The organism is Candidatus Mycobacterium wuenschmannii, from assembly GCF_030252325.1.
GTDB lineage: Bacteria > Actinomycetota > Actinomycetes > Mycobacteriales > Mycobacteriaceae > Mycobacterium > Mycobacterium wuenschmannii.
The window spans coordinates 3,818,281-3,931,424 of the sequence record NZ_CP126981.1 but is presented as its reverse complement, the minus strand read 5'-3'; the positions used below and the strand labels follow the sequence as shown (position 1 = coordinate 3,931,424).

Genomic DNA, 113,144 nt, shown 5'->3' with positions numbered 1-113,144 from the left:
AGAATGCGCTTACGCGTCTCGGCCGCCTTTGCTGCTGGGGGGCGACCCGGCCCCCGGCTCGCGGGCTGCACCACTCTTCGATTGTGCCATAGCTCACACCTGCGGCTGCCACATAATTGACAGCCTTGTTAGCCACGGTGCGGCATCAGGCCGTTGATCGGGACGCTGCCGAACTTGCCGGCCTGGAAATCCTCGAGCGCTTGGACCACCTCGGCCTTGGTGTTCATCACGAACGGGCCGTAGTGAAAAACCGGCTCGCGGATCGGTTGCCCGCCCAGGATCAACACCTCTAGCGCGGGCACCCGCGACTCCTGCGACGGCGCGGCGTCGACGGTGATGCGGTCGCCGGGACCCAGCACGGCCAGTTGACCTTGCTCGATCGGATGCGCGATCGGTCCCACCGATCCGCGCCCGGCCAGCACGTAGACCAGCGCGTTGTAGTCCCGGTTCCACGGGATGTTGAGTCGCGCGCCAGGTTGAATCGTCGCGTGCGCCATGGTGATTGGCGTGTGCGTGACTCCCGGCCCGTGGTGGCCGTCGACCTCGCCTGCGATCACCCGGATCAGCGCGCCGCCGTCGTCGGAGGACAGCAGCGCGACGTCGTTGCCTTCGATGGCCTGGTAACGCGGCGTCGCGAACTTATCCTTCTTCGGCAGATTGACCCAGAGCTGGATGCCGTGAAACGTTCCGCCGCTTTCGACCAGTTCGGCCGGCGGCGTCTCGATGTGCAGGATGCCCGCGCCCGCGGTCATCCATTGGGTCGCGCCGTCGGCGATCAGCCCGCCGCCACCGTGCGAGTCCTGGTGCGCGAACCGGCCGTCGATCATGTACGTGACGGTCTCGAAACCGCGGTGCGGGTGCCAGTCGGTGCCGCGGGGCTCGCCCGGCTGGTACTCGATTTCGCCCATTTGATCCATGTGGACGAACGGGTCCAGCGCGGCGCGGCTGACGCCGTGAAACGCCCGGACCACGGGAAATCCTTCGCCCTCGTGGCCGCGCGGGCCGGTGGTCACGGAGCGCACCGGGCGCTCGGTGTCGACAGGGCCCGCCGCGGTCACGCGGGGCAGGGTCAAGGTGTCTGCGGTGATGGCGGGCATATCGGGCCTCCTCGAACTTTGGATACCCGCTATAACCGGACCGCGGTCCGATTATTCCGCTACCACCTTCGGCGCCTCATCGCGCGGCTTTGGCTGCCCCGGCTTCGGTGGACTTGCCCCCGTGGGTCAACCCGCCACCGGCGTTCTCCAGATGCGCCCGGACGAACCACTGGAATTTCTCCAACTCGGCGGCGTGGTCGATCAGGATGTCCTGGGTGACGGGGTCGAGAGTCTCGGTCTCCTTGATGCCCTTGCGGGTGTCCTCGATGACGCCGTTGTAGACCAAGTCCAGAGCGGCAAGGTGAGCCTGCACGGTGTCGCGGCTCACCGAGTAGTCGTCCCAGGTGCGGTCCTTGAGGATGGCACCCGGCGTGCCCTGCGGCGATCCGCCGAGTGTGGCGATTCGCTCGGCCACCTCGTCGGCGTATCCGCGGACCAGGTCCACCTGTGGGTCGATCATCTCGTGCACACCAATGAAGTTGGGCCCCACCACATTCCAGTGCACATGCTTGAGCGTCAGATGCAGGTCGTTGTAGGTGCTCAGCTGCTTCTGCAGTAAGTCGGTGATCTTGGCCCCCTGCTGTTCGGTCAGGCCGGGAACGGTGAATTGAGTCATGGCCGGCGAGTACCCGAAGACCGCGACGAGTAACCCCGTACCTATAGCGCGCGGATGTCCTGCAACGGCAATCGCGCCCCGCGCCGCGGCTCGTAGGCCAGCCCGCTGGCGTACAGCAGACACACCACGCGGTGCCGGTGCGGCCGCATCGGTTCGAGAAGTTCGACCATCTCGTCGTCGGTGCCCGCACGGCCGAGAAATGTCCAGCCGATCATCTTCGGCACGTGGTAGTCGCCCACCGACAGCGCGTCGGCGTCGCCGAACGCCCGCTGTGCCGTCTCGGCAGCCGTCCAGATTCCGACCCCGGGCAGCGACATCATCGCCTCGCGGGCCTTGTCTGCCGGCCAGGAGGCGAGCCGCTCCAATGATTGGGCGCGCTGTGCGCATCCGACGACGGTACGGGCCCGGCCCGGATCGACGTTGGCTCGGTGGAACTCCCACGACGGGATGCGCCGCCACACCTCGGCCGCGGGCGGCACCCGCATGCGCGCCGGCGCGGGTCCGGGCGCGGGCGTCCCGAATTTCGTCACCAGCACCCGCCAGGCACGGAACGCGTCTTTGCCCTGTACGCGCTGCTCGAGCACGGCCGGAATCAACGCTTCCAGCACCCGGCCGGTGCGGCCCAACCGCAGGTGCGGCGCCCGCCGCTGGGCTTCGACGACGATTGGGTCGACCGGCACGAAGGCGGACGGGTCATCGTCGGCGCCGAGCAGGGCCGGGAGCGCGTCGAGAAACTCGTCGGCGCCGCTCCCCCATGCCGTGCAGTCGACCGCGTTGGGCGCTGCTCGGGTGATCCGGGCGGTCACAGATCCGCTGTCCAACAAGCTGGTTCGCCATATCGCGCCATCGGCGCCGATCTGAAAGCAGGGGTCGCCGGGCCCCCAGCGCAGCGGGAAAAGAGTGTTCCTGGGGGTCACCGCACTGGGAAAAGTCACCGTGCGAGCGCTACTGGTCATCTGCTCCCGCCGCTGCTCGATCCCATCGATCATAAGTCCGGCCGACGACATTGACCGGCCACCGGCTTTCGCGTCAGGATGACGAAGTGACCACGCCCTTCGACGATCCGTCCGCGGAGTTGGCGTGGATGTTTCTGCAGTGCCTGTCGGAAGGCAGTGATGTCGACGAGTGCTTCGAGCTGCTCAGCGACGACTTCAGCTACTGGAACATCGCGACCCGCAACTCGGTCGACAAGGCCGCCTGGCGCGACGAGGTCGAGCGGCGCAAGAGCCGCGTCGAGGTCGAGCTGGATTTCATCCAGTGCTTCAACGACGGTGAGAGCGTGGTGATCGAGGCGGAAGCCGAGGGCGAAACCGTCGACGGCTTGCACTACAGCAGCCCAGCAGTGTTCATCTTTCACACCCGGGACGGGCTCATCTCATCGCTGCGCGAATACAGCGACACCCAGTTGACCGCCCACGTCTTCGGAACGGCCAACGCCTAGCCGACGGTGATGTCCGCCTTGTCGGGGTAGAACGCGACGTGGTCGACGATCTCAGCCACCGCGGGGTAGGGGTGTTCGTAGAACCAGACCGCGTCGTCGACCGTGCCGCCATCGGTGGTCACGCTGTAGTAAGCGGCGTCACCCTTGAACGGGCAGTAGGTTTCGGTGTTGGTGCGGGTGAGCACATCGTGAACGACATCCGCGAACGGAATGTACTGCACCGCAGGATAAGTCGATTCCTGAAGCTGCAACGCTTCGTGGGTGTCGGCGACGACGACGCCGTTCACACGTACTACGACGCGCTTCCCGGTCGGGGTGATCGTGATCGGGTGCTCGGCGGTGGGTTCCAGAACGGGTCGGCTGGTCATGACGCTGTCTCCTCACAGGCGAATAGCTGATTCAACACTGCCAGGCGCACAAGATTCCCGCCGCGGGTCAGCCGGCCGGAGCGAGCATGTCCTTCCAGCCGTTGTCGCCGGTGTGGCGCGAATCTTCCAGCGAGTAGGTCGTGCCGTCGGGGCCGACGACCTGTCCGCTCTGCGGCACGTAGATCGCGCTGGGGCTGGCCGGCGTATAGACGCAGGGGTTGGGTTGCTGCCCGTTGCATTGCACCGAACCCGAGCCGGGTCGCTGGAGTGGATCGCTGACCATCGGCGGGGACGCCGGCAGGCGATCCGCGGGCAGCGGGTTCATCCCGTTGTTGACCGACGGCGCGGGTATCACCTTGCCGGGGTCGACGGGCTGATCGCAGCGCGCGCCCGGCGCCGGGCAGTTGCGGATCTGGTTCGGGTCGCCGTACCAGGGGTTCGTGCCCAGCGGCACGTACGGTTTGTTGTCGCGGCATTCCTTCGGCGTCGCCCGGCGCTTGCCGGGGACGTCGGCGCAGGGATAGTTGCGGGCGCCGCGCACGTCATTGGCCTGGGTGTCCTGTGGGATCTTGCAATACGTTCCGGCCGGTAGCGGCGCGGTGCTGGTGTCAGCAGGCGAGCGCCATTCCGAGGCCGGCAGGAAGCCGGTGAGGCAGGGCGGCGGATTGTTCAGCGACAGGTCGAGATTCATCAGCACCGCGCCGGGCGCCGATGCGATCAGCGTCTGCGCCACGGATCCGACCTCCGGCAGGAACACCAGCAACTGCTCGGTGCCCGCGTTGTAGCGCTTGAGCATGTCGGCGACGACTTCGAGGTTGGCGATCGTCTGCGGCAACGACTCTCGGACATCGCTGAAGACGCTGTTGACCTGATCGGCGGTCGGAGCGCCCTTGGCCAACAGGCTCTGCAGGTGTGGATCGCTGTCGGCGATCTGCGCGGTGAGGACCTTCAGGTTGCGCGACCACTGCGCAATCGAGTCACCCGACTCGACCTGACTGTCGATGATCGGCGCGGAGTTCTGGATGATGTCGTCGACGTCGGACAGGTTGGCCTCGAAGTCGCCGACGATCGACTGCGTCGAATCGACGAGTCGTTGCAGCGCGGGGCCCAATCCGCCTACGGCCAGGGATGTTTCGTCGAGCAGCGAGGCGATCTTGTGCTTGGGTAGCACCGACAGGCTACGGTTGGCGGCGTCGAGGGCAGGCCCGATCTCGCTGGGCACCGTGCCCTTGGTGATGGTCTGGCCCGGCGAGAAGTACTTCCCCGGGTCCCCGGTGGACACCAGGTCGACGTACTGCTCGCCTATCGCAGACACCGAGTGCACGTTGGCGGATGCGTCGGTCGGGATCTTGTAGCGGTCGTCGATACTCAGCGTCGCCCGCACCCCGCGCGCCGTCGGCTCGACCTTGGTGACCTTGCCGATCTGGATGCCCCGATAGGTCACGTTGGCGGTCCGGTAGAGGCCACCCGAGGCCGGCAGCTCCGCGATCAGCCGGTACTGGCCGACGCCGAGCTGGCTCGGGATGCGCAGATAGAACCAGCCCAGCGCGATCAGTGCCGCTAATGTCAAGGCGCCGAACACAATCAGCTGTGCGCGAATGAAACGAGTCAGCATTATTCGCCTCGCTCCACCGGTGCATCAGCCGGGTTCGGCGTGAAGCGGATATCGGGAACCATCGTGTTGAGATCACGGCCCCAGGACTGCTCGAGCGCACGCAGCGCCCCGGAGAACCCGGTTCCGGTGAATATCGCGTTATCCACCGTGCTCAACGTCAGGTCGAGTGCGCCGGAGACGTTGATGTAGTCGCCACGAACGATTTTCGGCACGCTGTCGACGCTGAACGGTGGTTAGAGCAGCAGCGTGAGCGCGTCGACCAGATACGGCGCGGCGCGGCCCAATTGCTTGAGTGGCCGCTGCAGATCCTGCAGATCCTGATGCAGGTCGGCGCGCGACGCCTTGAAGGTCTGATCTGTGACGTAGCTGACCCGGCCGACCGCCTCCACGGTGTCGGCGAACAAGTCGCGTTGCTTGTTGAAATGTTCGACCAGAGGCGGAAATTCGGTGAGAGCACGGTCCAGCGTGGCGGTTCGGTCGACCACCCGCGTCAGCAGTCGGTCGGTGGAGGTTATTGCCTGGCGGATGTCATCGCGCTGGTGGTTCAGTTCGGTCGCGAAAGTGTCCAGTTTGCCGAGGAAGTCGCGGATCTGCTGGGCGCGTCCGGCCAGGATCTTGTAGACCTCGTCCTGGATCACCTCGAGATTGGGGATGCCGCCGCCCCGCAGCACCATGGCCAAGCTGGCCAGGGTCTGCTCCGTGGAGGGATACGTCGACGAGTTGCTCAACGCAATGGTGTCGCCGCTCTTGAGCATCTGCGGCGACGGGTCCGACGGTGCTGCCAGTTCGACGTGCTGCGAGCCCAGCAGGCTCGTCTGGCCGATCTTGGCCGTGGCGTTCCGCGGCAGCCGGACACTCTTGTCCAGGTCGACGGTCAGCGTGGCGACCCAGTTCTTCAGATCGATCGAGCGCACCGTGCCAACGAACACGTCGGCGACCAGGACACGGCTGTTTCCGTTCAGCGCCATCGTGTTTGGCATCTGAACATAGATCTTGTAGGAGCCCGGCCCGCTGCCCGGGCCGCCCGGCAGCGGCACGTTGGCAATGCCGCGCCAGTTCCCGCACGATGTCAGCAACACCGCGGCGGTGAGCACAGCAAGCGCACGTTGCGCCATGCGCCTCATCTGCCGACTGTTCGGCTTGCTCCTCGCGCCTACGGCGCTCGTCGAGCGCCACATCTGCCGACTGTTCGGCTTACTCCTCGCGCCTACGGCGCTCGTCGTGCGCCTCACGGGTGCGCCTCCGCTGCGCCGAGCGGCAGACCGGCCGGTGGCGGCGGCCCCGGGGAGGGCAACGGCTGCGGATACCACGGCGGCGGCAGCGGGTTGTTCTCGTCGTAGGCGTTCGGCGGTCCGGTCATGGTGTGCCCGGCCGGCGGCGGAACGATGTCCGGACCGCCCATCAGCTCCCCTAGCGACTCGGCCGTCAGCAGATTCCTGGTGGCGGGCTGAACCTGCACACCCTGCATCCCGGGTGCGACGATCCACCCCGGCTCCGAATTGCGGTGCGACCATTGGGTATCCGGCGAGAAGATACCGGGGACCGTGGTGTCCTTGAAGCCCGGTGGCGGTTGCAGGCGCGGCTCGGAGCATGCGACGTTCTTGGGCAGCGTGTCCGCCGCGCTGAACAAGTTGATGCCGTACGGAAAGTAGTTGAACTTGATCGCATCGAGGATCGGTGCGAGGTACTGCGCACAGAGCTCCGCGGAGTCCTGATAGCCGAGCCGGCTGCCGGCCTGGATCACGCTGCAGATGAACTCCATCGGGTTGGCGAAGTTGGTGAATGCGGCCACGCCACTGAGGCTTCCGTGCGCCGGCTCATAGATCGCGAGGACGTTGGCCGCCATGTTCGGCAGGATGTGCAGGGCGGTCTCCAGACCGTCGCGCGGCTCGGGTTGCATGATCGCGGTAGTCAGGTCGCCCAGGTTGTTGACGTCGTGAGTCAGCGATTCACGGTTCTCGTTCAGGAAATTCTGCGCGGTGGTCAGCAGGCTGTCGGTATCGCGAATCGCGTTGGCGGCGGACTGATCTGAGCTCACGAGATTGTCCGACAGTTGCTCAAGGTCTTTGTTCAGCGCGACGAACTGCTGGTCGTCCTGATGGAGCGCATTGACGAACGTCGCCAGGCTCTTCAGCACGGAGAAGAAGTCGCCACGCCCCTCGTCGAGGGTGCTCAACGCGTTCGACAAGCTGTTGAGCGTGGTGTTGATCTGCTGGCCCTTGCCATCCAAGCCGTCGGCGAATGCCTCGATGACGTCTCCGAACGGCCCCTTCGGCTGCTCCTTGCTGGGTCCGAACTTGTCGATGATGTGGGTGACGCTGTTGCGCAACTCATCCCACTCCACCGGCACCTGGGTCCGCTCGATGGGGATCACCGCATTGTTGGCCAGTGCCGGACCGCCCTTGTACGCCGGCTCGAGCTGGATGCTGCGGGAGGCCACCAGTGTCGGGTTGAGCACCACCGCCGAGGCGTTGGCCGGCACCTTGTACTTGTTCCGGTAGTGGAACGTCACCTTCATCCGGTCGCCGGTCGGTTCGATCTTGTCGATCGCACCGACCCGGATGCCCATGATCTGGACCTTGTCCCCGGTGTAGAGGGCGTTCACGGCCGGGAAGTAGGCGACCACGGTGTTGTTGGTCAGTTTGTCGTAGAGCCGCCAACCAAGCAGGCCGGCAACAAGTCCCACGATCGCGACGATCGAGCTGACCACCAACGCTGTGCGCGACACGTGCGGCAGCTGGAGCTTGCGGATGTCGAAGATTGTGCTCATCGTCCGTTATCCCCCGTTCCCGCCGGGCGTGAGGAATGGAGCCGGTAGTTGCGGGCCGGGGCCCGGTGGCGGCGACGGCGCGGGTGCGACGGCGGGCGGCAGCGGAGCGGTGGGGACGAAGCCGTCCCGTCGCGCCCCCGGCGGCGCTTTCGGCGGCAGCGGCACCGGTATGCCCGGCGCGTTCGGCACCGGGGCGCCAGGCAACCCGGCGTCCGGCACGCCCGGGGACGGCTGCGGGCCCTGCGGGTTGGGTGGTAACGAAAGTACCTCCGGCAGAATCGGGTATGGCCCGTTGGGACCGAATGGGCCCTGGTTCTGGTCGACGCCCGCACACGGCAGCGGATTGCCCGGTCGCGGCGACATCTCCGCCGGCGGCGCGTACGAGCACGGTGAACCGGGCGCCACGGCGGGTCCCGGGTGATCCGGGGTGCCCTCGAGCACCCGCGGCGCCGGCGGCGGCGCGCCGTTGGGGAACCGCTTTCCATTCGGGTCCGGGTATCGGAATGCGGGCAATCCCGCACTACGCCAGAAGTTTTCGGGATCGATACCGCGCTTTTTGAATGCCGCGTCGACCCACGGCTGCAGGATCTGGTACGGCAGCAGGTTGCCGATCATCACCTTGAAATACGGTCCCGACCCGACGGCCTCGCTGAGTGCCGCGGTGTAGTTGCGCAGTGTGTTCAACACGGATACCAGGTCGTTCTTGTGTTGTGCCAGAACGTCGGTGACACCGCGTAACTGCTCGAGCAGGTGGTGCAGGTTCGGGTTGTCGTTGATCAACCCCTGCACTTGGGTCGAGAATGCCGACACGTTGGCCAGCAGCGCCGCGATCGCCTTGCCACGCTCGTTGAACGCGGCGAGCAAGGTCTGCGTGTTGCGCAGCAGGGAGTTGATCTGCTTGCTGCGATCGCCGAGGACACCCGCAACCTTGCGGGCCTCGGCCAGCAGGTGTTTGAGCTCGTCGTCACGTTTGCCGATGATGTCGGAGAACTTGGACACCCCGTCGAGCGCGGCACTCAGGTGCGGATAAGTCTGATTGATGGTGCGCGACAGCACATTCAGCGACTCTTTGACGGTGTCGATATTCCAACCGGAGGCGGCGTTGGTGACGTCGAAGAACGCGTCGTACACCTGATAGGGCGTGGTGCTCTGGCCCAGCGGCAGCACGTCGTTCGGTTGCAGTACCTTGGCACCCCGGGGCTCGATCTCGAGAACCTTCTTGCCCAGCAGGGTGTCGGTACGAATCGACACCCGGCTCTCGGTGCCGATCGTGTGCGTGCCGGTGGTGAACCTCATCAGGATGTGGTCGCCGTCGATCGACATGTCCTGGACGGTGCCGACGTCTTTGCCGACGATGCGCACCTTGTCACCCTTGCTGACGCCGGCCGAGTCACTGAATTGGGCGTAGTAGCTCGCGGTCGCGAACAGCACGGGCAGGCTGCCGAAGCTTTGCCCCACACCGACAACGAGGACCACGATGGCGATGGCCAGCGTTCCGACCCGGACCCGGTTGGCGGGCTGCAGTGTTCTCATTGCAGCGTGCACCTGCCCGACGGCTGAGTGAGCAGCTTGACCGAGCGAACCGGCCCGCCCGGCTGCAACCCGTTGACCTTGAGTGAGAGGTCGCAGAGGTAGAAGTTGAAGAAGTCGCCGTAGATGCCGGCGGCGCGGCCGATGGTGTTGAACGCCGCGGGGACCTTGCCCACCAGATCCCCGACCCGCTCGCGTTCGTCATACAGCGGCCCGGCAAGGGTTTCCAGATGGGTGACCGCGTTACGTACGAGAGCCCGGTTGTCGGCGAGCAGGTCGGCCACCGTGCCCGCTGCGTTACTGATGTGCGCGGCGCCGTCGGCAAGCGGGGAGGCTCGATCCTTCAGGCCGGTGATAAGACCCTCGAATTTGTCGATGGTGGAGTCGAGTTGGTCTTGGTGGCGTTCCGTGGTGTCCAGCACGGTGTTCAGGTTGTGGATCACGTCGCCGATGGTCTGGTCGCTCTCGGCCAAAGTCTCGGTCAATTGCGCTGTCTGGTCGAGAATGTCGTTGATGGTGCCGCCCTCACCCTGGAAGACGGTGATGATCGACGACGCGATCGAGTTGACCTTCTGCGGATTCAGAGATCGGAATAGCGGCTTGAAGCCGCCGATCAGGGCATCGAGGTCGAGCGCCGGCTGGGTGCGCGACAGCGGGATGAATCCGCCTGGCGGCAGCGTCTTTTCGGCATTGTCACCGGTGCCGCGGCTGATTTCGAGGTAGCGGTTGCCGATCAGGTCCTGGTAGCGAATCTGCGCGGTGGTCGACTGATAGAGCTGCACCGAGCGATCGACCGCGAACTCGACTCGAATTCGCTTGTCCCCCTCGACGAGGTCCACCTTCTTGACTTTGCCGACCTCCACGCCGGAGGCTCGGACGAACTGGCCCGCCCGCAGCCCGCTGGCGTTACTGAATTCCGCGGCATAGGTATTGGTGCGGTCGAAGCGAATCTGCCCGAACACCACGACAATGATTGCGGTGAAGAACAATTGGACAGCCACGACCGCAGCGAGCCGGGCGACGGTTCCGCGCATTTTCATGGGTTGATCGTGTACTCCCCGTACTGGCGGCCCCACACGTACTCGTTGGCCAGCGGCTGGCCGAGTTCGAAGTGGTTGTACGGCGCGATGCTGTTGCCGGAATCCATCACCAGGTAAGGCGCCGGCCACAGGTCGCGGGTGATCGGCTGCCAACATCCCGGCTTGCCGAATGGTCCGCCTCGGCCGTTCACTCTGGGCAGGTTGTCGGGGTACACATACGGATTCTCCGAGCCGGTGATCGATACACCGAGTTGAGCCGCGTAGTGGTTACCGCTTTCGAGCTGTGCGACCTTGGGGGCGACGTCGGCGAAGTTGCGGATGGTGCAGAACGCCTGCGGACTGTAGGTGTCGAGCAGTTTGGCGGTCGGCTTCAGGTCAGCCGCAAGGCGTTCCAGGTAGGGCTGGCTGCGCGTGAACACGTCATTCGCGTTGTTGGCGAAGCCAACCGCCGCCAGGAGTGCCGCGTCGAGTTCGGCCTGGTGATGGTTCAGCGTGCGGGCGGTGGTCACGGCGTTGTCGATGGCGTCGAAGAGGTCGGGCGCCGCCTTGGCGTAGGTGTCGGCGAGCGCGGCGAGTTGGCGAATGTCGTGGTGGATCAACGGCATCCGCGGGTTGACGTGGTCGAGAATCTTGTTGCCGTTGACGATCGACTGGCCGAACTTGTCGCCCAGGCCGCTCAGCGCTTGCGCCGCGGCGCTGAGCGTCATGTTCACCTTGACCGGGTCGACGTTGTCCACCAGCCCGACGATCGTCTCGAAGACCGTGTTGAACTCCGTCGTGACCGACGTCGCATCGATCACCGTGGATGACGTAATCGGTTGCGGTGATGGATCTTTCGGCGAAGTGAATGACACGTACTTGTTGCCGAAGACCGTGGTGGCCTGGATCTTCGCGACGACGTTGCTCGGAATGAGGTCGACGAACTCGGGGTCCACGTCGAGGGTGAAGCGCGCAGCCGGCTTCCCGCGGTGCTCCACCTCGGAGATGCCGGCCACCCGGCCGATGCTCACTCCGTTGTAGGTGACCTTCGAACCCTGGTCCATCACCAAGCCGGCGCGCGCAGCGAGCATCGTGAGCGTGGTCTTGGGCGTGAAGTCGCCGCGAAACTGCCCGTATATCAAGGCAAGTAGCACCGCACATGCCACGAAGAGCCCGATACCAGCGGCAGTGTCCGGCCAGGTCTGGACCTTACGCTCTTTCGTCGCCACCGCTCACACCGTCAGATTGAAGTTCGGGTCGACGCCGTACAGCGCCAGCGACGTCAGCAGGACGACGATCACGGTGGACACCAACGAGAAACGCATCGACCGGCCGACCGCCTCACCGACGCCCACCGGCCCGCCACTGGCGGTGTAGCCGTAGTAGCAATGCGTGATCATCACGATCACCGCCATCACGATGACCTCGCCACCGGACCAGAACACGTCCTCGGTGCGCAGGAATGTGCGGAAGTAATGCTCGTAGGTGCCGGCCGACTGACCGTAAAACAGTGTCGTGACAACCTGTCCGGACAGAAACGACATCACCAGTGCCATCGCGTAAAGCGGTACGACCACTACCAGTCCGGCCATCAGTCGGGTCGAGACCAGGAATGCCACCGACTTAATGCCCATGACTTCGAGCGCATCGATCTCTTCGCTGATCCGCATCGCGCCCAGTTCCGCGGTGGCGCCGGCACCCACGGTCGCGGCCAGCGCAACGCCGGTCACCACCGCGGTGACGTCCCGCACGTTGGCCAGGGCGGCGAAGAACCCGGTGAACGCCTCGACGCCGATGTTGCCCAGCGATGCGAACCCCTGGATGGCGATCAGCGAACCACCGGACAGCGTCACAAATCCCACGATCGCGGCGGTTCCGCCGACGACGGCCATCGCTCCGGTGCCCATGCCGATCTGTGCGATCAGGCGCAGCGTCTCGCGACGGTAGCGGCGCAGCGCCCACCCCGTCGACCACGCACTGTTGACCGAGAACCGGGTGAGCTGCCCGGCTCTGTTGATGCCCCGGATCGCACCGCCGCCATAGTGATTGACCCGGGCTACCGTGCGCGGGTAGCGCGCGCGAACGACGGCAGCGGTCGACATCTCAGCGACCCGTTCCGAACCGGACGCCGATGGTGGTCAGCACGACGTTGACCGCGAACAGCGCGAGCACGCAGAGCACCAGGGTTTCGTTGACGGCGACACCGACACCCTTAGGTCCGCCTTTGGTCGTCAGTCCCCGATAGCAGCCGACCAAGCCCGCGATCGCGCCGAAGATCGCGGCCTTGATGGTCGCGATGAGCACCTCGGGCAGACCGGTGACCAGGGTCAGGGTCGCGAGATAGGCCCCGCCCGAGACGTTTTGGAGCTTCACGCCGAACAGGAATCCACCCACCAGGCCGATGGTGATCACGGTCCCGTTGAGCAGCGTCGCAACGACGGTTGCGGCGGCCACCCGCGGTACCACCAGCCGGTGAATCGGATCGATGCCGAGCACCTCGAGCGCGTCGATCTCCTCACGGATGGTGCGCGCGCCCAGATCCGCGCAGATTGCCGTCGACCCGGCGCCGGCCACCACGAGCACGGTGGTCAGCGGGCCGAGCTGGGTCACGGCGCCGAGCGCAGCACCCGCACCCGAAATATCCGCTGCGCCAAAGGCTGCCAGCAACGTGTTGAGGGTGAAGACGATCAGGACGGTCAGCGGAATCGAGACCGCAATGGTGGGTAGCAAAGCGACTCGGGTGATGAACCAGGTCTGGACGATGAACTCGTTCCAGTGAAAAGGCGGCCGGAACAACGCTTTTCCGGCGAGCGTACACATCCGGGCGAACCCGCCGACGGTGGTCAGCGGCGGGATGAGCTGGTCGCGCACGTACCCAACGAGACCGACGGGCGCCGTTGCCGTCACCCTCGCATCACGTGTCCGGTGTGCGAGCCCGTCCGCGGCCTCGGCGCCATCCGCGGGACGCTACCATACCTTTTGGTATGGTAGCCAGAGTTCAACCTGGCGGCATGCATCAGCGCACTGGCCACTGCTTCACCATGCGTCACACTATGTAACAAGAATCACTGCGGTTACATCAGACACGCGGAGTTTGCTGTCGCCAAAACAGTCAGCGCGTGATGGTGGCCGCTCGCCGGTTCGTCGCCCAGGCCTGCTCGAAGACCGCGATCGGGACGACCTCGTTGCGGCCGGTAGCGATGGCGCTGTCGTTGAGATGGACCATCCCGGTCCAGGTGTCGATACCCGTCACGACGACGAAGTGGTCGGCGATCTCGCGATGCGCAGGCCGGTTCCAGAGAGTTTCGGCATTGACGTGCGCGATGATCCGACGGCCGGTCCCTAGCATTCGCTTCAACCCGTCGATGTCGGTACGCATATTCTCCGCGGTAATTCCGTAGTGCCCGAGCAGTATTGGCACATCCTGAATGTCGGTGAAGCCCCACGGCTGCCAGATCGAGCCGGTGCCGGAGACGCTCGGCGTTGTCTCGGCCATCGTCGTGACGTCCTGTTCGGACGGCTCGCGACCGGTGATTTCACCGACCACGTCCGCCACCGCCAGCTCCGCGCAGTCGGAGGTGTGTTGTTCGCGCCAAAACCGGGCCGCGACGGCCGGTTCGCCGAACACCCCCGGCACGTGCCCGACGTCGACCGCGGCCGGTGAGGTCGCCGGCAAGCCTGCCGCGATCGCGTATAGCGCCGCGACCAGACCGCACGCCCGCGCGAAAGCGCCACCGCGCGCGTGAATGTCGACCCGACGTGCCATCGTTCTTCCCTCACCAGGAGCCGGCCATACGCCGGGTTCGATCGCACATTCTCAGTCGCCGGAGGGCCGCGGCGATACAGGGATTTCCCTTGCAATTCCCGGAAGATGTGGCGTCGGGACAGCCGGCCGCCGTCAGTCTGCGGGCGCGGCCCTACTACTGCGCTTGGCATTCTTGATGCCGGCCCAGAATCGCGCCGCCTCGCGGATCGACTCCTCGACCGGCCTTGGTTCCCAACCCAGTTCACGGGTGGCCTTGCCGTGATCGACTGGCGCCTCGGCCCGCATCATCCGCACGGACTGCATGCTGAGTTCCGCGTCCTTGCCCGTCAACCGGGCGCGCAGGCTGCCCAGCAGGCCCATCGCATACAGCACGGGTACCGAAATGGACCGCCGCGGCGCGGGCACCCCGGCCTCGTCGGCCGCGATCGCGACCACATCCTTGAGCGCGATCATCCGCTCGGAGATGATGTATCGCTCGCCGTTGCGGCCCCGTTCCGCGGCCATCAACATGGCCTTCGCCGCGTCGTCGACACCGACGACCTCGAGCTGGATGCCGTTCATCGTGAAGGGCAGTTTGCCGAAGACCGCACCCGCGATGAAGGCGCCGTGCGGGGTGCGGCCCCAGTCGCCGTCGCCGTAGGTGGTCGACACGCACATGGCAACGGCGGGCAGACCCTTCTCGGCGGCGTACTGCAGCACCAGGTCCTCTGCCTGAACCCGGGATTCGACGTACGGCGTGAGATTGCGGCGGTCGATCCGCTCGTCCTCGGTCGCGACGTGGCCGTGCCGCCGGGCCATCGTCGCATAGGTGCTGGTGAACACGAATCGGATCAGCGTTTCTGAAATCTGTTGCTCGACAGCGACATTCAGGACGTTACGCAAGCCCTCGACGTTGGTGTGAAACAGCGGGGCCGGGTCCTGCAGCCAGGCCCGGGTGTCGACGACGCAGTAGTACACCTGGTCACAGCCCCGCATGGCCTCACGCACGGTGGCGGCATCGAAGACGTCGCCGTGGAACCGGGTGACATCGAGATCGTCGATGTTGCGGGTGTTCGCATTCGGGCGGACCATGACGCGAACTTCGGCGCCGGTCGCCACGAGTTGGCGCGTGACGTGCGAGCCCAGGAACCCGTTGGCGCCGATGACCAACTTGGGCTTACTACTGGCGCCGCTCACTGCATGCCGCCGTAGGTCTGCATCCAGCGGGCCGCGTCATCGTCCAGCGTTCCGAGCTTCTCCGCTTTCTTGCACCATTTGACGCCGGCCTGCAGGAAGCGCAGCGGGTTGTAAATGTCTTCTTGCTGCGACCACTTCCCGTCGCCCGCGTAGGTGACGATCGAGATGTTGGTGGCGCTGATGATCGTGCCGTCCCCGGGATCGCGCATCGGGTTGTCCAACTCGCAGATGATCCGGCCGGTCGATTCGTCGATTACCGACCACAGCGACGGGAACTCGGTCATGTGACTGCCCGGGAAGGTCGACATCGTCGCGCGGATCCACGTTCGAACCTCGTCGCGGCCCTTCATGGTGCCGGCGGCGTGCTCGATGTAGTCGACGTCCGGGGTGTAGTGCTGCACCCACTCGTCCCAGTTCTGGGTTGCGGCGGCGTGGGCGACGGTCTGCTCGAATGTGGCGAACGCGGCGGCGAGTTCGTCACGGCTGAAAACAGGCTTCACCCGAGAAACTAGAACACGTTCTACCGCGGTTTGTCGAGCATCTGGATAATCGGAGAGATGACGGACTACAGCAAGGCAATCCTGGCCGGCGGCTGCTTCTGGGGCATGCAGGACCTGATCCGTAAGCAGGTCGGCGTGGTGTCCACCCGGGTCGGCTACACCGGCGACCCGAGCGTCCCGAACGCGACCTACCGCAACCACGGCACGCACGCCGAGGCGATCGAGATCGTCTACGACCCGGCCGCGACCAATTTCCGCAACATCCTGGAGTTCTTCTTCCAGATTCACGACCCCACCACGAAGAACCGGCAGGGCAACGACGTCGGCCCCAGCTACCGTTCGGCGATCTTCTACGTCGACGAGGACCAGCACCGCGTCGCGCTGGACACCATCGCCGACGTCGAGGCGTCCGGCTTGTGGCCGGGGAAGGTCGTGACCGAAGTCAGCCCCGCCGGTGACTTCTGGCAGGCCGAACCCGAGCACCAGGACTATCTGGAGCACTACCCGAGCGGGTACACCTGCCACTACATCCGGCCGGACTGGAAGCTGCCGCGGCGCGCGAGCGTCGACAGCTAGCTCCGCGAAACAGAACCCAGGGCTGCGATTGCCGCCAAGCCGCGACCCTCACTTCTGGTTTACGGCGGGCAACGGCGGCTAACGCCCGATCGCGCGAAGCTGATACAGCCCCTTGGTGGTGGCGACGGTCTTGCCGTCGGCGTCGGTCACCGTCGCCTCGAGCGTGAAATCGGACTTGCCGCGCTCAGCCGCCTCGGCCTCGATCCGCGCGATCGTCTCGTCGTCCAGGCTGGCCTCGGCCCGTAACTCCGACTTGGCCATCCCGACGAACGAGATGTCGAGGTTCTTGACCAACGGAAAATACTTCGAACTGTCGAAGGTGCTGAGACTGATAATGCCGCCGAGTATTTCGGCCACGGTGAACTGCACGCCGGCATAGATCACGCCGAAGTGGTTGCCGTTGCCCTCGACCGGGACGGTGGCGGCGGCGAAGCCGCGGCGGGCCTCCACGACGTGCACACCCATGTTCTTCGCGGTCGGGATCGTCGATCCCAGAGCGGCGTTCATCGTTTCGACAAGCTGATCGGTCACGATCGAAGATCTTAGCGCCGACGAACGGTGATCTTTCCGCCGTCCTTTGGCGTATAGGCGACGCCGCGCGCGTGGATCCGCTCGTCCGGCGCGGTGGTTGCCTCGATCGTGAAGTGGCGCAACACCGTTCGCAGCACCACGTCCATCTCCACGTTGGCGAACACGGCTCCGACACAGCGCCGGGTACCGCCGCCGTAGGGTATCCACGAAAAGCTGGGCGGCTTGGTCCCGACGAATCGTTGCGGGTCGAATCGTTCGGGGTCGGGGAACAACTCGGGGTCGCCGTGCAGCCGCGCAATGCTGACGATGAGGGTGTGGTGGCGGGGGACCGACCAGTCGCCGAGTTCGTAGGTCGGCGCGTAGACGTGCCGGCCGACAGCGTCGATAACCGTTCGGCTGCGCTGCGTTTCGAGGATCGTCGCCTGGCGTAGCTCGTTGTCGTCGGTGACCGCCTCGGCCGCGAGGGCGCTGAGCACCCCTGGATGGCGACTCACCCGCTCGAAGGTCCACGCGAGCGCGGAGGCGGTGGTTTCGTGTCCGGCCGCGAGCAGGGTCAGCAGCTCGTCGCCGATGTCTTCGCGGCTCATCGCCGTGCCGTCCTCGTAGGTGCTGCGCAGCATCATCGCCAGCACATCGTTGCGGTCGTCGAAGTACGGGTCGCCGCGTTCGTCGTCGATCAGCTTGTCGATGACGGCGTCGTAGCGGGCCCGCCACTCCTTGAGCCGACCCCACGGCGTGTAACGGCCGTACGTACGAGGGGGTTTGGGCAGCGTCGCCAGCCGCGAGCCCAGCGTCACCCACGGCGGGATGATCCGGCGCAGCTCGTCGAGTTCGGCACCCTCGGCGCCGAAGACCGCCCGCAGAATGGCGTTGAGGGTGATCCGCATCGTGGACGGCAACGTCGCGAACGGCGTGCGCTCCGGCCAGTCGGCGATCTCGCGCAGCGTCTCCTCTTCGATGATCGTCTCGTAGTTCGTGATGCTCCTGCCGTGGAACGGCGGCGCCAGCAACCGGCGGCGTTGCCGGTGGTCGTCGCGGTCCAGCGCGAACACCGATCCCGAGCCGAGTAGCCGGCTCAGGTTGGGCTGGATGTTGCCGAGGACATCGGGGCTGGTGGTAAAGATCTGCTTGGCCAGCTGCGGATTGGCGACCACCACCATCGGCCCGTAGATCGGCACGTGGCACGAGAAGACATCTCCGTAGCGTTCCGACGCGAGCTGCACAAACTGGCGCCGGAACAGCGCGAACGTCAAGCCTTGCAGTGGCTTTGGCAGCCGCGGCCCGGGTGGCAAGTTGATGGCAGACGTGGACGGCGCCACGTGTGTCTCGACGGTGCTCATGGCGGTGAACTCCCAACGTCGCCGCGTGGTACTGCGCCGTACCACGTTTCTGTCAGGTACGGTACCGTCTGGTACCAAGCGCTGGCAAGGGTTGACGTCCAAAGGGGGCGACGTGGAGGCAACCGTCGCGCACGACGCCACTTCCGCGTCGGCGGACATCGACCCGTTCCGGCAACGGTTACTCGACGGCCTGGCCGCCGCGATCGACGAGCGCGGCTACCGCGCCAGCACGGTGGCCGACATCGTCCGGCACGCCCGCACCTCCAAGCGCACGTTCTACGACCAGTTCGCCGGCAAAGAGGAGTGCTTCCACGAACTGCTGCACGCCAGCGTCGAAATGCTCGGCGAGCGCATCAGCGCCGCGGTCGATCCGAAGGCCAACTGGCAGAACCAGATTCGGCAGGCCGTCGAGGCCTACGTCGAGCACATCGAGTCGACGCCCGGGCTCACCCTGGCCTGGATTCGCGAACTGCCGTCGCTGGATGCCGCCGCGCGACCGTCGCAGCGGCGCAATACCCAACTGCTGACCAGCCTGCTGGTCAGCCTCAGCGACACCCCGTCGATGCGCAGCGCCGACCTTCCACCGCTGACCGAGGCGAAGGCGGTGATCCTGGTCGGCGGGCTGCGCGAGCTGACGGCGCAGGTGGTCGAGGACGGACACAGTCCGCGCGACATCGTCGAGCCCGGCGTGCAGGCCGCGATCGCGCTGCTCGGCTACCGCTACTGAGCTACGCCGCCAAGAACTTTCGCAGCCGGTCCAGCACCAGGTCCGGTCGCTGCTCGACGATCCAGTGACCGACCCCGTCGACCAACTCGACCTCGAAGTCGTCGATGTGCTCGCCGTAGCCGTCGATCAGGTCAGGCGTGAGCACCGGGTCGGCCGTGCCGCTCAGCCAGCGGACCGGGACCTGGACCCGGGCGTTGTTGAATTCGCCTCGTAGCCAACGCAACATCTCGGTGCTCTGGAAAGTCCGGTACCACCGCGAGCCGGCGACCCCGTGCCCCGGTTGACGCATGCACTCGACGTACAGCGCGACGTTCTCGTCGGGCACCCGGAATCCGCCGCCCACCCAGGACGCCAGCATGTTGAAGTAGCGAGCCTTGCGATCGGCGATCAGCCGCGGCCCGATGACCGGCAGCAGCATCGGGATCTGGTACCAGAATCGCCAGATGTTGCGAATCGACGACAGGTCGCGCTTCACGAACGGCGCGGCGGTATTGAGGCCGAAGAAGCCGGATACCTTCGCCGGGTGGCGCAGCATCATGATGAACGCCACCGGCCCGCCCCAGTCGTGGGCCACCAGCTTCACCGGCCCGACGCCCAACCGGTCCAGTACGGCCGCCAGGTCGTCGGCCATGTCGTTCTTCAGATAGCGCGAGCGCGGCGCGGAACTCCAACCGGCGCCGCGTAAGTCGGGGCACAGCACGCGGTATCCGTCGGCGACCAGCGGACCGATCAACTCGTGCCACTCCCACCAGTTCTCCGGGAAGCCGTGCACCAGCATCACCGGCGGGCCCTCGGCCGGACCCGCGTCGGCGATGTGGATCGTCACCCCGTCGCCCAGGTCGATGTACTTGTGATCGACACCGTCGAGCTCGGGCATCTGCACCATGACTGGCAACGTAGCCGATCAGGCTGCGACGCGTTCCCGTTCCTTCGGCGCGACATGACCGTCGCGGTCCTTGGGCGGCAGGGCCAGCTTGAGGATCTTGCGCACGACGGTGCCGAATTGCTTGGGCAACGAGCCCGAGTTGTACGGAATGCCGTAGCGCTTGCAGATCTCCTGCACTTCGCCGGCGATCTCGGAGTAGCGGTGCGCCGGCATGTCCGGGAACAGGTGGTGCTCGATCTGGTGTGACAGGTGACCGGACAGAATGTGGAAGAGCTTGCCCCCGGTCAGGTTCGCCGAACCGAGAACCTGACGGAAGTACCACATCCCGCGGGACTCGCCCTGGGTCTCCTCGATGGTGAATTCCTGTGTGCCATCCGGGAAGTGGCCGCAGAAGATGATCATGTAAGACCACACGTTGCGCATCAGGTTGGCGGTCAAGTTGCCCGTGAACACGAACGGGGCGAACGGTCCGGCCAGCAGCGGGAAGGCCACATAGTCCTTGAGCACCTGCTTGCGGGTCTTGCGCCAGATCTCTTGCAGGATCTCGCGTTTGTCCGCCAGCCGAATCTCGCCGGAGGTGATGCGCTCGCTTTCCATCTCATGCAGCGCCACCCCGTACTGGAACAGCACCATCAACAGGAAGGCGTACACCGGGTTGCCCAGGTAGTAGGGCCGCCACGGCTGGTCCTCGCTCATCCGCAGGATGCCGTAGCCGATGTCGCGGTCCATACCGACGATGTTGGTGTGGGTGTGGTGCATGTAGTTGTGCGAGTGCCGCCACTGGTCGGCCGGGCACGCGGTGTCCCACTCGAACTCCTGGCCGCGGATCGACGGATCACGCATCCAGTCGTACTGGCCGTGCATGATGTTGTGGCCGATCTCCATGTTGTCGAGGATCTTTGAGATCCCCAGCATGGCGGTGCCGGCCAGCCAGGCGGGCGGGAAAATGCCGGCCATCAGCAACGCGCGGCCACCGACCTCGAGGCCGCGCTGCGCCTTGATGACCTTGCGGATGTAGTCGGCGTCGCGCTGGCCGAGGTCGGCCATCACGCGATCTTTGATGGCGTCGAGCTCGGCGCCGAACGCGTCGGCCTGCTCGGGGGTCAGGGTGATTTTGGGCTGTGTCATGTCGAAGCCTCCTTTAGAGTGCGATGTCGACGTCGCCGACCGGGACGGACACACAGATCTGCACGTCCTCGTCGGGGGTGGTCGACACCGCGCCGCTGGTCAGGTTGCGCACCACGCCGCTGGTCTTGCGACGGGTGCAGGTGTGGCAGATGCCCATCCGGCATCCACTGGCAGGGTTCAGGCCGGCCGACTCCGCCTGCTCGAGCAGCGAGCGGCCGTCGTCGGTGACCTCAATAGCGCTGTCCGCGAACATGACTCGTCCGCCGGACGGCTCGACCGGAATGTCGAACGCCGGCGGAACAAAGCTCTCCGATCGCGCGTTCGGGCAGTGCTCGCGGACCGCATCGACCAAAGGCGCTGGGCCGCAGACAAACACGGCGTCGGGCTCAGGCATGGCGGCCGCCAGGTGGTCTGCGCCGAAGTGGCCCTGCAGGTCGCCGTCGTCCGAACGGCTGTAGCCGTGCAGCACCCGAACACCGGGCATCGCGGCGAGCTCGTCGTGATAGTTCGCGGCGGCGCGGTTGCGCGCGTAATGCACGAACGCGATCTCGCCGGCGTGGCCCTCGTCAATCAACGTGCGCAGCATCGCGATGACGGGGGTGATCCCGCTGCCGCCGGAGACGAACAGGATGCGGCGGGGACGCTGGGCCGGGAGGACGAAGTCGCCACCGACTGCAGTCAGTCCGACGACCATGCCGGGGCGTGCGTGCTCGTACAGGTAGGTCGAAACCAGGCCACCGTGATGCTTGCCGACGGTCAGTTCGATGTGTGCGGCGCCCTCGGCGTTGGCCGGCGAGTAACACCGGGTGTGGCGGCGGCCGTCGATCTCGACCGCGACATTGACGTACTGCCCTGCGGACACCGTGTCGGTGAACGCTTGATTCGGGACCAGCACCAGGGTGACGCTGCGCGGGGTGTCGCGGCGCACCTCGACGACCTTGCCGCGGCCCTCGGCGCGCGTCCATGCGGCGTCTACGACCTCGGTGTACCGGTCAACGCCATGCGGACCGGTGAGCAGGTTGACCAGATCGGAACCCAGTACTCGCTGCTTCAAAGTTTGAGTGAACATGTGTATACGGTGCGTGCAGATAGTGCACTTCGTCAAGGGTTTTCCCAGGTCTGTGTTACGGTTCACACGGTGAACAGTCGTGCGCCTAGCTCACGGCCGCACCGGTCGAGCCGGTCGCGGAGCCGTGAAGGACCGTCCCGCGAGGAGCGCAAAGAAGCGACTCGCCGGGCGATCGTGGCCGCCGCACTCAAGCTTCTCGACGAACGCAGCTTCAGCGGCCTGAGCCTGCGCGAGGTGACCCGCGAGGCGGGCATCGTTCCGGGTGCGTTCTACCGCCACTTCGAATCGATGGAGGCGCTCGGGCTGGTCCTGATCGACGAATCGTTCCGGACCTTGCGCGACATGCTGCGCGGTGCCCGCGCCGGCAAGCTCGACCCCAGCCGGGTCATCGAATCGTCCGTCGAGATCGTGGTCGCCAGCGTCACCGAACGCCGCGAGCACTGGACGTTCATCGGTCGCGAACGCTCGAGCGGCGTGACCGTGCTGCGCTACGCCATTCGCACCGAGTTCCGGCTCGTCACCTCCGAACTCGCCACCGACCTTGCGCGCTTCCCGGGGCTCAACACCTGGAGTACCGACGACCTCAACGTGCTCGCGCAGTTGTTCGTGAACTCGATGATCGTGATCGCCGAGGCGCTCGAGGACGCACAGACCCCCGAGGCCATCGACGAGATTCGTCAGACGGCGGTCAAGCAGCTACGGATGATCGTCATCGGCATTACCGGCTGGCGCAGCAACCCCTGATCGCCCGCTAGCCCTCCAGGTTCTGGGCGCAACGTAACAGCAAGTCTGCGACCGCTCGACGGTCTCGTACCGAAACACCCTGCAGCATAATGTCTTCCACGCTGAACACCGCATCGTGTGCGGCGCTGAGCCGCCGCGATCCCTGCCTCGTCAGCGCCAACGACTGAGCCCGCCCGCGCGTTTCCGCCGCGGCGTTCTCGATCAGACCCGCAGAGCGCAGTCCCGTCAGCACGTCCTGCAGTGACTGACGGGTGACAAAGCACAGCCGTGCCAGCTCGGCCGCCGACGCCTCGGGATGTTCCTTCAACGCCCGCAGCGTCGTGTATTGCGCCATCGACAACCCCGTGGGTTTCAGCGCGGCATCGCATTCGCGCCGCAGCCCTTGTTGAACCCGCTTCACCAGATAGCCGATCGAGCGTTCGGCGTCGGACGGTTGCATGACAGGAACCTTACACTTATAGTTTCGTCAGGAACCTGACATACAAGGAGGCATCATGACCGTCATCACCCCTCACGCCGACCACGCGACGCTGATCAACGTGTTCACCGTCGAACCCGAGAACGCCGAACAACTCGCCGCACTGCTGACCGAAGCCACCGAGGACGTGATGCAGTACGTCGACGAATTCGTCTCGGCGAACATCCACGTCAGCACTGACGGCACCCGGGTAGTCAATTACGCGCAGTGGCGGGACGCCGCTGCGATGCAGGCGATGCAGCAGAACCCGACTGCCCGCGAGCACATGGGCAAGTGCGCTGAGCTGGCAATCGGCTTCGAGCCGCACCTGTACACCGTCGAATCGGTGCATCCCGCGCCATAGTGGAGTGATGGGGACCAGGATGAGAGACCTGCTCGACGACGCGTTGAAATCGCTACGGTACGAACCGACCGAGAAGCGCCTGCGGATCTACCTGAACGACGCGCTGGTGGCCGACACCGTGAACGGGTTGCTGGTGTGGGAGCCACGTCGGCTGGTCCCGACGTATGCGCTGCCGCAGACCGACTTCGCAGCGAGGCTGGAATCGGCGGGCCGGGTCGACGACGTATCCGGGCTGCCGGTCCTGGTTCCGACCAATCCCTTTGCGACACATAGCTGTACCGGCGAGGTGTTCGACGTGGTTGTCGAAGGCCGACGCTGCCCCTCGGCGGCTTTCCAGCCGGACGACCCCGACCTGGCCGGCTACCTCACCATTGACTTCAGCGCCTTCGACTGGCGCGAGGAAGACGAACCGGTCGTCTCGCATCCACACGACCCGTTCAAGCGCATCGATATCCTCGCTAGCACCCGTCACGTTCGGATCGAGTCGGACGGGCGGGTGCTGGCCGAGTCGTCGCGGCCGCTGCTGCTGTTCGAGACCGGCCTGCCGACCCGGTTCTACCTGCCGCCCGCCGACCTCATCGCCGATCTCCAATCGTCCGACACCGTCAGCGATTGCGCCTACAAGGGCCGCGCGTCGTATTTCTCGGCGCCGGGCGGACCGGCTGATATCGCGTGGACCTACCGCGATCCACTGCGCGAAGCCGAGCCCGTACGCGACCACGTCGCGTTCTTCAACGAGCGGCTCGACATCACCGTCGACGGGCAGCGACGCGAACGGCCCGTCACCCCGTTCTCGGACTGACCTTCGTGCGTCGCGAAGGCAAGCTTGCCGACATCACCGGCCCCGGGCTCACCGACCGGTGGGGCGTCAACTGCACCGACCTCGGCGCATCGGTGACGGCCCCCGACGGGTCACTGGTCTCGGTCTTCGGCGATACCTTCTCGGGTGACGCAGTCGGACAAGGACATTGGCGCTCACCGGTGATCCTGATCGGGACCGGCGACGCCCACCATCCGATCAGCTACCGGCGGGCCGGCGGCCCCGACCGCGAGTTCGCGCATCAGCTGTGGCGCTACGAGCACCGAACCGGCCCGAACGGCCGTCCGCGCCGCGGCATCAGCACCGTGATCCCGTCCGATCTGCTCCGGGTGGGCGATTCGCTGTATCTACACGCGATCGTCAACCGCGGCTTCGGCAACGTGGTGTGGACCGAGATCTGGCGGTCCGACGACAGCGCCGTGTCCTGGCGGCGCTTGGGCGCCACCTTTCCGGCCGGCCTGCACGACGGCCACGCGCAATGCTGGAGCTGGGACCACGATCCCGTCGACGGCTGGATCTACGTGGCCTCCACCGGTTTTCAGCGCGACAAGGGAATCATCCTGCAACGGGTACGCCCCGAGCACATCGCCGATCGACGAAAGTACGTCAGCTGGGGCCGCGCAAAGGGCTTGTGGTCGTGGGGTGCTCGTCCGACACCGGTCACACCCGCCGGCGAGGCTTGGGGCGAGCTGTCGCTGCGCCGACTCGACAGCGGCAGATGGGTTCTGGGCGGATTTCTGGCATCGCAGTACGCGCTGGGATACCGCGTGATGAGTTCGCCCACGGCGGTGCGCAACGCGACCCTGCAGATCCCGGTCGTCGGATCGAGTTGGGACGACGAAGACCACGCCGGCGGACGAGTCGCACAACTCTATGGCGGCTACGTCCTGCCGGGGTCGAAGCTGGACGCGGTCGGCGGCGTCGGTCTGGTGGTGTCGCAATGGCACACGGCCGACGGATGGCCCTACCGCGCGATGCAATTCCGCGTGACCGTGCACGACACCACACGCACTCACCGTCCGAAAAGGGACTCGCCGTCCTCGGGGGTTCCACTGATCTGACCGTGATGCTGGTGCGCCGGACGCTCGTCGGGGCCGGCGTCCTCCAGCACGTCGGGTTCCTCTTCGGCGAGCCGCTGGTCGAGGGACTCGCCTTCGCGTTCTTCGCGGGCGGTCACCCCGAACTTGTTCGCCTCGCTCCAGTCGTCGGGCGGGGTGACGACGGTGTCGCCGTCGTCATTGCGGACCTCGTCGGCGTCGGTCGCTTCGCTTGGCCTCAGGGTGTCGTCGTCAGGCATGGGCAGTCGATTGCCCTCGGGCCCCGACAGCTAAACACCTACCGCGGCGGGCGCCACATCGGCCACAGCGTCGGACCGCCCCGGGGGATGACGATCTCGCTCACCACCTGGAAGCCGAACCGCTCGTAGTAGGGAATGTTGTCTTCCTTGCTCGATTCCAGGTAGCAGGGCGCGTGCTCGGCGTCGACACGGTCGAGACGCGACTGCATCAACGCCTGCCCGTAGCCCTTGCCGCGCACCGCGGGATCGCTGCCGATCACCGCGAGATACCAGTGCGGCTCCTCGGGGTGTTGCGCCTTCATCGTCGCGAACAACTCGCCGAGCCGACGGCCCATCGACAGTCGCGGCCCGAACCCGAGGGCGAACGACGGCAGCATCCTGAGCTGCTCCCCCGTCGACTGCTGCCAGCGGCCCGGCGGATCCCAGAGCGCCGCCGCACCAATCGTCGACCCGTCGGTGGCCACCTCCACACCCCCGCCGGCCAGATGATGGTGCCGGGTGACGGTGCCGAAGAACTTGCGCAGGCTCTTCACTCGCGCCTTCTCTTCCGGCATCATCCAGACCGTCACCGGGTCGTCGAAGAACGCGTGGGCAAGCGCCTGCGCCAACTCGGGAACGTCGGCTTTGCGCCCGGGGCGCGTGTGGATTGTCATCGCGAGCCAGAGTAGTAGCGTCCCAGACGTGTGGGACTTCGAAACCGACCCTGAATACCAGATGAAACTGGACTGGGTCGAAGAATTCATGGTCAACGAACTCGAGCCGCTCGACCTGGTATCGCTCGACCCGTACGACAAGAAGGACCCCGAGACCATGGCGGTCCTACGACCGCTGCAGCAGCAGGTCCGCGAGCACGGGTTGTGGGCCGCGCATCTCAAACCCGAACTCGGCGGACAGGGCTATGGCCAGGTGAAGCTGGCGCTGCTCAACGAGATCCTGGGCCGTTCGCGGTGGGCGCCGTCGGTGTTCGGCTCCCAGGCACCCGACTCCGGCAACGCCGAGATCCTTGCTCTATTCGGCACGCCTGAGCAGAAGACCCGCTACCTGGAGCCTCTGCTGGCGGGCGACATCACCTCCTGCTACTCGATGACCGAGCCGCAGGGCGGTTCCGATCCCGGCCTGTTCGAGACGCGCGCCGAACGCGACGGGGACGACTGGGTGATCAACGGCGAGAAGTGGTTCTCCACCAACGCGCGGCACGCGACTTTCTTCATCGTCATGGCCGTCACGAATCCCGACGCGCGCACCCGCGACAAGATGTCGTTGTTCATCGTCCCGGCCGGCACCCCCGGCGTAGAGATCATCCGCAACGTCGGGGTCGGGACCGACTCGCACGCCACCCACGGCTACGTCCGCTACGCCGACGTCCGAGTGCCTGCCGATCACATCCTCGGCGGCGAGGGCGACGCATTCGCCATCGCGCAGACCCGGTTGGGCGGCGGACGCATCCACCACGCTATGCGCACGATTGCGTTGGCCCGCAAGGCATTCGACATGATGTGTGAGCGAGCGGTATCGCGGCAAACCCGGATGGGGCCACTGTCTAACTTTCAGATGACACAGGAGAAGATCGCCGACAGCTGGATCCAGATCGAGCAGTTTCGGCTGCTGGTGCTGCGCACCGCGTGGTTGATCGACAAGCATCACGACTACCAGAAGGTGCGCCGCGACATCGCCGCCGTCAAGGTCGCGATGCCCACGGTGTTGCACGACGTGGTTCAGCGCGCGCTGCACCTGCACGGCGCGCTCGGAGTGTCCAACGAGATGCCGTTCGTCAAGATGATGATCGCTGCGGAGTCGCTGGGCATCGCCGACGGCGCGACCGAACTGCACAAGATGACCGTGGCCCGGCGCACGTTGCGCGAATACGAGCCCGTAACAACGCCTTTCCCGTCGCAGCATCTGCCGACGAGGCGCGAGCAGGCGCAAGCGCGCCTGGCCGAACGCCTCGAGCACGCCGTCGCCGAGTTCTAGGCCGTCACCCGGTCGATGTGCGCGAGGAAGTGCTCCAGTACCGCCTCCGGCGCCTCGAGTTGTGGCCAGTGCCCGATGTCTTCGGCGAGCATCACCACGTCGGCGCCGGGGATCACCTCGGCGTAGCGGCGGGCCATGTGCGCCCCGGAGTTCGGGTCGATCGGTCCGTCGATCAATCGCATTGACACGTCGGTCTCGCGCATCGCCCGTACCCACCGATTCCGGTGGGTGTGACGGTCTTTGATGAAGCGCCCCACTTTGTGCAGCACCCGCCGACCGTCGTTGTAACCGAGGATTTGATGGAAGACCTCCATCATGTGCGGGGTTGGTTTGGTGTTGGGGCCGAACATCTCCCGCAGTGTCGGCTCCAGCACGCGTCGCGATACCGGACTGTTCTGCAGCGGACTCAGGATGTCGCCCAACGGAGTTCCCGACAGCAGCTTCTGCGCCGCCCGCGGCGTATAGGTCTCGACGAACATGCCGCCGTTGAGCCAGGTGATCGAGTCGATAGTCAGCGATCCGTATGCGGGCTGGCCAAACTCGTGACGCGCCAACAGTTCCTGGCCCACCGAGTCACCGAGATCGTGCGCCAAAATGTGAGCGGAACGGATACCCAGGTGTTCCAATAAGGCCTCGTGCATATCGGCGTGGTCGTGCACCGAGTACTCGTAGTGAACCGGCTTCGCCGAGAAGCCCATGCCCATCATGTCCGGTGCAATGACGGTGAACCGCTGCGTCAACGTTGGCCAGATGGGTTGCCAGTCAAACGAGTTGAACGGGTAGCCGTGAATCAATAGCAGCGGCGGGCCGCTGCCCTCGACCCGGTAGAAGACGTCGAAGCCGAGATAGTCGAAGTAGAGTCCATCGTCCAGCCAGGAGGCCAGCGCAGCATCCATGATCACTCAGGAGATGTAGCGGACGACGCTCTCGGCGACGCACGCCGGCTTGTCGCTGCCCTCGACCTCGACGGTGGTCGACACCGTCGCCTGAGTCGCGCCGTCGCCGAGATCCTGGACGTCGACGAGCGAGCTCTTGGCGCGCACCCGCGAGCCGACCGGGACCGGCGAAGGGAAACGAACCTTGTTGAGGCCGTAGTTGATTGCGAGTTTGATGCCGTTGACCGTGTACATCTGGTGTTGCAGTCGCGGCAGCAGCGCCAGCGTCATGAATCCGTGCGCGATGGTCTTGCCGAACGGTCCCTTCGCCGCCCGCTCCGGGTCGACGTGGATCCACTGGTGATCACCGGTCGCGTCGGCGAACAGGTTGACGTCTTCCTGGCTGATGGTCACCCAGTCGCTCTCGCCGATGCTTTCGCCCTTGATCGAGGCAAGGTCGGCGACGGAATCGAAGGTGCGCATGGCGTTTCTCTCCTTTGAGTGGGCCCACGGACAACGCGGGCGGCGCTGGTAAGCATCGTGCCACCTGGCGGCATCGGCCCCAGCACCGGGATGTTTCGCCTGGAATGCCGTCCGGGTAACCACCACCATGCGATTTTGGCGCCGTAAAGGCCATAAGGCCGAAGACGATGTCGAGCGGGAGACGCACGAGGCCCGCTCGCGCAAAGGCGTCCACGGTGACGGCCACTACGTCGGCCGGACCATCGGTCACGACGACGCCCTCGACGTCGGCGAAACCGGCGCGGAAGCCCGCGGTCAGGACCAGTCATCACCGCCCGCATGATGGCCAGGTGAAGTTGCTGCTACTCGCCGACACCCACGTCCCACGACGGGCCCGTGAGTTGCCGGCGCGGGTGTGGGACGAAGTTGCTCGAGCCGATGTCGTCATCCATGCCGGCGACTGGGTGGTGCCGGAACTCCTCGACGAATTGGCCGCCCGGTCGGCCCGACTGATCGCCTGCTGGGGCAACAACGACGGGCCCGAGCTGCGGGCGCGGCTGCCCGAACGCGCCGACACGGTGCTCGACGGGCTGCGCTTGACCGTCACCCACGAGACCGGCGGTAGCGCCGGTCGCGACGCCCGGATGTCGCGGCACTACCCCGACACCGACGTGCTGGTGTTCGGCCACAGCCACATCCCCTGGGACACCACCACCAGCACCGGTCTGCGACTGCTGAACCCCGGTTCGCCGACGGATCGACGCAGGCAGCCGTTCTGCACCTACATGACGACGAGCATCAATGACGGGGTTCTCGCTGACGTGGTACTGCATCGTCTGCAGAAGTAGCTCGCTGCTAGCTCGGACATAGCCTCTACACATACTTAGCTCGTAAACAGATACAAGTGAACACTCTCATCGACCCGGTCACCGAGGTATCACGCGTCGTCGGCAGGTTTCGCCGGCAACTCCGCCGCTCGTCCGGACAGGGCTTCGACTCGGCCCGCGTGACCGAGTCGCAATCAGAGTTGCTGTGGCTGGTCGCCCGGCAGCCCGGCATCTCGGTCAGCGCCGCCGCAGCGGAGTTGGGGCTCGTCGCCAACACCGCCTCGACGCTGGTGTCCAAGCTGGTCAACAAGGGCTACCTGGTCCGCACCGCGGATGAGACCGACCGCCGGGTCGGTCAGTTGCGTCTGGCCGGCGCGGCCCAGCAGATCGTCGACACCTCCCGCGCGGCGCGGCGCGCCATGCTGGCCGACGTGATCGAGGGACTCGGTGACGACCAAATCGAAGACCTGACAAAAGGTTTGGCAGTGCTCGACACCCTGACCCGACGACTACAGGAGCGCTGACCATGAGCAGAGCACTACCGATGGCGGTCGACGCCCGCAACCTCACCTACCGCTACGGGCAGTTCACCGCCGTCGACGACGTCACGTTGCAGGTCCGTCCCGGCGAGACGATGGGCCTGCTCGGGCCCAACGGTGCCGGCAAGACCACCGTGGTCCGAATGCTGACCACGCTGACACCGGTGCAGCACGGCGAACTGCGCGTCTTCGGTCTCGACGCGCGCCACCAGACAACCGACATCCGCAGCAATATCGGCTATGTGCCGCAACAGCTTTCGATTGAGCCCGCGCTGACGGGCCGACAGAACGTCGCCTGGTTCGCGCGGCTGTACGGGGTGCCGCGCGCGCAGCGCTCGCACCGCGTGGACGAGGCGCTGGACGCGATGGAATTACTCGACGTCGCTGGTCGGCCGGCGGGTACCTACTCCGGCGGCATGGTGCGCCGACTGGAAGTGGCGCAGGCCTTGGTCAACCGTCCCTCGCTGCTGGTGCTCGACGAACCGACGGTGGGACTGGACCCGATAGCTCGCGACCGGGTCTGGAGCCATGTGCTGAACATGCAGAACCAGTACGGCATGACCGTGCTACTGACCACGCACTACATGGAGGAAGCCGACGCGTTGTGCGATCGGGTGGCGCTGATGCACCACGGCACGCTGCGCGCCGTCGGAACCCCGGCGAAGCTGAAGTCGACGGTGTCGGCGTGCGCGACTTTAGAGGACGTGTTCCGGCACTACACCGCTTCGGGCCTGTCCGAGCAAGGTGAAGCCGCGGGCTCGTTCCGCGAAATCCGTTCCAGCAGAAAGGTTGCCAGCCGTGCCGGTTGATACCGCCGTCCAGCCCGCTCCCCGCGCGCTGGTGCGGGCGCCACACGGGTGGCAGCGCGTGCCCGCGACATTCGGTCGCGTCGGCGCCTTCGCGGTCGTGGAGATGCAGAAGTTGCGCCACGACCGCACCGAACTTGTCACGCGGATGGTGCAACCGGCGTTGTGGCTGTTGATCTTCGGCACCACGTTCTCGAAGCTGCACGTGATCGACACCGGTTCGGTGTCGTACCTGGCATTCCTCGCACCGGGCATCATCGCCCAGTCGGCGCTGTTCATCTCGATTTTCTATGGCATCCAGATCATCTGGGACCGCGACGCGGGGATTCTGGCCAAGTTGACGGTCACGCCGGCGCCGGCATCGGCCTTGATCTCCGGCAAGGCGTTTGCGGCGGGCGTGCGGTCGGTGGCCCAGGTGGTCGGCGTGCTGGCGCTCGCCTACCTGATGGGTATCGGGGTGACGGTCAACCCGTTGCGCATCCTGGCGGCGATGGCGGTGGTGATGCTGGGGTCGGCGTTCTTCGCCTGCCTGTCGATGACGCTGGCCGGACTGGTGCGCAGCCGCGACCGGCTGATGGGTATCGGCCAGGCCATCACGATGCCGCTGTTCTTCGCGTCCAACGCGCTGTACCCGGTCGACGTGATGCCCGGATGGCTGCACGCGCTCAGCACGGTGAACCCGCTGAGCTACGAGGTCCACGCGTTGCGGGCACTGCTGATCGGCACCGCGTTCAACCCGTTGGACGTGGTGGTCCTGGTGGTGGCGGCGGTCCTCGGAATCGCCACGGCATCAACGCTTTTGCGTCGCCTCCTCACCTAGGTCACGACAGCGTAACGCCCCCTGCTCAAATGCTTTGAGCAGGGGGCGTTTTCGTTTCGTTATCCACGGGAGACACTCGCGACCCAATCGTTAGCGAACCGCGATCCCCCATCCCGCCGCGAGTGACACGCTTGTAGTTACTGGCGTGTTTGACTGCCACAGACAGCTATTCGACCGCCTTATGCGGCAGATGAAAGTTGGGATAGGAGCTATGAAGTTCGCAGAGAAGTTCCGGAGCGCGGTGGGTACGGTCCCGCGCCGACTGGCAATCGCGACCATCGGGGCAGCACTGCTGGCCGGCCTGGTCGGTGCTATCGGAGGCTCGGCGACCGTGGGGGCGTTCTCCAAGCAGGGTCTGCCGGTCGAGTATTTGAATGTGCCCTCCGCGGCGATGGGCCGCAACATCAAGGTGCAGTTCCAGGGCGGCGGGCCGCACGCGGTCTATCTGCTCGACGGGCTGCGCGCCCAGGAAGACTTCAACGGCTGGGACATCAACACTCCCGCCTTCGAGGAGTACTACCAGTCCGGCCTGTCGGTGATCATGCCGGTCGGCGGGCAGTCCAGTTTCTACAGCGACTGGTATCAGCCGGCGTGCGGTAAGTCGGGTTGCCAGACCTACAAGTGGGAGACGTTCGTCACCCGCGAACTGCCCACCTACCTGCAGGCCAACCGAGGCATCTCGCCGAACGGCAATGCGGCCGTGGGGCTTTCGATGTCGGGTGGCTCGGCGCTGATCCTGGCCGCGTACTACCCGCAGCAGTTCTCCTACGCGGCGTCGCTGTCCGGCTTCCTGAACCCCTCCGAGGGATGGTGGCCGACGCTGATCGGCCTAGCCATGGGCGATGCGGGCGGCTACAACGCGACCAACATGTGGGGTCCGACCAGCGACCCGGCTTGGAAGCGCAACGACGCGATGGTTCAGATCCCCCGCCTGGTGCAGAACAACACCCGGCTCTGGATCTACTGCGGCAACGGCACCCCGAACGACCTGGGCGGCAACAGCATGCCGGCCAAGTTCCTCGAGCAGTTCACGCTGCGCACCAACGAGCAGTGGCGCGACAACTACGCCGCCGCGGGTGGTCGCAACGGCACGTTCAACTTCCCGCCCAACGGCACGCATGACTGGGGTTACTGGAACCAGCAACTGGTCGCCATGAAGCCCGACATTCAGCGGACCCTGAGCGGTGGCCCGAACGCCACCTGATAGACCCCTTCACACACATCGGCCGCAGCGCTTCCCCCAGGCGCTGCGGCCGATGTTCTTTGTGCTTAGCGAGATTCCAAATCCGGGCGGTCCGCTAGTTGTTCAGCAGGGCGCGGCGGTCCTGATGGAAGTAGGTGTAACCGGTCGCCAGCGTGCAGACCCCGGACGCGAAGACCAGCATTCCGGTGCCGTTGACGAACAGGCTCATCACGCCACCGATGGTTGCGCCGGCGATGAAGCTGCCCCACAGCAGGAAATAGCCGAACCAGTCGGCCAGACTTCCGCCGGCGAGGTGGCGCTCGATGCCCTGGCCCATCTTGACCAGCGTGCCGGTCACGTAGCTCAGTGGCACCGACACCTCGCCGTCTTTGACGAATGACGTGTTCAGAGCGCCAATTCCGAAGGTCAGCAGCATGATCGGCGGAAAGTCGAGCTGACTCTCCGACCAGCCCTCGTCGAACACGTCGACGACCGTGGCCGCCAACAGGCTGAAGGTGGCCAGCATCGCCGGGCCGTGCGGGTGCGCCACCCAAAAATGCCGTCGGCACACCGACGCGACCACCACCCCGGCGACGAAACTCAGCAGCAGCAGCCCGGCCGTCACCGACAGAACCACGTCGTCCCGGAAGTAACCGAGGACGGCGCGCTGGGCGTTGCCGGTCATGAACGTCACAAAGTATCCGGCGGAGTGAGTGAAGGCGGTCGCTCCCAGCACACCGGCCAGTACGGCCAGCAGATATGCGAGGCGGGCCTCACTGTCGAACGTCTCACGAAGGTCGAGCGTCGCGCGGGGCATGAAACTATGGTTCCATCGGAACCGCACGATGTGCAGATCAGGCGCCATGTTTCAGGCGAGACTCAGATCAGTCTGCTACAAAACGGCCGATCGACCGGAGTGGGATGGGTAACCAACCGGGCCGGTGCCGAGACTCGTAGCCGGCTTCATAGACCGCTTTGTCGAGTTCGTAGGCCCCCAGAATCAGAGCGGAATCGCGCGGATCCACCCCGGATGCCGCCGCGTAGCCGTCGCAGAACGCGGTTCGGTTGCGCTGCACCCATTCTCGGGCGCGCGCGGCCAACTGCTTGTCAGCGGACTGGTCGACAAGCGGACCGTAGGCGGCGTACTCGAACGACCGCAGCACACCGGCCACATCCCGTAGCGGGGAGTCCGGCGCACGGCGCTCGGCCAAGGGCTGGCCCGGCTCACCTTCGAAGTCGATCAGCAGCCAGGACTCCGGCGTGCGTAGCACCTGCCCAAGGTGCAGGTCACCGTGCACCCGCTGCACGGTGAGGGTCTGCCCTGCCAGCTTCTGAAAGCGCTGTTCGATCGCGGCAACGTACTGCCCGAGATCGGGCACTGCCGCGGCCGCCGACGACAGCCGGGCCAGCACGGTGTCGACCGGGAACGGCGCCTGAGACGTGCCGAGCGCTTCGGCCAGACCGGCGTGCACCGATGCGACGGCCTCGCCCAGCCGATACGACTCGCCCGCGAAGTCGCCGCCGACCTCGTAGGCGTACAGGTCGCCCTCGGCGAACAGGTCGCGAACGCTGGCGGTCGCCATCGCCCAGCCCTCGGCGGCGTTGCCCTCGTACTCGGTCGCCATGCCCAGCGGGGTGTCCTCGTCGGCCTGCTCATAGCTGCCCAAAAGCCTTGCCACATGTGGGTTTCCGGCCCTGCCGAGCACTCGGTTGAGCTCGATGTCGGGGTTGATGCCCGGGCTCACGCGACGGAACACCTTCACGATGGCGTCACGGTCGAAGATCACGCTGGTGTTGCTCTGCTCGGCGTCCGACACCCGCGGATAGGCGTTCAGCGGCAGGCTCACGCCCGGTTCCTTGCCGAACGACACGTTCCCGCGGGTGGCCGACAAGTCGAGCAGCGACAGCAGGAACGCCGCCGAATCCGGGTCGTACAGTGCGTCGAAACCGACCCGATCGCCGTCGGCGCCGATCGTGGCGACGGTGCTGAACTCCGAGGGCGGCTCGGAATCCCACCCGACGATCACCTGGTACCGCTCGGACGAGCCGTCCTTATAGCTGACGTCGACGAGGGTGAGGTCCAGACTTTCGCGCAGCTCCACCACCAAACTTGGCTCGGCGGTGTCCAATTCGCGACCGCGGCCCGCGTACCAGCGCTGCTGTGGAAGCCATTCCGCCCACGGCAGATTCATCGCGACTCCTCGGACCCGCACAACTGGAACCAGTAGAACCCGTGCCCCGGCAGCGTCAGCAGGTACGGCAGGTGGCCGATTCGCGGAAACTCAACGTGCCCGGTGAGTTCGATTGGTGTGTGCCCGCTCCAATGTTGCAGGTTGAGCTCCAGAGGCTGGGGAAAACGCGACAAGTTGTTGACGCAGAGCACGGTGTCGCCGTCGTCGGGCGCCTGTCGCAGGAAGGCCAGCACCGATGGGTTGGAGCCGCCGAGCTCCTCGAAGCTGCCGATCGCGAAGGCGTCGTGGCGGCGGCGCACAGCGAGCATCATCCGGGTGAAGTTGAGCAGCGACGTCGAGGTGTCGCGCTGCGCCTCGACGTTGACGGCCTGGTAGCCGTAGACCGAGTCCTGGCTGGCCGGCAGGTACAGCCTGCCGGGGTTGGCCTTGGAGAAGCCCGCGTTGCGGTCGGGGGTCCACTGCATCGGCGTGCGTACGCCGTCGCGGTCACCGAGCCAGATCACGTCGCCCATCCCGATCTCGTCGCCGTAGTAGAGCACCGGCGAACCGGGCAGCGACAGCAACAGCCCGGTGAACAGTTCGATCTGGTTGCGGTCGTTCTCCAGCAGCGGCGCCAGGCGGCGACGGATCCCGACGTTCGCCTTCATCCGTGGATCCTTGGCGTACTCGGAGTACATGTAGTCCCGGTCTTCGTCGGAGACCATCTCCAGCGTCAACTCGTCGTGGTTGCGCAGGAAGATTCCCCATTGCGCCATATCTGGTATCTCCGGCGTCTGCCCCAGGATCTCCGAGATCGGGAACCGCGACTCGCGCCGCACCGCCATGAAAATCCTTGGCATCAACGGGAAGTGGAACGCCATGTGGCATTCGTCGCCGCCCGTGCTGGGGTCACCGAAATATTCGACGACGTCGGCCGGCCACTGGTTGGCCTCGGCCAGCAGCACCCGGCCCGGGAATTCGTCGTCGACCACCTTGCGGCAGCGCTTGAGGAACGCGTGCGTCTCGGGCAGGTTCTCGCAGTTGGTGCCCTCGCGCTCGAACAGGTACGGCACGGCGTCCAGACGGAAGCCGTCGATCCCGAGGTCGAGCCAGAAGCGCAGCACGTCGATCATCGCTTCCTGCACGGCCGGGTTGTCGTAGTTCAAGTCGGGCTGATGGGAGAAGAAGCGGTGCCAGTAGAACTGCTTACGCACCGGATCGAAGGTCCAGTTCGACTCTTCGGTGTCGATGAAGATGATGCGCGCGTCAGTGTATTTCTCACTGGTGTCGCTCCACACGTAGAAGTCGCCGTAGGGGCCGTCCGGGTCGTTGCGGGATTCCTGGAACCACGGGTGCGAGTCCGAGGTGTGGTTCATCACCAGGTCGGTGATGACGCGGATGCCGCGCTCGTGGGCCGCGTCGAGCAGCGCGACGAAGTCCTCGACGGTGCCGAACTCGGGCAGCACCTTGTAGAAGTCGCGGATGTCGTAGCCGCCGTCGCGCAGCGGCGAGTCGTAGAACGGCGGCAGCCAGATGCAGTCGATGCCGAGCCACTGCAAATAGTCCAGCCGCTGCAGCAGCCCACGCAGGTCGCCGGAGCCGTCCGCGTCGGCGTCCAGGAACGCGCGAACCAGGACCTCGTAGAAGACCGCGTGCTTGAACCAGGTTGGGTCGGCGGGCAGCGACTTGGCCTCGGTGAACTCGTCGGCGCTGGGATGTTCGACCACGCCGCCTTCGACGTGGCTACCTTCCGCGGGGTCGTGCTCGGACGTGTGTTCTGTGTCCCTGGTCAAGTCCACGACCTTACACGTACCCGGGGTGCGGCATCGAAAACCTTATGCGCCAAACGAATTGAGCGCTGCTGGCCGAGCCGCGGCGTTAGGGCATCAGCCCGGCGGGCCGTCGCCCAGCGTCACGTCGATCGCGCGGCCCTGCAGTCCCACGCTGACGTGATCGCCCGGGTGGTGCTGGTCGAGAATGTTCGTCAGCGCGGTGGCCGAGTTGACCGGCTGTCCGTTGATTGCGTTGATCACGTCGCCGGGGTTGAGACCGGCGCCCGCGGCAGGGCCGGACGGAATCACCTGACGGACGATCGCGCCGCCGCCGCCCGGGGCGTCGTTGACACCGACGCCGAGGAACGCGGTCGGCCCGATGTGCACAGTCGGCGACGAGGCGCCGGACCGGATCTGCCCGGCGATGGCCATCGCTTGGTTGATCGGGATCGCGAAGCCCTGGCCGCGGCCGAGGTGGAAGTTCTGCGACGCGGCGGTGTTCATGCCGATCACCTGGTTGGCGGAGTTGACCGTCGGGCCGCCCGAGTCGCCGGGGCGGATGTTCGCGTCGATCTGGATCAGCCCGACCAGGGTTTCGGTGCTGCCGGTCAGGGCGTCATTGGCCGACACCGTCTGATTCAGCGCGGCGACCCGCCCCTCCTCCACACTCGGCGCCCCGCCGACACCACCGGCGTTACCCAGCGAGACGACCGGTTCGCCGACGCTGACCGAGTCCGAGTTGCCGATGTTGGCCACCGGCAGACCGCCGCCCGCCAGCTGCAGGACCGCGATGTCGTGTTGGCGGTCGAACCCGATCACGGTGGCGGGGAAAACCTGGCCGTTGGCGATCGAGCGCGCTGTCAGGTCGGTCGCGCCGGCGACGACGTGGTTGTTGGTCAGGATGACGCTCGGGTCGATGACGATGCCGGTGCCGGCGCCGATCGCGCTTTGGAAGCCCAGCTTGGCGTCGATATCGACGATCTGGGGTCCGACCACCGAGGTCGCCGATGCGGCGTCGCGCGGAAGGGGCGGCATGACGGGGGCCGCGTTCGCGGGCACCGTGGCGAATGCCAGTCCCGTCGCTGCCAACAGACTGAGCACGCTCAACGACCTCCGCGGTGTGCGGCGGTGCGATCCGCTCATCCCGTTACCTCCTGCATGAGTTCCAGCCCGATTGACCAGCGATGCCGTTCATCTAACCGTAGCCTGCCCCGGCTGATCGGGCATATCGACGTGTTGCGGTATCAAGCCTCGGGCGCGATCAGGCCCAAAAGTTGCTAGACGGTAGCTTCTTGCGCATGAGCGTTCTGGACTCTTTCCGACTCGACGACAAAGTGGTGGTCGTGACCGGCGCCTCGTCCGGGTTGGGCGTTGCGTTCGCGCAGGCGTTCGCCGAGGCCGGCGCCAACGTCGTACTGGGGGCCCGCCGGGTCGAGCGACTGGCCGACACCGCGGCCCTGGTCGAGGCCGCCGGCCGCAAGGCCCTGACGGTCGGCACCGACGTGAGCGTGCCGGAGCAGGGTCAGGCGCTGGTCGACTCCGCGATGGAGGCTTTCGGGCGGGTCGACGTGTTGATCAACAACGCCGGGGTCGGCACCGCCGTGCCCGCGACCCGCGAGACACCCGAACAGTTTCGCTCGGTGATCGATGTCAATCTCAACGGGTCCTACTGGTTGGCGCAGGCCTGCGGCCGCGTCATGAAGCCGGGCAGTTCGATCATCAACATCGCCAGCATTCTCGGCATCACCACCGCGGGACTGCCGCAGGCCGCCTACAGCGCGAGCAAGGCGGCGGTCATCGGACTCACCCGCGACTTGGCCCAGCAATGGGGCTCCCGCAAGGGAATTCGGGTCAACGCGCTCGCTCCGGGCTTCTTCAAGACCGAGATGACTGACGAGTACCCGCCCGAATACCTGGACAGCCAGGCACATCGACTGGTGCTCGGCCGACTCGGCGACGACCGCGAACTCGCCGCCACCGGCGTCTGGTTGGCGTCGCCGGCCGGCGGCTACGTCACCGGGCAGACGATCGTCGTCGACGGCGGGCTCAGCATCAACTAGGCATGGCCGAGCCACGCCGAGATCGAGATCGACCTTTCGCAGCAGAAGTACGAGTGCAGGCCTGCAGAACGTCGTTCTCGCGCTGATCAGGCCCGGCTAGTCTCGGCCTCATGGCCGACTTCGACGCCGAGGCTCGATTCGCCCGATCACCGGTGTCCCGGCTGGCCACGGCCGGACCGGACGGTCGCCCGCACCTGGTGCCGGTGGTCTTCGCCGTGCACGAACAGGTGGTGTACACCGCGATCGACGCCAAACCCAAGAGCACGCAACGGCTTCGACGGCTGTCCAATATCGAGCACAATCCACAGGTGAGTCTGCTCGTCGATCACTACGACGAGGATTGGGCCCAGCTGTGGTGGGTGCGGGCCGACGGTGTCGCCGCGATCCATTACGACGGCGACCCGGCGCGAAAGGGGCGCGACCTCCTACGGGCGAAATATGCCCAGTATCAATCGGTTTCGCTCGACGGGCCGGTGATCGCCGTCGCCGTGCAGCGCTGGAGCAGCTGGCACGGCTGAGAGCCGTCTCGACGCTTGCCAACGCACGCGCAGCGGCCGCGGCCACATCACCGTCGATGCCCGCAAATACCCGGCCTAACAGGGCATATCGCCTGTAACATGGACAGCAATTTGCGACGTTCGCAACTTATGTTCCCTTTGCTGAAAGGAACATAGGGCATATTAGAGAGACGGAATGCGAGCGGGGCTCGCATCGTCTCGGAGGGTGGGCACCGTGCGTAGATCGATTCGTATGGGCTGGCTCGCGGCCGCAACCGCCGCGCTGACCATGGTGGCGTCAGCCGCACCGGGTGTGGCGGCGATAGCGCCACCCGGCCCGGCCCCCGCCGTCGCCTCGATCCAACCGGCCGGTGGCGCCGTGGTCGGCGTGGCCCACCCGGTGATCATCACCTTCAACGGCCCGGTCGCCGATCGCGCGGCAGTCGAACGGTCGATCACGGTCACCGCGCCCAACCACATGGCGGGGCAACTCGATTGGCCGGAACCGAATGTCGTCGAATGGAAGCCGAACGGTTACTGGCCCGCGCACAGCCACATCGGCGTCTCGGTGCACGCGCTGTCGACGGGATTCGAGACCGGCGACGAAGTGGTTGGCACCGCAAGCATTTCCGCGCACACCTTCACGGTCACCCAGAACGGCGAGGTGCTGCGCACGATGCCAGCGTCGATGGGCAAGCCCAGCCGCCCGACACCGATCGGAAATTTCTCTGCGCTGTCGAAAGAGCGCACGGTCGTGATGGATTCGCGCACCATCGGCATCCCACTCGAGTCGTCCGACGGGTACAAGATCACCGCGCAATACGGAGTCCGGGTCACCTGGGGTGGGGTCTACGTGCACTCGGCGCCGTGGTCGGTGGACTCGCAGGGCTACGCGAACGTCAGCCACGGCTGCATCAACCTCAGCCCGGACAATGCCGCGTGGTATTTCGACACGGTGCACATCGGCGACCCGATCAACGTGGTCGCCTGATGCCGGAATAGTTCCGCGCAGGGCCTCGTTGGCGCAGGAATGCCAACGACACAAACCCGCGCAGTCCGATTCGACAACTACGGCGGTCCTGACGTCCTCTATGTCGCGGACGTCGACAGGCCGACACCCGGTGCGGGAGAGGTGCTCGTAGAGGTGCGCGCCGCCGGTATCAACCCCGGTGAGGCGGGTATCCGTAGCGGGGCCCTACACGAGCAGTTCCCCGCCACCTTCCCATCTGGCGAGGGCAGCGACCTCGCCGGCATCGTTATCGAGATCGGCAAAGGTGTAAGCGATTTCGCGGTCGGCGACAAGGTACTCGGATTCAGCCACCGGCGATCGAGCCACGCCACCCACGCAACCGTCTCCGCCGATCAGCTGATCCGCAAACCGGACGAATTGAGTTGGGAGACAGCAGGTTCCCTGTACGTCGTGGGTGCCACGGCCTACGCCGCGGTTCGGGCCGTGCAGCCCAAGCGCGGAGACACGGTGGCGGTGTCCGCCGCGGCCGGCGGGGTCGGAAGCATCGTCGTGCAGCTGCTGACCCAACTCGGTGTACGGGTGTTGGGCATCGCGTCGTCGAGCAACGCGGAATGGTTGCGTTCGCACGGTGTCGAGCCGATCGAATACGGCGACGGCTTGGCCGACCGCATACGGCAGGCGGCGCCCGATGGCCTGGACGCCTTCATCGACCTGTTCGGCCCCGACTATGTCCAACTGGCTGTCGACCTCGGCGTGCCGGTCGAGCGAATCAACACGATCATCTCGTTCGCGAAGGCCGCCGAAGTGGGGGCAAAGACCGAAGGCAGCGCCGAGGCGTCGACCGCGGCCGTCCTACAGGAAGTCGCCGACCTGATCGTCTCGGGAGCGGTGGAGTTCGACGTGGCGAGGACGTACCCGTTGGACCGGGTCGTCGACGCGTTCACCGAACTCGAGCGGCGCCACACCCACGGCAAGATCGTCCTGCTCCCGCAGGCGCTGTAGGCAGAAAAGTGGCTAGCTGAGTTGGGCCGGCATGGTGTCCCACCCGCGCACGGTGGAGGTGCGTGAGCGGCGGGCGTTGTCGAGGTCGATGTGCCATTCGGGGAAGCGTTTGAGGACTTCTTCGAGGGCGACGCGGCCTTCGAGTCGGGCCAGTGGTGCGCCGACGCAGAAGTGGGCGCCGCGACCGAAGGTCAGGTGCCCGCCAGGTTTGCGTCGGATGTCGAAGCAGTCGGGGTCAGTGAAGTGGCGTTCGTCGCGGTTGGCTGACGCCAGCATCATCAACAGCGCGCTGCCCGCGGGAATGACCTGATCGTGGAAAGTGACGTCGTCGGTGGCGACGTAGCGGGCCACGTGCGGCCCGGGAGGTTCGTAGCGCAGCAGTTCTTCGATAGCGCCGGGAATGAGCGTGGGGTCGGCGGCGAGTTCTTTGCGCTGATCTGGGTGTTCGGCCAGAACCTTGCCCATCCAGCCGAACAAACGCCCCGTTGTTTCCACGCCGGCACCGGCGACCACGGCGAGAAAGACGATGAGTTCTTGTTTGGTCAGCTTGCGGTGGGTGCCCGTTTCGTCGTCGAATTCGACGTTGAGCAGCTCGGTGATGAGGTCATCGGAGGGGTTTTTCTCCCGCCATTCGACGTACTCGCCGAACATCTCGCCGGTGAAGTAGTGATCTTTTTTGATCGCCATCGGTTTACCGGGCTCGTTGCGCAGCACCTGGTTGGCGTGCGCGCGCACGGCGGGTTGTTCGGCGTCGGGGATGCCGGCGAGCATTCCGATGGTGCGCATGGGAAGTTCGGCGCCGAGGTCGACGACGAAGTCGAAGTGCTCGCCGCCGACCAGCGGGTCAAGGCAGGCGACGCAGAATGCGCGGATCTTGTCTTCGATGGCCCGCATCTTCTTCGGGGTGAAGGCCCGCGACACGATCGCGCGGTGGATGGTGTGCAGCGGCGGGTCCTCGTTGATGAAGATCCCTGGTGGCATCACGGGGTCAGTCATCACGACTTCGAGGATGTCGCCTTTGGCGGAGCTGAGCCTGGCGGTGTCTTTGAGGGCGGCATCGACATCGACATAGCGGCTGACGCCCCAAAAGTCGTGCCGCTCGTTGTAATACACCGGGGCCTCGTCGCGAAGCCGACGATAGGTCGGGTAGGGGTCACGATCGATGTCGATATCCCACGGGTCGTAGTACACGTCGTCGCTCAAGACACCCTCCTCATCGCTGGCTGTACGACCATATAGCATCTGCTGTACGATCGCACAGTCGCTGTCGACGGAAGGCTGGTTGGGTGAACGATCGCTTCTCTTTGGACGGACGCGTTGCCGTAATAACCGTCGGTGGCACCGGGATTGGCCGGGGATCGGCTCTGGTACTCGCCGAGCACGGTGCTGATGTCGTGCTCGCCGGGCGACGCCCAGATCCCCTGGAATCCACGGCCAAGGAAGCTCAGGCGCTGGGGCGGCGGGCGTTGGCGGTGTCGACTGATGTCACGACGGCAGATGCCTGCCAAAGCCTGGTGGAGGCGGCGCTGCGGGAATTCGGCCGGCTCGACATTCTGGTGAACTGCGCCGGCGGGGCCGAGACGAAGTCGATTCTGAAGTGGCCCGATGACGACTTCGAGAAGACGCTGGCGCTCAATTTCGGTGCGGTGTGGCATCTCTCGCGTGCCGCGGCGGAGCCGATGCTCGCCCAGGGTAAGGGCGCCATCGTCAACATTTCCTCGGGCGCGAGTCTGTTGGCGATGCCGCAAGCCGCGCCCTATGGTGCGGCGAAAGCGGCGGTGAACAACCTGACGGGTTCGATGGCCGCGGCGTGGAGCCGCAAAGGAGTCCGGGTCAACGCGATCGCGGTCGGGGCAGTTCGGGCGGCTACCCTGACCGACGACGCGGCCCGCTACGGCCTAGATCCTGAGGCGATCGCGATGACCAACGGCATCGGTCGTCTCGGCGAGCCTGACGAGATCGGCTACGGCGTGCTGTTTTTCGCCTCCGACGCATCCAGTTTCTGCTCCGGGCAGACGCTGTACATGCACGGCGCCCCCGGCCCGGCCGGCGTCTGACGCGCTCAATCGGTCACAGATTCAGTCCTTCGATGAATGCAGGAGATGCGGCGTGAGCGGTGCACGGCACAACCGGTTGATCGTGACGTTGTTGGTGATGAGCGCGATCGGCCACAACTTTCACGGAATCTGGCGCCACCCCCGTTCCCGCAACCGGGAGTACGCCTCGTTGGACCTGTGGGTCGAGCTGGCCAAGAAGGCCGAAGCCGCCAAGATCGACGCCTTCTTCTTCACCGACCTGCTCGGGATTCAAGGCGAATTCAACGGCTCCCGCGACGTCATCTTCGAACAGGCCATGAACGTTCCCATCGCCGATTGCAGCATGCTGTTACCGGCGCTGGCACACCAAACCAGCGACATCGGCTTGATGTACACCAGCTCGGTAATCCAGCATCACCCATTTGTGTTCGCGCGCATGGCATCCACGCTGGATCAGCTCAGCGGCGGGCGGGTCGGATGGAACATCGTCACCTCCGCCAACGAACGCGCGTTCCGCAATCTCGGCCTACCCGGCAATCTGTCCCACGAACAGCGCTACGCCTGGGCCGAGGAATACGTCGACGTGATGTACAAGCTGTGGGAGGGATCCTGGGACGTCGACGCCATCACCGAGGACCCCGACCGAGGTCGTTACGCCAATCCCACCAAAGTGCACGACATCAACCACGTCGGTGAGCGCTACCAGGTAGAGGGCTTCAACCTGATGGCCCCCTCACCGCAGCGGGTTCCCATCCTGGCCCAGGCGGGCGGGTCGGCGGCCGGTCTGGAGTTCGCCAGCCGCCACGCCGAGCTGATGTTCCTGTCGGCGGCGACCCCAGAGGCGATCGCCGCTCAGGTCGGCACAGTGCGCGGCATCGTCCGCCAGCACGGTCGCCGTGACGACGACATCAAGTTTCTGCTCGGCATGATGGTGATCGTCGGCTCCACCGACGAAGAGGCCCAACGCAAATGGCGCGACCTCGAAGAGTTCCGCAGCCCTGAAGCCCAGACCGCCTACTTCTCCAGCCTCAGCGGCCTGGACCTCGGCCTCTACGACCCGGCGACACCCTGGAAGACCTGGTCGACCACATCCCCGGCATCCGCGGCGCGTTCAACGCCCTCATTAACGCCTGGGCGGCCGGGGCCAAACCGACCGTGCACGACTTCTTAACGTCGTTGCCGCGCATGCAAACCCTGGCCGGCACCCCGGAACGCATCGCCGATCGCCTGCTGGAGTTGCAGGCCGCCGGCGTGGACGGGGTACAGATCATGAACGCCCTCATGCCCGAGACCTACGACGAATTCTTCGACCACGTGGTGCCCGTGCTGCAGGACAAGGGCATCATGCAACGCGAGTACCGGCCAGGAACGTTGCGCCAGAAGCTCTTCGACACCGACGAGGCCCACATCAGCCCGCGCCACCCGGCGTTCGCCTACCGCGGCATGTACACCCAGTAAGCCGCCGCCCGACCGGGGGTAGGGCTACCAGCGGGCCGGGTCGGGTGCCTGCATCGTCAGCGGCCGCGCATAAGACAGATCTGCGCGATCCCGGGTGCCCACCAAGTAACCCTGGGCTTTGAAGAACTTCGACTGCAACACACGGGCATCAGCGACGAACATGCCCTCGACCGTGGAGCGGCGCAACGCGATCCGCCACTGCCCGCCACGGCGCTCCAACCGATCCAGATACCGCCCGGTGATGAACTGCGCGCTCGCCCCGTCAGACCCGACAAGCACCACCAGCACGTAGCTTTCGGCGTGCGCGGTATCGCCGTCGATCTCACACGAATGGGTGGTGATGTTGTGGGTGTGCACGAGCGATGTTTCGGCATGAGTCTTGTTGGCCCACAAACCGTAATCCGGTCCGGAGTTGACGACAGCACCGTGCTCGTCGACCCCGTCATCGTGGTAGGCCGCGCCGATCAGGTCGACATCGTGGCGGTCACAGCCCCGGGCGTGGCGCGCGACGCAGTCCAAGATCGCGGTGCGGTCCAGTAGATACTGCACATCGCGACGCAACGCATCCAGATCGGGGTCGGCCGACATAAGGTCTCCTGGGGATCACGGCGCCGCGCGTACACCACCGCGGCGCGCCACTCCCATGCGACACTATACGAATGTACAGCAGTTGGCGAGTGCGAAAATGGGCGTAACTCGAACCAGTGAGGTGGCCGTGGCTGCAACACCCCGTCGCGTCGGCGCGGAGACATCCAAGACCCGCGACGCGCTGCTGGACTGCGTCGAAACGATGATGCTCGACGAGGGCTACGCCAGCGTGACCTATCGGGCTCTGGCGACCAAGGCCGATGTCACCCCCAGCCTGGTGCAGTACTACTTCCCGACACTCGATGACATCTTCCTGGCCGCGATCCAGCGTTACGCCGAGCGCAACTCCGCGGTGTTGAGCTCAGCGCTCGAGGCGCGCAGCGAGGATCCGTTGCATGCGTTGTGGGACTTCAGCTGGGATGAGGCCACCGGCGCACTGATGACCGAATTCATGGCGCTGGGCAATCACCGCAAATCCATCCAGTCCGCGATCGCGGAGGTCACCAACCAGGTCCGCGCCGTCGAGATCGCCGCCCTGGCACGCAAATTCGGTAAGGGTGCACAGCTGCCCGGGGAATTGTCGCTGGGGGCGGTCGCCCTGCTGGTCACCGGTATCCCGAAGTTTCTGAACCTCGAAGGCGGGATCGGGGTCGATGGATCGCACCGCGAGGTGATCAAAGCCATCGAGAACTACCTCGACTCCATCGAAACCCGGTCGGTACGCCGCAAGCGCGCCCCGGCACGGTCACGCCGCCGGGCCTGATGGCGCCCACCGGCCGCGCCGGCGCGCGCCGCACCCAGAAGCGCGACGCGATCCTGGCAGCCGCCGAACAACTCCTGCTCGAGCAGGGCCACGCGGCCATGACATTTCGCAGCATCGCCGCCGCCGCCGACGTGGCTCCGGGCCTGGTGCAGTACTACTTCCCGTCGGTCGAGGACCTGCTCGCCACGGTCCTGCGGCGCTCCACCGACCGCATCGTCGCCGACCTCGGCGACGCCACCCGCTCACCACACCCCCTGCGCGCCGTCTGGGCCTATGCCAACGATCAACGCGGCTCGGCCCTGTTGCTGGAATTCCTCGCCTTGGCCAACCACCGCCCGCAGCTACGCGCGGTCCTCGGCGAAGGAGGCGAACGGGTCCGCCAGGCCCTGCTGGCCTCGGTGACCGCGCACTGGGAACCCCACAACCGTGACCGCTCCGGGGTCCCGGCGGCCGCGGCGCTGTTCTTGCTGGTGTGGATCCCGCGGATGATCATGCTCGAAGAATCACTGGGCACCCAGACCGGCCACGCCGAAACCCTGACGCTCGTGCAGCGTTTCCTCGACAACGTCGAACCCCTCGACAACCCCTGACCCCGACCAACCCCATCACCGGCCCGCTGGGCTGTACGCACGTATAGTATTGTTTGTACAAATCACCAAACGCACGGTTGGAGTCCGCCATGATCGGCACCGCGCGCGCACTCACCGACTCGGTCGGTATCGAGATCACCGGATGTCACCCCGGGCAACTGCTCACCCGCGGCGCGGCCGAGGACACCCATGCCGCCCTGGAGCGCTACGGCGTAGTGATCTACCGGGAGCTGCACATCGACGACGACGACCTGTTGGCCTTCAGCCGCCTGCTGGGCACGGTGGTCACCCAGCCGACCGGCGAGCACCGACATCCCGAAATCCAAACCATCACCATGGATCCCAGCAAAACCAATGCCCTGCTCGCGTCGTATCGACAGGGCAACTTTCACTGGCACATCGACGGCGCGACCCAATCGATACCGCAGAAGGCGACACTGCTCTCTGCGCGCGAAGTCGACCCCGCCGGTGGTGACACCGAATTCGCCAGCACCTACGCCGCTTACGACGCGCTCAGCTCCGCCGAACGCGACGAACTCGACGGTCTGCGGGTCTTGCACAGCTTCGCCGCAGCCCAGGCGCTGGCCAACCCGGACGCCACCGCAGACGAGCGCGCCACCTGGGACCGCGTCCCTACCCAAATCCACCCCCTGATCTGGACACGGCGCAACGGCCGCAAATCCATGCTGCTCGGGGCCACGGCGCAGGAGATCATCGACTGGCCCACATCGCGAGGGCGCGCCCTGCTCGACAAGCTCGTCGAGTTCTCGACCCAGCCGCAGTTCACCTTGCGCCAGCACTGGCACAAAGGCGACCTCGTCATCTGGGACAACACCGCAATGCTGCACCGCGCCTTACCTTTTGAACCCACCTCGGTCCGACTCCTGCACCGCACCACGCTCGCCGGCGAAGAGGCCGTCGCCTGAGGGGAGCCCGCACCACGGCCCATCGGCCACGGGTATATCACCGTGGCCGTGACCTCCGCCACCAAGTGTGCTATACAGACGTACAGACAATGTTGTACGAGTGTATGAGGAGCCTCAGGTGGCAGCGGTGGATCGGGTCGCGGTAGTCACCGGCGGGGGATCGGGAATCGGACTGGCCATTGCCACCCAACTGGCCCACGCCGGGCGCAGTGTCGCCATCATCGACATCGACGGTGAAGCCGCCGAGAAAGCCGCCGCCCAGCTGCAGGCAGACGGCGCCTTCGGCGTCGCGGTGCAAGCCGATGTCTCCGACCCCGTCTCGGTGGTACGCGGATTCCGCGCGGTGCGCGAGGCGTTAGGGCCGGTGGAAATCCTGGTGACCAGCGCCGCGATCGCCGGGTTCACCGCATTCCGCAAGATCACCTTCGAGGAGTGGAACCGCTACCTCGCGATCAACCTCACCGGCACCTTCCTGTGTCTGCAGGAAGCGTTGGCGGACATGGCGGCCGCGAAATGGGGCCGCATCGTCACGATCTCCTCGGCGGCCGGGCAGAAAGGTGCTGTCGGACAAGGTCATTATGCGGCCACCAAAGGCGGTGTCATCGCATTGACCAAAACAGTGGCCCAGGAATACGCGCCGCTGGGCATCGCGATCAACACCGTGCCGCCGTTCGTCATCGACTCCCCGATGTTGCGCGCCCAGCAAGAGGCCAAGAAACTTCCGCCTGCCGAGGTGTTGACCCGGGCCATTCCCGCGGGGCGACTCGGCACCGGTGAAGACGTCGCCGCTCTGGTGACCTTCCTGTGCTCGGACGAGTCGAGTTACGTCACCGGCCAGGTCATCGGTGTCAACGGCGGCGCAGTCCTCTAGTTACACCAGTCCGTCACCGACCCGGGGATGCGTCGCGTTCCCTGTCAGCCTGATCTCATGAAGGGAACCGTGCTGTGACGCATCGAACACTCAGCGCCCACACCCGGACGCGGGTTACCCGCACCGACCACCGCAGCCGCCGATGAGTACCCCTCCTTCGCAAGCGAATTCGCGTCCGAGCTACCACTTCGATCGGCACACGCCGCAGTACCGCGACCAATTCCTCGACATCACCCGCGAGTTGCAGCAGCGGTGCCCGATCGCATGGAGCGACACTTACGGCGGGCACTGGGTCGCCGCCGGCAGCCAGGAAGTCTTCGAACTGGCGCGCTGCCCGCACGTCTCCAACGATCACGACGTGCGCGGCGAACGGCGCGGCTACAAAGGCATCTCGATCCCCACCATGATCGAGGCCGAAAATTTTCGCGGCGGCATGCTGGAGATGGACGACCCCGAGCACCGCCAGTACCGCTCCGCGCTCAACCCCTACCTGTCCCCGGCGGCGGTCAAACGCTGGGAACCCTTCGTCGACGAGATCGTACGGGCATGCCTGGATGATTACATCGAGGGCGGTCACATCGATTTCGTCGACGACCTGGCCAACATCGTCCCCGCCGTACTCACCCTGGCCATGCTCGGAGTTCCGCTGTCACAGTGGCAGATGTACAACGAGCCCGCCCACGCCTCGGTCTACACCCCGCCCGACTCACCCGACGCCGCCCGAGTGCGCGAGCTCTACATGGCCATGGGCATCGACCTGTGGACCAACCTCACCGAAATCCGTGCCCATCCGCGCCCCGGCATCATCGACGCGCTCGCCACACTGCGCATCGACGGCCAACCCGCACCCGACATCGAACTGATCGGCATGCTCAACCTGCTGATCGGCGGCGGATTCGACACCACCACCGCCTTGACCGCGCACGCCCTGGAATGGCTCGCCGACCACCCCCACGAACGCGACCGGCTCAGCCGCGACCGCGACACCCTGCTCAATCCAGCCACCGAAGAATTCCTGCGCTACTTCACCCCCGCACCCGGAGACGCACGCACCATCTCCGAAGACATGCACCTCGGCGACACCCCGCTCAAAGAAGGCGAACGGCTCTGGCTGTCCTGGGCCATGGCCAACCGCGACCCCGCCACCTTCGACGACCCCGACACCATGATCCTGGACCGAAAAGCCAACCGCCACTTCAGCTTCGGACTCGGTATTCACCGCTGCATCGGCTCCAACGTCGCCCGCACCGTGTTCAAATCCATGCTCACCGCCGTCCTGGACCGCCTACCCGACTACCGATGCGACCCCGCCGGCACCGTGCACTACGACACCATCGGCGTCATCCAAGGCATGCGTCACCTACCGGCCGACTTCACACCCGGACCACGGCTCGGACCAGGTGTTGACGAAACCGTGGACAAACTGCAACAGATCTGCGACACCCAGGGACTCGCCCGCCCCATCACCGAATTCAAAGACACCGCCGTCATCCACCCCTGACCCCGCCCGCCCCCACACACAGGAGAGGCACCCATGCCCGATCACGACCGCATCGCCGTCGTCACCGGCGCCAGCCGAGGCGCCGGAGCAGGAATCGCCCGCGCCCTGGGCAGCCACGGCTACACCGTCTACGTCACCGGCCGCACCCAAACAGCAGCGGCACAGCAGCTTCGGGAACCATCGACGACACCGCCGCACAAGTCACCGCCCTCGGCGGAGTGGGCATCCCCGTCCGCGTCGACCACGCCGACGACGACCAAGTCAACGACCTGTTCGACCGCATCGCCCGCGACCACGGCAAACTCGACATCCTGGTCAATAACGCCGCCACCGTCCGCGACCAGATGATGAGCCGCACCCGATTCTGGGAAGAACCACTCACGGTGATCGACACCCTCGTCGTCGGTGTACGCAGCAGTTACGTCGCCACCGTCTACGCCGCACCCCTGATGCTGCCCCAGAACAAAGGCCTCGTCGTCTTTACCTCATCACCTGGAGCGATGCACTACATCTTCGGACCCGCCTACGGAGTCCCTAAGGCAGCCGTCGACAAGATGGCCGCCGACATGGCCGTCGACTTCCGAGACACCGGCATCGCCACAGCCTCGATCTGGATGGGGTCGCTACTCACGCAGCGGGTCCGCGACATCATCGCCGCCAACCCCGCCAAACTCGGCCACATCCTCGACGAAGCCGAAACCCCCGAATTCACCGGCCACATCATCGACCGCCTCTACCAAGACCCCGACCTAGCCGACCTCAGCGGCCAAACCCTCATCGGCGCCGAACTCGCTCGTAAGTACGGCATTAAGGACCACGAGCAGCGCCAACCGCCGTCCTGCCGAGAACTTCACGGCCTGCACCCCCACTCGCAATTCCCGTACATCATGAGATAGGGAAGTGCCCGCAAGCGTTCATTAACGCCTAGGCTGGTCGACATGGCTACTACATTGCAACAACCCGCAGTCGCCGACACCCTGCACCGGATGTACGCCGAGGCGCAGGAGCAGATGTCCACGCTGCGCGAGCGGCGTCCGAACATGTCCGCGGACGCGACCGTCAAGGAACGCGCCGACGCGATGAGCGAGTTCTACATTCCTGTCACGCCGGAGTCCGGCCGACTGCTGTACTCGCTGGTGCGGGCGACCAAACCCGCCACCATCGTCGAATTCGGTATGTCTTTTGGCATTTCGGCGCTACACCTCGCTTCGGCGGTGCGCGACAATGGTTCCGGTCGGGTGGTGACGACCGAGATCAACGAGCCCAAGATCGCTGCCGCCAAGCAGACCTTCACCGACACCGGTCTCGACGACCTGATCACCGTGCTCGAGGGCGACGCCCTGTCGACGCTCGCCGACCTGGACGGGCCGATCGAGTTCGTCCTGCTCGACGGCTGGAAAGAGCTGTACCTGCCGGTGATCAAGCTGCTGGAGCCGAAACTGTCGCCCGGTGCGCTGGTGATCGCGGACAACACCGAGAGCCCGGACACCCGGTCGTACCTGGACTACGTGCACAGCAGCGAAACCCCCTACGTGAGTTTCAATTTCGCTGTCCGGGACAGCGACAGCATGGAGCTCAGCTGCTACGCGACCTAGCGATCGCCGCTAGCGTGACGGCGGCGGCTTGAGCGACTGCTCGAGCCAGGGCGTCAACCACTGCACGCCCGCCTCGGTGAGGTGCACGCCGTCGCTGCGGACGTGGATGCCTTCGACGTCGGCGGTGTAGGTGCCCTCTGGGCAGAGCTTCTTCTTGAGGTCGAGCACGCGTACGTCCGGGCGGTCGCCAATCGTCTTGCCCAGCATGGTGTTCCACTCGTCCACCCGCTGCGGCTGGTCCTCGGGATAGAGGCTGCCGTCCGGCCGCTCCCCCCGCCTGCTGTACGGCAGGTTGGCGACGGTCAGCGGCGCCCCGCTGAAGCTGAGGATGTTGATCGCGCGGGACAGCTCGGCGCTGATGTAGGAGTCGAAGGCCGGGTCGCCGATGTGGGTCCAGCGTCCCTCGTTGACCCGATCCACGGTCTCCCAGCGGCCGATCACCAGCAGCACGGCGTCGGGTTGATCGACGGCGATCTGCGATGTCCAACGGCCGGGCCAGTTCTCGCATTCACTCTTCTGGTCCAGCGTCTGGCCGAGGTAGCTGTACGGGCCGCCGCGGACCAGGCTGCATCCGATCACGGTGTGGTCGACGAACTGGAATCCCGGCGTCGGCGGCAGGAAATGCATCATCGTCCAGCCGATGGAGTCGCCGAAGACCGACACGGTGAACGGCCGCCGCGGGTCACGCTTGGTGATCGCCCGCGCGGGCCGCACACCGTCCGGCGTCGAGGGTGACACCACCGCCACCGGCGACACCCCGGGCGGCAGGCTGGAGTCGAGCGCGCTGACGCCGGCCTTGGGCACGACCGGCACCACCAGCAGCGTCACGGCCGCGGCCGTCGCGGCGGTGGCCCCGGCCAGCGGCAGCAACGGCACTCGCGATGGACGCCACTTGCGGACGGGCTGCTCGATCACCCACCACGACACCACCGACACCGCCAGCGTCGCGGCACAGCGGACCGCGAACAGCGACAGGCCATGCCATCCGGTCCGCTGTCCGTTGAGCACCAGGAAGATCGGCCAGTGCCATAGGTAGATGCCATAGGAAATGCCGCCGAGCCAGGCCAGCGGACCCCAGGCCAACACGGTGGCGACCGGTCCGCGCTGATCCAGGGCGACCGGCGCGATCACCAGCGCGGCGGCCACCGCGACGGCGAGTAGCAACCCGTAGTGGAATTCACGGGCGCTACCGGTGGCGTAATGCACCGCCGCCCCGATTAGCGCCAGGCCGATCACCGGCAGCGTCCGCGCGATCCACTTGCCGGTCCGGGAGCGAATCAGCGGCCAGCCACGGTTCAGCGCGGGCCAGTCGCCGACCAGCAGTGCCGACGCCGCCGCGCCGACCAGCAGCGCCTGGGCGCGGGTGTCGGTGCCGAAGTAGACCCGGTCGCGGGTGGAGTCGGACGCGAGCAGGATCGCGGTCGCCGCGGACCCGAGCGCCCCGAGCGTGGCGAGCAGGAAGATCGTCAACCGGACGGCGCCCACCGACGCCTTCGTGTCGCGGCGCCGCGCGCGGGCAGCGAGTGCCACGGCGACCGCGACCAGGATCAACGGCCACACGATGTAGTACTGCTCCTCGACGCCGAGGGACCAGGCGTGCTGCAGCGGCGACGGCGGCGAGCCCTGCGCGAAGTAGCCGGTCTTGTCCGCGACGAACATCCAGTTGGCGACCCAGAAGAAGGCGGCGACGGCGTCGTTGCGCAGGCTGGCGACCGCCTCTGGCGAGAAGAGTTGCCGGCCGACAGCGACCGTCAGGACCATCAGGACCAGCGCCGGCAGCAGCCGGCGGGCACGGCGAATCCAGAAGTTGCCCAGGTCGACGCGGCCCGTCCGGCCGAGTTCGTCGAGTAGCAGCGAGGTGATCAGGAAGCCGCTGAGCACGAAGAACACGTCGACGCCGAGGAATCCGCCGGCCATGCCGGGGATGCCCCCGTGGTCGGCGAGCACCAGCCCGACGGCCACCGCGCGCAGCCCGTCGAGTGCTCGGATGCCTGGGCAGCGTCGGTCGTCGGAGTCGTTCGGCTTCCGGGTCGGCCTGCTGGCCGGGGGCGGGGCCACCCAGCGTGGCTTCCGCGCAGAATGAACCGGCACGGGGAACGCCCCGGCCGGTTCTGTGTTCACCTCTCCAACGATGCTCGGGCGTCCTTCGCTGTTACCCCATGCGTCCCTACTGTCTCAGGCGTCAGCTTAAGCGCGGTCGGAGCGTATCGGCGTCAGACACACGGGCGCGTCCGCCGGCGAGCAGACGCGGAATCGCACGAAAAGCCTTTGCTACACGCAAATTTGCGTCTGCTCGCGGAACCGACCGCAGCTCCGGCGGGGTCGAACATGGCGACGCTGGCATGCTCGACCACCAAGAACCATGCCACGGTTGCCGCCGACTGGCTGGCTCAGGCACCCGCGAAATCGATGATTCCGCGGATGTTGCGTCCTTCACGCAGGTCGACGAAAGCTTCGTTGATCTGGTCGAGTTGGTAGTGCTTGGTGACCAGTTCGTCGAGCTTCAACGCGCCCGCCTGGTACAGCGACAGCAGCATCGGCACGCTGGTGCGCGGATTCATTCCGCCGTAAAGCGCGCCGCGGAGTTGCTTGGCCGACAGCGTCATCTCCTGCAGGACCATTGGCACCGGCGGTTCGGTGTACGGGGTGATGCCGGTGAGCACGCAGATCCCGCCTTTGCGCAGCAACGCCATCGCCTGCGGGATCACATCGACATGCACCACCCCGGGGCAGATGACGACGCGATCGGCCATCAGGCCGCCCGTCATCTCGCGCACCACGGGTATCGCCGCCTCCGCGGATCCGGCGCTGTGCGTGGCGCCGAAGATCTTCGCCGAATCCCGCTTCGACTCAACCGGATCCACGGCGACGACGTATTTGGCGCCGACGGCGCGCGCGCCCTGCACCGCGTTCATCCCGACGCCGCCGGCGCCGATGACGACCACGGTGTCGCCGGGTTCGGTCTCCGCGGACACCGTCGCCGAACCCCAGCCGGTGCTGACCCCGCACGAGACGAGCGACGCGGCGTGAAACGGAATCGCCTCATCGATCTTGATGACGGACTTCTCCGACAACACCGCATACTCGGCGAACGTGCCGAGTTGTCCGTAGGCGAGCAGGTTTTCGTCGCCGAGATGGCGGCGGCAGGTTCCGTCGGTCGGCATCTCGCGGACGAAGAGGCTGGCGCCGATGTCGCAGATGTAACTCTGCCCGTCGACGCAGAACCGGCAGCTGCCGCACGCGGGAATGAAGGACAGCGCGACGTGGTCGCCGGGCTGGACGGCGGTCACTCCCGGCCCGACTTCCGCGACGACACCGGCGCCCTCGTGGCCACCGAGTAGCGGGAACCAGTCCGGTGCGGGTTGCCCGCTCGCGGCCAGCGCTTCGGCTGTCGGCACCACGTCGCCGGTGAAGAGGTGGTCGTCCGAGTGGCAGACGCCGGCGACGACCATCCGCACCAGCACCTCACCGGCGCGGGGCGGATCGAGATCAATCTCTTCGATCTCCCAGTCCATACCGACACCGCGGATCACCGCGGCGCGGCATTTCACTGCGTGGCTCCCTCCGGGGTGTAGCCCAAAACGCTTTTCACTTCCAGGTATTCATGAAAACCGAATTCGCTCCACTCCCGGCCATTGCCGCTGCGCTTGTAACCCCCGAAGGGTGCGTTCATGTCAAAGGCGTGGTTGATCGTCACCCAGCCCGCACGGATTCGGCGGGCGATCTGGCGGGCCGCATCGAGGTCGGCCCCGGACACGAAGCCGGCGAGGCCGTACTCGGTGTCGTTGGCGATCCGGACCGCGTCGTCGATGTCGTCGTAGCCGAGGATGCACAGCACCGGCCCGAAGATCTCTTCGCGCGCGATGGTCATGTCGTTGGTGACGTCTGCGAAGACGGTCGGCTTGACGTAGTAGCCCGTGTCCAGACCGTCCGGTCGGCCCGGACCGCCCACGACCAGCGTCGCGCCCTCGTCGACACCCTTCTGGATCAGGCGCTGGACCTTCTCGTACTGCGCCCGCGACGCCACCGGCCCGATCGTTGTTCCCGCGTCCGGAGGTCCGACGGTGACTTTCTCGGCGGCCTCTCGGGCGGCGGAAATCGCTTCGCCCATGCGAGATTTCGGGACCAGCATCCGGGTCGGCGCATTACAGCTCTGGCCCGAGTTGGGCATCATGTTGGCCACACCCGCGCTGACGCTGGTGGCGAAGGCGGTGTCGTCGAGCACGATGTTGGGGCTCTTGCCGCCGAGTTCCTGAGTCACCCGCTTCACGGTCGGAGCTGCAAGCTTGGCCACCTCGATGCCGGCACGGGTCGACCCGGTGAACGACACCAGATCGATGTCGGGATGGCTCGCGATTGCCTCCCCCACCCCGGGGCCGTCACCGTTGACGAGGTTGAACACACCGGCCGGCACGCCCGCGGCATCGAGGATCTCGGCGAAGATGTACGGCGAAAACGGCGCCACCTCAGACGGTTTGAGGACGACGGTGCAGCCGGTTGCCAACGCCGGATAGACCTTGACCGCCACCTGGTTGATCGGCCAGTTCCACGGTGTGATCAACCCGCAGACACCGATTGGCTCTTTGGCGATCAGACTCTCGCCCTTGCGTTCCTCGAACGAGAAGTTCTTCAGCGCCTCGATCGCTGTGCTCAGGTGCCCGATGCCGAGGAAGACCTGCGCCCCCGCAGCCAAAGAGGTTGGGGCGCCGATCTCGTCGGTGACCGCCGCGGCGAGGTCATCGGAACGCTTCTGATACTCGACGAGGATCGCCTGCAACAGATCGAGGCGCTCCTCGCGGGTTGACTGCGACCAACTCGCGAAGGCGCGCCGCGCGGCATGTACCGCCACGTCGAGGTCGGCCGCAGTGCCGAGCGAGATCTTCCCGGACAACTGCTCGGTTGCCGGGTTCTCCACGTCGAAAGGGTTGGGCTGCAACGGGTCGACCCAGTGTCCGTCGACGTAGAACTTCAGGTATTCGCGCATGGCTTGCACTCTTCCTTAGTCGCAGCGCTTACTGGGTGCCTTCGGCGTACCAGGTGCGGAATCGGTCGTATTTCGGCATCTCCTCGGAGTTGGCCTTCGGGTCGATGCACACGTGCACCACGCCGACCTTCCCACTGGCGTAGGCGCGGGCGATGGCAGGTCCGATCTCGTCTTCCTTCTCCACGTACTCGCCGTGGCAGCCGAAGCCCTCGGCGATCTTGTCCATCCGGACATCCTTGCTCCAGTGCACGCCGGGCTGTGGCGACGGTTGTTCGAACGTGCGCTTGTAGACGCCCACTTCGAGGCCCCACTGATGGTCGACACCCACTACGCAGACGAGCGGAAGGTTGAGGCGTGCAGCGGTTTCCAGCTCGGCGATGTGAAAGAGAAAAGCCGAGTCACTGGTCAGCAGCATCACCGGCCGCTTGCCACCCTCGGCAACCGAGGCGCCCACCGCGTAGGGCAAACCGGTGCCGAGGTGACCGAAGTTCTGGTTCCAGATGACGTCGCGCGGCTTGGACTGCGAGTACGTCCATTGGAAAATGACGGTCGCGCCACCGTCGCGGACCAGGATGCCGTCCTCGAGATCGTTGAACGCCCTGGTGGACTCGACGACGTAGCGCGCCGGGTGGATCGGCGACCGTCCCGAGGGCGCACTGACCGCAAGCTGCGCGAGTTCCTCGGCGTCAGCGTTGACGAGCTTGTCGAGGTTGGCGGACGGGTCGCGCGGCGTGTCCCGAAGCGCTTCGACGAGTTGCGGCACGACGCCGCGCAGGTCCCCCACCAGCGGCACGTCGAACTGGCGGTTGACACCGATCGCGGCCGGGTCCTGCTCGACATACACCCACTTACGGTTCTCGTCGTTGCCCGCCCAGTGCTGGGTCCGGCCGTAGTGCATGGGCTCGCCGAGTTCGGTTCCCAACGCGACGCACAGGTCGGATTCCTCGACCGCCTCGTTGGCGGCCGGGGAGAACAGGTAGGGAAAGGTTCGCTCCTGCAGCCCCGGGATGTAGGACGTGCCCCCGGAGGTCTGGATGACCGGGCAGGCCATCAGGTCGGCGAGCTCCTTCACCGCGGCACCGGTGCGCGAGGTGTGCACGCCGTGGCCCACCAGCAGGATCGGGCTCTTCGCTTCGCGGATGAGTTTCACGGCCTCGGCGACCTCGGGTGCCCCGGCGCCCTGATTGACAAGCCGATACCGGTTGGGCGGCAACGGTTCTGCCACATCGAGCTCTTCGAGAATGACATGCGACGGGTACTCGACATAGACGGGACCGGGCGTGCCGGACATCGCCTGGCGGATCGCTTCGTGGATGATCTCGTCGGTCTGGTCGGCGTACTCGATGGAGGCGCTGTATTTGACCGAGGCTGCGAAAAGCGGTTCCTGGCGGACGAATTGGATACGGCCGCGCCGCACCCGGCGTTCGGTGATGCGGGCCCGCTGACCGCCGAGGAAGATCACCGGCGAGTTCTCCACTTTCGCGCACTGGATCGCACCCGCGATGTTGGCCATGCCCGGGCCCAGCGTGCCGATGCACAGACCGGGCCGACCGGTCATCCGCGAGGCCGCCTCGGCCATGAAGCCCGCGCTGAGTTCGTGGTGCGGGGCGACCACCGACCATCCACGCGCGTCGGCCTCGGCGAACATGTGCACGAAGTTGGGGTCGGGGATGCCGAACAGGGTGTTCACCCCTTCGGCCTCGAACAGGTCGAGGATGCGCTTGTAGACGGGCACCGTCATGATGGGAAACTCCTTTATTTGCAATCTATTTCGTGAGCAAAGCCCAGTTGGTCGAGGACTGAGGCGGTGTGTTCGCCGAGTTCCGGCGCCGGTCCCGCGACGCTGCCTGGTGTCCGCGAGAACCAGGTGGGCACGCCCGGGAAGCGCACCGGTCCGTGCGGGGTCTCGACGGTCTCGAACATCCCGACGGCGTTGAGGTGCGGATCGTCGAAGAGCGCGCCGGGGGTGTTCAGCGGCGCGGCCGGTATCTCGAGTTCGCGCAACAACTCCAGCCACTCGGCGGTGGAGCGTTCTTTCATCGTCTCGGCAAGAAGTCCGTAGACGGTGTCGATCTCGCGGGCACGCTGTTCCAGGGTGGCGTACCGGTCGCTGGCCCAGGGCGGCCGGACCGCGTCGATGAATGCGTTCCAGTGTTTGTCGTTGTAGATCAGCGCCGCGACATGGCCGTCACTGGTGCGGTAGGGGCGCCGGTTGGGCGCGACGGTGCGCGGATACACCGCGGGTCCCAGCGGCGGATCGAACAATGCGCCGTTGGCATGTTCGACGAGGATGAACGACGCCATGGTCTCGAACATGGCGACCTCGACCTCTTGACCCTCGCCAGTGCGCTGCCGATGGAACAGCGCCATCATCGTGGCGTACAGCGCAGTCAGGCCGGCGACCTTGTCGGCCATGATGGTGCCGACGAAATCGGCTTGGCCGGTCAGCTGCTCTTGCACTGCGGGCAAACCACATTCGGCCTGGATGGTGTCGTCGTAGGCGGGGCGGTCGCGGTCCGGTCCCCGGCGTCCGTATCCGTAGCAGTTGGTGTACACGACACCCGGATTGATCTCGGCGACGTCGTCGTAACCGAAGCCGAGTTTGGCGATCGCCTTGGCGCGCATCGAGTGGATGAACACATCGGCGGTCTCTACGAGAGCCCGCAACGCACGCTTGCCGGCGTCGGTCTGCAGGTCGAGCACTATGCCGCGCTTGCCGCGGTTGACGTTGACGAATACCCCGCTCATGCCGGGCGCTGGCCCGACAGAGATGTAGCGGGTGTTATCTCCCTGCGGCGGTTCGACTTTGATGACATCGGCGCCCATGTCGGCCATAATCTGCGTGCAGTACGGTCCCATTACCATCGCAGTCAGATCGACCACCCGCACCCCGGCCAGCGGGCCCGCGGGGCTAGCCACCGTTCGCCAATCCGAAGCTGTACCGAATGTGCTCATTGTGGCCGTCGGGTACGACGGGAAAGGTCAACGGCGCCTGCATGTTCCGAACCTCATCGAGATGGCCGGCGACGTCCTCGACCGTCCATGCCGGCCGGTACACGCCGGGGCTTTCGGCGATGACCGCCCGGGCCACCCGGCCCGCCAACGCGACATACATCTCACCGGTCACCAAGCAGGACTCGTGTGCCAGCCAGCCGACCACGGGCGCCACCAGCTCCGGTCCCATCGGCGGGTAGGCCGAGGTGTCGATGCCTTCCGCCATCCTGGTGACCGCCGCGGGCACGATCACGTTGCACGCCACGCCGTAGGGCGCACCCTCCAGCGCGACGACGTTGGACAACCCGATCACGCCGGCCTTGGCCGCGGCGTAATTGGCGACCTCGTGGTTGCCGTACAGTCCGCCAATCGACGAGGTGAGCACGATCCGCCCGTAGCCAGCCCCGGTCATGACCGGGAAAGCCTGTCGCACAACGTTGAATGCGCCGCGCAGATGAACGTCGAGCACCGCGTCGAAGTCCTCGGATGACATCTCCGCGAGCGGGGCGCGGCGCACGTTGCCGGCGTTGTGTATCAAAGCGTCGATGCGGCCGTAGTGCTCCAGCGCCGTGCCGATGATCGCGGCGGCGCCGTCACTGGTGGCCACCGACCCGGTGCACGCGACGGCCTCGCCGCCGTCCGCTCGGATGGCATCGACCACCCGCTCGGCCGGCGCGGAGTCCGCCCCGTCGCCGGCGAGACCGCCGCCAGGGTCGTTGACGACGACCTTCGCCCCGCGCTCGGCGAGCAGTCGTGCGTAGGCGCACCCCAACCCGCGGCCGGCGCCGGTGACGACGGCGACGCGGTCGTCGAACCGCAACTCGCTCACGAAATCTCGAGCCCTTCCAAGTCGCCGCTGGCCCGCCACTCGGCGATCAGATCGCCGAATGCGTAGAAGCCCGGCGAGTAGAAGTCACCAAGGAACGCGCCGTTGTCCTTGCCGCCGCCTGCGCCCTCGTTGTTGTAATAGCCCGGAGTACAGGACATCTCAAATGCCGAATTGTCGATCGCGAGTTCCGCGACCGTCTTGACCCAGCCGTCCTGGCCCTCCTGGCTGGGTTCGACGGTGGTCGCACCGCGTTTCTGCGCTTCGGCGATGATGTAGGCGATGTGCTCGGCCTGTTGCTCGAACATCGCGGTGGTGTTGGCCGATACGCCGCCCTGGATGAAGCCGGTGAAGAACTGGTTTGGGAATCCGCGGGTCGTCATGCCGTGCAACGTCTGGTAGCGGTCGTGCCAATAGTCGAACAGTGACAGTCCGTCGCGACCTTCGATGACGTCGACCGCGAAGCGCCGACTGATCTCGGTCGAGATCTCGAATCCACTGGCGAATACGACGCAATCCACCTCGTACTCAACGCCGTTGGCGACGATGCCCTTCTCCGTCAGCCGTTCCACACCCTTGGACTCCGATACGTCCACCAACGTCACGTTGGGCAGGTTGAAGGCCGGCAGGTACGTCTCGCTGGAACATGGTCGCTTGCACATGAATCGGTAGTACGGCTTGAGCGCCTCGGCGGTCTCGGGGTCGGCGACCAGGTCGGCCACCCGTTGCCGCAGCCGCTCCATGATCTTGTAGTCCTCGCCCTCTCGGATCGCCATGATCTGCTCGATGCCCAGTGAGGCGGGATCCGGGCTGGCGGCGATCCGGGCGGTCATGTTGCGGCCCAACTCGGTCCAGAAGTCGCACACCAGATCCGGTTCGCCGAAGACCACCCCGACGAACGGCGACCAGTTGTGGAAGTTGCGCTTGCGCTCCTCCTGCCAACCCGGCTGCAGCGTCGCCGCCCAGGCCGGGTCGGTCGGCGTGTTGGCGCGCATGTCCACCGACGACGGCGTGCGCTGAAATACGAAGAGCTGCTGGGCATCCCGGCCCAGATGCGGCACCAGCTGCACGCCGGTGGCACCCGTGCCGACCAGTGCGACCCGCTTGTCGGCGAGCTTGTGCAGGCCGCCGGTCGCATCGCCGCCGGTGTAGTCGTAGTCCCAGCGCGCGGAATGGAACGCGTGGCCGCCGGCGTCCAGGTACTCCTTGATACCTGGGATGCCGGGCAGTTTCGGCTTGTTGTACGAGCCCTGCGCCATCACCACGAACCGCGCCCGGATGTCGTCGCCGCGGTTGGTGGTCAGCCGCCAGCGCTTATCGCTGTCGTCCCAGCGCATGGTCTCGACCTGCGTCGAGAAGATCGCGCCGTCGTAGAGGTCGAAGTGTTTGCCCATGGCCTGGCAGTGCGCGAAGATCTCGGCGCCGTCGGCGAACTTCTTGCTCGGCAGGAAGTCGAGTTCCTCGAGCATGGGGATGTAGCAGTAGGCGTCGTTGTCGCACTGGATGCCCGGGAAGCGGTTCCAGTACCACACGCCGCCGAAGTCGCCCGCCATGTCGATGACCCGAACATCGTGTACGCCGGCCTTTTTCAAGTAGGCGCCCGATAGCAATCCGGCGAAGCCGCCGCCGAGGACGGCCACCTCGATCTCTTCTTTGATCGGGGCGCGGTCGGCGACCGGGGTGTACGGGTCCACCTCGTAGAGGTCGGCCAGGTCGCCCTCGAGTTCGAGGTACTGTGCACCGGCATCCTTACGGAGACGCTTGTCGCGCTCGTGGGCATACTTGGCCCGCGTCGCGTCGATGTCGACGTCCTGCGGTACGTCGGTGGGCCCGCAGGCCGCCTCGGACGTTGTCATCGATCTCAAAGCTCCTGTGGTTCGCCGGTTCCCATGTACTTCGACAACTGGTAGTGCAGGTTCACGGTGCTGCGCTCGCGGTACGGGTTGGGCCTGGTGCCCGGGAAGCCGAGCGACTTCATGCCCTGCTGGACGGCGGCCATGTTCGAGAAGTCCTGCGGCAGCACCGACCGCCACCGCGGATCGCCGACCGGCGTGTACTCCCACTCCGTCTGCGGCTCTTCGCCTTTCGGGTACAGCTCGAAAACCGACACCTCGAAGATGCACTTGTCCGGGTTGTAGCTGGGGTGCGGCCGCGCGCCGTAACAGAGCGCGCTGGTCAGGCCCTGGCCGATTTGGAAGTTGGGGAAGATCTGCCACGCGGTCCCGGCCTGCCCGAGAATGTCGGCGGGAATCGTCGGCCAGACCACCCCGCGGGCCTCGTCGTCGCGACGGGCCGACGCCAGCCAATGCTCGAGGACCTTGTCGGCCGGCGTCCCCTCGGGTAGTTCGTCGACCAGCCGCTTCGCCGCGTTCACCAAGGTCTTGGTGGTGGTGGCGTTGGTCTCCTCCATCGTGTAGACCTGCATCTCCGCGGTCGAGATGCGCGGGTCCGCACCGGTGCCCAGGCGGATCTTGGACTTGGTGGCCTCCATGTCCTCGGGAGCGTCGTAGCCGATATGACTATGCCGCCCTTGTGCTTTCGCCCAGCCCTTGAATTCCCCGAACTTGTTGAACTCAGGGTGCGTGGTGAAGACGTGGTAGGTCTCGTTGAAGGCCTCCAGCGCGACCTTCCAGTTGCAGTCGAACGACAGCCATTTGCGCCACTTGTAGCGCATGTTCTCCAGGCCGAACGGATCAAGAATCTTGGCGGCGGGAAACAGGAAGTCGGCCAGGGGTTCGCAGTCGGGGTCCATGTTGATCCACAACCAGCCGCCCCAGGTCTCGACCCTGACCGGTCGGAGACGCGTGCTGTCGGCGGTCAGCGCGCCCTGCCAGTCCTGCTGTTCACGGATGTGGGTGCAGGCACCGTCCAGGCCGTAGGTCCAGCCATGAAAGCCGCAGACAAAGGATTTTCGCGTTCGGGCGCAGGCATTCTTGGCGCCGTCGGGAGTGTCGATCAACCGCCGGCCGCGGTGCATGCAGACGTTGTGGTGGGCGTGAAATTCGTTCGGACCGCTGCGCACCACGATGATCGAGTCGTCGAGGATGTCGTAGGTCAGGTAGCTACCGACCTCGGGTAGTTCCTCGACACGACCGACCTGCTGCCAGACCTTGCGCCAGAGCTTGTCGCGCTCGGCGCGCGCATAGTCTTCGGAGATGTAGGCCTCGACCCCGATGGTCATCGGTCGTGAGAGTTCCTCCGCTGCTTGGGAATTCACATCTTTGGCTAGATCGGTCATCACGGTCTCCTAATCGCGTCTCGAAACGAGTCGTCCTTGAGGAAGAGTGAGGTGTTGTCGGCGCCCAGGTGCGTCCACTTGAGGTCCAGGCCGCCGTCGACGAGCAGCGTCTGGCCGGTGATGTAGCTGGACAGGTCCGACAACAGGAACAGGATGGCGCCGGCGATCTCCTCGGGTCGGCCGCGGCGACCCATCGCGATGGCCGTGCGGTCACGCTCGGCGTCGTCGTCCACGTAGGTGAGCGATGCCGGTGTCGCGGTGACACCGGGTGCGACGGCGTTCACCCGGATCTCGTCGGCAGCAAGTTCGACGGCCATCGTGCGGGTCATCGCGGCGATCGCCGCCTTGGCGGTGCCGTAGGCGATGTGGAACGGCGCGGTGTTCATTCCGCTGATCGACGAGATCGACACGATCGAGCCCCGGCGGTTCTGCACTTTCAGCTCCGCGGCCACCGCCTGACTCATGAAGAACGCGGTCTCCAGATTCGCGGCGAACAGGTCGCGCCAGTCGCTGCGGGTGACCCGGGTCGACGGCATCCAGGTCTGCGGCCCGGCCCCGCCGGCGACGTTGACCAGCCCGTGCAGTTCGCCGTCGGCCGCCTTCGCCCGCTCGACGGCGGTCGCCACGCCGTCCTCGGTGGCGACGTCCGCGGCGACGGGCACGATCGGCAGGCCCTGTTCGACCAACGGCGAGATGTGCGTGTCGAGGTTGGCTTTACCGCGACTGACGGCGACGACCGTCGCCCCGGCCTCGGCGAGCATCCGGGCGACGGTGGTTCCGATACCGCCACCGGCCGCACCGGCCACGATGACCACCCGACCCTGCAGGTTCAGTGGATTATTGCCCACGTTTGTCCGGACAAAATATCGTCGTGTGCATAATTGAGAACATGATTCTCTGCGAATTGCCGAGCGTCAAGTGCACCGGCCTGAAGCTTGCCTGCCTATTGTCCAGACCAAAACCGGTTGCTAACGTCACCGGCTGAAACGGCCACGGAAGGTCATCACCGATGTTGCTGCACGAAAGCCGCTCCGGCGCAGGGGTGTCGCCTACCCTCGCCACGGGCTGGCGCATGCAGCGACTCACCCCGCCCAGCAGATTGTTCGGCGCCAACGGGCTGCGAACCGGCCCCGACGGCCGGATCTACATCGCGCAGGTGACCGGCAGCCAGATCAGCGCTCTCGACGTGGACACCGGCGAATTGGAGGTCATCAGCGCCAAGGGTGGCGACATCATCGCGCCCGACGATGCGGCCTTTGGACCGAACGGCGACCTCTATGCCACCGAGGTGATGGACGGCCGGGTCAGCGTCCGCGGCGTCGACGGCCACACCCGGGTGCTGCGCGCGGACATCCCGTCGGCCAACGGCATCACCGTGCACCAGGGCCGGTTGTTCGTCGGCGAGTGCCGCGAGGGCGGGCGGCTGTACGAATTCGACCTCAACGGCGGCGCGCCGCGGGTGCTGCTGGAGAACATCCCGTCGCCCAACGCGATGGAGGTCGGCCCGGACGGCCTCCTGTATTTCCCGGTGATGGGCGCCAACGAAATCTGGCGCATCGGCCTCGACGGCGGTGAGCCGGAGACCGTCGCGACCGGCCTGGGCGTGCCCGACTCGGTGAAGTTCGACGCGGCCGGCCACATCGTCTCGACGCAGGTACACAGCGGACAGGTGCTGCGCATCGATCCGCGCACCGGATCGCAGACCGTGCTCGCGAATCTCAGCCCCGGACTGGACAATTGCACATTTGTCGGGGATCGGCTGTTCGTCTCCAACTTCACCGGCGAAATCACCGAGATCCTGCCCGACGGGGCCACCTCGGCGCTGCTGCCGGGCGGGCTGAACTGGCCGCTCGATCTCGCGGTGGATCCCGACGGCAGCCTGTACGTCGCGGACGGCACTTACTTCTACGTGCTGCGCCCCGACCACAGCCTCCAGACGGTCGGCATGCTGTTCACGCCCGGATATCCAGGCTTCCTGCGCGGGTTGGCCCCGGCCGGTCCGGGCGAGTTCGTGGTCACCACCTCCGGCGGCCAGATCGCCCACTACCGACCGGCCGATGGCGAAACCGACGTGCTGGCAGACGGATTCGACCAGCTGTACGGGGTGGCGCTGGCCGCCGACCGGACGGTCGTGGCCGCCGAGCTCGGCACCGGGCGCGTGGTATCGGTTCGTGACGGACGGGTCGACGCGATCGCGTCCGGCCTGAACAAACCGATCGGGGTCGCGCTCGCACCCGATGGCGGATGGCTGGTGTCCGAGTCCGGCGCCGGCCGGGTCGTCACGCTCACCGGTGCCGGACCGCAGACTGTTGCGGACGATTTCGGTTGCCCACAGGGGCTTTTGACGCAGGGAAGGCGGCTGTACGTCGTCGACCCCGGCGCCCGGGAACTGGTCGAGGTGAATCTCGACGATGGATCGCGGCACACGATCGCGACCGGGTTGCCACTCGGCGCGAACCCCGGGGTGGTCCCCAAACCGCTGAAGGGCATGCCGCCGTTCTCGGGTCCGCAGGGCCCGTTCGCCGGTATCGCCGCGAGTCCCGACGGCACGCTGTACGTCTCCGCCGACGCCGACGGCAGCCTGCTGGCTTTCCGGCCGGACGGTCGTGATGGCTGACACCGCCGACCACCGCTATCTGCAGGTCGCCCGCGCGCTGCGCAAGGAGATCGTCGACGGCGTCTACCCCGTCGGATCGCAGCTCCCCACCGAATACCAACTGTGCGAACGCTTTTCGGTCAGCCGGTACACCGTCCGGGAGGCGCTGCGGCGCCTGCGCGACGACAACCTCGTTGCATCGCGGCCGCGGGCGGGCACGTTGGTGGTGCCGCGCCCGTCGTCGGATTCCTACGTCCAGGACGTCGTGTCGATCAACGACCTGCTGGCCTTCGCCACCGGCGCACAGTTCGCCATCGAATCGACCGGCATGACGCGCGTCGACGACGAACTCGCCGCCCGCACCGGACTCGATGCGGGCGAAGAGTGGTTGGCAGTCATGGGTTTTCGCCGGATTGACGGCGGCGAGTTTCCGGTCTGCCGCACCGAGTACTACATCAACCGCACCTTCGCCGGTGTCGGCCGGCTACTGCCGCGGCACGCCGGGCCGATCTTCCCCTTGGTCGAAGACATTTTCGGGGTGAGCATCGTCGAGGTGCGCCAGGAGATCGCCGCGGTGTTGATCGCGTCGCCCCTGGCGGAGCAGCTCAGTGTCGAGGCGGGCAGCCCCGGACTCGAGGTGCACCGCACCTACGCGACGTCCGACGGTGAGGTGGCCCAGCTGACGATCAACACGCATCCGGCGTCGCGCTTTCGCCACTCGATGACGATGCGCCGAGTGCGCGGCTAACCTCACACGCAGCGATGTCCAGTACACGGGTGATCGGCGGCCGGACGGTCCGCTGGGACGACGAGCGGGCTGCGGACGCCTACGCGCGGGGCTGGTGGGTGCGCGAAACCCTCGCCGATTCGCTCGCCGACGCGGCCCGGGACACACCCGACCGGGTGGTGCTGGTCGACGGCGCGCACCGGATCGACTGCCGCGGCTTGCACGAGCAGGCGACGGCCCTCGCTGGGGCGATGCTGCAGCGGATGCCGCAGGGAAGCGTGGTCTCGTTCATGCTGCCGAATTGGCATGAGGCCGCGGTCATCTACCTCGCGGCGACACTCGCCGGCATGGTGATCAACCCGATCCTGCCGTCGCTGCGTGACCGCGAACTGGAGTTCATTCTCAGCGATGCGCACACCCGGATGGTTTTCGTGCCCGCGGTGTTCGGGCGTTACGACTACGCGGAGATGTTGCAGCGGGTCGTGCCGAAACTCGACGACCCGCCGGAGGTAGTCGTGGTTCGCGGCGACTCGCCGCTGCCCGGGGCACCGAATCCCGTTCTGCCCGAGCTGGATCCCGACGCGGTGCGGATGATTCTTTACACCTCGGGGACCACTGGGAGGCCGAAAGGCGTCCTGCACAGCCATAACTCGATACACGCTCTGCTCACGCAGTTGCGTGAGCACTGGCAAGTGCGGCCCGGTGACCGGTTCCTGGTCCCCTCGCCGGTCGCCCACATCGGCGGCTCCATCTACGCGTTCGAATGCCCGCTGCTGTTAGGCACTTCGGCCGTGCTGATGGACCGCTGGGATGCCGACGCCGCGGTGAGCCTCATCGGCCGGGAAGCTTGCACCCACCTCGCGGGCGCGACCCCATTCCTCCAGCAACTACTCGCCGCGGCCGAGCGTGCCGCAACGCGGCTGCCAGAATTGAAACTATTCATCTGCGGCGGCGCCTCGGTCTCGCCGTCGCTGATCCGCAGGGCGGCAGATTATTTCGAGCGTGCCGCCGTCACGCGCGTCTACGGCTCCACCGAAGTCCCGGTGACCACCGTCGGCGCACCCGACGAGCCCGCACGCGCCGCCGACACCGACGGGCGCCCAGGCTTCGCGCAGATCGCGCTGCACAACGACGGGGAGATCCTTGCCCGCGGCCCGCAGATGCTGATCGGATACCTGCACACCACCGATGAGACCCAATCATTTGACACAGCAGGCTATTTCCGCACCGGCGACCTGGGCCGCTGGGTCGACGACGACTATCTCGTCGTCACCGGGCGCGCCAAGGACCTGATCATCCGCAACGGCGAGAACATCGCGCCCAAGGAAATCGAGGACCTCCTGATCAGCCATCCCGCCGTCGCGGAAGTCGCGATCGTCGGCCTGCCCGATGCCCGCACCGGCGAGCGGGCCTGCGCCGTCGTCGTTCCCAACGACCAGCCCCAACCCGACGTGGACAGCCTTCGCGTCTTCCTGCGGGAGCACGGAGTCGCTATCTTCAAAGCACCCGAACAGGTAGTCATCTGGGACGCTCTACCGAGAAACGACGCCGGGAAGGTGCTCAAGCACCAGATCCGCGCGGCCCTGACAACGACGGACGGATGACATGCAGGTAGCGATCGTGACCGGGGCGACCGGCGGAATCGGTTTCGGCTGCGCGAAAAAGCTGGCCGACGCCGGGATGGCCGTGCTGGCCACCGGCCGCAACCAGACCCGGCTGAACGAACTGGCAGCCGAGATCGGCGACCGCGACCGCGTCGCCACCGTGGCGATCGATCTGACCGACCGGGACGGACCGGCCCGCGTCGTCCTCGCCGCGATCGAAAAGTGGGGCCACGTCGACTTCCTGATCAACAACGCCGGGGTGGGCAACCCGACGCCGCTGCACGACACCGACGACGCCACCCTGGACTACTTCCTCGATGTCATGCTGAAGGCGCCGTTCCGGCTCGCACGAGACGTGTTGCCGCACATGAAGCCCGGCTCGGCGATCATCAACATCACCTCGACGTTCGCGGTCGTCGGCGGTCTCCGCGGCGGGCCGTACTCGGCGGCCAAGGGCGGGCTGACTGCGCTGACCACCCACATCGCTGCCCAGTACGGCGCACACGGAATCCGTTGCAACGCCGTCGCTCCCGGCGTCATCCAGACCGCGATGACAGAAGAGCGGTTGCAGGATCCGCGGTTTCGCCGAATGCAGGTCGAGATGACACCGCACCAGCGCCTCGGCACGGTCGACGACGTAGCCAGCACCGTGGCGTTCCTGTGCTCGCCGGGTGGCAGTTTCATCAACGGGCAGACCATCGTGGTCGACGGTGGGTGGAGTTCGACGAAGTACCTGTCGAAGTACGCGCTGAACTCGGAGTGGATAGCCGAGTGAACCTGTTTGCGTTGCTCGACCAAGCCGCGCAACGCTTTCCCGATCACGGTGCGGTCTATCACGGGCAACGACGTTGCTGCACCTGGAGCGAACTGCGCGAGCGGGCGATGCGCCTGGCCGGATCGATCCGCCGCGACCACGCTGCAGGCGCGCGTATAGCGATTGCCAGCGAGAACCGGCCGGAGATCGTCGAGTTGTTGTTCGGCATCTGGGCCGCCGAATGCGTCGCGGTACCGATCAACTACAAGCTACATCCCCGCGAGATGACCCAGATCCTCGCCGACGCCGAGGCCGCACACGTCTTTGCGTCGCCGAAAATCGCGACCACTCTGGCAGGGTCGACGGAAGTCATTGACTCCGAACAGTACTCGGTGAGATTTGACTCTGCGCCCGCTGCCGCGCCGAGCACCGACCCCGCGACGCTGGCCTGGCTGTTCTACACCAGCGGCACGACCGGCCGCTCCAAAGGCGCCATGCTCAGTCATCGCAACCTGATGGCCATGACGGTCGCGCATCTTGCCGATATGGATGCGCCGGACCAGGATTGCAGCCTGATCCACGCCGCGCCGATGTCGCACGGCTCGGGCCTGTACATCCCGGCTTACGTCGCACGCGGTGCGCGCCAAGTGATCTCGGAGCGCGGCGGATTCGAACCATCGGACTTTCTCGACCTCTGCGAGTACCACCCCGGCTGCAGCGCATTCCTGGCGCCAACCATGGTGCAGCGCGTGGTCGAGACGGGCCGGCCGCGCCCGAGCAAACTACGGACCATCGTCTACGGCGGCGGCCCGATGTATGTCGACAGCATCAAGAAGGCGCTCACGGCGTTCGGCCCCGTGTTCACCCAGATCTACGGCCAGGGTGAGGCGCCGATGACGATCACCGGGTTGCGCCGCGTCGACTACGAGACCGCGGACGACGCGATTCTCGGATCGGTCGGCTATCCGCGGTCCGGCACCGACGTCGCGGTGCAACGCGCCGACGGCACGCCGGCCGAAGCGGACGAGATCGGCGAAATCGTCTGTCGCGGAGACGTTGTGATGGGCGGCTACTGGCGTGACCCCGCTGCCACCGCGGACACGCTGCGCGACGGCTGGCTGCGCACCGGCGACATGGGCTCCTTCGACGCGCGCGGCTACCTGACGCTGCACGACCGGTCGAAGGACGTCGTGATCAGTGGCGGGTCCAACATCTACCCGCGCGAGGTGGAGGAGGCACTGCTCGAACACCCCGGCGTGTCCGAGGCGTGCGTGGTCGGGGCACCCGACCAGGAGTGGGGCGAGGTCGTCGTGGCGTTCATCGTCGGGGCGGCGGACCCCGTCGACCTCGACGCGCACCTGCTGGCCCGTATCGCCCGATTCAAACGCCCGAAGCGGTATCTGGTGGTGGACGAGTTGCCGAAGAACAGCTACGGCAAAGTGCTCAAGACGGAACTGCGCCGGCAATTGGCCTGATGTTCAGCGGCTTTCGAAGTGACTTCGGATGCCGGCCAGCATCGCGACATGGGCGTCGACCGCCTCGCGCGCGGTAGTCGCGGCGAGCAATCGCGGCGCGGCGATCGTCAGACGTTCGGTGAGGCGTGTGCCCTTCTCGGTCGGCTCGAAGCTCACGACCCCGTTGAGCCGGACCCGTGGGAATTGACGCGCCTCGGTGAGCACGTTTCCTCCTGTGGGGACCTGCACCCGGGCCCAGTATGTGATGCCGATCGTCAACGGGCCCAGCGGAATACGATCGCGTACCCGGTACGTCGTCTGATAGCCGTCGGCGTGCTGGTCGTGCGACAGCATTTCGACCGACACCACCAGTGGATGAAAGTCTTTGATGTTGCCCAAGTCGACATAGAAGTCGCGGACCTCGCTCGGCGGGGCGGGGATGTCCTCGCCGATAATGCACTCGGTCCGGGCGATCCAGAGACTCACCTCATCGACCGCGGGCCAGCGCGTCCAGGAATCCGACGATACGGCCGCGCGTCTCCTCGGAGATCCAACTGGCCCGCACGTCCGCCTCGGCCGCCGCGCCGGCGTCGACGGCGGCGTGCACCGGCGCGTGCAGCTGAGCTTTGGTGGCGGCGTAGGCGGCCGGCGAGTACTGACCCAGCTCACGCGCGGTGGCCAGCGCCCGGTCGAGCAACTCGTCCTTACCGACCACCTCGTCGACCCAGCCGAGAGCCAGCGCGGTATCGGCGTCGATTGTCTTGGCGCCCAACGCCGCCCGGGTAGCTGAGGCGCCCATCGCGCCGCGGCAGATCTCCAGCGCCGCGACAGGGAACGGCACCCCGACGGACAACTCGGTCAGGCCGATCGTCCCGCCCGACATCAGCCGGACGTCGGCGCACATCGCCAACACACAGCCACCGGCGATCGCGTGCCCGTTGATCGCCGCGACCACGGGCGCGGGGTGGTTGTAGATCGCAAGGAACGCCTCCGACAGCGCGACGACGAACTTCTCGGCGTAGTCGGCGCCGCCGTCGACCAGAGCCCGCAGGTCGACACCGGCGGAGAACGCGCGCCCGGCCCCAGTCAGCACGACCGGCCCCTCGACGCGGCCCATCGAGTCGATGATGACGTTCAGCATGTCCAGATCGGACGCGTTCACCGGAGCGGAGTCGAACCGGAGGATCGTCGCGCCGTCTGCCGTCTCGAGTGCGGTCACCCGTCTTTCATACCGTTCGGGCTTCGGGAGTGGAACACGAGGTCGCAAAACCTGTCGTTGACAACGTCGGCAGACCGCTGTCACAGTGATCGAGCGTTAAATGAAAATATCGTTCTCAGTTAAGGCGACCGGATGACTGCCCCACGCACGCGGCGACGCAGCAAGCTTGCGCCCGACCCCGACGTGCATCGCATCATCATGTCCGCCGCCACGGAGGCCCTGCGCGAACACGGCGTCCGCAGGCTGAGCGTCGCCGCGGTCCTCGATCGCGCCGAATTGAGCACCCGTGCGTTCTACCGGCATTTCGACTCCAAGGACCACGTGATCGCAGCGGTCTTCCTCGACATGGCCCGGGCCGAGAGTCGCCGCCTGCACCGGAAGATGTCCAGGGCCGCCGGCCCGGTCGAGGCGGTGGCTGCGTGGATCGACGGCCGCCTCGACCTGGCCTTCGACGAAAGCATCAAGTCCGACCTACGCCGCCTCTCGCTGGAGGCGCAGTCGCAGATGTTCGCCGCACCGGAGCTGATCCAGCCCGCGTTCGAGGAGATGCTCACGCCGCTGATCGACCAACTGCGCCGAGGCCTCACCGACGGCGTCTTCCACGACGTCGATCCGGTGAGCGAGGCCCGATCCATTCAGGGCGTGGTGTGGTCCAGCACCGAACAGCATTGGACCGCAGGCGGTTTCGAACGCGCCGATGTCCGCCGCCGCGCCCTGAGGTTTTGTCTGCGCGGACTCGGCGTGCAGCCCGACACGATCGACAACATCGTCCGAAAATAAGGAGCAGCAATGGACCTGGGATTGGCCGGATCGACCGCCGTCGTCACCGGCGGCAGCAAAGGCATGGGTTTGGCGATCGCGCAGACGCTCGCCGCCGACGGCGCCAGCGTCGCCGTGATGGCGCGCGGTCAGGCCGCGCTCGATGCCGCGGTCGAGTCGCTGCGCGCGGCGGGCGCGCCCGACGCCGTCGGGATCAGCGTGGACATGACCGACGCCGCGTCGATCGCCGCCGGCTTCGACCAGGTGGCCAAGCGCTGGGGCCGGGTGAACAGTCTGGTGCACACCATCGGACCCGGTGACGGGTTCTTCGAGCAGATGGAGGACTCCGACTGGGACGCTGCCTTCACGCTGGGCACGATGTCCGGCGTCCGGTCGGTGCGGGCCGCGTTGCCGCTGCTGCGGGCCGCGGACTGGGGCCGCATCGTCACGCTGTCCGCGCACTCGATTCAGCGGCAAAGTCCGCGCATCGTCGCTTACACCGCCTCGAAGGCTGCGCTGTCCAGCGTCACGAAGAACCTGTCGAAAAGCCTTGCCAAGGACGGCATCCTAGTGAACTGCGTCTGCCCGGGGACCATCGTCACCGCGAGCTTCACCGAAAACCTCAAGGACATCCTGGCCGCCGACGGCCTCGACGCATCCGATCCGCGCGACGTTATGACCTGGATCGAGAACAACTTCCACCAGCCCTGCGACCTAGGGCGGGCCGGCCTGCCCGAGGAGATCGCGTCGATCACCACCTACCTGGCCTCGAAGCGGAACGGGTACGTCACGGGCGCGACGGTCAACGTCGACGGCGGATCGGACTTCGTCTAGTTCCGTTGCGCCCGCGCGGTCGAGAAGAATAGCATTCTCCTAAAGCGCGAATGGGTGTTCCAGGGCTCGTGACGAAGGGGGCTCGATTGACCGCGACGGTGAGCGTGCAGCGACCGCATGCCGGCGTGGTCGTGCTGCACCTGAATCGGCCCGAACGACTCAACGCGATCAACGAGGCAGTGGCCGGCGATCTGCTCAACACCTGCACCGAGCTGGGCTCCGATTCCTCGGTCCACGCAGTCATCGTCACCGGCGCCGGTCGTGGCTTCTGCTCCGGCATCGACATCCGCGACTTCGGCCCTGGCATACCGGAGGCGACGGCGCCCGCGATCGACCGGCTCCGTTTTCAGGAATCGATGGCTGCGCTTCCGCAAGCCATTCGCGACATGCCGCAGCCGGTGATCGCCGCCGTCAACGGCCCGTGCGTCGGCGCGGGGCTTGCGCTGTGCCTTGCCGCGGATATCCGAATCTGCTCCACCGCAGCGACATTCGGGAACGCCGCGATTCTGCTCGGCCTGTCCGGCGCCGAGATGGGGATGAGCTACTTTCTGCCGCGCATCGTCGGCGTCAGCGTCGCGGCCGACTGGATGTTGACCGGCCGGACGGTCACCGCCGAGGAGGCCGATCGCCGCGGCCTGGTCAGCGAGATCACCGAGCCCGAGGAACTCGCCGATCGCGCGCTCGACATCGCAACGCAGATAGCCGAACTCACCCCGCTCGGCGTCCAACTGACCAAACGTGCGTTGCAGGTCAACACCGATGCCGCCGGCCTCGGCCCCGCCCTGGAACTCGAGAACCGCAACCAGGTGCTCAGCCATGCGACCGAGGAGGCCGCCGCGCGTCGGCAGTCGTGGTCGTCGTGACGGGCCCACTGCACGGCGTGCGCGTCGTGATGATGGGCGGACTCGGGCCGGGCCCGTTCTGCGGAATGCTGCTCGGCGACCTCGGGGCCGAGGTGGTCCGCGTCGACCAGGTGCGCGAAGTCGATGGCGCGCTACCGATCGACTACACGGTCCGGCGCAACCAGCGCTCGATCGCGGTCGACATGAAAGATGCTCGCGGACCGGAACTTGTGCGCCGCTTGGTGATTGACGCCGATGCGTTCGTCGACGTGTTCCGGCCCGGGGTGGCCGAACGACTCGGCATCGGTCCCGACGAGTTGCGCGCCGCGAACCCGCGACTGGTTTACGCGCGAATGACCGGGTACGGACAGGACGGCCCGTACGCCGATCGCGCCGGCCACGACATCAACTACATCGCGCTGACCGGCGCGCTGCACAGCATCGGCAGCGCCGAAACACCCGTTCCGCCTTTGAATCTCATCGGCGATTACGGCGGGGGCGGCATGCTGTTGGCGATCGGGCTGCTCAGCGGCATCCTGGAGGCTCGCCGATCCGGCGAGGGTCAGGTGCTCGATGTCGCGATGGTGGACGGGGCGGCGACCATGATGGCGCCGTACTACGGCATGGTACATGCCGGTACCTGGCGAGATCGGCGGGGCGACAACATCCTTGACGGCGCTGCGCATTTCTACGGGGTGTACCGGACCGCCGACGACAAGCACGTCGCCGTCGGCGCGATCGAGCCGCAGTTCTATGCCGAGCTGTGCCAACGCCTCGGCGTCGACGTGCCGCACGATGCCGATGCGCCCGAGGCATGGCGAGCACACCGCAATGCGCTGGCGGAGCGCATTGCGCAGAGGACCCGTGCCGAGTGGGAGGACCGACTCGGCACGCCCGGGACCTGCGCCACACCGGTACTCACGATCACCGAGGCGCCCGATCATCCACACAACGTCGCGCGCGGCACCTTCATCGAGGTCGACGGCGTCCCGCAGCAGGCTCCAGCGCCCCGGTTCTCGCGAACCGTTGCCGCCCAGCCGAAGTCGCCGGCGCTTCCGGGTGACCACACCCACGCGGTGCTGGCCGGGCTGGGTCTCGACGCCGACGCGATCACTGAGTTGACCAATGCCGGCGTCGTGCGACAGAGCGCGGCCTCCGCAACGCAGAAGCGAAAGGACTCTCATGGCTTGGGACTTCTCCACTGACCCGGAGTGGGCGGCGCAACTGAAGTGGGTCGACGAATTCGTGCGTGGGGAGTGCGAACCCATCGACCTGATCATCAAGGAGTCGCACGACCTCAACGATCCCGTCCGCCAGGCCCTCATTCCGCCGCTGCAGAAGATCGTCAAGGAGCGCGGGCTGTGGGCGACGCATCTCGGTCCGCACCTGGGCGGCCCCGGTTTCGGGCAGGTCAAGCTGGCGTTGCTCAATGAGATCCTCGGCCGGTCGGAGTGCGCGCCGATCGTATTCGGCTCGCAGGCACCGGATTCCGGGAACAGTGAGATCCTGGCTCACTACGGCACGCCCGAACTCAAGCAGCGTTACCTGGAGCCGCTGCTGGACAACCGGATCATCTCCTGCTTCTCGATGACCGAACCGCAGGGCGGCGCAGACCCGAAGGTGTTCACCACCACTGCCACGCGGGACGGCGACCACTGGGTGATCAACGGCGAAAAGTGGTATTCCTCGTTCGCGTCGATGGCGTCGTTCATCATCGTGATGGCGATGACCGACCCGGAAGCCTCGCCTTATCAACGTTATTCGATGTTCGTATTACCGGGCGACACCCCGGGCATCAATGTGCTGCGCGACGTCGGGCTCGGATATCAGCCGCTCGGCGGTGGTGGCCGGGAAGGCTACGTCCGTTACGAGAACGTGCGCGTTCCCGACGACCACATGCTTGGCCCGCGCGGTGGCGCGTTCGCGGTGGCGCAGACCCGATTGGGTGGCGGACGCATCCACCACGCCATGCGCACCGTCGGACTGGTGCGCCGGATCTACGACATGATCTGCGAGCGCGCGGTGTCGCGCTATACCCAGGGCAGCGTGCTGGCCGACAAACAGATGGTGCAGGAGATGGTCGCCGACTCGTGGATGGAGATCGAGGCGTTCCGGCTGCTAACCCTGCAGACCGCGTGGAAGATCGATCAATTCAACGACTATCAGGCTGTGCGAGGCGACATTTCGGCCGTCAAGGCGATGATGCAGAAGGTGCTGCACGACGTATCCTCGCGAGCGTTGCAGATCCACGGATCGCTCGGGACGTCGCACGAGATGCCGTTCGTGCAGTACCTCACCGAATCGTTCGTATTGGGCCTGGCCGATGGTCCGACCGAGGTGCACAAGGTCACGTTGGCGAGGCTGCTACTCAAGGACTGCACACCATCACCCGATGTGTTTCCGTCCGAACACATCCTGCGCCTGCGCCAGGCCGCCGAGGAAAAGTTTGCCGACAAACTCGCGGGAATTCCGCGCGGTTAATCCATCGCCGACTCACATCCGCCGCTAATGTGCGGACCGGGGTCACCCGATGTCTCCTTTGCGCAGAAAGGCGCCTGCATGACACGAGCCGGCATTTCGGCGGGCCGGGCACTCGCGGGCCTTGCGGTGCTCACCGGAGCTCTGCTCGGACCGTTGGTCGCCGACGTTCGCGCCGATCCTCTCGACGACCGGTTCCTGGCGGCGCTGCAGTCTCGCGGCATCAATTACAAGTCGGCCGAGGCGGCCATCGACGCCGCCCATCAGGTCTGCACGGAGCTCGGCAGGGGACGGACCAAGGACGACGTCGCGCAAGAGGTCATCGACCGCAGCGGCCTCGACCCGTACCACGCCGGGTACTTCGTCGGGGCCGCCGTGGGCGCGTACTGCCCGCAGTTCGCCGGCTGATCGGTGTCGCAGATTTGCGCGACGAGCCGACGGCGGCAGCCGGTATCATGGGGGCAATCGCATCTGGGAGAATCTCAATGATCACAAAAGTCCTCGTCACAGCGGGTATCGCCGTAGCCGCCGGCCTCGGTGTGGCCGCACCGGCATTCGCCGACCCCGCGTCGTTCGGCGACCTCAGTTGCGAGTGCCACGACCCGATCCCCCAGGGACCGATCGTCCAGTTCTTCACCCCGCCGGCCGGCCAGATCGCCGCGGGAATCCAGCAGGGGTTCTCCGACACCGGGCCCGACGTGAACGGCGTTCCGCACAACTAATCGAGCAGGTCGCCCGCTCGCGCGAGCAGTCGCGGCACTACCGGCGCCATCTCTTCCAGCCCCGCATCCGGCACTTCCCTTCGCCGGTTGTGCTTGACGATCAGCGACCATGTCGCCGTCGACTTGAAGCACGCCAGAGCGCAGAACCAATCCAGTTCCGGCACTTCCATTTTCATCGCATCGCGATAAATCGTGACAAGCTCCTCGAGCGGCGGGACCGCCGCGCCGTACCGCGTCGGGCGCCGGTAGGTCTGCGGGTCGCAGTTGATCAGGAACCATCCGGCGTCGACGCGGGGATCGCCCACCGACCAGATCTCCCAGTCGATGACGGCAGTGATTCGATCGCTGTCTGCAAGCAGATTGCCGAGCCGGAAGTCGCCGTGCACGATCGCGGGCCGGAGGCTCGGCGGTGCCTTGTCGCGTAGCGCGTCGGCGACGTCGGACCACCCCGGCGCCAGCGTCGGGTCGACGGTTTCCAGTGTGCGACACCACCGCTCGACCTCCTCGAGCGGTCCGACCACCGGCTCGCCGGCCAGGTCGTGATCTCCCGGTTCGAGACCGTGCAGTCGGGCGAGCGTCGCGGCCGCATTCCGAAAGCGCTCCGCGACAACATCTTCGGAGCCGGCATCGGCGTCATCGAACAGCGGCTCGCAACTGATTCCATCAAGGAACGACATCACGAACAGGGGTGGATCGCCGGTGTCTTCGAAGAGGACCTGCGGAACGGGTACCTCGGTCGGGCTCAAGGTCTTGATCATGCGCGATTGCCGTAGCACGTCCCGGTGGGCGGTGGGCGGAACTCCGGGCGGGGCAACCTTGACGACGACGCGCCGGCCGTGGCGCCGGCCGGCGAAGGTCAGACTCGATGCGCCGCCCACCAACGGGTGCAGATCCGAAACGCGCTGTGACGAAAGTCGTTCGGCTAACTGCGCCAACAGCGCGTCGTTCAGTGCAACCACCCGATTTCCCGCAGGAACGGTTGAGTGTGGGCGATGCGTCCGGTCAGCGTCGCCGGGTCGCCGGTGACGAGCGTCAGCGCCGTCTGGGTGATGAGCTCGATGTCCTCGGTGTCGGTCTTGGCCAGGTCGAGGGTGCCGGCCCCCTCAGTGGCCACCGGGTTGGACGGGGCGGCGGCATTCACCGCAATGCCGTCGTCGAAGAGTTCTGCGGCAAGGCTTTTGGTGAGTCGATTGAGTGCCGACTTCACCGTCCCGTAAATTCCGAAGCCGGCGGTTCGGTCGAACTCCGCGAATGGCGGGCCCTCGGGCAGGTCGCCTCCGACCGAAGTCACGTTGAGCACCCAGCCCCGGCCTCGTTCGCGCATCGCCGGAATCGCCAATTGAGTGAGGTGTAGTGGTGCGAGCACATGCATTTCGATCATCAGGCGGGCGCGACGCTCCGGGAACTCGTCGAGCGGCCGCAAGAATGTCACGGCGGCGTTGTTCACGAGAATGTCCGGCGCGCCGACCTTTTCGACCAGTTCGGCGAATAACCGCTGCCTGTCTTCGGCGTTGGACAGGTCCGCCTGGATGGCCACCGCCGAACCGCCCGCGGTGCTGATCTCACGGAGAGTCTGCTGCAGCGATCCGTGGTACTTCGGGTCCGGTTCCAGCGTGCGCGCGGTGAGTCCGACTGTGGCGCCCTCGGCGGCCAGCCGCTGCGCGATGGCTTTTCCCAATCCGCGGCTCGCCCCGGTCACCAGAGCGACCTTGCCGTCACACATTCCCGTCATGCCGACCCGCTTCCGCGCTAGTGGAAACGGCTTCTCCAAATTTGAGAATGCCGTTCTGGACGGTTCGAAGTATAGGCATTTTCCGCCGACCACATGACGCGGAACCGTGACGACTGAGTGGCACCTGAGTACCACTTCATTTCGACTCAGGGACATTACTTGCTTTCGCGAACCGGAACAGTCTTCCGAGCTGCAGTTGTTAGCCCGCAACGATCGGAGCGAGCCTGCTGACGCGGTGTCAATAAGCTGGCAATCGCCTGGGAACCTGAGAGATAACCAAGATTTTGTATTGACTTCCTATATTACTCCTCAGTAGGGTCCCGTGACGTTACTCACAAGTAACACCACGCCCGCCCCTTATCACTGCACACGGAAAGTAGGAGCAAGACCTATGAACAGACGCTTGATCACGGCCGGTTTGGCGGCCACGGGCGGATTGTTGACCACCGCATTTCTGCAGGTGGCCGTCGCCGCGGCGGCCCCGGGCGACGACGCCTTCACCATCGGCAGCTACGTTTTCGACCCGATCAACGCAGCGGGCGTTGAGGGCTTCAACCCCGTCTACCAGCTCACCACCTCACCGCCGCTGCTCGAGTTGGGTGGTGGCACGGCGCTCGGCCTGCCCCTCGCCACCCAGAACTTCGATGTGTACAGCCCTGGCGGAGCCGAACTGGGCAGCATTCAGGGCAATGAGACCGTGACCAACCTGTTCGGCTTCACCAACGCCGAGTTCACTGTCGCAGGCGTCACGGCGGCCGATGGCGGCGACGCGTCCAGCCTGCCCGCAATTGGTTCGGTCTACGACGCGTGGAACTTCGGCGGCGGCTACGAGAACATCTACGTCGCCACTCCTGGAGACGACGGCACCGTCACCGACACGTTCATCACGCCGACCGGCCAGAGCTACGACCTGAGCTCACTGTTCACCTTCAACGCGGCGAACCCGCTGAACCCCGGCGACGCGTTCACCGGTCTGGAGGCACACGGCATCACCGGTGCACCGGAAGCCTTCACCATTGCCGGCACCACCCTGGACCCAATCAACTCGGCGGGAACCGAAGGTTTCAACACGGTCGCCCCGCTCGCAACCACGGCACCGCTGCTGGTCATCGGTGGTACGTCACTCGGCGATCCGTCCAACGGTGGCAACGATCTGGCCACCCAGATCTTCGACGTCTATAGCGGCAGCGGCTCGTCGGCTGCGGAGATCGGCACCATCAACACCGGCGTTGACGTGACAAACCTGTTGGGGCTCACGAACACCCAGTTGATTGTCACCGACGTGACACCGGCGGGCGTTGGCTCCGCTGACTTGCCGACCGTGGGATCGGTCTACGACGCGCTCAACTTCGGCGGCGGCTTCGAGAACGTCTACACCGCCACGCCGGGCGCCCTCGGCAGCGTCACCGACAACTTGGTCACGCCCTACGGCACGATCAACCTGACCTCGCTGTTCGAGAACATCAACGTCGCCAACCCGCTCAACCCGGCCGACGCGTTGACCGGCCTCCAAGCCGGCGACAGCGCCATAGGCGCGAATGCGTTCACCCTCGACGGCTTGACCTTCAACCCGTTGACGGCAGACTTCACCCAACCCGGTGACTTCGGTCTGGTTACCGGCGAAGGCTTCAACCCGGTCTACCAATTGACCGGCGCCGCACCGCTGTTGAACCTCGGCGGCGGAACTCCGACCTTGGACCTCGGGTTCGGACCGATCTCGCTCACGTTGGCTCAGCAGGACTTCAACGTGTACGACGGCGCTGGTAACGCAATTGGCGCTATCGACACCAACGACCAGGTGACCAACCTGCTCGGCCTCACCAACGCCGAGTTCACCGTCACCCACCTCGGCGACGTGCTCAGCGTCCCAGGAGATTCCAGTTCGATCGCCGACCTCATTCCCGCGGCCGACGGGGCCACTCTGCCCGCGGTGGGAACGGTCTACGACGTGCTGAATTTGGGTGGTGGGGTGGAGAACATCTACACGGCTATCCCGGGTCTGGACGGTGCGGCCAGCACCATCCACGACATCCTGGTCACGCCCCTGGGCAACCTGGATCTGGGCTCACTGTTCGGCGGAATCGACGCCACGGCGTTGCTGAACCCGGGCGACGCCTTCACCGCCGGTCTCGAGGCACTGACCAACGGACTCACCGAAGCGGGCGCCGGCGCGGCCACCGCATTCGACCCGCTGTCCTTCCTCGGACTTTAGCGGCCAGGCGGTCCAAACCAGCAGTAACCAAACATCCCAGGTCCGAAAGGGCCTGGGATGTTTGGCTTTCGGCGGGCCTAGTCGCCCATCGCGGATGCCTGCGCCTGGGCAAAAAGCGCGACCGCCTCATTACGGCTGAGCGATGCCAGCATCGGCGCCATCGCGCGCATCATCTCGCCCACCATCAAAGTCGGCCCGTTGCTGAGGTTTTCGAGCGCCTCGGTGATCACCTCGTCGACACTGGCGGCGTCCGACGGCACCGCATCCTCGGAAGACAGGTGTCCGCGACTGTGCTCGAGCTTGCGCAGGGCGGGCGTGTTCGTCTTGCCGAGAATGAGACCGAGCACGTCGACGCCCGTGTCGTGCAGTTCGCTCCACAAGGCTTCGGTGAACACCATGTCGAACGCCTTCGTGGCGCCGTAGGCCACCATGTTGGGTCCGCCGGCGAGGCCTGCGCCCGATCCGAAGACGACGATCCCACCTTTGCCGCGTTCGACCATCGCGGGCGCGAAGCGGTGACACAACTGCATCGGCACAACGCAGTTGCGGTGCACCATCGATTCCGCGATCTCGACCGGGTTGGCCAGAAACGGCTCGAAGTTGGGGTCGGCGCCGGCGCAGTAGACCAGGAAGCCCACCTCGATACCGGTGGTCGCGGCGACAACCTGCGCCGTCGCGTCAGGCGATGCGAGATCGATTGCCAGCGAACGAGTTTGGACACCGGTGCGCGCGACTATCCCGGCCGCCACCTCGTCGAGGACGGCCTGGCGGCGAGCCACCAGCGCGACGTTGAGCCCGCGGTCCGCCAGCGCCTCGGCAAACGCCGCCCCCACGCCGTCGGACGCTCCCAGGACCAGCGCCCACGGCCCGTACTTGTCCGCGAAGGTCATGCCGTGCCTCCCACCTGAGCCAACCGCACCTGGATGAAGCGACGACGGGCCACGCGCCAGCCGTCCTCACCCCGCACCAGTTCGTCATCGTAGAACCCGGCGGCATTCACCCCCGCGTTCACGTCGACCATGATCAGTGCATCTACGTAGGTCCGTGACTCGGCCGTGTCGCCGTCGACCGTGATCACCTGATTGGTGAGCCGGTGCATGGTGTGACCCGCCATCGCGTGCGCCTGATCCATGAATTCGGTGATCGCGTCGACGCCCCGGAACGTACCGATCTCGCCGTAGTCCAGTTCGCAGTCGTCGGTGAACACCGTGCGAAACAGCGGCCAGTCTCGGCGGTCGATCCCGGTGGCGTAGCGCAATAGCACCTCGGCGATGTCTTGGCGGTCTTCGCGATCACTCACGTGACGTCTCCGTTCGGATGGACGATGATTCGGGCTGGGCCAGTGGACTTTCGGGCCGAGTCGAGCGCGTCGGGAACGTCGTCGAGGCCGATGACCGCTCCGACGCTGGGCAGCGGATCGAGCCGGCCGGCGGCGATCGCGTCGAGCGTGCCGTACCAGTCCTGCGGGTGCGGCCCACCGCCGAACTGGATGGTCACGCCTTGACGGGTCGCATCGGTGATGTTCAGCGTGTCGCCGGTGTACCAACCACCGGCGCAGTAGATCCGGGTTCCGATGTCAACGCTGTCGACGATCTTCTGGATCAACCCCGATGCGCCGACACATTCGAAAACGACCATCGGGCCCCACATTCCGCATTCGACGCGCAGCTCGCGCCAGACGTCGAACGGTGATCGCTCGGCGGGGTCGACGGCGACATGGGCGCCGAAGCTGTCGCACGCCAGCGCGCGGCGTTCAGAGTTGTAGTCCGACACGATGATTGGCTCCACGCCCCGGGTGGCCAGCGCAGCGACGGCCGACAGACCGATCGCACCCGCCCCGATGACGATCGGGATCTCGCCGGCCTCCATCCGTGCCGATCGCACGTAGAACTCGCCGACCGCGAATGCATCGGTGAGCGCCGCGGCATCGCAGGACACGTCCGCATCGACCGACTTCGCCAACGACTCCCCCACCACGACCAGTTCGCCGAAGCTGCCCTGAGCCTCAGGGTGCTGGCCGATGATCCGCACGCCGACAACTCCTTCCGGGCCGCCGTTCACCGCGCGGATGGGAATGGAGGTGACGCGGGTGCCGACGGGAAACTGCCCGGTGCAGTCTGGCCCGTGCCCGACGACCTCGCCGACGAATTCGTGGCCGAGCACGATGTCGCGGTTCGCGTCGTACAGAGATCGGCCCGTCGGATCGTCGACCCCCATCTCCGGGTGATCCATGAAGTGCACGTCCGACGCGCAGATCGCCGTGCTCAATGTTCGCAGCAGCAGTTCACCGGGCCCGGGAACCGGGTCGTCGACCTCTCGAACGCCGAGTCGACCGTCGCGCAACACCACTGCACGCATTCGCGCACTCCTTCGCGCCCTAGGCTGTCTCGATTATTCGAGATAGCATCTCGATAATCAGAAAGTCAGCGTAGGAAGCTCGCCGAAAGGAAGTCAAGAGATTCCCGTTTCGCCGCCCACCGCGCGCGTTCTCGATGTCGTCGAACTGCTCGCCGGAAACGACGACGTCCGGTGGCGGTTCTCCGACGTGGTGCGCGAACTCGAATTGACCCAGGCCACCGCGCACGCCATCCTGGCCACCCTGTGTGAGCGCGGTTGGGTCAGCCGCGACCCGGTCGACAAGACCTATTCGCTGGGGCCGGCGCTGGCCGTCGTGGCGACACGGGTCGAGACGGCGCGAACCCTGGCGCACGCCGCCAGAACGGTGGCGCTTGACCTCGCCGACGAATTCGGTTACGCCACATCGGTTGTCGAGCGCCTTGACGACTCGCTGATGATCACCTCGTTCGGGGACGCGGGTCAGCGCTCCATCGGCGCGCCCGGCGAGCGGATCCGCTACGCCCCGCCGTTCGGAGTCGCATTCGCCGCGTGGGACACCCCCGGGGAGCAGAGCGCGTGGATCGAGCGGAGCGGAGCCACTAATCCGTTGCTGAGGCGTCGCCTGGAGGAAGTGCTGGAGCGCACCCGCAAACGCGGGTTCGACGTGGACTGCACGACGCCCGCGCTGACTCAGGCAGCCCATGTGGTGGGTACGTTGTCCGCCGACGGCCTGCCCGATCACGTCCGCGAGATCACCGATCAGCTGCTGATGGAGTTCACCACGATCGGCTTCCTACCCGACGATGATGCCGCCCGCCCGCAGCAACCGGTCGCCACGATCGCCGCACCGGTCTTCGACCATCGCGACCGGGTGCCGATGATCGTGGCCGTGCACCCGCTCCAGACGCTCTCGCGCCGGCGGATGGAAACGGTTGGGCGGCGCGTAGCTCAGGTCACCGCGGCGATCAGCCATCGATAGCCACCTGCGCTTTCGCGCGACAGTTGATAGATCAGCTAAATACTTGCTAGGCTAACTAAGTACGTCCCGACTAACTAAGGAGCACGCAATGCCGCGCACCGAGAACGACACCTGGGACCTCGCCACCAGCGTTGGAGCAACAGCCACGATGGTTGCCGCGGCCCGGGCCGTCGCCACCAAGGCCGACAACCCCCTGATCAACGACCAGTATGCCGAGCCACTCGTCAAGGCCGTCGGGGTCGATTTCCTCACCCGCTGGGCCAGCGGTGACCTCGACATCTCGAGCGTCGACCACGAGGACTCGACCTGGAAACTGCAGCAGATGCCCGACGCGATGGCCGTCCGGACCCGGTTCTTCGACGCCTTCTTCGCCGACTCGACCGAGGCCGGCATCCGCCAGGCCGTGATCCTCGCGTCGGGCCTCGACGCCCGCGCCTACCGGCTGGATTGGCCGGCCGGCATGACCGTCTTCGAGGTCGACCAGCCCGAGGTGATCGCGTTCAAGACCCAGACACTGACCGAATTGGGCGCGAGCCCGACCACCGACCGCCGCACGGTCGCCATCGACCTGCGCAACGACTGGCCGGCCGCGCTGGCCGAGGCCGGCTTCGACAAGAGCCGGCCCACCGCGTGGATCGCCGAGGGGCTGCTGGGCTACCTGCCGCCCGAGGCGCAGGATCGGTTGCTGGACAACATCTCTGCGCTCAGTGCCGACGGCAGCCGGCTGGCCACCGAAGCCATCCCCAATGCCGGCGACGTCGACGAGGAGAAGGTCCGCGAGATGATGCGCAAGGCCACCGACAAGTGGCGCGCCGCCGGGTTCGACCTCGATTTCGACGAACTCGGCTACCAGGGCGACCGCGCCGACGTCGCCGAATACCTCGACGGGCTGGGCTGGCGCTCGGTCGGCCGGACGGCGAGCGAACTGCTGGCCGAGCACGATCTGCCGCCGGTGCCCGAGTCGACCGACTCGGTCAACGTCGGCGACGTGACCTACTACACGTCGACCAAGTGACCCAGACTCCGCAGCGTCGCGGATTCAACGAGGTCGTCACGCGGTTCTGGGGCTTCGCCGCCCCGGCCTACAACCTGCCGGTGTTGCAGGAGTGGGTTTACCGCCCGGCGCACGACGAGGTGGTCGCGCAATTGCGCGACCACCAGTCGGCGCAGGTGGTCGATGTCGCTTGCGGCACAGGCATTCTCGCTGATCGCATCCACAATGACCTGCACCCGGCAGCGGTCTACGGCGTCGACATGTCCGAGGGCATGCTGAAGCAAGCTCAGGCCCGGCCCGGCGAGGTCGACTGGCGGCGAGGCCCGGCCGAGCACCTGCCCTTCGACGACGAGGCCCTCGACGCGGTGGTGACCACGTCGGCTTTTCACTTCTTCGATCAGCCTGCCGCCTTGCGCGAATTCCACCGCGTGCTGGTCCCGGGTGGGCTCGTTGCCATCTCGACGATGAGTGCCCGCCGGCCACTACTGCCCGGCAGTCGGTGGACGCCATCGCACAATCCGACGCCCGCCGAGATGCGGCGACTGTTCGAGGGCGCCGGGTTCACCGTTGCCGAACAACACCGTGTGCGGCGTCCGCTCTGGACGCGCCCACTCGGTGACCTCTTCACTGCGGGCATCAAGCGCTGACGAAGCTCCCCGGCGTGGCGTCGGGAAATCGCCTGTGACGCGGACTTTTCCAAGTAAGTTGTGAGCTGGCTTGGGGGAGGACCATTGCGCCGTGCCTTGAGGGTCGAACGACACCGTCGCCGATACGTCATCATGTGCGCGGCGGTGATCGCGGCGGGACTCACGCAGGCCGTGTCGGTAGGGCCGACGGCGGATGCCGACACGACGGCCGCGGTGAAGCACAGGACCCCGCGTACCAATGGTCCCGATCTGGGCTCCCAGGATGGCTTTTATGATGCGGGACAACAGCTTACGTTGGTCTGCCACGCCAGCGGTCAGCGTGTCAGCGGCTTTTTCAGCTCCAATATTCCCGAGAGCCGGGACGACCTCTGGTATCGGACGTCCGACGGCCACTACGTCGCAGCCGTCGACATCGAGACTCACACTCTGGACCCGCTAGGCCCGGACTGCAACCAGGCGGCGCCCGCGGGCGTCAGCGCTCGGGCGAATGATGCTGTTGCCAAGGCGAACTCAGCGGTCGGTACGGATATGTTCGGTCCGCAGGGCTGCGGGAACTTTGTCGCCTGGTCTTACGGCGTGAGTGGAATCGGCGCCCATACCGCCAAGGAATTCCGTGACAAGCTCGCCGCGGAGGGGCGCATCCACATGGACCAGAACTTCCCGCGCGGCGCGTTGGTGTTTTCCGAGAATTCGTTGCCCGGCGATCTCGGTCACGTCGACATCGCCCAGGGTGACGGCACATTCGTATCCGGGGGCGTACTGGCTTCTTATCGGGGCCTGGCCGGCGCAGGCCACAACGTCCAGGTGATGAACACCTTCGACCCGACGCCCGGCGCCCGCTTCCTCGGTTGGGCAGACGCGCCGTGGTGAGTCCGCACGACCGCTCATCCGGCCGATGACGCTTGCAGCGCTTCGCCCAGTGTCCACACCGCCACGCCAAGCAGCACGATGTCTTTCAGTAGGAATTGGCCGGGCATTGCCGAGAGCACCGGCACCGGCCCGACGAACCGGGTGACCACACCGGGCGTGGTGAACAGAAAACTCAGCGTTCCGCAGAACAGCACGATCGCCAAGGCGCTACCGGCGGCAGAGAGTCTCGCCGAAAACGGTCGCGATGCGATCAGGATCGCGGTCGCGATCTCCAGTGTTCCGAGACCGCGAGCCACGGTGGTCACGCTGAAAATGTCATACACCCAACTCATCAGCGGGCTGTGCTCGATGAGTACCCGGCTTTCCATTTTGATGTACTTGCCGAACCCGATCCACGCCAAGATCAGCGCGAGGCCGTACCTGCTGATCGCCTGACCGACTGCCGAACTTCGTGTTGCCGTCAACGCACGCCAATCCCCTCGTCGATGTAACGCCGACCGGCGCCATGAGAACGACGATTCACGACCCCGGTCGGTTCACCAACCGCTCGACCGCCAGATCGTCCCAGCGGTCGTAGTTGACCACCTCACTCAAGGGCCGACGGCGAACCGGGCCGTGGTTGCCCTTCGGCCAGCCGATCACGATGTGCCCGGCCACCATCCAGTCATCCGGCACCCCGACCGCTTCTCGCAGGAGCTTCTCGCCGCCGTAGGCACCCCAGCTGGTCAGGCACGCGCCCAGGCCCTGCGCGCGCGCAGCCAGCAGAAAATTCTGCATCGCGGGAAAGATCGAGCCGCCGAGAAGTAGCTCGGAGGCCGTTGGAAAGTGCTTCTGCGCGAACAGGATCGACGTGAATCCGCCCGCGCGGTCATGTAGCTCGTAGGTTGCGCGATTGCTGCGCGCGCGACGGCTGTGATCGGCGGCGGCGGGCCGGCTCATGCCGTACACCGGTTCGATCACCTCGAGCGCCTGGGCCGCCGCCTTGGCCACGACCGCCCGCTGCTCGGGCGAGCGCAACACGACGAACCGCCATGCCTGCGCGTTCGCGCCGGAGGGTGCCCACATCGCCGCTTGCAGGCATCGCTCCAGCGTGGCGTCGTCGACCGGCTGGTCGGTGAACCGCCGGATCGTCCGCGCGGTCGACATGGCTTCCCACACGTCACTGGTCGCTGCCGACATGCCGTCTCCCTTCCGGTTTCCCTTTCCGGAAGAACTTACTGGCCGCACCCCAACGTCGGCAGCACCGCTGACACCGCACGCAACATCTCAGGTGCGGGCGGGTCGCGGATCGTTGGGATCGTTCGGATCGGGATCGCCGAACCAGCGCGACGGCTCGTGTTCGCCGTAGGTGTCGTGCCAGTCCCACCATTCATAGGGCGGGCCCTGCGGATAGCCCTCCGGCGAGTCTTCCCAATTCTCCTGTCGGCCCAACGGGGTCAGGTCCAGGAAACTCCAGGTGTTGCCCAGCACCTCGTCACCCCGGCCGCTGATGAAGTATGTCCGGTAGACCCGCGCGTCGTCGTGGATGAACACGTTGGTGCCGTGCCATTCGTCCACGCCGAAGTCCACGTCGAAGTCGTCGGTGATCGAGTACCACGGCATCCGCCAGCCCATCCGCTCCTTCAACCGGTCGATGCCGTCCTGCGGCGCGCGAGAGACGAACACCAGCGTGGCATCGCGCGCATTGAGGTGGGCCAGGTTGCCGATGTGGTCGGCGATCATCGAGCAACCGCGGCAGCCGTGATCCGGCCAGCCGTCGATCTCAGGCCCGACGAAGGCGCGGTAGACCAGCAACTGCCGGCGACCCTGAAACAGGCCCAGCAGATCGACTCTGCCGTCCGGGCCGTCGAACTCGTAGTTCTTCTCGACAGGCAGCCAGGGCATCCGCCGGCGCTGCGCCGCGAGCGCGTCGTGCACGCGCATGGCTTCCTTCTCCCGCACCCGCATCTGGTGCTGCGCGGCCGTCCACTCTTGGGCCGATACGATCGGTGGTGTCTTCATCTGTTGTCTCCCTTTCTATTTCAGTTGAGCTCCGACAAGCCCGCGGCGGTGAGTAGATACGAGCCGTCAAGTGGTCGGGTGGCGAGCTCGAGCACCGACCGGCCGACCTGCTCCGCGGTGAGTGGTGGCCCGGCCGCGCGGAGGAAGGCGTCGATGTCGACGCCCTGCCGATCGGCATATGCCGCAACGGCTTCGGCGCCCATTTCGGTTGCGGCAGTCAGACGCGGCAACACCGAGGTGAATCGGATGCCGAGGCCGGCCCGGTCGGATTCGAGGGCGGCGTAATCGGCGACGAACTTCACGGCGGCCTTCGCGCCCGCGTAGCCGCCGCTGAGCGGTGAGCCGTTTAGCGCGGCACCGCTCGACACCAGGATGACCGTGCTGCCCGGGGCCAACGGCAGGGTCAGCGCCGCGCGTGTCCAGTGGAACGCCTGCGCGACGTCCACGTTCCAGTTCTGGCTGAAGCTCTCCCATGTCTGCTCGTGCAGTGGGCGCATCGTCGGCGTCGCCCCCGCGCACAGCACCAGTGTGTGCGGCTTGTGCTCTCCGATGAGGCGATTCGCCACCTCGGGGTCGGCGGCGTCCGCGGCCACCGCCGCGCCGCTGCGCGCGACGCCGACCACGTGCGCGCCCGCGGTGGCCAGGGTCTCGGCGATCGCGCGGCCGAATCCGCGGCTGGCGCCGGTCACGATCGCGGTCGTGCCGGCCAGCGTCCGGTTCTCAAGGGAAGGGTGAAGGGTCATAGTGGTTCGATACGTCGCCGCGCCGGAATTCATCGCGGGCAGGCCGATGAATTTCGCGGACCGCACGTCTCTGTATTCACGGAGAGGAGAGTTGCCGTGCCCGCGCAGGAAGACTTCATCGAGCAGGCGGCGCCGTTTCGGGGCGAGCTGATCGCGCACTGCTACCGCATGCTCGGCTCGGCACAGGACGCCGAGGATCTGGTCCAGGAAACCTACCTGCGCGGTTGGCGCGGCTATTCGGATTTCGAGGAGCGCGCCGCTCTGCGGACCTGGCTGTACCGGATTGCGACCACCGCCTGCCTGCGGGCGCTGGAGAACCGCACCCGAAGAGTGCTGCCCGCCGGGTTGGGCTCCGGGTCCGTCGACCCGGACGTCGACGTCGGCGCGCCGACCGGCAGCCACCAGTGGCTGGAGCCGCTGCCGGACACGTTGACCCCCGAGACCGAATTCGGGGTCCGGCAGAGTGTGCGGTTGGCGGTGGCGACGGCCCTTCAGGAACTCCCGGCCCGGCAGCGGGCGGTGCTGATCCTGCGTGACGTCGTACAGTTCAGCGCCGCCGAGGTCGCGGAGCTCCTCGAGACCACCACGGCCTCGGTGAACAGCGCGCTGCAGCGAGCGCGCGCCCACCTCGCTGAGGTCGCGCCGAACGAAGACGACGTGCCCGAACCGGACGACGCGGACCTCCGAGCGTTGCTGGATCGCTACTGCGCGGCCTTCGAAAACGCCGACCTTGCCGCGTTGACCGACCTGCTGCAGACCGACGTCCGCCTCGAGATGCCGCCGCTGCCGGTGTGGTTCACAGGTCGCGACGCCGTCACGACGTTTCTGTCACGACGCGCGTTCGCCGAACCCGGCGACATCGCGTTTGTCGACACGTCCGCCAACGGCCGGCCCGCTCTCGCCGAATACCGCCGCGCCGACGACGACATATTCCGCGCGCACTCGATTCACGTCATCACCCCAGGCGACCGCGGCATCGCCCGGATGCTCGTCTTCCTCGATCCGGACCTGTTCCCGGTGTTCGGGCTGCCGGCGACACACTGACCCGGTTGGCTATGGCGCATTCTTCGCCCGGCTGGACTCACACGTAACACGTACGCTCGTCTACTAACGGGGGATGTCAGCGTTCTCCCCATTTCGTCGTACAGCTAAGCCGCCGTGTTGCCCAGGCGGACCTGGGCGACAGAACAGACATGCGAAGGGTGCGCGATGAGGGTTCCAGGTGTGACCGCCTTGCTCGGCGGCGTAGCCGGTGGAGCGGTGCAGATGCTGCAGGCCGGGGCGCAGAGCGTGGCAAGCGCCGCCGATGCCGTGTCGACGCTGACCGCTCCGGTGGTCGACACCGTCACTCACTCGACGGCCTGGGTGTTGGGCAGCGGCCGATCGACCAACGGCAGCCGCGACGGCGCCTCGGCGACCGTGCGATGGCAGGCCGGGCGGCGCGTGCACCTGGATCTCGACCCGCTGTTGCCGTTCCCGCGCTGGCACGAGCACGCTGCCGTGGTCGAAGGCCCGGTGCGCGCGGTCGCGGGCGTCGCCCACGCGCACGTCGAGGGAGCCCTGGGCCGCTTGGTCGTCGAACTCGATGACGATGCCGACGCCGACGTCGTGCTCGAAACGGTCCGCGACGTGGTGAACGGCGCTGCCGCGGACTTGGCCGCCGCCGGACGCGAGCCGCAGATCCGGATCGCGCCGTTCGCCGACCCCGGTAACCCGCTGGCGGTTCTGGTGCCGCTGACCGCGGCCGTCTTCGACGCCGTGGCGATCGGCGCCGCCGTCACCGGTTGGGTCGTGAAGTTGCCCGCCGCGCCCAAGACCACCCGCGCCGCCGCCGCGCTGCTGAAAGACCAGCCGCGGATGGTGGCCGTGCTCGAGTCGCGGCTGGGCCGGGTCGGCACCGACCTGGCCCTCGCCGCATCGACCGCCGCCGCCAACGGGCTGACCCAGGCGGTCGGCACGCCGCTGCTGAACCTGGCCGAGCGCGTCCTGCAGATCTCCGAGGCCGAGGCGCACCGCCGCCGTTGGCGCGACCGGGAGCCGCAACTTGCCTCTCCGAGCCGACCCCAGGCCCCCGTCGTCCCCGTCATCTCATCCACGGGTGTCGCGAAAGCACAGGCAGCCCAACATAATTGGGCAGCAGCGGCGGCCGGCGAGGCGTCACATGTCGTGGTGGACGGGTCGATCGACGCCGCCATCGACAGCGCGAAGGGTTCGATGGCCGGGCCGGTCGAGGAGTACGTCGACTCGGCCGCCAACGGCTCGCTGATCGCCGCGGCCAGCGCGCTGGTCGCCGGCGGCGGCACCGAGGACGCGGCCGGCGCCGTGCTGGCCGGAATCCCGAAGGCCGCCCACATGGGTCGCCAGTCCTTCGCTGCGGTGCTGGGCCGTGGACTGGCCGACGACGGGCAGATGATCCTCGATCCCGGTGCGCTACGCCGGCTGGACCGGGTCAAGGTCGTCGTCATCGACGGCGCCGCCCTGCGCGGCGACCACCGCGCGGTGCTGCACGCCCGCGGCGACATCACCGGTTGGGACGACGACCGGGTGTACGAGGTCGCCGACGCACTGCTGCACTCCGAGCAGCCGCCCGAGCCCGATCCGGACGAGCTTCCCGCGAACACCGCGCGGCTGCGCTGGCTGCGGGCCGAGGGACCGTCGGCCGCCCCGGCCCAGGGGCTCGAGCACGCCGACCTCGTCGTCGACGGGGAGACCGTCGGTCACGTCGAAGTCGGCTGGGAGGTCGACCCGTACGCGGTGCCACTGCTGCAGATCGCGAATCGCACCGGCGCCCGCGTCGTGCTGCGCCATGTCGCAGGCACTCAGGACCTCGCGGCCAGCGTCGCCGCCAGCCACCCCAGCGGCACGCCGTTGCTCAAGCTGGTCCGCGACCTGCGCGCCGACCGCGGACCGGTACTGCTGATCACCGCGCTGCATCGCGACTTCGCCTCGACCGACACCCTGGCCGCGCTGGCCATCGCCGACGTCGGGGTCGCGCTCGACGACCCGAAGGCCGCGACGCCGTGGAGTGCCGACATCATCACCGGCACCGATCTGGCCGCCGCGGTGCGCATCCTGTCGGCACTGCCGGCCGCGCGTCAGGCCAGCGAGTCCTCGGTGAACCTGGCCAAGGGCGGGACCACGCTGGCCGGTCTGCTGCTGGTCACCGGCAATCCGTCGGGACCGAGCAATCCGATGGCGATCCGGCGCTGGCTCAACCCGGTCAACGCCGCCGCCGCCAGCGCGCTGATGTCCGGGGCGTTTTCGGCCGCCAAGGTGCTGCGCCAACCCGACCCCACACCGCAGCCGCTGACCGCATGGCATGCCCTGGACCCCGAGATCGTCTACTCGCGACTGGCCGGCCGGACGCGTCCGCTCACCGCGGTCGAGAGCGCGCCCGCCTGGCGGCGCGTGCTGGAAGACTTGTCCTACAGCCCGCTGGGCTCGCCGCTGCGCGGACCCGCACGCCAGGCCGGCAAGCTGTTGTCGGCGACCAGGGCCGAGCTTTCCGACCCGCTCACGCCGATCCTGGCGGTCGGCGCCGCGGCCTCGGCGATCCTGGGCAGCAACGTCGACGCGTTGCTGGTCGGCGGTGTCATGGCGGTCAACGCCGTGATAGGCGGCTCCCAGCGACTCCGCGCCGAGGCCGCCGCCGCGGAACTCTTCGCCGAGCAGGACCAGGTCGCGCGCCGCGTCGTCGTCCCGACGGTGGCCACCTCGCGCCGCCGGTTGGAGGCGGCCCGCACGACCACCCGAACGGTGACGGTGCCGGCCAGTTCGCTGCGTCCCGGCGACGTCATCGACCTGGCGGTGCCCGACGTGGTGCCCGCCGACGCTCGGCTACTGGTCGCCGAGGACCTCGAGGTCGACGAGTCGCTGCTGACCGGCGAGTCGTTGCCGGTCGACAAACAGGTCGATCCGGTCGCGGCGGGCGACACCGATCGGGCCAGCATGCTGTTCGAGGGCAGCACGATCGTCGCCGGGCATGCCCGGGCGATCGTGGTGGCCACCGGCGTGGGCACTGCGGCGCATCGCGCCATCTCGGCGGTCATCGACGTCGAGTCGTCGGCCGGCGTGCAAGCCCGACTGCGGGAACTGACCGCCAAGGTGTTGCCGCTGACCCTGGCCGGTGGCGCCGCGGTGTCGGGGCTGGCCCTGCTCCGCCGCGCCTCGCTGCGCCAGGCGGTCGCCGACGGCGTCGCGATCGCGGTGGCCGCCGTGCCCGAGGGCCTGCCGCTGGTCGCGACTCTGTCGCAATTGGCCGCGGCGCAACGGCTTTCGACGCGTGGCGTGCTGGTCCGCGCGCCACGCACGATCGAGGCGCTGGGCCGGGTGGACACCGTCTGCTTCGACAAGACCGGCACCCTCACCGAAAACCGCCTGCGCCTTGTCCTTTCGGTGCCGGCGTCGACCAGCCCGCAGGGACCGTTCCCCGGTATAGCCGACCCGGTGGCCACCGACGTCCTGCGGGCCGCGGCGCGCGCGTCGTCGCAACCGCACGAGGCGCAGGGCCACGCGCACGCCACCGACGAGGCGATCCTCAAGGCCGCGGAATCCCACGCTGGCAGCACCGACCCGGACTGGGACCTGCTCGCCGAGGTGCCCTTCGAATCCAGCCGCGGCTTCGCGGCCTCGATCGGCACGCTCGAGAGCAACCCGAAACAGCCCGTGCTGATGCTCAAGGGCGCGCCCGAGGTCGTGCTGCCGCGCTGCCGGTTCGCCGATCCGCAAGCCGACCGCGAGCACGCGGAAGCGTTGGTGCACAACCTCGCCGAGCAGGGGCTACGGGTGCTGGCCGTCGCGAAGGGCAACTGGAAACGCGCCACCGACGACGAGAACACCGACGCCGACGCGGTCGACGTCGCAGCGCACGATCTGGAGTTGATCGGCTACGTCGGGCTGGCCGACACCGCCCGCGCGTCCGCCCGACCGTTGATCGAAGGCCTGGTCGACGCGGGCCGCGACGTCGTGCTGATCACCGGCGACCACCCGGTGACCGCGCGGGCGATCGCCCGCCAGCTGGGTCTGCCCGCTGACGCTCGGGTGATCACCGGTGCCGACCTCAACGGCCTCGACGAGGACGCGGCCGCCAAGCTCTCCGCCGACGTGCAGGTGTTCGCCCGGGTCAGCCCGGAGCAGAAGGTGCAGATCGTCGCGGCACTGCAGCGCTGCGGGCGGGTCACCGCGATGGTCGGCGACGGGGCCAACGACGCCGCGGCGATCCGGATGGCGGATGTCGGCATCGGGGTCAGCGGTCGCGGGTCGTCGGCCGCTCGCGGCGCCGCGGACATCGTGCTCACCGACGACGACCTCGGCGTGCTGCTGGACACCCTGGTCGAGGGCCGCGGCATGTGGGCCGGGGTACGCGACGCGGTGACGATCCTGGTCGGCGGCAACGTCGGCGAGGTGCTCTTCACCATCATCGGCACGGCGCTGGGCAGCGGACGAGCGCCGGTCGGGACCCGGCAACTGCTGCTGGTGAACCTGCTGACCGACATGTTCCCGGCCCTCGCGGTCGCCGTCACCCCGCAGTTCGAGGAGCCCGACGCCGACGAGTTCGACACCGAGGAGGAGGCGGCCGAAGCCCGTCGCGCGTATCAGCTCTCGGTGCTGACCGGGCCCACACCGTCGCTGGACGTGCCGCTGATGCGTCAGATCATCACCCGCGGGGCCGTCACGGCCATCGGCGCCACCTCCGCCTGGGCCATCGGCCGATGGACACCGGGAACCGAAAGGCGCACCTCCACAATGGGATTGACCGCGCTGGTCACGACGCAGCTGGCCCAGACGCTGCTCACCCGGCGGCACAGCCCGCTGGTGGTGGCCACCGCCCTGGGCAGCTCGGCGGTGCTGGTGGCGATCGTGCAAACGCCGGTGGTGAGCCACTTCTTCGGCTGCACGCCGCTTGGACCGGTCGCGTGGACCGGGGTGATCGGGGCCACCGCCGGCGCCACCGGGTTGTCGATACTGGCGCCCAACTTCCTGGCCAAGACCGCCGGATTGGTGCAACCCGAACTGGCCGAAGCCACCGCCGACGCTTAATCGGCCTGCGTTTTCACGTTTTGTCCAGACAGCGGTGGGCACTCCCAGCAAGATCATTATGACGATCGCAAGCGCGGCGTAGCCGGGCGCGGCGGGTCGTCATACATGGATCTGACAGCGACGTGTTGCTGAGAGCAAAGGGATGTCCGATGGCCGAGACAAGAGCTAACCAGGCGAACAACCTCGCGCAGCTGTTCCTACAGCGCGTCGAGAAGTCGGGAGACCGCGAGGCGTTCCGCTTCCCCGAGAACGGCGACTGGACGTCGGTCACGTGGAGCCAGGCCGCCGAACGGGTCGAGGCGCTGGCGGCCGGCCTGCTGTCGCTGGGTATCGAGTCCGAGGACCGGGTCGGCATCGCCTCGGCCACCCGGTTGGAGTGGATCCTCGCCGATCTCGCGATCCTCTGCGCCGGTGCGGCCACCACGACCGTCTACCCCAGCACCAACGCCGAGGACACGGCCTACATCCTGGCCGATTCAGGCTCCAAGATCGTGTTCGCCGAGGACGCCACCCAACTCGAGAAGCTCACCGAGCAGCGCGGCGAGCTGTCGGACGTGAGCAAGGTCGTGCTGATCGAAGGCAGCTCGGACGACGACTGGGTGATCACCCTCGACGACCTCGCCGATCAGGGTGCGAAATACCTTGCCGAGCACGCAAATTGCGTCCGCAAGGTCGCCGACGAGATCAAGCCCGACCAACTGGCGACGCTGATCTACACCTCGGGTACCACCGGGAAGCCGAAAGGCGTTCGGCTACCGCACAAGTCGTGGGTTTACACCGGCAACGTCATCTCCGGGATGGGCCTGCTGGACGAGAACGATCTGCAACTGCTGTGGCTGCCGCTGGCCCACGCGTTCGGCAAGGTCCTGATCGCCACCCAAGTGGCGTGCGGCTTCGCCACCGCGATCGACGGCCGCGTCGACAAGATCGTGGAGAACTGCGGGATCGTCAAACCGACGTTCATGGGCGCCGCCCCGCGCATCTTCGAAAAGGCCTACAACAAGATCATCACCCAGCAGAAGGGCGCCAAGAAGGTGCTGTTCGGCTGGGCGTTCGCGGTGGGCAAGGAGGTCGCCCGCCGGCGCCGCGAGGGCAAGTTCGTCTGGCCGCATCTGGTGGCGCAGCAGAAGCTGTTCGACGGGTTGGTGTTTGCCAAGATCCGCGATGTGTTCGGCGGCCGGATCCGGTTCTTCATCTCGGGCTCGGCGCCGCTGAACCGCGATGTCGCCGAGTGGTTCGAGGCCGCCGGGGTTCTGGTGCTGGAGGGCTACGGGCTCACCGAGTCGTCCGGCGCGGGCTTCATCAACCGGCCGGACAACTACAAACTCGGCACCGTCGGCCTGCCCTTCGAGGGCACCGAGGTCCGCATCAGCGACGCGGGCGAGGTGCAGTTCCGCAGCGACTGCGTGATGGCCGGCTACCACCACCTCGACGAGGCCACCGCCGAGTCGCTGAAGGACGGCTGGCTGTCCACCGGGGATCAGGGCAAGCTCGACGACGACGGCTTCCTGTCCATCACCGGCCGGATCAAGGAGCTGTTCAAGCTGTCCAACGGCAAGTACGTGGCGCCGCCGGCGATCGAGGCGAAGTTCGCGACGCTGTGCCCGTACGCCAGTCAGTTCATGGTGTTCGGTGAGGGCAAGAACTTCGCCGCGGCCCTGGTCACCCTGGACGAGGATTCGATCAGCGGGTGGGCCAAAGACAATGGGCTGGATGGCAAGTCGTACGAGGAGCTGACGAAGTCCGACGCCGTGCACGACATGATCGAGGATCACGTCAAGAAGCTCAACGCCAGCCTGAACCGGTGGGAGACCATCAAGAAGTGGGCGGTGCTCGACCACGACCTCTCCGTCGACGGCGGCCAGTTGACCCCGTCGCTGAAGGTCAAGCGTGGCGTGGTCGCCGAGCAGAACAAGGAGACCCTGGATGGCTTCTACTCCTGAGCCCGTCGCCGCATCGACGGATCAGGTACCCGATGCCGCCAACGCGGCGCCCCCGGGACACCTGCTCCGAACCCTCGAGTGGCGCACCGGCGTGGAGTACGCATCCGCGCGGCTGGCGATGCGACGGATCGCGCGCTGGCAGCACGGCGACGGCCACCCGGTCCTGGTACTGCCGGGTTTTCTAGCCGGCCCGCTGTCCACAGACTTGCTACGTAACGTGTTGCGCCAGTTGAACTATCGCGTCTACGACTGGGGCCTGGGCACCAACATGGGCTACCGCGCCAGCATGAAGGAGTCGTTACCCGCCCGGGTGCAACACATTCGCGAACGCAACGATGGCCGCGCGATCAGCCTAATCGGCTGGAGCGCCGGCGGCATCTATGCCCGCGAGCTGGCCCGCGGACTGCCCGGTGACATCCGGTCGGTGATCACGCTGGGCTCCCCGTTCCGCGGCAACCACGAGGCCAGCACCGCGTGGCGGGTTTGGCGGCTGGTGAACCGCGGCGCGGACGCCACCGAGTCCGTGTCGGAGCGGGCCTTGGACCGTCGCGCGCAACCACTTTCGATCCCGACGACATGCATCTACAGCAAGTCCGACGGCATCGTCGCCTGGCAGTGCTGCACCAGCGTGCCCGCACCGCAGACGGAGAACATCGAAGTGCGCAGCAGCCATCTCGGCTATGGGCACAACGTGCAGACGCTGTCGGTGATCGCCGATCGCCTCGCCCAGCCGGAAGGCGACTGGAAGCCGTATAGCCGCTAGTTACCAGGCGGCCGTTTCCAGATACGGGTCGGCAGCGCGGCCTTCGTTCATCGACGTCTCTCCGACGTGGCGTTCGAAGATGCGCCAGCCGTGTCCGGTGCGGCGGAGCCGGTCGGTCATCGCGGAGTAGATGAAGATCTCCGGCGCATCGACCGCGGCCGTCACGACGTGGCCGGAGACGATCCTCGGCGCCGACGCCTGGGCGGTGTTGCGGACGAGCAGGTTGTGGTAACGGACGATGACGCCGCCGTCGTCGTCAGGATCGACGATGGGGTTGAGGGCCTGCCGGCTGATGCCCGGTGTCACGTGCGGGCTTTGGTCCTGAAAGAGTCGACGCGTTTCGATCCTGCCGCGGCTCACGCCGTGGGTGTGGAACGTGACGGCGTCCGGAAGGAAGGCCTCGAGCATGGCGTCGATGTCCCAGGCGTCGAACAGCCAGTTGACCCGGTTGATGAAGTCGATCGCGCTGACACGGTCCGCGGGGTCGACGGCGCTGTCGAGAACGACGGCGGGCAGGCTGGGCGCAAACATCTGGGTACCTTCCGATCGGTCGCGAGCCCCCGAACGGAGGGTTTGACCAGGTGTGTTAACTCTTTGTTCACTTTTGATTCACTGAACGTCCAGGTCGAGTTTACCGATTAGACGGCCGCGCGCCAGCTTTCACGCTGTGAATTTCCTGCTGTGTTTCGCCGCCTGACCTGCGGCGCGAGGAGTCGGCGCGGCGAATGCTTTTGCTCCGTTTGGTGAACGGAACGCGAAAACCGTTCGCGTCGAAGCGGATTGGCAGGATGTTGTTTGCCGGGCCGCTCCGGCCTGCGACATGATCGAGGCCATGGGCGACATCGATTTTTCGCTGCTGGATGTGCCGAGGGCCACGCCGGTCGGCAACCCGGACGCATACCTGCGGGCCGCGATCGCGTGGCACTTCGGTGAACAAACCGGTAGCGCGTTCTGGCTCAGGGCGGCGCGGACGCTGGACTTCGACCCTCTCATCGACATTCAGACGTTTGCCGACCTGCGCCGGTTCCCCAACCTGCTCGGCGAGTTGCGCACCGAGGCCGTCGAGGACCTGATTCCGCGTGGTTACGGGTCCCCGCCGCCGGTGCCGCAGATCTTCGAGTCCGGCGGCACCACCGGAGCGCCCAAAAGAACCGTGCAGCTGCCGGATTGGGTCGCCCAGATAGTGCAGTGGCAGACCGAGGATTTCGCTACCGGCGGCTTCATGCAGGGGCACGGCTTCCTTTGCATGATGCCGAGCGGCCCACACGGCGTCGGCTTCTTCTCGCGCCTGGTGTCCGAGCGGCTCGGATCGGCCTTTCACGCCATCGATCTCGATCCGCGATGGGTGAAGAAACTCGTCGCCCGCAACGCCGCCGCCGAAATGGGCGGCTACGTCGACCACCTGGTCGAGCAGGCCGTTCACGTGCTGCAGACCCAACGCATCGCGAACCTGCACACCACCCCGCCGCTGCTCGAGGCGATGGCCAGGCACGACCACGTCGTCAACCTGCTCAACGAGAAGGTGCGCTTCATGTTGCTCAGCGGCGCCCACGTCGACATCGACACCCTGGACCTGCTCGGCGGCATCTTCCCGGATACGACGATCACCATGGCGTTCGGCAGCACGATGATTCTCTCCCAGGCGATCACCCATCGGGTCGATGGGGACGGCCCGTTCGTCTTCCACCCCCGCAGCCCCTACGCGACGTTCTGGGTGGTGGACCCCGACAGCGGCGACGAGGTCGCGTATGGCGAGCGCGGTCAGGTGATCATGAACCACGTCAGCAAGGGCATGTTCCTGCCGAACAACCTCGAGCGTGACAGCGCAATCCGGCTACCGGGGCTCGACGGCCAGGTGGGCGATTCGCTCAGCGAGGTGAGTCCCGTCGCCGCCTTCGAGGGCGAGCCGGTGATCGAGGGTGTCTACTGAGATGGCCAGCGAGGCAACAGATCTGATCACTATCGATGCGCTCGGCCCGGACGGTGCGTATCGCACCCGCAACCGTCAGACTATCGCGGCCTTCGACGGCGGCACCCTCGCCGAGCTGTGTCTCGCTCCGCCGCTGTACGTCGCGCGCGCGATCAGCGCGCAGCGCCGCGTGCGTCCCCTGCCCGCCCACGATCGGGAAGCGGCGTTGACGAAGGCGGCCGACGCGTTCACCGGCGGCGTGATCGCCGGACTGGACTTCGACGCTTACACCGTTGCGGCCAGCCGTATTTCGGGTGTTCCGCTCACGGTCACACGCGCGGGAGCGCGGGGTGTCGCCGACGGGGTCGCCTCGGCATTCTCGGCGATCCAGCCGGCCCGGCCGACGGGTGCGGTGCTCGACTGGCGCGACGCGCGTGGCGGCGGCGCGGTTTGGGCCCGGCGCGGTGACGTGTTCGCGGTGCTCGCCTCCGGCAACGGCCCGGGGGTGCACGGGTTGTGGCCGCAGGCGCTGGCACTGGGCTACCGGGTCGCGGTCCGCCCGTCGCGCCGCGAGCCGTTGACCGCGCACCGGCTGATTCAGGCGTTGCGGCAGGCCGGATTTCGTCCGCACGACGCCGTATATCTGCCCACCGACCACCGCGGCGCCGACGAGTTGGTCCGGTGCGCGGATCTCGCGATGGTCTACGGCGGCCAGGACGTCGTCGACAAGTACGCCGGTGATCCAACGGTGTTCGTCAACGGACCCGGCCGGGCGAAGATCCTGATCACTGCCGATCACGACTGGCGCGACTATCTCGACGTCGTCGTCGACTCGATCGCCGATCTCGGCGGGGTGGCCTGCGTCAACGCCACCGCGGTCCTCGTCGAGGGCGATCCCCGGCCGCTGGCCGAGGCGATCGCGGAACGTCTGGCCGGCATCGACAACGCCGACCTCCCCACCCAAAAGCTCGACGCCGCAACGGCTGTGGCGAACCACCTCGCCACCGTCGCGGCCGGGACCACACCGCTACTCGGTGCCGACCAGGTCGTCGCGCCACTCGGCGACGGCTATGCCGCCCTGCGCCCGGCGGTCCATCTGTTGGACAAACCCGATGCCGCAAAGCTCAACGTCGAGTTGCCGTTTCCCTGCGTCTGGGTCGCGCCGTGGTCGCGGTCCGACGGCCTTGCGCCGCTAAGGCATTCGCTGGTGATCAGCGCGATCACGGGTGACGAAGATCTTGTCGACGATCTACTCGCCGACCCGACGATCGCCAACGTCTACGGCGGTCAGCACCCGACGCACCACACGGCGCCCGCGATTCCGCACGACGGATTCCTAGCCGACTTCCTGATGCGCAACAAGGGTTTCATCCGCGACTAGCGGCGGCCGTAGCGCTGGTAGAACTTCTCCACCCGGCCTTCGGTGTCCAGCGTCCGCTTGGTTCCGGTCCAGAACGGGTGCGAGTCGCTGGACACCTCGACCACCACCAGCGGATAGGTCTCGACACCGTTCGGCGTCTCCCAGTCGACGGTGCGCGAACTCGTCATCGTCGAGCGGGTGAGGAATTTCGCGCCGGTGTTGGCGTCCTGGAACACCACGGGCCGGTAGTCGGGGTGGATGCCGGGTTTCATTCTGCTTCTCCGTTGCGGTGTGAGGTGAATTCGCCTGCCATGTCGGGGGTTTCGTAGCAGGGGTCCTGATGCCAGTCGCCGAACGGGTCGTCGTAGCCGCTCCAGGAGTCCGGGCGGGCCAACTCGTCGTCGGTGAGCAGGGCGGCGTCGAGCGCCTCGGCGATGACGAGCGGGTCGGCGCCGCAGGCCAGGATCGTCATCGAGGTGTGCCGATCGCCGAACCGGTGTTCCCACATCAGGTCGGCGAACGCGCGGCGATCCGGGTCGACGTAGGCGACCTCCGAAGAAGTCATGGCCGCCAGCCACTTTCCGGCCGAGGCGACGCGCAGCCCACCGCCGGCGGACTCCAGCCACATCACCTGGTCGCCGCGGTTGGCCAGCCAGAGCCGGCCTTTCGCTCGGACCACGCCGTCGAGCAGCGTGTCGACCGCTGCGTGCAGTCGTTCGGGATGGAACGGCCGTCGCGCGCCGAACTCGAGGATCCTGATCGCACCGTCGGCGCCCAGCGGCGGCAGACCCGCCAGCAGCGGGGCGTGCGGATGATCGCTACGCCCGCGCCGCGACTCGTCGTCCACGTGGGCAAGCGACATCTCGATGCGGTCGACACCCACGGTGATCCGGGCGCGCGGCGCCAACCGGCGCAGGACCGCGAGTGTCGACGGGTCCGCATGGTTGAGCACCAGCACGTCGGCGAACTCGGCCTGGCAGACGACAACCTGGGCCACCGTGCGACCGTCGGACAGTTCATCCTCACCCAGTGCTTGCCCCAGCCAGTCGACGGCGTCCACGCACGTGACGACGCCGACGATCACGACGTCGCGGGCGGCCACGCCGTCGAAGTAGCCAGGGCCGACCCGGACCCGGGCGTGGTTGATCGCCCAGCAGATCGGTTCGGGCTCCAACCACGGAGCCAGGTGGACGACGATCCGCTCGACACCCGCGTGCCGGTGCAGCTTGCGCAGCAGGACCAGCAGGTCGTCGCGAATCGTGCAGGCCAGGCAGCCGTGCGCCAACTCCAGCGCCTCCTCGGCGACCACCAGGTCACCGTCGCGCAACCGGACGACCGTCCGTCGCACCACCTGGCCGTCGAAACGATGCTCGACGACCACCGTTCCCGGTCGCCGCAGCAATTCGCCTGCCGCCGCGTCGGTTCCGTCCTGACCGGCGACGAGGACCACAGGTGTCCGCATCCCACTCCTTTTTGAAAACGATTTTCAATAACTCACTCGACACGCTACAGTCCGAGACCGACCTTGTCGAAAACGATTTTCATTAAGGGGGACGCCCGCATGTCCGCTCGCTGCCAAGTCACCGGACGCTCGGTGAGTTTCGGCAATGCCGTGTCGCACTCACACCGGCGCACCCGGCGACGCTGGACACCGAACATCCAGACCAAGACCTACTACCTGCCCTCACAGAACCGCCGAATCACGTTGCGCGTCAGCACCAAAGGCATCAAGGTCATCGACCGCGACGGTATCGAGGCGGTTATCGCACGCCTGCGCCGCGAAGGGCAGCGAATCTGATGGCGCGCAACGAAATTCGCCCAATCGTCAAGCTGCGCTCGACCGCGGGCACCGGCTACACCTACGTCACCCGCAAAAACCGGCGCAACGACCCGGACCGGCTCGTGCTGAAGAAGTACGACCCGGTGGTCCGGCGGCACGTCGACTTCCGAGAGGAGCGCTGAATGGCCAAGAAATCCAAGGTCGTCAAGAACGACCGGCGCCGCGAAATCGTCGCCCGGTACGCCGAGCGGCGCGCCGAGTTGAAGCGCATCATCCGCGCGCCCGGCAGCAGCGTCGAGCAGCGGCTGGCCGCGCAGAGCGAGTTGGGCCGCCAGCCCCGCGACGCCAGCCCGGTGCGGCTACGCAACCGCGATGCCGTCGACGGCCGCCCGCGCGGGCATCTGCGCAAGTTCGGGCTGTCGAGAGTTCGGGTGCGCGACATGGCCCATCAGGGACAACTGCCCGGTGTCCGTAAGTCGAGTTGGTGATGGCCGGCAAGTCGAAGCGCGGTCGCCGCACCCCGCAGCAGGACCCCAAGTCCGCCAAGAAGAATTTGCTGAAGACGCTCGGGCTGACGACCGTCGACTACAAGGACACCACCCGGCTGCGGATGTTCATCTCCGACCGCGGCAAGATCCGGTCCCGCCGGGTCACCGGGTTGACAGTGCAGCAGCAGCGTCAGATCGCCAAGGCGATCAAGAACGCCCGCGAGATGGCACTGCTGCCCTAGTCGACCTCGCCCATCATCTTCTCGTTGAAGACGGAGTAGATCTCGTCGTAGGCGCCGTCGCGTTCGGCGAACCGAAACCCCTTGGCTCGCTCGACGATAACTTCGTCGGCGTCGGGCTTTGTCTTGAGCAACGTCATGACCTCGGAGATGAACTCGTCGAGCGGCAGCGCCCGTGGGTCGAATCCGCGGGCGCCCTGCAGCGCCGTCTGCACCCGGGGCGGGACGATCTCGATGACCTGAACGTCGCTGTCGCGCAACTGAAATCGCAACGACTGGGTGTAGGAGTGCATCGCGGCCTTGCTGGCGCAGTAGGCCGGCGTCAACGCGCTGGGCATGAATGCCAGCCCGGAGGTGACGTTGAGAATCGCCGCCCGCGGCTTACCGAGCAGCGAGTGCAGCAGCGCCGCGGTCAGCCTGATGGGTCCGAGAAGGTTGACGTTGATGGTCTGCTCGGCGCGGCCGGGGCCGCCGGTGGTGAGGTTCTCGACCCGCTGGATACCGGCGCTGTTGATCAGGACGTTGACGCCCGAGAAGTTGTCCTTCAGCTCGATCGCGAATCGCCGAATGTCGGCGGGGTCGCCTTGATCCAGCGACAGATACTCGATGCCCGGGTTGGCATCGGCGACCTCTTTCAGCTTGTCGAGGCGACGGCCCGCGATGACGACGTTGTTGCCCAGCCGGTGAAAAGCCTCGGCCAGGCCCCGGCCGATCCCGGTGCCCCCACCGGTGACCAGAACGGTGTTACCCGTCAACTGCATGGCGCTGTTCCTCTCGTCGCGTTCTGATACCTGCATCCTTGCGGTCGCGCACCCGTGATGCGACAACAACGCCGAAGACGCCGGAAACGTGTCGGTTTCGGTGTTCTAGCCTGTAACCGTGGCGCAGTTTCCGCGCACCCGCTATGCCAGTAGCAGCGAGGTCGACATCGCTTACCAAACGCTGGGCGATGGGCCGAACGACGTGCTGGTGCTGCCCGGGCCGTCCATCCCCATCGACACGATCGACGCCGAGCCGTCGATGTACCGCTTTCACCGACGGCTCGCGTCGTTCAGCCGGGTCATCCGGCTCGACCAACGCGGCGTCGGGATGTCGTCGCGCGTGTCCCAGGACGTCATCGGGCCCAAGCACTGGGCGAAGGACGCGATCTCGGTGATGGACGCGGTCGGCAGCGAGCGAGCCACGATCATTGCGCCCGGGTTCGGCTCGATGACCGGACTCGTCCTCGCGGCCGAGTACCCGGACCGGGTCAGCAACCTGATCATCGTCAACGGCGCGGCCCGCACGCTGCGCGCCGACGACTATCCGATGGGGTTCGAGATCGTCGAGGAAGATCCCTATACGACGGTGGCGATGGAACCGGACGCCCTAGACCAGGGTTTCGACATGCTCGGTTTCATCGCGCCCAGCATGGTCGCCGACGACGCGTTCCGCGGCTGGTGGGACATGGCCGGAAACCGGGCCGCGTCACCGAGCATGGCCCGCGCGATCATCCTGACCGTGCGGCATTCCGATGTGCGCGACACCCTCGAGCGGATCACCGTTCCGACGCTGGTCATGCATCGCGAGGACTCGGAGTTCTGCCCCGTCGACAACGGTCGCTACATCGCCGAGCGTATTTCCGGCGCGCGTCTGGTTGAGTTGCCCGGAGCCGACGCGCTGTACTGGGTCGGCGACACCGCGCCGATGCTCGACGAGATCGAGGAATTCGTCACCGGCGTGCGCGGCAGCTTCGGTGCCGATCGGGTGCTGACCACGATCATGTTCACCGACATCGTCGGCTCGACCGAACGGGCCGCGTTGCTCGGCGACGGCCGGTGGCGCAACCTGCTGGACAATCACGACACGATGGTGCGCCACGAACTCGAGCGTTTCGGCGGCTTCGAGGTGAACACCGCCGGTGACGGATTCGTCGCGTCCTTCCCCAGCCCGAGCGCCGCCATCGCCTGCGCCGACTCCCTGATCGACGCGGTTCGGGTGCTGGGCATCGAGATCCGGGTGGGCATTCACGCGGGTGAGGTCGAGGTCCGCGGCGACGACGTGGCCGGGATGGCGGTGCACATCGGCGCCCGCGTGGGCGCGCTCGCGGGGGCCAGCGAAGTACTGGTCTCGTCGACGGTCCGCGACATCGTCACCGGCTCCCGGCACCGATTCGCCGACCGCGGCGAACACGCGCTCAAGGGTGTCCCGGGCCTGTGGCGGGTGTGCGCGCTGGAACGGGCGCGCGCAATCGTCAACCAGTCGCGGTAGGACCCGTTCCGCGCAGGTAGCGGTGCACCGGCACGGCGTGCGAGACGACCCCGATGCCCATGCCGAGGATGGGCCAGACCGGCCAGAAGTACCAGGCGCCGGCAGTGAGCGCGACCGCCAGCCAGATGCCGATCATCAGCAGCGACGCCGCCACGAATGCGACCAGGTGCAGGTGCACACCGCGACGGGCCGCCGCGCGCTTGGCCGCGCGGCGCGCAGGATCGTTACGCGCGATCCTTCCGACGGGAAGGTCGCCGAGCACCTGATTCAGCGCCCCGGTGGTCGTCGCTTCGACGGCCTGATTGAGGCGGGTCTCGTAGTCCGGGAGCGGGAGATACCCCTGGGCGAAGGCCTGACCGAGGCGGGCGATGACCTTCTCCCGCTCGCGGTCGCCGACCCGGACGCTCGGATCTGCAGTAGCCGGAAGATACGGCCGTGGCGTTGACACTGCGGTGAAGCAGTCCATCGTCTCCTCCATCCATCTTTTTGACACTGTCAAACTCATAAGCAACACCATGTCAGAGCTGTTTGACACTGTCAAGAGAATTGGCGAGACTCAGGGCATGTCACCCGCCCCCCGGCCGCAGGTACGCGACGCCCTGCTCACCGCCGCGCGCGAGGAACTCGCGGAGCACGGCCGTGCGGCGATCAGCCTGCGGGCCGTTGCACGACGCGCCGGTCTGTCGCACGCTTCGCCCAAGTACCACTTCGGCGACCGCTCCGGGTTGCTCACCGCGATTGCCGCGGAGGGATTTCATGCGCTCGCGCTGAGCCTGTCCGGGGTGAGGGAGCCGGACGCGCGCCGCCAGCTCGCCGCGCTCGGACGCGCCTACATCGACTTCGGCCTGGCGCATCCGGCCCTCTTCGAGCTGATGTTCGCACCGCGCGAGCTGCACACCGACGATCCGGAACTCGTTGCGGCGCAACAGCGGGCCATCGGCGCCCTCACCATCGCGGTGAGCGAGCTGATCGGGATCGACCCGGCGACCCCGGACAGTCCGCCCAGCCTCGCCCTCATCGCCTGGGCGCTCGTACACGGGCTCGTTGTGCTGACCCGTGACGGCGCACTCCAGTCCGCCTCGGCGCCCACGCCCACCGATGCCGCCGAACTCGCCCACGGTCTCGCCGAGCAGTTCGCTGCGATGGCCGGCGACAACCTCGCACTCTCACAGTTAGGTCACACGTCGCGCGGCTAGGCTCGAAGATATGCCGCCGCGCCTGAATCTGCACACTAATCGCCAGCGCGCCAACTCATTTGGTGGTGCCGCACAGAGCTACGACGCGTACCGTCCCCGCTACCCGGACCGCTTGATCGACGACGTGCTGGCACCGGACGCGCACCGCGTGCTCGAGGGCGGTGCCGGAACCGGGATCGCGTCGATGCAGCTGATCGAACGCGGCGCCGACCTACTGGGCGGTCGAACCCGACGCCCGGATGGCCGCCGTCGCGCAGACGAAAGGCATCCCCGTCGAACTCTCGACGTTCGAAGAGTGGGATCCCGCAGGCCGCCGGTTCGACCGGGTGGTGTTCGCCGCGTCGTTCCACTGGGTGGACCCGACGATCGCGCTACCCAAGATTCGCGAGATCCTGGACGTGGGCGGCAAGTTGGCGCTGATCTGGAATCGGCTGCGGCCCACCAAGCCCACCCGGGCCGACTTCGAAGAGATCTACGCCGACTACATGGATACCGAAACACGAAGCGGCGACGGCAGTCCCGCTGAGGTCATGGACATGATCGCGGCGGCGGGATTCACCGTGACCCAGCGCGAGTACCCGCACGATCTGCATTACTCCGCGCAGCAGTGGGTCGACATCGCGTTCACGTTCTCCAACCAGCTGCTCGTCGCCGAGGACAGAGCACCCGAGTTGCGGGCGCGGCTGATCGAACGCATCGGCCCGGCGGGCGTGTCGGTGGGCGGCGACGCGGTTGGCATCTTCGCAACACCGAGCTAGCTAGACGGGAAGTGTTGTCCCGGTCTCGTTTTCACCGAATTCGAATACCTTGCCGGCGACCTCGTAGTCACAAGCCAGCGCTGACCGGCCGACCAGCACCGGGCCGCCCTTGAGTCCGAGGCGCCCGTCGATACCCACATAGCTGCCCGGCGGGATCGGTTCGCTGATGCAGTACAGCGTCGGCGCTGCGCCCGCTTCGATGTCGTTACCGAACCGGTCCGCCAGCGCCGCGACCACACTGTGAAATCCCGCCATCAGTCGCTTGTCGGAGACGTTCGACAAGTTCGACGACACCCAACCCGGATGCGTCAGTTGGGCGACCACCGGCGAACCCGCGGCCCGCAGGCGCCGGTCGAGTTCGAGTCCCCACAACATCACCGCGAGCTTCGAGCGCGCATACGCCGGGTACGCCGCCCACTTGTGCGCGCGCAGGTGCATGTCGTCCAGCAGCAGTTTCGCCGATTTATGGGCGTCGGATCCGACATTGATGATCTGCGAGCGCACCCGGCCCAGCATCAGATTGGTCAGCGCGAAGGGGCCCAAATAGTTTGTGCCGATGGTCATTTCGAAGCCGTCGACGGTGTCGGTGCGATTCTGGACGACGGCTCCCGCGTTGTTGACCAGGATGTCGACGTCGCCCTCGAACTGGTCGGGGAAGGCTCGCACCGACGCGAGATCGGCGAGGTCCAGCTTCGCGACCTCGGTGGAGCCACCGATCTCCGCGGCGCGTTGCGCACCCAATTCGGTGTTGCGGACGGCCAGGATTACGTGGGCGCCCGCCCGGGCCAGCAGCCGCGTGGTGCCGAGACCGACCCCGTTGGTCGCACCGGTCACGATGATCCGCTTGCCGGAGAGGTTGCCGAGTCGGCTCGGCGACCAAGATGTAGTCACCTTTCGACACTAACCCCTGCGACCTCGGCGGGTGGAAGCGATCGGCGGCTGGGCGTAGGCTGCGGGCGGCGGTGCGGCCGCGGGATCGCGATTCTCAACGCGTAAACGCCTGTGAAACATGACCTTTCGTCAAAGGAACATCATGACTGACGTGGATACGACACTGCCGCCCGCATTGAGCAGGGCGCTGGAATTGCTCGCCGACCCGCCCGCGGACCCGGACGCCAACGCCGGCTACCTCGACCTGCTGGGTGCCGCTGACGACCAGGTGGCGAAGAACGACGGCGCCATCCAGGCCGCCTGGGCGTCGCCGATCGGGTCATTCCTCTACGACAATGCCCAGGCGCTGACCCGGCGCTTCATCGCGGCCACGCAACTCCCGATCGACTGGCTGGACATCCCGGAGGGCGGCGTCGCCCTGGACGTCGGCGCCGGACCCGGAAACGTCACCACCTCGCTGGCGTATGCCGCCGGGCCCGACGGGCTGGCGCTGGGTATCGACATCTCCGAGCCGATGCTGGCCCGCGCGGTACGCGCCGCAGCCGGTCCGCAGGTTGGTTTCCTGCGGGCCGATGCCCAGCGGCTTCCCTTCCGCGACAACGTCTTCGACGCGGCGATCTCGCTCGCCGTGCTGCAGCTGATCCCCGATCCCGCGGCCGCGCTGGCCGAGATCGCCCGCGTGCTGAAGCCCGGCGGACGGCTGGCGGTCATGGTTCCGACGCTGCGCCCGCCGGTGGACCTGTGGCGGGCGCTGCCCACCGGCGGTGCGCACATCTTCGAGGAGGACGAGGCCGGTGACATCCTCGAGCAGCACGGCTTCAGCAGCGTGCGGGTGAAGACCGCCGGAACGTTCCAGTGGGTGCGCGGCAAGCGCGGCTGACCGTCAGGGCAGCGGCGGGTTTTCGCGCACGCCGCCGTACATGCCGCGCCGCACGATCAGCGGCATGACCAGGCGTTCGACCGGCCAGGACGGCAGCCGGAAGGCCTGGCCGGTGGGCAGGAAGACCTCCAAGCCGTCGGGCTGGATGCCCAGGATCGAGCCCCAGCGCTTGCCCGGCGCGCGGTAGGTCCCGGTCTTTCCGCCGCTCAGTTCGGCGCGGACATTGCGGGCGACCAACGCGTCGCCGCGGTTGCGGGCCGAACTTCTCAGCGGGTCGGTGGCCGCGACGTCACCGGCCGCAAACACGTCGGCATGACCGGGCGCCCGCAACTCGGGGGTGACCCGGACGAACCCGCGCTCGTCGAGCAGTTCGCGGGGCAGCCAGTCGGTGTTGGGCTTCACCCGGCCGATCGCCCAGAGCACGGCGTCGGCGGAAGCCGCCGGCTGCCCGGTGCTCCAGTCGACACCGCCGCTGGTGATCTCGTCGCCGGCGAAGCCGTTGACCAGTGCGGCGCGATGCCCGGGGTGCAGGCCGACACCGCGATCGGTCAGGCGGCGCTGAATCCGTTGCCAGATCTTCGGGTGGTAGTCGGTCAGCGCCCGATCGCTCGGGTAGTAGAGATCAATTCGCTTGTCCGGCCACGTCGTTGCGAGATTCACGGCGGCAGTCACCGCTGCCGCGCCGCCACCGACGACGATGACCGACTCCGCCTTGGCGAGCCGGTCGTGGTCGGCGTGCAGGTCGGCGCCGACGTCGTCGGCGGATTGCAGGGTCGGCCGGCGCCAGAAGCCGTTGCTCACCCCGGTCGAGATGACCAACGCGTCGTAACCCTCGGTGAACGGTGTGCCGTCGTCGCCGTGGCCGGACACGGTCCGCCCAGTCAGATCCACTCCGGCCAGCGTGCCCTGAATGATCCGCACCGGGTCGAGTCGGCGGAACCGGTCGAACGGGATCCAGTAGTCCCGCGCCCAATCCCGCGGCCGGGCCAGCCGCACGCCGAGTTCCTGGCCACTGACCAGTCCGGGCTTGACCGAGACCCCGACGACGTCGAAATCCTTGGCCAGCCGGATCGCGGCGAGGATGCCGACATCGCCCAGCCCCGCGACGACGACGCGTTTGCGGCCCATGTCGAAAAACTGTAACAGGTTCTAGTTAGGGCTTCAGTCGAACTCGATAGGCAGGCTCGTCGGCCCACTCATGCCGAGCAACGGCTTCCACGGGGGCGATCCGATACGCCGCGGATTCGGCAGACGGCGAGCGAGGATCGCCAGCGCTTCGGCGAGTTCTCGCCGCGCCAGGTTTGCGCCCAGGCAGTAATGAACGCCGCCACCGAACGTCAAGATCGGCGGCGGGTCTTCGCGGCCGATGTCGAAGCGTGCCGGATCGTCGTAGACGGCTCCGTCGCGATTAGCCGCATAGGTGTTCACCAAGATGAAAGTGCCTGCGGGAAACATGTAATCGCCGACCGCGACGTCTTCGGTGACACTTCGCACGGTGCTGCACATCGACGGAGAATGCCGCATGCTTTCCTCGACCGCGCGCATTGCCAGTTCGGGTCGCTCGCGCAGCAGCAATAGTTGATCGGGGTGATCGCACAACACCTGCATGGACGCCGCCAGTTGACTGCGGGTGGTGTCCGTTCCGGCCACCAGGATGCTGAACGCCAACATGCGCAACTCGCCGGCATTCAAGCGGTCACCCGCGTCTTCGATGCCGATCAGCTCCGACAAGAGGTCTTCGGTCAGGTGCCGACGTCGATGCGCGACCATGTCGTCGATGTAGTCATCGAATTCACCCCAGGCCTTCAGCACGACCGGTTCCTCGGCCGCGAGGTCGCAGTCGAAGCTTACGATCTTGAAGATGTCTTCGGCCCACCGGGCGAACTGTTGCCAGTCCGCACGCGGTGCGCCTAGCAGCGCGCAGATAACCGGAATCGGATAAGGACGGGCGATGTCCGCAACGAATTCGCAACGGCCCGAGT

General features: G+C 66.6%; 117 protein-coding genes and 2 pseudogenes (2 of these 119 only partly in view). 59 read left to right on the top strand and 60 right to left on the bottom strand.

All coding sequences use genetic code 11. The annotated features are described in order from the left end of the window. From PT015_RS18965 to PT015_RS18950, 4 genes are all read right to left on the bottom strand, one after another. Positions 1-74 carry the 5' end (the start) of a TetR/AcrR family transcriptional regulator gene (locus tag PT015_RS18965; RefSeq protein ID WP_285186485.1) on the bottom strand. The gene continues 562 nt to the left of window position 1, outside the view, so the window shows 74 of its 636 coding nt (coding positions 1-74); the start codon lies at positions 72-74; its stop codon lies off the left edge, out of view. Between the two features lie 54 nt (positions 75-128). Then, positions 129-1,097: a pirin family protein gene (locus PT015_RS18960; RefSeq protein ID WP_285186483.1), complete on the bottom strand. Its 969-nt coding sequence runs from the start codon at positions 1,095-1,097 to the stop codon at positions 129-131. Positions 1,098-1,173: 76 nt separating this feature from the next. Beyond that, positions 1,174-1,713 carry a Dps family protein gene (locus PT015_RS18955; protein ID WP_285186481.1) on the bottom strand — a complete coding sequence of 180 codons (540 nt, stop codon included), beginning with the start codon at positions 1,711-1,713 and terminating at the stop codon, positions 1,174-1,176. 41 nt (positions 1,714-1,754) lie between these two features. Continuing rightward, on the bottom strand, positions 1,755-2,669 hold the full coding sequence (locus PT015_RS18950; RefSeq protein ID WP_285186480.1) for a DNA-3-methyladenine glycosylase family protein: 915 nt from the start codon (positions 2,667-2,669) through the stop codon (positions 1,755-1,757). Positions 2,670-2,797: 128 nt separating this feature from the next. Here PT015_RS18950 and PT015_RS18945 point away from each other — a divergent pair, with 128 nt between their 5' ends. Beyond that, positions 2,798-3,154, top strand: a complete 357-nt coding sequence (locus PT015_RS18945) for a nuclear transport factor 2 family protein (protein ID WP_390888036.1) — start codon at positions 2,798-2,800, stop codon at positions 3,152-3,154. Here the strand turns inward: PT015_RS18945 and PT015_RS18940 are convergent. From PT015_RS18940 to PT015_RS18885, 12 genes and pseudogenes are all read right to left on the bottom strand, one after another. Continuing rightward, positions 3,151-3,522 (bottom strand): DUF427 domain-containing protein, encoded by a 372-nt coding sequence (locus tag PT015_RS18940; RefSeq protein WP_285186478.1) that lies wholly within the window; start codon positions 3,520-3,522, stop codon positions 3,151-3,153. The genes PT015_RS18945 and PT015_RS18940 overlap by 4 nt on opposite strands. Before the next feature lie 67 nt (positions 3,523-3,589). Next, positions 3,590-5,137: an MCE family protein gene (locus PT015_RS18935; RefSeq protein ID WP_285186475.1), complete on the bottom strand. Its 1,548-nt coding sequence runs from the start codon at positions 5,135-5,137 to the stop codon at positions 3,590-3,592. Next, positions 5,137-6,261, bottom strand: a pseudogene (locus tag PT015_RS18930) (MCE family protein). The gene PT015_RS18935 and the pseudogene PT015_RS18930 overlap by 1 nt, the downstream one beginning before the upstream one ends. Positions 6,262-6,365: 104 nt before the next feature. After that, positions 6,366-7,907, bottom strand: a complete 1,542-nt coding sequence (locus PT015_RS18925) for a virulence factor Mce family protein (protein WP_285186474.1) — start codon at positions 7,905-7,907, stop codon at positions 6,366-6,368. A gap of 6 nt (positions 7,908-7,913) precedes the next feature. Beyond that, positions 7,914-9,440: an MCE family protein gene (locus tag PT015_RS18920; protein WP_285186473.1), complete on the bottom strand. Its 1,527-nt coding sequence runs from the start codon at positions 9,438-9,440 to the stop codon at positions 7,914-7,916. Then, positions 9,437-10,477: an MCE family protein gene (locus tag PT015_RS18915; RefSeq protein ID WP_285186472.1), complete on the bottom strand. Its 1,041-nt coding sequence runs from the start codon at positions 10,475-10,477 to the stop codon at positions 9,437-9,439. The genes PT015_RS18920 and PT015_RS18915 overlap by 4 nt, the downstream gene beginning before the upstream one ends. Next, on the bottom strand, positions 10,474-11,685 hold the full coding sequence (locus PT015_RS18910; protein WP_285186471.1) for an MCE family protein: 1,212 nt from the start codon (positions 11,683-11,685) through the stop codon (positions 10,474-10,476). Before PT015_RS18910 ends, PT015_RS18915 begins: the two co-directional genes overlap by 4 nt. Positions 11,686-11,688: 3 nt before the next feature. Next, complete coding sequence (locus PT015_RS18905; RefSeq protein WP_285186470.1) at positions 11,689-12,558, bottom strand: MlaE family ABC transporter permease; 870 nt, start codon at positions 12,556-12,558, stop codon at positions 11,689-11,691. Between the two features lies 1 nt (position 12,559). Continuing rightward, on the bottom strand, positions 12,560-13,327 hold the full coding sequence (locus PT015_RS18900; RefSeq protein ID WP_390887861.1) for an MlaE family ABC transporter permease: 768 nt from the start codon (positions 13,325-13,327) through the stop codon (positions 12,560-12,562). 241 nt (positions 13,328-13,568) lie between these two features. Next, a complete protein-coding gene (locus tag PT015_RS18895) occupies positions 13,569-14,222 on the bottom strand; it encodes a C39 family peptidase (RefSeq protein WP_285186468.1) in 654 nt (217 codons plus the stop codon). A 132-nt stretch (positions 14,223-14,354) separates the two neighbouring features. Further along, positions 14,355-15,398 (bottom strand): NAD-dependent epimerase/dehydratase family protein, encoded by a 1,044-nt coding sequence (locus PT015_RS18890; protein ID WP_285186467.1) that lies wholly within the window; start codon positions 15,396-15,398, stop codon positions 14,355-14,357. Further along, positions 15,395-15,898, bottom strand: a complete 504-nt coding sequence (locus PT015_RS18885) for a nuclear transport factor 2 family protein (RefSeq protein ID WP_285186466.1) — start codon at positions 15,896-15,898, stop codon at positions 15,395-15,397. Before PT015_RS18885 ends, PT015_RS18890 begins: the two co-directional genes overlap by 4 nt. Before the next feature lie 57 nt (positions 15,899-15,955). Here PT015_RS18885 and msrA point away from each other — a divergent pair, with 57 nt between their 5' ends. Further along, positions 15,956-16,474 carry a peptide-methionine (S)-S-oxide reductase MsrA gene (msrA, locus tag PT015_RS18880; protein WP_285186465.1) on the top strand — a complete coding sequence of 173 codons (519 nt, stop codon included), beginning with the start codon at positions 15,956-15,958 and terminating at the stop codon, positions 16,472-16,474. A gap of 78 nt (positions 16,475-16,552) precedes the next feature. Here msrA and PT015_RS18875 read toward each other — a convergent pair whose 3' ends face one another. Both PT015_RS18875 and PT015_RS18870 read right to left on the bottom strand, forming a co-directional pair. After that, entirely contained in the window at positions 16,553-17,005 is a 453-nt protein-coding gene (locus tag PT015_RS18875; RefSeq protein ID WP_390887860.1) for a PaaI family thioesterase, read from the bottom strand. An 11-nt stretch (positions 17,006-17,016) separates the two neighbouring features. After that, positions 17,017-18,345 carry a cytochrome P450 gene (locus PT015_RS18870; protein WP_285186464.1) on the bottom strand — a complete coding sequence of 443 codons (1,329 nt, stop codon included), beginning with the start codon at positions 18,343-18,345 and terminating at the stop codon, positions 17,017-17,019. Between the two features lie 112 nt (positions 18,346-18,457). On the opposite strand from PT015_RS18870, the gene PT015_RS18865 reads away from it, so the two are divergent. Beyond that, the gene (locus PT015_RS18865; RefSeq protein ID WP_285186463.1) at positions 18,458-19,072 is read left to right on the top strand and encodes a TetR/AcrR family transcriptional regulator; all 615 of its coding nucleotides are present in this window, start codon (positions 18,458-18,460) and stop codon (positions 19,070-19,072) included. A gap of 1 nt (position 19,073) precedes the next feature. Here PT015_RS18865 and PT015_RS18860 read toward each other — a convergent pair whose 3' ends face one another. The 3 genes from PT015_RS18860 to PT015_RS18850 are packed head-to-tail and all read right to left on the bottom strand — an operon-like array spanning position 19,074 to position 22,155. Beyond that, a complete protein-coding gene (locus PT015_RS18860; RefSeq protein WP_285186461.1) occupies positions 19,074-19,958 on the bottom strand; it encodes an alpha/beta fold hydrolase in 885 nt (294 codons plus the stop codon). A gap of 18 nt (positions 19,959-19,976) precedes the next feature. After that, complete coding sequence (locus PT015_RS18855; protein WP_285186460.1) at positions 19,977-21,086, bottom strand: fatty acid desaturase family protein; 1,110 nt, start codon at positions 21,084-21,086, stop codon at positions 19,977-19,979. Positions 21,087-21,099: 13 nt separating this feature from the next. Then, positions 21,100-22,155, bottom strand: coding sequence for a ferredoxin reductase (locus PT015_RS18850; RefSeq protein ID WP_285186458.1), 1,056 nt, complete (start codon positions 22,153-22,155; stop codon positions 21,100-21,102). Between the two features lie 69 nt (positions 22,156-22,224). Between PT015_RS18850 and PT015_RS18845 the strand changes: the two genes are divergently transcribed. Then, complete coding sequence (locus PT015_RS18845) at positions 22,225-22,899, top strand: TetR family transcriptional regulator (RefSeq protein WP_285186457.1); 675 nt, start codon at positions 22,225-22,227, stop codon at positions 22,897-22,899. 7 nt (positions 22,900-22,906) lie between these two features. Here PT015_RS18845 and PT015_RS18840 read toward each other — a convergent pair whose 3' ends face one another. Continuing rightward, complete coding sequence (locus PT015_RS18840; RefSeq protein ID WP_285186456.1) at positions 22,907-23,338, bottom strand: MarR family winged helix-turn-helix transcriptional regulator; 432 nt, start codon at positions 23,336-23,338, stop codon at positions 22,907-22,909. Between the two features lie 55 nt (positions 23,339-23,393). On the opposite strand from PT015_RS18840, the gene PT015_RS18835 reads away from it, so the two are divergent. Genes PT015_RS18835 through PT015_RS18825 form a run of 3 tightly spaced genes read left to right on the top strand, consistent with a single transcriptional unit; the run spans position 23,394 to position 25,601 of the window. After that, positions 23,394-23,720: an antibiotic biosynthesis monooxygenase family protein gene (locus tag PT015_RS18835; protein WP_285186455.1), complete on the top strand. Its 327-nt coding sequence runs from the start codon at positions 23,394-23,396 to the stop codon at positions 23,718-23,720. Between the two features lie 7 nt (positions 23,721-23,727). After that, positions 23,728-24,522 carry a DUF427 domain-containing protein gene (locus PT015_RS18830; RefSeq protein ID WP_285186453.1) on the top strand — a complete coding sequence of 265 codons (795 nt, stop codon included), beginning with the start codon at positions 23,728-23,730 and terminating at the stop codon, positions 24,520-24,522. Between the two features lie 5 nt (positions 24,523-24,527). After that, on the top strand, positions 24,528-25,601 hold the full coding sequence (locus PT015_RS18825; protein WP_285186451.1) for a DUF4185 domain-containing protein: 1,074 nt from the start codon (positions 24,528-24,530) through the stop codon (positions 25,599-25,601). Here PT015_RS18825 and PT015_RS18820 read toward each other — a convergent pair. Together PT015_RS18820 and PT015_RS18815 are read right to left on the bottom strand one after the other, a co-directional pair. Beyond that, positions 25,553-25,837 (bottom strand): hypothetical protein, encoded by a 285-nt coding sequence (locus tag PT015_RS18820; RefSeq protein ID WP_285186450.1) that lies wholly within the window; start codon positions 25,835-25,837, stop codon positions 25,553-25,555. The two genes, PT015_RS18825 and PT015_RS18820, sit on opposite strands and share 49 nt — an antisense overlap. A 38-nt stretch (positions 25,838-25,875) precedes the next feature. After that, positions 25,876-26,490 carry a GNAT family N-acetyltransferase gene (locus PT015_RS18815; protein ID WP_285186448.1) on the bottom strand — a complete coding sequence of 205 codons (615 nt, stop codon included), beginning with the start codon at positions 26,488-26,490 and terminating at the stop codon, positions 25,876-25,878. A 28-nt stretch (positions 26,491-26,518) separates the two neighbouring features. Here PT015_RS18815 and PT015_RS18810 point away from each other — a divergent pair, with 28 nt between their 5' ends. Then, a complete protein-coding gene (locus tag PT015_RS18810) occupies positions 26,519-27,808 on the top strand; it encodes an acyl-CoA dehydrogenase family protein (protein WP_285186447.1) in 1,290 nt (429 codons plus the stop codon). Here PT015_RS18810 and PT015_RS18805 read toward each other — a convergent pair. After that, positions 27,805-28,704, bottom strand: coding sequence for an alpha/beta fold hydrolase (locus tag PT015_RS18805; RefSeq protein WP_285186446.1), 900 nt, complete (start codon positions 28,702-28,704; stop codon positions 27,805-27,807). The two genes, PT015_RS18810 and PT015_RS18805, sit on opposite strands and share 4 nt — an antisense overlap. A gap of 6 nt (positions 28,705-28,710) precedes the next feature. Further along, entirely contained in the window at positions 28,711-29,166 is a 456-nt protein-coding gene (locus tag PT015_RS18800) for a MaoC family dehydratase (protein ID WP_285186445.1), read from the bottom strand. Between the two features lie 127 nt (positions 29,167-29,293). On the opposite strand from PT015_RS18800, the gene PT015_RS18795 reads away from it, so the two are divergent. The 6 genes from PT015_RS18795 to PT015_RS18770 all read left to right on the top strand — a co-directional run bounded on the left by PT015_RS18795 (position 29,294) and on the right by PT015_RS18770 (position 33,341). Beyond that, positions 29,294-29,488: a hypothetical protein gene (locus PT015_RS18795; protein WP_285186443.1), complete on the top strand. Its 195-nt coding sequence runs from the start codon at positions 29,294-29,296 to the stop codon at positions 29,486-29,488. A gap of 7 nt (positions 29,489-29,495) precedes the next feature. Beyond that, on the top strand, positions 29,496-29,993 hold the full coding sequence (locus PT015_RS18790; RefSeq protein WP_285186442.1) for a metallophosphoesterase family protein: 498 nt from the start codon (positions 29,496-29,498) through the stop codon (positions 29,991-29,993). Positions 29,994-30,049: 56 nt separating this feature from the next. Beyond that, on the top strand, positions 30,050-30,496 hold the full coding sequence (locus PT015_RS18785; protein WP_285186440.1) for a MarR family winged helix-turn-helix transcriptional regulator: 447 nt from the start codon (positions 30,050-30,052) through the stop codon (positions 30,494-30,496). 2 nt (positions 30,497-30,498) lie between these two features. Continuing rightward, positions 30,499-31,320, top strand: a complete 822-nt coding sequence (locus tag PT015_RS18780; RefSeq protein WP_285186439.1) for an ATP-binding cassette domain-containing protein — start codon at positions 30,499-30,501, stop codon at positions 31,318-31,320. Then, entirely contained in the window at positions 31,310-32,137 is an 828-nt protein-coding gene (locus PT015_RS18775) for an ABC transporter permease (RefSeq protein ID WP_285186438.1), read from the top strand. Before PT015_RS18780 ends, PT015_RS18775 begins: the two co-directional genes overlap by 11 nt. Before the next feature lie 211 nt (positions 32,138-32,348). Then, entirely contained in the window at positions 32,349-33,341 is a 993-nt protein-coding gene (locus tag PT015_RS18770) for an esterase family protein (RefSeq protein ID WP_285186437.1), read from the top strand. Positions 33,342-33,435: 94 nt separating this feature from the next. Here the strand turns inward: PT015_RS18770 and PT015_RS18765 are convergent, their stop codons facing one another. The 4 genes from PT015_RS18765 to PT015_RS18750 form a co-directional block, all read right to left on the bottom strand. Continuing rightward, complete coding sequence (locus PT015_RS18765) at positions 33,436-34,137, bottom strand: YoaK family protein (RefSeq protein WP_285186436.1); 702 nt, start codon at positions 34,135-34,137, stop codon at positions 33,436-33,438. A 67-nt stretch (positions 34,138-34,204) separates the two neighbouring features. After that, positions 34,205-35,512, bottom strand: coding sequence for a maltokinase N-terminal cap-like domain-containing protein (locus PT015_RS18760; protein WP_285186434.1), 1,308 nt, complete (start codon positions 35,510-35,512; stop codon positions 34,205-34,207). After that, complete coding sequence (gene treS, locus PT015_RS18755; protein ID WP_285186433.1) at positions 35,509-37,284, bottom strand: maltose alpha-D-glucosyltransferase; 1,776 nt, start codon at positions 37,282-37,284, stop codon at positions 35,509-35,511. Before treS ends, PT015_RS18760 begins: the two co-directional genes overlap by 4 nt. Before the next feature lie 93 nt (positions 37,285-37,377). After that, positions 37,378-38,406: a S1C family serine protease gene (locus PT015_RS18750; RefSeq protein ID WP_285186432.1), complete on the bottom strand. Its 1,029-nt coding sequence runs from the start codon at positions 38,404-38,406 to the stop codon at positions 37,378-37,380. A gap of 155 nt (positions 38,407-38,561) precedes the next feature. Here PT015_RS18750 and PT015_RS18745 point away from each other — a divergent pair, with 155 nt between their 5' ends. The 4 genes from PT015_RS18745 (at position 38,562) to PT015_RS18730 (ending at position 41,792) form a co-directional block, all read left to right on the top strand. Beyond that, positions 38,562-39,323, top strand: a complete 762-nt coding sequence (locus tag PT015_RS18745; RefSeq protein ID WP_285186431.1) for an SDR family NAD(P)-dependent oxidoreductase — start codon at positions 38,562-38,564, stop codon at positions 39,321-39,323. A 110-nt stretch (positions 39,324-39,433) separates the two neighbouring features. Continuing rightward, positions 39,434-39,841: a TIGR03668 family PPOX class F420-dependent oxidoreductase gene (locus PT015_RS18740; RefSeq protein ID WP_285186430.1), complete on the top strand. Its 408-nt coding sequence runs from the start codon at positions 39,434-39,436 to the stop codon at positions 39,839-39,841. Between the two features lie 214 nt (positions 39,842-40,055). Beyond that, positions 40,056-40,811, top strand: coding sequence for a L,D-transpeptidase (locus tag PT015_RS18735; protein WP_390887858.1), 756 nt, complete (start codon positions 40,056-40,058; stop codon positions 40,809-40,811). A 39-nt stretch (positions 40,812-40,850) separates the two neighbouring features. Next, the gene (locus PT015_RS18730; RefSeq protein ID WP_285186429.1) at positions 40,851-41,792 is read left to right on the top strand and encodes an NADP-dependent oxidoreductase; all 942 of its coding nucleotides are present in this window, start codon (positions 40,851-40,853) and stop codon (positions 41,790-41,792) included. A 12-nt stretch (positions 41,793-41,804) separates the two neighbouring features. Here PT015_RS18730 and PT015_RS18725 read toward each other — a convergent pair whose 3' ends face one another. After that, positions 41,805-43,034, bottom strand: coding sequence for a cytochrome P450 (locus tag PT015_RS18725; RefSeq protein WP_285186428.1), 1,230 nt, complete (start codon positions 43,032-43,034; stop codon positions 41,805-41,807). A 44-nt stretch (positions 43,035-43,078) separates the two neighbouring features. Here PT015_RS18725 and PT015_RS18720 point away from each other — a divergent pair, with 44 nt between their 5' ends. Genes PT015_RS18720 through PT015_RS18710 form a run of 3 tightly spaced genes read left to right on the top strand, consistent with a single transcriptional unit; the run spans position 43,079 to position 45,286 of the window. Then, entirely contained in the window at positions 43,079-43,849 is a 771-nt protein-coding gene (locus tag PT015_RS18720; protein WP_285186426.1) for an SDR family NAD(P)-dependent oxidoreductase, read from the top strand. 52 nt (positions 43,850-43,901) lie between these two features. Continuing rightward, complete coding sequence (locus PT015_RS18715) at positions 43,902-44,999, top strand: NtaA/DmoA family FMN-dependent monooxygenase (protein ID WP_285186425.1); 1,098 nt, start codon at positions 43,902-43,904, stop codon at positions 44,997-44,999. Between the two features lie 14 nt (positions 45,000-45,013). Next, on the top strand, positions 45,014-45,286 hold the full coding sequence (locus PT015_RS18710) for a hypothetical protein (protein WP_285186424.1): 273 nt from the start codon (positions 45,014-45,016) through the stop codon (positions 45,284-45,286). 24 nt (positions 45,287-45,310) lie between these two features. On the opposite strand, the gene PT015_RS18705 is transcribed toward PT015_RS18710, so the two are convergent. After that, on the bottom strand, positions 45,311-45,874 hold the full coding sequence (locus PT015_RS18705; RefSeq protein WP_285186422.1) for a nuclear transport factor 2 family protein: 564 nt from the start codon (positions 45,872-45,874) through the stop codon (positions 45,311-45,313). Between the two features lie 121 nt (positions 45,875-45,995). Here PT015_RS18705 and PT015_RS18700 point away from each other — a divergent pair, with 121 nt between their 5' ends. The 7 genes and pseudogenes from PT015_RS18700 to PT015_RS18670 all read left to right on the top strand — a co-directional run bounded on the left by PT015_RS18700 (position 45,996) and on the right by PT015_RS18670 (position 52,120). Beyond that, the gene (locus PT015_RS18700) at positions 45,996-46,637 is read left to right on the top strand and encodes a TetR/AcrR family transcriptional regulator (protein WP_285191174.1); all 642 of its coding nucleotides are present in this window, start codon (positions 45,996-45,998) and stop codon (positions 46,635-46,637) included. Further along, positions 46,637-47,227, top strand: a complete 591-nt coding sequence (locus tag PT015_RS18695; protein WP_285186420.1) for a TetR/AcrR family transcriptional regulator — start codon at positions 46,637-46,639, stop codon at positions 47,225-47,227. Before PT015_RS18700 ends, PT015_RS18695 begins: the two co-directional genes overlap by 1 nt. 89 nt (positions 47,228-47,316) lie before the next feature. Further along, complete coding sequence (locus PT015_RS18690) at positions 47,317-48,153, top strand: TauD/TfdA dioxygenase family protein (protein WP_285186418.1); 837 nt, start codon at positions 47,317-47,319, stop codon at positions 48,151-48,153. Between the two features lie 127 nt (positions 48,154-48,280). After that, positions 48,281-49,024, top strand: coding sequence for an SDR family NAD(P)-dependent oxidoreductase (locus tag PT015_RS18685; protein ID WP_285191173.1), 744 nt, complete (start codon positions 48,281-48,283; stop codon positions 49,022-49,024). 142 nt (positions 49,025-49,166) lie between these two features. Further along, positions 49,167-50,525, top strand: a complete 1,359-nt coding sequence (locus PT015_RS18680) for a cytochrome P450 (RefSeq protein ID WP_285186416.1) — start codon at positions 49,167-49,169, stop codon at positions 50,523-50,525. A gap of 33 nt (positions 50,526-50,558) precedes the next feature. Further along, positions 50,559-51,421: pseudogene (locus PT015_RS18675) on the top strand (SDR family NAD(P)-dependent oxidoreductase). Positions 51,422-51,463: 42 nt separating this feature from the next. Then, the gene (locus PT015_RS18670) at positions 51,464-52,120 is read left to right on the top strand and encodes an O-methyltransferase (protein WP_285186415.1); all 657 of its coding nucleotides are present in this window, start codon (positions 51,464-51,466) and stop codon (positions 52,118-52,120) included. Between the two features lie 9 nt (positions 52,121-52,129). Here the strand turns inward: PT015_RS18670 and PT015_RS18665 are convergent, their stop codons facing one another. The 9 genes from PT015_RS18665 to PT015_RS18625 all read right to left on the bottom strand — a co-directional run bounded on the left by PT015_RS18665 (position 52,130) and on the right by PT015_RS18625 (position 65,010). After that, positions 52,130-54,178: an acyltransferase family protein gene (locus PT015_RS18665; protein WP_390887857.1), complete on the bottom strand. Its 2,049-nt coding sequence runs from the start codon at positions 54,176-54,178 to the stop codon at positions 52,130-52,132. 332 nt (positions 54,179-54,510) lie between these two features. Next, positions 54,511-55,653 (bottom strand): NDMA-dependent alcohol dehydrogenase, encoded by a 1,143-nt coding sequence (locus PT015_RS18660; protein ID WP_285191171.1) that lies wholly within the window; start codon positions 55,651-55,653, stop codon positions 54,511-54,513. 14 nt (positions 55,654-55,667) lie between these two features. Next, positions 55,668-57,104 (bottom strand): aldehyde dehydrogenase family protein, encoded by a 1,437-nt coding sequence (locus tag PT015_RS18655; RefSeq protein WP_285186414.1) that lies wholly within the window; start codon positions 57,102-57,104, stop codon positions 55,668-55,670. Positions 57,105-57,132: 28 nt separating this feature from the next. After that, on the bottom strand, positions 57,133-58,845 hold the full coding sequence (locus PT015_RS18650) for a thiamine pyrophosphate-binding protein (protein ID WP_285186413.1): 1,713 nt from the start codon (positions 58,843-58,845) through the stop codon (positions 57,133-57,135). 14 nt (positions 58,846-58,859) lie between these two features. Next, the gene (locus PT015_RS18645) at positions 58,860-60,002 is read right to left on the bottom strand and encodes a CaiB/BaiF CoA transferase family protein (protein ID WP_285191170.1); all 1,143 of its coding nucleotides are present in this window, start codon (positions 60,000-60,002) and stop codon (positions 58,860-58,862) included. 13 nt (positions 60,003-60,015) lie between these two features. Next, positions 60,016-60,927, bottom strand: coding sequence for an SDR family NAD(P)-dependent oxidoreductase (locus PT015_RS18640; RefSeq protein ID WP_285186412.1), 912 nt, complete (start codon positions 60,925-60,927; stop codon positions 60,016-60,018). Beyond that, positions 60,924-62,780 (bottom strand): flavin-containing monooxygenase, encoded by a 1,857-nt coding sequence (locus tag PT015_RS18635; protein ID WP_285186411.1) that lies wholly within the window; start codon positions 62,778-62,780, stop codon positions 60,924-60,926. The genes PT015_RS18640 and PT015_RS18635 overlap by 4 nt, the downstream gene beginning before the upstream one ends. Before the next feature lie 5 nt (positions 62,781-62,785). Next, positions 62,786-64,162 carry an aromatic ring-hydroxylating oxygenase subunit alpha gene (locus tag PT015_RS18630; RefSeq protein ID WP_285186410.1) on the bottom strand — a complete coding sequence of 459 codons (1,377 nt, stop codon included), beginning with the start codon at positions 64,160-64,162 and terminating at the stop codon, positions 62,786-62,788. Continuing rightward, a complete protein-coding gene (locus tag PT015_RS18625) occupies positions 64,162-65,010 on the bottom strand; it encodes an SDR family NAD(P)-dependent oxidoreductase (protein WP_285186409.1) in 849 nt (282 codons plus the stop codon). Before PT015_RS18625 ends, PT015_RS18630 begins: the two co-directional genes overlap by 1 nt. 161 nt (positions 65,011-65,171) lie before the next feature. Here PT015_RS18625 and PT015_RS18620 point away from each other — a divergent pair, with 161 nt between their 5' ends. From PT015_RS18620 to PT015_RS18600, 5 genes are read left to right on the top strand one after another with little or no spacing between them, the layout of a single operon-like run. After that, positions 65,172-66,779, top strand: coding sequence for an SMP-30/gluconolactonase/LRE family protein (locus PT015_RS18620; RefSeq protein WP_285186408.1), 1,608 nt, complete (start codon positions 65,172-65,174; stop codon positions 66,777-66,779). Further along, entirely contained in the window at positions 66,772-67,506 is a 735-nt protein-coding gene (locus PT015_RS18615) for a GntR family transcriptional regulator (protein ID WP_285186407.1), read from the top strand. The genes PT015_RS18620 and PT015_RS18615 overlap by 8 nt, the downstream gene beginning before the upstream one ends. 14 nt (positions 67,507-67,520) lie before the next feature. Further along, positions 67,521-69,089: an AMP-binding protein gene (locus tag PT015_RS18610; protein ID WP_285186406.1), complete on the top strand. Its 1,569-nt coding sequence runs from the start codon at positions 67,521-67,523 to the stop codon at positions 69,087-69,089. Between the two features lies 1 nt (position 69,090). Further along, positions 69,091-69,864 carry an SDR family NAD(P)-dependent oxidoreductase gene (locus tag PT015_RS18605; protein ID WP_285186405.1) on the top strand — a complete coding sequence of 258 codons (774 nt, stop codon included), beginning with the start codon at positions 69,091-69,093 and terminating at the stop codon, positions 69,862-69,864. After that, positions 69,849-71,318: an AMP-binding protein gene (locus PT015_RS18600; protein WP_285186403.1), complete on the top strand. Its 1,470-nt coding sequence runs from the start codon at positions 69,849-69,851 to the stop codon at positions 71,316-71,318. Before PT015_RS18605 ends, PT015_RS18600 begins: the two co-directional genes overlap by 16 nt. A 3-nt stretch (positions 71,319-71,321) precedes the next feature. On the opposite strand, the gene PT015_RS18595 is transcribed toward PT015_RS18600, so the two are convergent. Both PT015_RS18595 and PT015_RS18590 read right to left on the bottom strand, forming a co-directional pair. Next, positions 71,322-71,783: an SRPBCC family protein gene (locus PT015_RS18595; protein ID WP_285186402.1), complete on the bottom strand. Its 462-nt coding sequence runs from the start codon at positions 71,781-71,783 to the stop codon at positions 71,322-71,324. A gap of 1 nt (position 71,784) precedes the next feature. Then, on the bottom strand, positions 71,785-72,516 hold the full coding sequence (locus PT015_RS18590) for an enoyl-CoA hydratase/isomerase family protein (protein ID WP_285186401.1): 732 nt from the start codon (positions 72,514-72,516) through the stop codon (positions 71,785-71,787). A gap of 132 nt (positions 72,517-72,648) precedes the next feature. On the opposite strand from PT015_RS18590, the gene PT015_RS18585 reads away from it, so the two are divergent. The 7 genes from PT015_RS18585 (at position 72,649) to PT015_RS18555 (ending at position 78,151) form a co-directional block, all read left to right on the top strand. Beyond that, positions 72,649-73,296 carry a TetR/AcrR family transcriptional regulator gene (locus PT015_RS18585; RefSeq protein ID WP_285186400.1) on the top strand — a complete coding sequence of 216 codons (648 nt, stop codon included), beginning with the start codon at positions 72,649-72,651 and terminating at the stop codon, positions 73,294-73,296. A 9-nt stretch (positions 73,297-73,305) separates the two neighbouring features. Continuing rightward, complete coding sequence (locus tag PT015_RS18580) at positions 73,306-74,109, top strand: SDR family NAD(P)-dependent oxidoreductase (protein ID WP_285186399.1); 804 nt, start codon at positions 73,306-73,308, stop codon at positions 74,107-74,109. 50 nt (positions 74,110-74,159) lie between these two features. Further along, positions 74,160-74,972, top strand: a complete 813-nt coding sequence (locus tag PT015_RS18575; RefSeq protein ID WP_390887855.1) for an enoyl-CoA hydratase/isomerase family protein — start codon at positions 74,160-74,162, stop codon at positions 74,970-74,972. Next, entirely contained in the window at positions 74,969-76,156 is a 1,188-nt protein-coding gene (locus tag PT015_RS18570) for a CaiB/BaiF CoA transferase family protein (RefSeq protein ID WP_285186396.1), read from the top strand. The genes PT015_RS18575 and PT015_RS18570 overlap by 4 nt, the downstream gene beginning before the upstream one ends. Beyond that, the gene (locus PT015_RS18565; RefSeq protein WP_285186395.1) at positions 76,134-77,432 is read left to right on the top strand and encodes an acyl-CoA dehydrogenase family protein; all 1,299 of its coding nucleotides are present in this window, start codon (positions 76,134-76,136) and stop codon (positions 77,430-77,432) included. The genes PT015_RS18570 and PT015_RS18565 overlap by 23 nt, the downstream gene beginning before the upstream one ends. A 78-nt stretch (positions 77,433-77,510) precedes the next feature. Further along, positions 77,511-77,837 (top strand): DUF732 domain-containing protein, encoded by a 327-nt coding sequence (locus PT015_RS18560; protein ID WP_285186394.1) that lies wholly within the window; start codon positions 77,511-77,513, stop codon positions 77,835-77,837. 77 nt (positions 77,838-77,914) lie between these two features. Next, entirely contained in the window at positions 77,915-78,151 is a 237-nt protein-coding gene (locus PT015_RS18555) for a hypothetical protein (protein WP_285186393.1), read from the top strand. Here PT015_RS18555 and PT015_RS18550 read toward each other — a convergent pair. Beyond that, positions 78,148-79,101: a phosphotransferase family protein gene (locus tag PT015_RS18550; RefSeq protein WP_285191169.1), complete on the bottom strand. Its 954-nt coding sequence runs from the start codon at positions 79,099-79,101 to the stop codon at positions 78,148-78,150. The two genes, PT015_RS18555 and PT015_RS18550, sit on opposite strands and share 4 nt — an antisense overlap. Then, on the bottom strand, positions 79,098-79,883 hold the full coding sequence (locus PT015_RS18545; protein ID WP_285186392.1) for an SDR family NAD(P)-dependent oxidoreductase: 786 nt from the start codon (positions 79,881-79,883) through the stop codon (positions 79,098-79,100). Before PT015_RS18545 ends, PT015_RS18550 begins: the two co-directional genes overlap by 4 nt. 391 nt (positions 79,884-80,274) lie before the next feature. On the opposite strand from PT015_RS18545, the gene PT015_RS18540 reads away from it, so the two are divergent. Further along, on the top strand, positions 80,275-82,095 hold the full coding sequence (locus PT015_RS18540) for a beta strand repeat-containing protein (RefSeq protein ID WP_285186391.1): 1,821 nt from the start codon (positions 80,275-80,277) through the stop codon (positions 82,093-82,095). A gap of 77 nt (positions 82,096-82,172) precedes the next feature. Here PT015_RS18540 and PT015_RS18535 read toward each other — a convergent pair whose 3' ends face one another. The 3 genes from PT015_RS18535 to PT015_RS18525 are packed head-to-tail and all read right to left on the bottom strand — an operon-like array spanning position 82,173 to position 84,453. After that, on the bottom strand, positions 82,173-82,985 hold the full coding sequence (locus PT015_RS18535) for an SDR family NAD(P)-dependent oxidoreductase (protein WP_285186390.1): 813 nt from the start codon (positions 82,983-82,985) through the stop codon (positions 82,173-82,175). Next, on the bottom strand, positions 82,982-83,395 hold the full coding sequence (locus tag PT015_RS18530) for a nuclear transport factor 2 family protein (RefSeq protein ID WP_285186389.1): 414 nt from the start codon (positions 83,393-83,395) through the stop codon (positions 82,982-82,984). Before PT015_RS18530 ends, PT015_RS18535 begins: the two co-directional genes overlap by 4 nt. Next, complete coding sequence (locus PT015_RS18525) at positions 83,392-84,453, bottom strand: zinc-binding dehydrogenase (RefSeq protein WP_285186388.1); 1,062 nt, start codon at positions 84,451-84,453, stop codon at positions 83,392-83,394. The genes PT015_RS18530 and PT015_RS18525 overlap by 4 nt, the downstream gene beginning before the upstream one ends. A gap of 100 nt (positions 84,454-84,553) precedes the next feature. Here PT015_RS18525 and PT015_RS18520 point away from each other — a divergent pair, with 100 nt between their 5' ends. The 4 genes from PT015_RS18520 (at position 84,554) to PT015_RS18505 (ending at position 87,922) form a co-directional block, all read left to right on the top strand. Beyond that, a complete protein-coding gene (locus PT015_RS18520) occupies positions 84,554-85,411 on the top strand; it encodes an IclR family transcriptional regulator (RefSeq protein ID WP_285191168.1) in 858 nt (285 codons plus the stop codon). Between the two features lie 88 nt (positions 85,412-85,499). Next, the gene (locus PT015_RS18515; protein WP_285186386.1) at positions 85,500-86,426 is read left to right on the top strand and encodes a class I SAM-dependent methyltransferase; all 927 of its coding nucleotides are present in this window, start codon (positions 85,500-85,502) and stop codon (positions 86,424-86,426) included. Next, the gene (locus PT015_RS18510; protein WP_285186384.1) at positions 86,423-87,052 is read left to right on the top strand and encodes a class I SAM-dependent methyltransferase; all 630 of its coding nucleotides are present in this window, start codon (positions 86,423-86,425) and stop codon (positions 87,050-87,052) included. Before PT015_RS18515 ends, PT015_RS18510 begins: the two co-directional genes overlap by 4 nt. A 132-nt stretch (positions 87,053-87,184) precedes the next feature. Then, positions 87,185-87,922: a hypothetical protein gene (locus tag PT015_RS18505; RefSeq protein ID WP_285186382.1), complete on the top strand. Its 738-nt coding sequence runs from the start codon at positions 87,185-87,187 to the stop codon at positions 87,920-87,922. 14 nt (positions 87,923-87,936) lie between these two features. Here PT015_RS18505 and PT015_RS18500 read toward each other — a convergent pair whose 3' ends face one another. From PT015_RS18500 to PT015_RS18485, 4 genes are all read right to left on the bottom strand, one after another. Next, positions 87,937-88,386 carry a DUF417 family protein gene (locus PT015_RS18500; protein ID WP_285186380.1) on the bottom strand — a complete coding sequence of 150 codons (450 nt, stop codon included), beginning with the start codon at positions 88,384-88,386 and terminating at the stop codon, positions 87,937-87,939. A 55-nt stretch (positions 88,387-88,441) separates the two neighbouring features. Beyond that, positions 88,442-89,101: a nitroreductase family protein gene (locus tag PT015_RS18495; protein ID WP_285186379.1), complete on the bottom strand. Its 660-nt coding sequence runs from the start codon at positions 89,099-89,101 to the stop codon at positions 88,442-88,444. A gap of 87 nt (positions 89,102-89,188) precedes the next feature. Beyond that, positions 89,189-89,923: a DUF899 domain-containing protein gene (locus PT015_RS18490; RefSeq protein WP_285186378.1), complete on the bottom strand. Its 735-nt coding sequence runs from the start codon at positions 89,921-89,923 to the stop codon at positions 89,189-89,191. A 20-nt stretch (positions 89,924-89,943) separates the two neighbouring features. Continuing rightward, positions 89,944-90,666 (bottom strand): SDR family oxidoreductase, encoded by a 723-nt coding sequence (locus PT015_RS18485; RefSeq protein WP_285186377.1) that lies wholly within the window; start codon positions 90,664-90,666, stop codon positions 89,944-89,946. Between the two features lie 96 nt (positions 90,667-90,762). Here PT015_RS18485 and PT015_RS18480 point away from each other — a divergent pair, with 96 nt between their 5' ends. The 4 genes from PT015_RS18480 (at position 90,763) to PT015_RS18465 (ending at position 99,411) form a co-directional block, all read left to right on the top strand. After that, positions 90,763-91,710: a sigma-70 family RNA polymerase sigma factor gene (locus PT015_RS18480; protein ID WP_285186375.1), complete on the top strand. Its 948-nt coding sequence runs from the start codon at positions 90,763-90,765 to the stop codon at positions 91,708-91,710. A 165-nt stretch (positions 91,711-91,875) separates the two neighbouring features. After that, complete coding sequence (locus PT015_RS18475) at positions 91,876-96,705, top strand: cation-translocating P-type ATPase (protein WP_285186374.1); 4,830 nt, start codon at positions 91,876-91,878, stop codon at positions 96,703-96,705. 149 nt (positions 96,706-96,854) lie between these two features. Next, positions 96,855-98,648, top strand: coding sequence for an AMP-dependent synthetase/ligase (locus PT015_RS18470; RefSeq protein ID WP_285186372.1), 1,794 nt, complete (start codon positions 96,855-96,857; stop codon positions 98,646-98,648). Continuing rightward, the gene (locus PT015_RS18465) at positions 98,632-99,411 is read left to right on the top strand and encodes an esterase/lipase family protein (protein ID WP_285186370.1); all 780 of its coding nucleotides are present in this window, start codon (positions 98,632-98,634) and stop codon (positions 99,409-99,411) included. Before PT015_RS18470 ends, PT015_RS18465 begins: the two co-directional genes overlap by 17 nt. On the opposite strand, the gene PT015_RS18460 is transcribed toward PT015_RS18465, so the two are convergent. Beyond that, positions 99,412-99,942 (bottom strand): nuclear transport factor 2 family protein, encoded by a 531-nt coding sequence (locus PT015_RS18460; protein WP_285186369.1) that lies wholly within the window; start codon positions 99,940-99,942, stop codon positions 99,412-99,414. A 301-nt stretch (positions 99,943-100,243) separates the two neighbouring features. Between PT015_RS18460 and PT015_RS18455 the strand changes: the two genes are divergently transcribed. Together PT015_RS18455 and PT015_RS18450 are read left to right on the top strand one after the other, a co-directional pair. Continuing rightward, positions 100,244-101,341 (top strand): acyl-CoA synthetase family protein, encoded by a 1,098-nt coding sequence (locus PT015_RS18455; protein WP_285186367.1) that lies wholly within the window; start codon positions 100,244-100,246, stop codon positions 101,339-101,341. A gap of 22 nt (positions 101,342-101,363) precedes the next feature. Next, positions 101,364-102,701 carry an aldehyde dehydrogenase family protein gene (locus PT015_RS18450; RefSeq protein WP_285191166.1) on the top strand — a complete coding sequence of 446 codons (1,338 nt, stop codon included), beginning with the start codon at positions 101,364-101,366 and terminating at the stop codon, positions 102,699-102,701. Here the strand turns inward: PT015_RS18450 and PT015_RS18445 are convergent. Both PT015_RS18445 and mrf read right to left on the bottom strand, forming a co-directional pair. Beyond that, positions 102,698-102,952 carry a type B 50S ribosomal protein L31 gene (locus PT015_RS18445; RefSeq protein WP_285186366.1) on the bottom strand — a complete coding sequence of 85 codons (255 nt, stop codon included), beginning with the start codon at positions 102,950-102,952 and terminating at the stop codon, positions 102,698-102,700. The genes PT015_RS18450 and PT015_RS18445 overlap by 4 nt on opposite strands. Next, positions 102,949-104,142, bottom strand: coding sequence for a ribosome hibernation factor-recruiting GTPase MRF (gene mrf, locus PT015_RS18440; protein WP_285186364.1), 1,194 nt, complete (start codon positions 104,140-104,142; stop codon positions 102,949-102,951). Before mrf ends, PT015_RS18445 begins: the two co-directional genes overlap by 4 nt. Before the next feature lie 99 nt (positions 104,143-104,241). On the opposite strand from mrf, the gene rpmB reads away from it, so the two are divergent. Genes rpmB through rpsR form a run of 4 tightly spaced genes read left to right on the top strand, consistent with a single transcriptional unit; the run spans position 104,242 to position 105,190 of the window. Continuing rightward, positions 104,242-104,478, top strand: coding sequence for a 50S ribosomal protein L28 (rpmB, locus tag PT015_RS18435; protein ID WP_285186363.1), 237 nt, complete (start codon positions 104,242-104,244; stop codon positions 104,476-104,478). After that, positions 104,478-104,642 (top strand): 50S ribosomal protein L33, encoded by a 165-nt coding sequence (gene rpmG, locus PT015_RS18430; RefSeq protein ID WP_285186362.1) that lies wholly within the window; start codon positions 104,478-104,480, stop codon positions 104,640-104,642. Before rpmB ends, rpmG begins: the two co-directional genes overlap by 1 nt. After that, positions 104,643-104,948: a 30S ribosomal protein S14 gene (gene rpsN, locus PT015_RS18425; RefSeq protein WP_285186361.1), complete on the top strand. Its 306-nt coding sequence runs from the start codon at positions 104,643-104,645 to the stop codon at positions 104,946-104,948. It begins immediately after the preceding gene. After that, positions 104,948-105,190, top strand: a complete 243-nt coding sequence (rpsR, locus tag PT015_RS18420) for a 30S ribosomal protein S18 (protein ID WP_285186359.1) — start codon at positions 104,948-104,950, stop codon at positions 105,188-105,190. The genes rpsN and rpsR overlap by 1 nt, the downstream gene beginning before the upstream one ends. Here rpsR and PT015_RS18415 read toward each other — a convergent pair. Next, positions 105,187-105,948, bottom strand: coding sequence for an SDR family oxidoreductase (locus PT015_RS18415; protein WP_285186358.1), 762 nt, complete (start codon positions 105,946-105,948; stop codon positions 105,187-105,189). The genes rpsR and PT015_RS18415 overlap by 4 nt on opposite strands. 118 nt (positions 105,949-106,066) lie before the next feature. Here PT015_RS18415 and PT015_RS18410 point away from each other — a divergent pair, with 118 nt between their 5' ends. Next, positions 106,067-107,437, top strand: a complete 1,371-nt coding sequence (locus tag PT015_RS18410) for an adenylate/guanylate cyclase domain-containing protein (protein ID WP_285186357.1) — start codon at positions 106,067-106,069, stop codon at positions 107,435-107,437. Here PT015_RS18410 and PT015_RS18405 read toward each other — a convergent pair. Continuing rightward, positions 107,421-107,903: a DUF1707 domain-containing protein gene (locus PT015_RS18405; RefSeq protein WP_285191165.1), complete on the bottom strand. Its 483-nt coding sequence runs from the start codon at positions 107,901-107,903 to the stop codon at positions 107,421-107,423. The two genes, PT015_RS18410 and PT015_RS18405, sit on opposite strands and share 17 nt — an antisense overlap. 97 nt (positions 107,904-108,000) lie before the next feature. Here PT015_RS18405 and PT015_RS18400 point away from each other — a divergent pair, with 97 nt between their 5' ends. Further along, a complete protein-coding gene (locus PT015_RS18400; protein WP_285186356.1) occupies positions 108,001-108,633 on the top strand; it encodes a TetR/AcrR family transcriptional regulator in 633 nt (210 codons plus the stop codon). A 239-nt stretch (positions 108,634-108,872) separates the two neighbouring features. Then, positions 108,873-109,391, top strand: coding sequence for a class I SAM-dependent methyltransferase (locus PT015_RS18395; RefSeq protein WP_285186355.1), 519 nt, complete (start codon positions 108,873-108,875; stop codon positions 109,389-109,391). Here PT015_RS18395 and PT015_RS18390 read toward each other — a convergent pair whose 3' ends face one another. Further along, positions 109,392-110,282 (bottom strand): SDR family NAD(P)-dependent oxidoreductase, encoded by an 891-nt coding sequence (locus PT015_RS18390; protein ID WP_285186354.1) that lies wholly within the window; start codon positions 110,280-110,282, stop codon positions 109,392-109,394. Positions 110,283-110,424: 142 nt separating this feature from the next. Here PT015_RS18390 and PT015_RS18385 point away from each other — a divergent pair, with 142 nt between their 5' ends. Then, entirely contained in the window at positions 110,425-111,162 is a 738-nt protein-coding gene (locus PT015_RS18385) for a methyltransferase domain-containing protein (protein ID WP_285186353.1), read from the top strand. Between the two features lie 3 nt (positions 111,163-111,165). Here PT015_RS18385 and PT015_RS18380 read toward each other — a convergent pair whose 3' ends face one another. Together PT015_RS18380 and PT015_RS18375 are read right to left on the bottom strand one after the other, a co-directional pair. Continuing rightward, positions 111,166-112,290: an FAD-dependent oxidoreductase gene (locus PT015_RS18380; protein WP_285186351.1), complete on the bottom strand. Its 1,125-nt coding sequence runs from the start codon at positions 112,288-112,290 to the stop codon at positions 111,166-111,168. A gap of 33 nt (positions 112,291-112,323) precedes the next feature. Next, a protein-coding gene (locus tag PT015_RS18375) for a cytochrome P450 (RefSeq protein WP_285186350.1) crosses the window boundary here: on the bottom strand, positions 112,324-113,144 show its 3' portion. The gene runs 406 nt beyond the window's last position; only the last 821 of its 1,227 coding nucleotides appear in the window; its start codon lies off the right edge, out of view; it ends in the stop codon at positions 112,324-112,326.

Bases quoted from the DNA above. Each gene is read 5' to 3' on its own strand.
- PT015_RS18960 (WP_285186483.1), bottom strand. From the start codon at position 1,097: ATGCCCGCCATCACCGCAGACACCTTGACCCTGCCCCGCGTGACCGCG.
- PT015_RS18955 (WP_285186481.1), bottom strand. From the start codon at position 1,713: ATGACTCAATTCACCGTTCCCGGCCTGACCGAACAGCAGGGGGCCAAG.
- PT015_RS18950 (WP_285186480.1), bottom strand. From the start codon at position 2,669: ATGACCAGTAGCGCTCGCACGGTGACTTTTCCCAGTGCGGTGACCCCC.
- PT015_RS18945 (WP_390888036.1), top strand. From the start codon at position 2,798: ATGTTTCTGCAGTGCCTGTCGGAAGGCAGTGATGTCGACGAGTGCTTC.
- PT015_RS18940 (WP_285186478.1), bottom strand. From the start codon at position 3,522: ATGACCAGCCGACCCGTTCTGGAACCCACCGCCGAGCACCCGATCACG.
- PT015_RS18935 (WP_285186475.1), bottom strand. From the start codon at position 5,137: ATGCTGACTCGTTTCATTCGCGCACAGCTGATTGTGTTCGGCGCCTTG.
- PT015_RS18925 (WP_285186474.1), bottom strand. From the start codon at position 7,907: ATGAGCACAATCTTCGACATCCGCAAGCTCCAGCTGCCGCACGTGTCG.
- PT015_RS18920 (WP_285186473.1), bottom strand. From the start codon at position 9,440: ATGAGAACACTGCAGCCCGCCAACCGGGTCCGGGTCGGAACGCTGGCC.
- PT015_RS18915 (WP_285186472.1), bottom strand. From the start codon at position 10,477: ATGAAAATGCGCGGAACCGTCGCCCGGCTCGCTGCGGTCGTGGCTGTC.
- PT015_RS18905 (WP_285186470.1), bottom strand. From the start codon at position 12,558: ATGTCGACCGCTGCCGTCGTTCGCGCGCGCTACCCGCGCACGGTAGCC.
- PT015_RS18895 (WP_285186468.1), bottom strand. From the start codon at position 14,222: ATGGCACGTCGGGTCGACATTCACGCGCGCGGTGGCGCTTTCGCGCGG.
- msrA (WP_285186465.1), top strand. From the start codon at position 15,956: ATGACGGACTACAGCAAGGCAATCCTGGCCGGCGGCTGCTTCTGGGGC.
- PT015_RS18870 (WP_285186464.1), bottom strand. From the start codon at position 18,345: ATGAGCACCGTCGAGACACACGTGGCGCCGTCCACGTCTGCCATCAAC.
- PT015_RS18860 (WP_285186461.1), bottom strand. From the start codon at position 19,958: ATGGTGCAGATGCCCGAGCTCGACGGTGTCGATCACAAGTACATCGAC.
- PT015_RS18855 (WP_285186460.1), bottom strand. From the start codon at position 21,086: ATGACACAGCCCAAAATCACCCTGACCCCCGAGCAGGCCGACGCGTTC.
- PT015_RS18850 (WP_285186458.1), bottom strand. From the start codon at position 22,155: ATGTTCACTCAAACTTTGAAGCAGCGAGTACTGGGTTCCGATCTGGTC.
- PT015_RS18840 (WP_285186456.1), bottom strand. From the start codon at position 23,338: ATGCAACCGTCCGACGCCGAACGCTCGATCGGCTATCTGGTGAAGCGG.
- PT015_RS18835 (WP_285186455.1), top strand. From the start codon at position 23,394: ATGACCGTCATCACCCCTCACGCCGACCACGCGACGCTGATCAACGTG.
- PT015_RS18830 (WP_285186453.1), top strand. From the start codon at position 23,728: ATGGGGACCAGGATGAGAGACCTGCTCGACGACGCGTTGAAATCGCTA.
- PT015_RS18820 (WP_285186450.1), bottom strand. From the start codon at position 25,837: ATGCCTGACGACGACACCCTGAGGCCAAGCGAAGCGACCGACGCCGAC.
- PT015_RS18815 (WP_285186448.1), bottom strand. From the start codon at position 26,490: ATGACAATCCACACGCGCCCCGGGCGCAAAGCCGACGTTCCCGAGTTG.
- PT015_RS18805 (WP_285186446.1), bottom strand. From the start codon at position 28,704: ATGGATGCTGCGCTGGCCTCCTGGCTGGACGATGGACTCTACTTCGAC.
- PT015_RS18800 (WP_285186445.1), bottom strand. From the start codon at position 29,166: ATGCGCACCTTCGATTCCGTCGCCGACCTTGCCTCGATCAAGGGCGAA.
- PT015_RS18795 (WP_285186443.1), top strand. From the start codon at position 29,294: ATGCGATTTTGGCGCCGTAAAGGCCATAAGGCCGAAGACGATGTCGAG.
- PT015_RS18780 (WP_285186439.1), top strand. From the start codon at position 30,499: ATGAGCAGAGCACTACCGATGGCGGTCGACGCCCGCAACCTCACCTAC.
- PT015_RS18770 (WP_285186437.1), top strand. From the start codon at position 32,349: ATGAAGTTCGCAGAGAAGTTCCGGAGCGCGGTGGGTACGGTCCCGCGC.
- PT015_RS18765 (WP_285186436.1), bottom strand. From the start codon at position 34,137: ATGCCCCGCGCGACGCTCGACCTTCGTGAGACGTTCGACAGTGAGGCC.
- PT015_RS18760 (WP_285186434.1), bottom strand. From the start codon at position 35,512: ATGAATCTGCCGTGGGCGGAATGGCTTCCACAGCAGCGCTGGTACGCG.
- PT015_RS18750 (WP_285186432.1), bottom strand. From the start codon at position 38,406: ATGAGCGGATCGCACCGCCGCACACCGCGGAGGTCGTTGAGCGTGCTC.
- PT015_RS18745 (WP_285186431.1), top strand. From the start codon at position 38,562: ATGAGCGTTCTGGACTCTTTCCGACTCGACGACAAAGTGGTGGTCGTG.
- PT015_RS18740 (WP_285186430.1), top strand. From the start codon at position 39,434: ATGGCCGACTTCGACGCCGAGGCTCGATTCGCCCGATCACCGGTGTCC.
- PT015_RS18730 (WP_285186429.1), top strand. From the start codon at position 40,851: ATGCCAACGACACAAACCCGCGCAGTCCGATTCGACAACTACGGCGGT.
- PT015_RS18725 (WP_285186428.1), bottom strand. From the start codon at position 43,034: ATGCTATATGGTCGTACAGCCAGCGATGAGGAGGGTGTCTTGAGCGAC.
- PT015_RS18710 (WP_285186424.1), top strand. From the start codon at position 45,014: ATGCAAACCCTGGCCGGCACCCCGGAACGCATCGCCGATCGCCTGCTG.
- PT015_RS18705 (WP_285186422.1), bottom strand. From the start codon at position 45,874: ATGTCGGCCGACCCCGATCTGGATGCGTTGCGTCGCGATGTGCAGTAT.
- PT015_RS18695 (WP_285186420.1), top strand. From the start codon at position 46,637: ATGGCGCCCACCGGCCGCGCCGGCGCGCGCCGCACCCAGAAGCGCGAC.
- PT015_RS18690 (WP_285186418.1), top strand. From the start codon at position 47,317: ATGATCGGCACCGCGCGCGCACTCACCGACTCGGTCGGTATCGAGATC.
- PT015_RS18680 (WP_285186416.1), top strand. From the start codon at position 49,167: ATGAGTACCCCTCCTTCGCAAGCGAATTCGCGTCCGAGCTACCACTTC.
- PT015_RS18670 (WP_285186415.1), top strand. From the start codon at position 51,464: ATGGCTACTACATTGCAACAACCCGCAGTCGCCGACACCCTGCACCGG.
- PT015_RS18655 (WP_285186414.1), bottom strand. From the start codon at position 57,104: ATGCGCGAATACCTGAAGTTCTACGTCGACGGACACTGGGTCGACCCG.
- PT015_RS18650 (WP_285186413.1), bottom strand. From the start codon at position 58,845: ATGACGGTGCCCGTCTACAAGCGCATCCTCGACCTGTTCGAGGCCGAA.
- PT015_RS18635 (WP_285186411.1), bottom strand. From the start codon at position 62,780: ATGACAACGTCCGAGGCGGCCTGCGGGCCCACCGACGTACCGCAGGAC.
- PT015_RS18630 (WP_285186410.1), bottom strand. From the start codon at position 64,162: ATGACCGATCTAGCCAAAGATGTGAATTCCCAAGCAGCGGAGGAACTC.
- PT015_RS18620 (WP_285186408.1), top strand. From the start codon at position 65,172: ATGTTGCTGCACGAAAGCCGCTCCGGCGCAGGGGTGTCGCCTACCCTC.
- PT015_RS18615 (WP_285186407.1), top strand. From the start codon at position 66,772: ATGGCTGACACCGCCGACCACCGCTATCTGCAGGTCGCCCGCGCGCTG.
- PT015_RS18610 (WP_285186406.1), top strand. From the start codon at position 67,521: ATGTCCAGTACACGGGTGATCGGCGGCCGGACGGTCCGCTGGGACGAC.
- PT015_RS18605 (WP_285186405.1), top strand. From the start codon at position 69,091: ATGCAGGTAGCGATCGTGACCGGGGCGACCGGCGGAATCGGTTTCGGC.
- PT015_RS18585 (WP_285186400.1), top strand. From the start codon at position 72,649: ATGACTGCCCCACGCACGCGGCGACGCAGCAAGCTTGCGCCCGACCCC.
- PT015_RS18580 (WP_285186399.1), top strand. From the start codon at position 73,306: ATGGACCTGGGATTGGCCGGATCGACCGCCGTCGTCACCGGCGGCAGC.
- PT015_RS18575 (WP_390887855.1), top strand. From the start codon at position 74,160: ATGGGTGTTCCAGGGCTCGTGACGAAGGGGGCTCGATTGACCGCGACG.
- PT015_RS18565 (WP_285186395.1), top strand. From the start codon at position 76,134: ATGGCTTGGGACTTCTCCACTGACCCGGAGTGGGCGGCGCAACTGAAG.
- PT015_RS18560 (WP_285186394.1), top strand. From the start codon at position 77,511: ATGACACGAGCCGGCATTTCGGCGGGCCGGGCACTCGCGGGCCTTGCG.
- PT015_RS18555 (WP_285186393.1), top strand. From the start codon at position 77,915: ATGATCACAAAAGTCCTCGTCACAGCGGGTATCGCCGTAGCCGCCGGC.
- PT015_RS18545 (WP_285186392.1), bottom strand. From the start codon at position 79,883: ATGACGGGAATGTGTGACGGCAAGGTCGCTCTGGTGACCGGGGCGAGC.
- PT015_RS18540 (WP_285186391.1), top strand. From the start codon at position 80,275: ATGAACAGACGCTTGATCACGGCCGGTTTGGCGGCCACGGGCGGATTG.
- PT015_RS18535 (WP_285186390.1), bottom strand. From the start codon at position 82,985: ATGACCTTCGCGGACAAGTACGGGCCGTGGGCGCTGGTCCTGGGAGCG.
- PT015_RS18525 (WP_285186388.1), bottom strand. From the start codon at position 84,453: ATGCGTGCAGTGGTGTTGCGCGACGGTCGACTCGGCGTTCGAGAGGTC.
- PT015_RS18515 (WP_285186386.1), top strand. From the start codon at position 85,500: ATGCCGCGCACCGAGAACGACACCTGGGACCTCGCCACCAGCGTTGGA.
- PT015_RS18505 (WP_285186382.1), top strand. From the start codon at position 87,185: ATGTGCGCGGCGGTGATCGCGGCGGGACTCACGCAGGCCGTGTCGGTA.
- PT015_RS18495 (WP_285186379.1), bottom strand. From the start codon at position 89,101: ATGTCGGCAGCGACCAGTGACGTGTGGGAAGCCATGTCGACCGCGCGG.
- PT015_RS18490 (WP_285186378.1), bottom strand. From the start codon at position 89,923: ATGAAGACACCACCGATCGTATCGGCCCAAGAGTGGACGGCCGCGCAG.
- PT015_RS18485 (WP_285186377.1), bottom strand. From the start codon at position 90,666: ATGACCCTTCACCCTTCCCTTGAGAACCGGACGCTGGCCGGCACGACC.
- PT015_RS18475 (WP_285186374.1), top strand. From the start codon at position 91,876: ATGAGGGTTCCAGGTGTGACCGCCTTGCTCGGCGGCGTAGCCGGTGGA.
- PT015_RS18470 (WP_285186372.1), top strand. From the start codon at position 96,855: ATGGCCGAGACAAGAGCTAACCAGGCGAACAACCTCGCGCAGCTGTTC.
- PT015_RS18465 (WP_285186370.1), top strand. From the start codon at position 98,632: ATGGCTTCTACTCCTGAGCCCGTCGCCGCATCGACGGATCAGGTACCC.
- PT015_RS18460 (WP_285186369.1), bottom strand. From the start codon at position 99,942: ATGTTTGCGCCCAGCCTGCCCGCCGTCGTTCTCGACAGCGCCGTCGAC.
- PT015_RS18455 (WP_285186367.1), top strand. From the start codon at position 100,244: ATGGGCGACATCGATTTTTCGCTGCTGGATGTGCCGAGGGCCACGCCG.
- PT015_RS18445 (WP_285186366.1), bottom strand. From the start codon at position 102,952: ATGAAACCCGGCATCCACCCCGACTACCGGCCCGTGGTGTTCCAGGAC.
- mrf (WP_285186364.1), bottom strand. From the start codon at position 104,142: ATGCGGACACCTGTGGTCCTCGTCGCCGGTCAGGACGGAACCGACGCG.
- rpmB (WP_285186363.1), top strand. From the start codon at position 104,242: ATGTCCGCTCGCTGCCAAGTCACCGGACGCTCGGTGAGTTTCGGCAAT.
- rpmG (WP_285186362.1), top strand. From the start codon at position 104,478: ATGGCGCGCAACGAAATTCGCCCAATCGTCAAGCTGCGCTCGACCGCG.
- rpsN (WP_285186361.1), top strand. From the start codon at position 104,643: ATGGCCAAGAAATCCAAGGTCGTCAAGAACGACCGGCGCCGCGAAATC.
- rpsR (WP_285186359.1), top strand. From the start codon at position 104,948: ATGGCCGGCAAGTCGAAGCGCGGTCGCCGCACCCCGCAGCAGGACCCC.
- PT015_RS18415 (WP_285186358.1), bottom strand. From the start codon at position 105,948: ATGCAGTTGACGGGTAACACCGTTCTGGTCACCGGTGGGGGCACCGGG.
- PT015_RS18405 (WP_285191165.1), bottom strand. From the start codon at position 107,903: ATGGACTGCTTCACCGCAGTGTCAACGCCACGGCCGTATCTTCCGGCT.
- PT015_RS18400 (WP_285186356.1), top strand. From the start codon at position 108,001: ATGTCACCCGCCCCCCGGCCGCAGGTACGCGACGCCCTGCTCACCGCC.
- PT015_RS18395 (WP_285186355.1), top strand. From the start codon at position 108,873: ATGGCCGCCGTCGCGCAGACGAAAGGCATCCCCGTCGAACTCTCGACG.
- PT015_RS18385 (WP_285186353.1), top strand. From the start codon at position 110,425: ATGACTGACGTGGATACGACACTGCCGCCCGCATTGAGCAGGGCGCTG.
- PT015_RS18380 (WP_285186351.1), bottom strand. From the start codon at position 112,290: ATGGGCCGCAAACGCGTCGTCGTCGCGGGGCTGGGCGATGTCGGCATC.